Source organism: Fontimonas sp. SYSU GA230001 (genome assembly GCF_040066175.1).
Lineage (GTDB): Bacteria > Pseudomonadota > Gammaproteobacteria > Nevskiales > Nevskiaceae > Solimonas.
This window is the reverse complement of the sequence record NZ_JBEAAM010000012.1, coordinates 1-112213: the sequence shown is the minus strand read 5'-3', so window position 1 is coordinate 112213 and position 112213 is coordinate 1. Positions and strand designations below refer to the sequence as shown.

The following is a 112213-nucleotide window of genomic DNA, read 5'->3' as shown; positions in this document are numbered from 1 at the left end:
CCGCCTGCAGCCGGCACCGAAGCTGGCGGCGCCGGTTGCGCGGGTCGCGCTCGACGACACGGCACTGGCCGCGCGCCTCGCCGACGCACTGCGCCTGCCGACCGTCTCCTACGCCGAAGCGGAACGCATCGATCCGGAACCGTTCCGCCGGTTCCATGCGCTGCTGCGCGCGCAGTTTCCGCAGCTGCATCGCACGCTGGACGTCGAAGCGATCGGTGCATTCGGTCTGCTCTACCGGTGGGCCGGCAGCGACAGGACGTGCAGGCCGGCGCTGCTCGCCGCGCACATGGATGTCGTCCCGGTCGAACCCGGCACCGAGCGACGCTGGACGCATCCGCCGTTCGCCGGTGCGATCGCCGACGGCTACGTCTGGGGCCGCGGCGCGCTCGACGACAAGTCCAACCTGATCGCCCAGCTCGAAGCGGTCGAATGGCTGCTCACGCAAGGCTTCCGGCCCGCGTGCACGGTCTATTTCGCCTATGGCCACGACGAGGAGGTCGGCGGTGCCGACGGCGCGGCGCGCATCGCGGCAACGCTGCGCGCGCGCGGCGCGCGTCTGGCGTGGACGCTGGACGAGGGCAGCGCGATCACCCGGGGCATCATCGCCGGCGTCGATGCGCCGGTCGCCGCGATCATGGCCGGCGAGAAGGGTTACGCGACCTTTCGCCTGACCGCGCAGGGCAGCGGCGGCCATGCATCCACACCGGGACCCGACAACGCGATCCTGCGGCTGGCGCGGGCGCTGTCACGCCTCGCCGAGCGGCCGATGCCGGCGCGGCTGCTGCCGCCGGTGGCCGGCATGCTCGACCGCCTCGCGCCGCACATGCCGGTGGCGGAGCGCGTGCTGATCGCCAACCGCGACCTGTTCGAACCGCTGCTGCTGCGCGCCCTGTCCGCGACGCCGATCACCGACGCGCTGATCCGCTCGACGCAGGCGGTCACCGTGGTCCGGGCCGGCGTCAAGGACAACGTGCTGCCGAGCGAGGCGCAGGCGCTGGTCAATGTGCGCCTGCTGCCGGGTGACCGCATCGCCGACGCGCGCGAGCATCTGCGGCGTGCGATCGACGATCCGGCGATTGCGGTCGAGATCGCCGCCGGCACCGGTTTCGCCAACGAGGCGCCGCCGCTGTCCGACCCGCAGTCGCCGGAGTTCACGCTGATCGAGAGAACCGTCAACGAGATCTTCCCGCAGGCGCTGGTGACCAGCGGCATCATCCTGGCGACCACCGACAACCGCCACTACGCGGATCTGCGCGACCAGGCCTGGTATTTCTCGCCGTATCCGTACACTCCGGACGACCAGCCGCGCGTGCACGGCACCGATGAACGCATCGGCATCGAGGCCTACGCCGACATGGTGCGCTTCTACATCCGCCTGCTGCAGAACACGGGGGCTTGAGCGTGCGCCTGCAGCTCAAGGTCACGCCCAAGGGCGGGCGCAACGCGCTCAACGGCTGGATGGGCGACACGCTCAAGCTGTCGGTGACCGCCGCGCCGGAGAAGGGCAAGGCCAACCAGGCGGTGATCGAGCTGCTGGCGGAGGTGCTGCATTTGCCCAGGTCGGCGTTCACGATCGTGCGCGGCGACACCAGCGCGCAGAAGCTGATCGAGATCACCGGGCTGGACGAGGGGGAAATCCTCAGGCGCCTGCGGCATCCGGGTTCCTAGACTCCGCGCCTTGTGGCCGGCATGCGGCCCCGGGGACAGCACATGAACAGCACGACACAGCCGGCGCGCATGCCGGCCGGCATTCCGTACATCGTCATCAACGAGTTCGCCGAGCGCTTCTGCTACTACGGCATCAACGCGATCCTGACCGTGTACATGGTCAACTTCCTGCGCTTCGGCGAGGCGCAAGCGACGACCTGGCAGTCACTGTTCAAGTCCGGCGCGTACTTCTTCCCGTTGCTCGGCGCGATCGTGTCCGACGTGTTCCTCGGCAAGTTCCGCACCATCATGATCTTCTCGTCGGCCTACGTCGCCGGCTGTGCGCTGCTGGCGCTGTCCGACAGCCCGCAGTCGATGGCGGTCGGCCTGTTCCTGATCGCGCTCGGCACCGGCGGCATCAAGCCCTGCGTGTCCACCAATGTCGGCGACCAGTTCACCGCGTCGAATCAGCACCTGATCGAGCGCGCGTTCTCGTGGTTCTACCTGTCGATCAACGCCGGCTCGCTGATCTCGATCTCGCTGTGTCCCTGGCTGCTGCCGAACTATGGCCCGAAGGTCGCGTTCGGTCTGCCGGCGGTGATGATGGCGGTCGCTGTCACCGTGTTCTGGCTGGGGCGCAACAAGTTCGCCGTGGTGCCGCCCGCCGGCAAGGCCTGGCTGCGCGACGTGTTCTCCGCGGAGGGGCTGGGCATCATCGCGCGGCTGGCGCTGATCTACCTGTTCGTCGCCTTCTTCTGGTCGCTGTGGGAGCAGTCCAACGGCCAGACCTGGGTGCTGCAGGCGCAGTCCGACCTGATGGACAAGCGTCTGGCCTTCGGCTTCGAGATCCTGCCGGCGCAGATCCAGGTGGTGAACGCGCTGTTCATCCTGATCCAGGTGCCGATCTTCACCTACCTGATCTACCCGGCGATGGGCCGTTTCTTCACGGTCACGCCGCTGCGCAAGATGGCGATGGGCATGTTCCTGGTCGCCGGTTCGTTCGTCCTGGTGGCCTGGATCGAGAGCCGCATCCAGGCGGGCATCGTCACCTCGGTGTGGTGGCAGATCCTGGCCTATTTCATCCTCACCGCCGCGGAGGTGCTGGTGTCGATCACCGCGCTGGAATTCAGCTACAAGCAGGCGCCGCTGAAGATGAAGAGCTTCATCATGGCGCTGTTCCTGCTTTCGACCAGCGTCGGCAACCTGTTCACCGCCGCGGTCAACGGCTTCATGGTCGAGCCGCTGCAGGCGCGTGGCGGTGCAACCGGCGCGCAGACCTGGGTGCAGATCGAACAGGCCGCAGCCTTCCAGATCGGCCAGAAGATCGACTTCGCCGGCGACACCGGCGTGACCGTGCGCAAGGCCGACGGTACCACCGAGCCGCTGGCCGGCACCTACCTCGTCGCCGAAGTCGATTCCGGCGCCCGCAGCGTCCGGCTGATGGACGCGACCTCGCGCCAGCCGGTGGTCAGCGAAGGCCGGTTCAATGCCGACGCCGCGCGCGTCTCCACCTATGCCCTGGTCGGGCCGATGTACTTCCTCTTCTTCGCCGGCGTGATGGCGGTGGCGGCGACGCTGTTCATCCTCGTCGCCCTGTTCTACCGGGAGAAGACCTTCGTCCGCGAGGCGGAAGCGCCGCTCGAACTGGCCGCCGAGGAGCACTGACCACCGGGGCGCCGTGCGAGAATGGCGGCCCACCGAGTCCAGGCTGTACCGATGTCCGCTTCCGCTGCCGAAGTTCCCGTTGCCTTCCCGGTCCGCGACCCTGCACGCGCGCGGGTGGAGTCGAACAAGCTGGCCAAGCGCCTGCGCCGGCAGGTCGGCCAGGCGATCATGGACTACAACATGATCGTCGAAGGCGACCGCGTGATGGTCTGCCTGTCCGGCGGCAAGGACAGCTACACGATGCTCGACCTGCTGCTGCAGCTTCAGGCCAAGGCGCCGGTGAAATTCGAACTGGTCGCGGTCAATCTCGACCAGAAGCAGCCGGGCTTCCCCGAGCACGTGCTGCCGGGTTACCTCAAGGCGCTCGGCGTGCCCTTCCACATCCTCGAGCAGGACACCTACTCGGTGGTCAAGCGCGTCATTCCGGAAGGCAAGACCCTGTGCTCGCTGTGTTCGCGCCTGCGCCGCGGCGCGCTGTACAGCTACGCGCAGGAGCAGGGGTTCACCAAGATCGCGCTCGGCCATCACAAGGACGACATCGTCGCGACCTTCTTCCTCAACCTGTTCCACGGCGGCAAGCTCGCGGCGATGCCGCCGAAGCTGTTGTCGGACGACGGCCGCAACGTCGTCATCCGCCCGCTCGCCTACTGCCGCGAGCGCGATATCGCCGCCTACGCCGAGCAGAAAGCCTTTCCGATCATTCCCTGCAATCTGTGCGGCTCGCAGGAACAGCTGCAGCGCAAGCAGGTGCGCAGGATGATGGACGCCTGGGAGCGCGAGCATCCTGCACGCATCGAACAGGCCTTCGCCGCGCTGACCAATGTCGCGCCTTCGCAGCTCGCCGATCCGACGCTGTTCGACTTTGCCGGCCTGGGCGGCGACGCGCGCACGGCCTCCGACTGGCTGATTGCGGACAAGGCCGAGTGACGCGCGGCGCGGCCCTGCTCGCGGCGGCGCTGCAGGACGCGGCGGCGCGCGCCTGGGCGGCGCTGCTCACGGCACAGCTGCGCGGTGACGGCTTCGCGGTCGCCGCCGTGGAGAACGCGCCGTGATCGAGCTGTGGCAGTTCAACGTGTCGATGTATCCGGAGCTGGTGCGCTGGGCGCTCGATCACAAAGGACTGGACTACCGCGCGCGCGACCTGCTGCCGGGGCCACACGTCGTGCAGCTGCTGCCGCGCTTCGGGCAGAAGACCGTGCCGGTACTGCGCGACGGTGACCGCGTGCTGACGCAGTCGCTCGACATCCTCGCCGACCTCGAAGCGCGTCATCCGCAGCATCCCCTGCTGCCGGACGACGCGGCGCAGCGCGAGGAGGTGTGGCGCATCGTGCGCCACTTCGCCGACGAGTATGGTCCATCGGTGCGTCTCGCCGCCTTCCACGAACTGCTGCCGCACGGCACCTACATGGCGCGCGTCTGGGCACAGCCGTTCTCGCCGCTGCTGCGCGCGGCCTATGTCGCGAGCTTTCCGCTGCTGGTGCGCCCGGCGATGCGCGCCGACATGGGCATCACCGCCGAACGCGCCGCGCAGGGCCGCGCAGCGACGCAGGAAGCGCTGGACTGGGTCGCGGCGCGCGTGCGCGATCGTGACTACCTGGTCGGCGACCGCTTCACGCTCGCCGACCTGTCCGTTGCGACCGTGCTGTTCCTGACCGCGCTGGCGCCGGAATATCCGGTGCGCCTGCCCCAGCCGTATCCGCGCGGCCTGCAGCACTGGCTCGACCGCTGGCGCGGCCACCCCGGCACGGCCTGGGTGCGGCGCATGTACGGACTGCACCGCCGGCGGGCCGGCACCCCCTGAGTCAGTCCGGCGGCAGGATCACCGAGCGCACGCGCGCCGGCGCGCCCGGACCGGATTCCTGGCCCTTGCGGCCGTCCCCGATTGACCCCTTCGCCGCGCTGCGGCTCGGCACCGGCGGCAGCTCGTCGTCGCCGATCTCGTCTTCTTTCGCCGGGTTCGCATTGGCCGGCTTCGCGGCGGTCGGCTGCCGCTCGGCGGTCTTCAGCGCCGCCGCCGGTGCATCGGCTGCTTTGGCGACAAGCGGGCCGGCGGGCGGCGCGGGCGGCGGTGCTTCCATCGCCGCCGCCTCGATCCACTGCTGCACTGCCGGATGCGCGAGCACGTGCTCGACATAGGCCCGCTCGACCTTGCCCAGCTTCACGGCGTAACCGGCGAAACGCAGCGCGACCGGCGCGAACATCGCGTCGGCGATGCCGAAATGGCCGCACAGCCAGTCGCCCTGCCCGCCGAAACGGTCGCGCGCCTCGCGCCAGATCGTGCCGATGCGCTCGATGTCGGCCTGCGCCGCGGCGGACGCCGCCACCGGCGCGGGCTCGCGCGTGGCATCGAACGACAGTTCCCGGCGCAGGTCGGCGAAGCCGCTGTGCATCTCTGCGGCGATCGAGCGCGCATAGGCGCGCGCCGCCGGGTCCATCGGCCAGGCCGCGGGCAGCGCGAAGGTCTCCGCGGCGTACTCGCAGATCGCCAGCGAGTCCCAGACCCGCGTCGTCCCGTGCAGCAGCGCCGGCACGCGGCCGCTGGGCGAGTGTTCGAGGATGCGCGCGCGCGTGTCCGGCCGGTACAGGTCGATCAGGACTTCCTTGAAGCGCACGCCGTGATGGCGCAGCAGCAGCCACGGGCGCAGCGACCAGGACGAGAGGTTCTTGCTGCCGATGTAGAGCGTCAGGCTGCTCATGCTGCGCACCGGTGGGGACGATGACGTGGCTTGACCGATAATAGCCGAGAACCAACGCCCTGACGCCTGCCCCGCAGATGCCCCGATCTCCGCGCGCCGCCCCGGTCTGGTCCGTCCTGGCCGCGGGCCTCTGGCTGCAGACCGCCTGGGCGGACGTGGACGTCAGGATCGACGGTCTCGACGCCACGCTGCGCGACAACGTCGAACTGCGCCTGGGCATCGCCGCACCGCGCGGGCGCGGCGAGCTCGACCAGGCGCTGGTCGAGGCGCTGCACCGCGAGGCGCCGGACGACATCCGTGGCGCGCTGCAGCCTTTCGGCTACTACAACCCGGAGATCGACGGTGAGCTGAAGGGCAAGGCACCGGACTGGGTCGCGCGCTACCGCATCAAGGCCGGGCCGGTGACGCGTCTGGATCGGGTCGAGGTGCGGCTCGACGGCGAGGGCGCCGAACTGCTCGCGCCGGTGCGCGAATCGATGCTGCGCCGCCTGCGCCCGGGGGATGTCCTGCTGCATGCGAACTACGAGACGGCCAAGGCGCAGCTCGCCGCGGCCGCCTATGCGGCCGGCTTTCTCGACGCGCGCTACACCCGCAGCGAGCTGCGCGTGTACGCCGACGACAACCGCGCCGAGATCGAGCTGGACTTCGACACCGGCCCGCGCTACCGCTTCGGCACGCTGACCATCGAGCAGGACATCGTCGATCCGGACTTTCTCGAGCGCTACGTGCGCATCCGCCCGGGCGAGTACTTCGATCCGCAGAGCCTGCTCGACACGCAGTTCGCGCTCGGCGATCTGGGTTACTTCCAGACGCTGGAAGTCCTGCCGCAGCGCGATGCCGCGGAAGGCCAGGCGGTGCCGGTGCTGATCCGCACGACGCCGCGGCCGCGCACGCAGTACAGCTTCGGCGTCGGCTACGGCACCGACACCGGCGCGCGTGTCGGCGCCGGCGTGCAGATCCGGCGCCTCAACCGCAGCGGCCACACCGCCGAGGTCGAGACGCGCCTGTCGGAGGTCAAGAACACCGCCCGCGGCCTGTACCGGATTCCGCTGGGCGATCGCATCGGCGAAAGCGTCGGTCTCGCCGGCGAGCTGGCGACCGAGCGTTTCCCCGATGGCGGCATCAGCCGCAAGTGGAGCGGGGAACTGAGCCTGTCGCGCATTCCCGGCCAATGGAAGCGCAAGCTGTACATCGCCTATACCCACGAAGAATCGGAGCTGGGCGAATCCGTGCAGACCGCCGACCTGCTGACGCCCGGCCTGTCGCTGAACCGCGCCGAACTCGACGACCCGATCTACGCGCGCAAGGGCTGGTCGATCTTCGTGGACACGCACGGCGGCGTGCGCAATCTGCTGTCGAACACCAGCTTCCTGCGCACGCAGGCCGTGCTGCGCGGCGTGCTGCCGCTGGGCGAGCAGAGCCGCGTGCTCGGACGCTTCGAGTACGGCGCGAACTTTCTCGAAGACTTCGCCGAGCTGCCGGCCTCGCAGCGTTTCTTCGCCGGCGGCGACCAGTCGGTGCGCGGCTACAGATACCAGTCGCTCGGACCGACCGACGGCGACGGCAAGATCATCGGCGGCAAGTTCCTGGAAACCGCGAGCCTCGAAGTCGAGACGCGCCTGTGGAGCAACTGGGGCGCGGCGCTGTTCTACGACGTCGGCGGCGCCGGCGACGACCCGACGCCGCAGCTGTTCCAGGGCATCGGCGCCGGTGCGCGCTACCGGGCACCGGTCGGGTCGGTGCAACTCGACCTGGCCCATCCGCTCGACGGTGACCGCCGCGGCCTGCGCGTGCACATCGGCGTGAGGGTCGGGCTGTGAGGATCCCGGTGCTGCGCATCTTCGGCACGCTGCTCGCGGCACTGCGCGACGTCGTCGGCCTGGCGCTCACGCTGGTCGTCGCTGCGCTGGTGTTCCTGCTGTTCACCGAGGCCGGGGCGCGACTGGCACTGCAGGAATTCGGGCAGCGCTTCGGTTTCGTGCAGGCCGAGGGCGTGCACGGCCGGCTGTGGGGACCGATCGCGTTCGAGCGCTTCCGCTACGAGGACGCGTATGTGCGCGTCGAACTGGAACGGGTGCGGCTCGAGTGGTCGCCGCTGCAGGCGCTGCGCGCGAACATCGCCGTGTCGAGCCTCGACGCCGATGCGCTGGTGGTGACCGTCAAGCCGCAGCCGGAAACGACCGGTGGGCAGCCGGTGGACGATGAGGGCGCGCTGACGCAACTGCCGGTCGCGCTCGACGTGCGCGCGCTGGCGATCGGCCGTTTCGATCTGCGCGTGTACGACGACGCGCCCCTGCACTTCGAGGCCGTCACGCTGAGCGGCTCGTGGATCGGCGACGCGGTGCGTCTGCGACATCTGGCCGCGGTCACGCCCTGGGTCGGTGCGGCGCAGGTCGAAGGGGACGCGACGCTGCTGCCCGATGGCGTCCGCGTCGCCCAGCTGCGTGCCCGCGCACCGGCCGATGCCGAGCTCGAAGGCTATTTCGGCTACGCCGGCGGTTCCGATCTGCGCCTGCGCTGGCGCACGCTGCGCTGGCCGCTCGACGGCGAACCGGTCGCGCACAGCGATGGCGGCACGCTGCACTGGACCGGCCGTTACGACGACTGGCGCTATGAGCTCGCGCTCGCCGTGGCGGCCTTCGGCGAGCGCTTCGACGTCACCGCGCAGGGGCGCGGATCGCTCGACGAGCTGCATGCCGAAGCGGCGCACATCGACAGCGGCCACGGCGCGCTCGACGCACGGCTCACGTTCAACTGGGTCGAGGTGCCGCGCCTCGACGTCCACGGAACGATCGCCGACCTGCGCCCGCAGCACTGGCTGGCCGCGCTCGAGGGCCGTGTCAACGGTCGCGTCGAGGTGCAGGCCCAGTTCGCCGGCACGGCGCCGGACCTGCGTTTCGGCCTGACGCTCGACGATTCGCAGCTCAATGGCTATCCGCTGCGTCTGGATGCGCGCGGCCGCTATCTCGCCGGGCGCCTGAGCCTGCAATCCATCGACCTGCGCTCCGGACCGAGCCGTCTGACCGGGTCCGGCGAGATCTGGCCGCGACTGGCGTTCGACGCGCGGCTCGACAGCAGCGAGCTGCGCTCGATCTGGGCGCCGCTGTCAGGCCGCGCGCAGGCGCAGCTGCGCCTGGACGGCGATCCGTCGGCGCCGCGCAGCGCCGGCAAGCTGCAGGCCGAAGCGCTGCGCTACGAGGCCTCCGGCATCGAGGCGCTGTCGGCGGCCTTCGACGTGGACCCGGCCGGCGAGACGCGGCTCGACGCGCACTTGCGCGGCATCGATGCCGGCGTGGTGGTGTCGCAGGCGCGGCTGAGCCTGCGCGGACGTGCGGCGGCGCACCGCCTGAGCGTGGACGCGACGCTGCCGCAGGGCCAGGCCTCGACGGTGTTCGATGGCGCACTCGACCTGCCGAAGCGCAGCTGGGCCGGCACCCTGACCAGCGCGCGCCTGATCGCCGCGGACTGGCCGCCGTGGCTGCTCGAAGAAGCCGCGGCGCTGCGTGTCGTCGGCAGCGACGTCACGCTGGAACCGGCCTGCTTCGCCTCGGATCTCGCACGCGCGTGCGCCGCGCTGCGGCCGGTCGATGGCCGTCGCCGCCTGGCCTTCCGCGTCGAACGTTTCCTGCTCGCCGCGCTCGATCCCTGGCTGCCCGGCGGGGTGCGCGCGCAGGGCCGGATCGACGGAAGCGGCTACGCCGACATCGGTGCGGCCGGACTCGCCGATCTGCGCATCGATCTGCACAGCAGCGCGGTCCAGCTCGTGCGCAACGGCCTGCCGCCGCTGCAGCTGCACCCGGGACAGCTGGTCGTGCAGGAGGAGGCCCAGGGCCTGGTGGCGCGGGCGGAGTTGCCGTTCGAGCAGGGCGGCGTGTTCGTGGACGCGCGGCTCGGTCCGGGCGCCGACCTCATGCAGCGCGCGCTGGCCGGCGAGCTGCGCGCCACGGTCCCGGATCTGTCCTGGCTGCGCCTGCTCAATCCGGAACTGGAGCGCGTGCAGGGCCGCCTCGACGGCCGCGTCGAACTGTCCGGCACGCCGGCGGCGCCGGCGCTCGCCGGGACGCTCGCGCTGGCGGATGCGACCCTGCGGCTGCGCACGCCGGGCATCACGCTGGAACGCGTCGAGGCGACGCTGTCCGGGACCACGGACGCGCCGTGGTCGCTGAGCGCGCGCGCCTGGTCCGACGGCGGCGTCCTCAGCGTCGAGGGCCGCGCCGATCCGTGGACCGACGACGGCGGCATCGACCTGCGTATCGCCGGTGAGCGCTTCCAGGCCCTGCGCCGGCCGGACGCCAAGGTGTGGGTCTCGCCGCAGCTCACGCTCAGGCTGCGCGGCGGCGAGCTGCACGCGGATGGCGTCGTCGAGATACCGCGTGCGCAGATCACGCCCAAGACCATCGAGCAGGGCGTGGGTCCGAGCGCCGACCAGGTGATCATCCGCGAGGGTGGCGAACCCGGTGACGCGAAGCGCCTCGGCCTGTTCGCCGAGATCCAGCTCCGGCTCGGCGACGACGTCCGCTTCGACGGGCTGGGCCTGAAGTCGCAGCTGACCGGCGCGGTGACCGTGCGCGAGGCGCCCGGCGTGCCGACGCGGGCGCGCGGCGAGCTGCAGCTGCTCGGCGGCCGCTACAAGGCCTACGGCCAGGATCTGAGCATCGAGACCGGGCGCCTGCTGTTCACCGGCGGCGCGCTGACCGACCCGGCGGTCGAGTTGCGCGCGACACGCAAGCCGCGCGAGGACATCACCGTCGGCGTGCTGGTCCGCGGCACGCTGGCGCAGCCGGAGTTCAGCCTGTTCTCGACACCGGCGATGCCGCAGGAGCGGCAGCTGTCCTGGCTGGTGCTGGGCCGCGCGCTGGACGAAGGCAGCAGCACCGAGTCCGATCGTGCACTGGTCGCCGACGCGGCGCTGTCGCTGGGTTTCGCCGGCAGCGAGTGGCTGGCGCAGCGCCTCGGCAAGGGCCTGGGCGTGGACGAAGTCACGGTCGGTGCGAAACCCGGCGAGAGCAATGCCCAGGCACGGCTGACGATCGGCAAGTACCTGTCACCGAAGCTGTACCTGAGCTACGGCGTGTCGCTGTTCCTGCCCGGCCACAGCCTCAGGCTGCAATACGACATCGGCCGCGGCTTCAAGCTCTCCACCGAGACCGGTACCGTTTCCAGCGGCGACCTGATCTACACGATCGAGCGCTGAGCGCGCGCAAGACCGGCACGTGAAGGGGCGCTGCGCTCGGCGGCTATACTTCACGCCCCTGTTTCCGGGCCGCCCCGATGCTGCGAACGCTGCTGCTGTGCACCCTGCTGCTGGCCGCCTGTGGCCAGGCCGGGCCGCTGTACCTGCCGGAACAGTCCGCGGCCCCGGCCGCCACGAGCGCGCCGACCCCCTCTCCCTCCACCGCACCCTGAGGACGCTGGTCCCGTGGATCATTTCGAGTACCGCGACGGCCGCCTGTACGCCGAGGACGTGCCGGTCGCCGAGATCGCCGCGCACCAGGGCACGCCCTGCTACGTCTATTCGCGGGCGACGCTGACACGCCATTTCCGCGCCTTCGACGACGCGCTGGCCGGGACCGATCACCGCGTCTGCTATGCGGTCAAGGCCAATTCCAACCTCGCCGTGCTGCAGGTGCTGGCCCAGCTCGGCGCCGGCTTCGACATCGTCTCCGGCGGCGAGCTGCAGCGCGTGCTGCGCGCCGGCGGCGATCCGGCCCGGGTGGTGTTCTCCGGCGTCGGCAAGACCGCGGACGAGATGCGTGCGGCGCTGGCGGCCGGCATCCATTGCTTCAACGTCGAATCCGAGTTCGAGCTGCGCGCGCTCGACGCCGTCGCGCGCGGCATGGGCACGCGCGCGCCGATCGCGCTGCGCGTCAACCCGGACGTCGATGCCAAGACCCACCCATACATCTCGACCGGCCTGAAGAAGAACAAGTTCGGCGTCGATATCGCCAGCGCCGAGCGCCTGTACGCCGAGGCCGCGCAGCTGCCCGGCATCGAGATCCTCGGTGTCGCCAGCCACATCGGCTCGCAGCTGCTGGAGCTGTCTCCGTTCCTCGATGCGCTCGAGCGCGTGCTCGCGCTGATCGACCGGCTGCAGGCGCGCGGCATCAGGCTGCGCCACATCGACGTCGGCGGCGGCCTGGGCGTGCGCTACCGCGACGAGAATCCGCCCGCGCCGCGCGACTGGGCGCTGGCGATCAGGCCGCGGCTGGCCGAGTGCGGACTGCGCATCCTCACCGAGCCGGGCCGCGCGATCGCCGGCAACGCCGGCATCCTCGTCACGCGCGTGCTCGGCATCAAGCGCGGAGAAGAAAAGTCCTTCGCGATCGTCGATGCGGCGATGAACGACCTGCTGCGGCCGACGCTGTACCAGGCGTGGATGGACATCGTGCCGGTGCAGCCGCGCGGCGACGTGGCGGCGCGGACCTACGACATCGTCGGTCCGGTCTGCGAGACCGGCGACTGGATCGGCAAGGACCGCGAGCTTTCGATCGCTCCCGGCGACCTGCTGGCGGTGCGCACCGCCGGCGCCTATGGCTTCGTGATGGCGTCGAACTACAACACGCGTCCGCGCGCTGCGGAAGTGATGGTCGATGGTCGGCAGGTGCACGTGGTGCGCGCGCGCGAGACGCTCGACGACCTGCTGCGCGGCGAGCGGCTGCTGCCGTGACGGGCTCCACCCACCCGCTGATCCTGATCGACGGCTCCAGCTGGCTGTTCCGCGCCTACCATGCACTGCCGCCGCTGACCGGTCCGCACGGCGAGCCGACCGGCGCGGTGTTCGGCATGAACAACATGCTGCGCAAACTGCTCAGGGATTTCGCGCCGGAACGCATCTGCGTGGTCTGGGACCCGAGCGGCAAGACCTTCCGCGACGAACTGTTCGAGCAGTACAAGGCCAACCGCAGCGAGACACCCGAGGATCTCAAGATCCAGTTCCCCGCGATCCGCGAATTGATCGACGCGCTGGGACTGCCGCAGGTGACGGTCGAGGGCGTCGAGGCCGACGACGTGATCGGTACGCTGGCGCGGCACGCGGCGCAACGCGGCGAGCGCGTGCTGATCGTCACCAGCGACAAGGACATGGCGCAGCTGGTGGACGAGCGCGTGCAGCTGCTCGACACGATGAAGAACCGGCGACTCGACCCGGCCGGCGTCGTCGAGAAGTTCGGCGTGCCGCCGGAGCGCATCATCGACTATCTCGCGCTGATGGGCGACAGCGTCGATAACATCCCCGGTGTGCCCAGCGTCGGCCCCAAGACCGCGGCGAAGTGGCTCGCCGAGTACGGTTCGCTGGATGCGATCATCGCGCGCGCCGGCGAGATCGGCGGCAAGGTCGGCGAGAAGCTGCGCGCGCACCTGCACCAGCTGCCGCTGGCGCGCCGCCTGGCGACGATCCACTGCGACGTCGAGCTGCCGCTGGCACTCGACGATCTGCAGCCGCGTGCGCCGGACATCGGGCGCTTGGCGGCGCTGTACCGGCATCACGGCTTCAACCGGCTGCTCGAAGAACTCGGCGGAGCGGCGCCCGGGCGCGACGACACCGCGGCCGACGAAGCGCGGCCGCAGGCCGCTGCTGCAGAACGCCCGGCGCCCACCGTCGCGATCACCGTGCTCGACGAGGCGGCGTTCACCGACATGCTCGGCGCGTTGGCGCGTGCCGAACTGGTCTGCTTCGACACCGAGACCGACAGCCTCGACGCCAACCGCGCGCGCCTCGTCGGCCTCGCATTTGCCGTCGAGCCCGGTCGCGCGTGGTACGTGCCGGTCGGTCACGACTACCTCGGCGCGCCGCCACAGCTGGATCGGCACAGTGTGCTCGACCGGCTGCGGCCGATTCTGGAAGACGCCGGCAAGCCCAAGCTCGGCCAGCACCTCAAGTTCGACGTCAACGTGCTCGCGCAGCACGGCGTGAACGTCGCCGGTATCGCGCACGACACCATGTTGCAGAGCTACGTGCTCGACGCCACCGGCAACCGCCACGACATGGACACGCTGGCGCAGAAGTACCTGAACCACACGACGATCAAGTTCGAGGACGTCGCCGGCAAGGGCAAGAACCAGATCACGTTCAACCAGGTGGCGATCGACAAGGCGGCCGAGTATTCGGCCGAGGACGCCGACATCACACTGCGCCTGCATCACGCGTTGTATCCGCGCCTGTGCGCCGAACCTGCACTGAAGAAGGTCTACGAGACGATCGAGATGCCGCTGGTGCCGGTGCTGGCGCGCATGGAACAGACCGGCGTCAAGGTCGATGTCGCACTGCTGCGCCAGATCAGCACCGAACTCGCACAGCGCATGGACGAGCTGCAGGCCGAGGCGTTCCGCGCGGCCGGCGGCGAGTTCAACCTGGGCTCGCCCCGGCAGCTCGCGGCGATCCTCTACGAGAAGCTGCAGCTGCCGGTGCTCGGCAAGACACCCAAGGGCGAGCCCTCGACCGCCGAGGACGTGCTCGAGGAGCTGGCCGCGCAGCATCCGCTGCCGCGCCTGATTCTCGACTGGCGCGCGCTGTCCAAGCTGCGCTCGACCTATACCGAGCAGCTGCCGCAGGCGGTGAACCCGCGCAGCGGGCGCATCCACACGTCCTATGGCCAGGCCATCGCCGCGACCGGGCGGCTGTCCTCGTCCGACCCGAACCTGCAGAACATCCCGGTGCGCAATGCCGAAGGGCGGCGCATCCGCCAGGCCTTCGTCGCGGAAGCCGGCCACCTGCTGCTGTCGATCGACTACTCGCAGATCGAACTGCGCCTGATGGCACATTTCTCCGGCGACGCGCGCCTGCAACAGGCCTTCCGCGACGGCCTCGACATCCACCAGGCCACCGCCGCCGAGGTCTTCGGCCTGCCGCTCGCCGAAGTCCCGGCCGACCGCCGCCGCGCCGCCAAGGCGATCAACTTCGGCCTGATCTACGGCATGTCGAGCTTCGGCTTGGCGCGTCAGCTCGGCATCCCGCGCGGCGAGGCGCAGGACTACATCGACCGTTTCTTCGGCCGCTACCCGGGCGTGAAACAGTTCATGGAGACGACCAAGGCGCTGGCGCGCGAGCGCGGCTATGTCGAGACCCTGTTCGGGCGGCGCCTGTACCTCAAGGACATCCAGTCGAAGAACCAGGCCCTGCGCCAATACGCCGAGCGCACCGCGATCAACGCGCCGCTGCAGGGCACCGCCGCGGATCTGATCAAGCTGGCGATGATCGACGTTGACGGTTTTTTGCGGCAGAACGCGCCGGATGTCCGCATGATCATGCAGGTTCACGACGAATTGGTGTTCGAGGGGCCGGCGACCGGCCTGCCCGAGCTGGCGCCACGGATCGCCACCCGCATGTGCCGCGTGGCTGCGCTGGCGGTGCCGCTGGTCGCCGACTGGGGGGTTGCCGGCGAATGGGATGGCGCGCATACTCCCTTGGGGCATGCAAGTAGCTCAGACTGAAGCGAATTTTGTCGGATCTCCGGCCCCGGGCCGGTAACGGCGCTGACCCCAAGTCCCTGATTTGAAATGTTAATGCGCCGTTAAGGCGAGGCGCTCCGAGCCGCAGCGGGCGGGCACCCTTTGAACTTTGCCGAACCGGCCCCATCTAACTCTGCGAGCGGCGATACTCCCTGTCCCGCTCTCCGCCTCACTCCCTGGGCGGATCCGGCATCCCCCAACGCCGGAAGCGTCGCCCGGTGGCCGCCCCCCAAGGCCACCGGGCCTTTTTGTGCGTTCTGCACAAGAACGGGGCCATCCGTGGCCCCGGTATTCAAGACAAGCCTGTATCCGGCGCACGCCGAGGCCATCCATGGCCTCGACTGTCCAAACAAGCCTGCCGTGCTTATTGTGAAAGTCGGCGCCACCGATGGCGCTGGCTTGCACAGGACGTGCATCAGGTCATCACCGGGCCCATCTTGTTCACCGCGCTGCCCTGCACGTAATCGACGCCGGCGCCGCGCAGTAGGGCCAACGCCGCGGGCGACTCGATGTTGATCGCCACGGTCTTGCGGCCGAGCAGATGCGCGGCCTGGCAGATCCATTCCAGATGCGTGCGGTCGAGCGCGTCGTCCTCGATGTTGCGCGTGATCTGCGGATGGATCTTCATGTAATCGATCGGCAGCCGGCGCAGCTGCGTGATGCCGGTCGTCGTGTGGCAGCGGTCCAGCGCGAAGCGCAGGCCCAGCGGCCGCAGCCGTTCCATGAAGCGCTGCACGACCGAGCTCTGGCTGAGCGCGAAGGCCTCGTCGATCTCGAAGCACAGGCGCTCGGCGGGCACCATCGAACCGGCGAGGGTCTCGAAGGCCTGTTCGGCGAAGCCGTCGTCGAGGAGGGTCTGCGGGGCGAGGTTGAGGCTGGCCAGACCGTGGGTCTCGAACAGCTTCATGTCCCGGGACAGGGCCTCCAGCAGATGCTGCAGGCTCCACAGGTCGAGGCGGTGCGACTGGCGCAGACGTTCGATCGCCGGCAGGTAGTGCCCCGGTTCGAGCCACACCCCGTCGTCGTCCTCGACGCGGATGAAGAACTCCAGCAGCGGCTTGAGCGGCGGTTGCGCCAGCGAGTGCGTCTCCTGCGAGATCAGGTGCGCGCGGCCGTTGTCGAGGCGCGGCAACAGCCAGTCGAGCCAGGTCTGGTCGTCGCGCTGCCGCGTTTTCACCGCCTCGTCCGGAATCTTGTGCAGCACGCAGTTGCCGCCACGCCGCCGCGCTTCCGACAGCAGCGTCTCGGCTGCACCGAGCAGTTCCGACAGCTTCGGCGTGTCGCGGTCCACCGGCAGCACCGCGATGCTGAACGTGCACGGGAAACGCTTGCCCTCCCAGACCAGCTCGTTGTTCTCGGCGTGACTGCGGATGCGCTCGGCGACCGCCAGCGCGCGCGTCTCGTCGCAGCCGATCAGCAGCGTGGCGAAACGGTTGTTGGTGCAGCGGTAGCCGGTGCCGGCATCGACCAGCGCCAGCGAAAAGTTCTTGGCGGCATGCCACAGCGCCTGCTCGCCGGCCCAGTAGCCGGCCTGGTCGTTGATGCGCTCCAGATCATCGACGCGCAGATACAGCAGCATGTGCTGGGCGCCGGTGTTGTGGCTGTCGGCGATCAGGTCCTCGACGCGGCGCTCGAAGGGTTCGCGCGACAGCAGCTTCGCAGCCCAGCTGCCGATTTCGGCGTCGGCCAGCGACAGCGTCGGAACGGCCGTCGGTTCGGCCGCCGCTGACTCGACGCGCGCGAAGCGCACGGTGCTGCCGATCACCTGACCGGCGCCGTCGAGGATCGCACCGGCGGTGACGAACACGGTGACCGGCTCGCGGTCCGCGGTCAGCAGCACCGCCTGCTGGATCTGCGGGATGCCGGAGCGCGACTCCAGCACGCCCGCCAGGAAGCGCGGCAGCGGATGGTTCTCGTAGGCATCGACGCCGGACTGGAACAGCGGCACGACATCCTCGAAGCGCTTGCCGACCAGGTCCTCGCGCGCACGCCGCAGGGCGGTGGCCGCTGCGGGGCTGACGCCGAGCACGACGCCGCCGCCGTCGGTGAGGATCAGCGGATCCTGGGTCGCGCCGAGCAGGGCGTCGCGCGCGCGCAGCGCGAGCTGCTGCTCGGCGCCCAGGCGCGCGAGCTTGTCGCGCATCGTGCGATTCATCTGCAGCATCGCGTTGAGCTGTTCGGCGCGCTTGTCGCGCTCGTGCTGGAGCGCCTGGAGCTGCGCCGCGCCGGCGCCGGACTCCGCCGCCGGCGCGTCGATCGGCAGGCGCGCGAACGGCCGGGCCACCGCCAGCCACCACGCGACCCCGGCGAAGACCAGGAACAGCGCCGTCTGCAGCGCCGCCAGCAGCGGCCGCGAGCCACCGACCAGCGCGACGCCCCAATGCCAGAGCAGCAGGGCGCACAGGCTGCCGAGCACGGCCAGCAGCAACAGCGTGTACAGCAGCCGCGTGCGCCACCGGCCGAGCGCATCGGCGAGCGGCGGCGGGTTCGGTGTCATACGGCCTCCGTGGCGCCGTGCGCGGCGAGCAGCCCGGCGACGCGCGCGCGGAACTCGTCCAGCCCGAGATCGGTCTGCGCCGAGAACAGCTGCGCACTGACCGTGCTGATCTGCGGCAGCGCCTTGCGCACCCCCAGCAACGCGCTCTTCGCCGCACCGTAGCCGAGCTTGTCGGCCTTGGTCAGCAGCAGGTGGCAGGCCAGGCCGCGCGTCACCGCCCAGTCGAGCATCTGCCGGTCCAGCGGGGTCAGCGGGTGGCGCACGTCCATGATCAGCACGACGCCGCAGAGATTGGCGCGGGTCTCCAGATAGCGTCCGATCAGCGCGCCCCAGGTGTCGCGCAGATCCTTGGACACCTTCGCAAAGCCGTAGCCCGGCAGGTCGGCGAAACGGCCGCCCGGCACGTCGAACAGGTTGATCAACTGCGTGCGGCCCGGGGTCTTGCTGACCCGCGCCAGCGCGTTGTGCCCGCACAGCCGGTTCAGCGCACTGGACTTGCCGGCGTTCGAGCGGCCGGCGAAGGCCAGCTCCGCGCGCTCGTCGTCGGGCAGCTGGTCGAGCCGCGCGCAGGAACGCAGGAACTGGGCGCTGGCGAATGGATTGGTCGGGTTCGGCCGCATCGGCGTGGATCCTGGTGCGGCCGCAAGCATAGCCGGCTGCCTCGTCGGCGTGCCAATCACGGTGCCGGACTGTAGAATCGCGCGCTGGATCGCATCCATGCCGTTGCCGCGGTTCCGCGTTGGGGCACTGCCACGGCCGTCTTTTTCCGGAGTCCTAGCACAATGAAGCATGTTCTGCTCGCCGCCGTCCTGTGTGCGCCTTTCGCGGCCATGGCCGCCGAGGCGAACGGGAATCCCTTCACCCAGGGCAGCGCGGAAGCCGGCGCCGCCAAGGCGACCGCCTGCGTCGCCTGCCACGGCCCCGGTGGCAACAGCGCCAATCCGGAGTGGCCGAAGCTCGCCGGCCAGGGCGCGCGTTACCTCTACGACCAGCTGAACTGGTTCAAGAACGGCCAGCGCGTCAATCCGCTGATGAACGCCCAGGCCGCGGCGCTGTCGGACCAGGACATGCGCGACCTCGCCGCCTATTTCGCGGCGCAGCCATTCGTGCCGGGCGTGGCCAGCGAGGCCGCGATCCCGGTCGCGCAGAAGCTGTACCGCAGCGGCGATGCCGCGCGCGGCCTGCCGGCCTGCGCCGCCTGCCACGGCCCGAGCGGCGCCGGCGTCGTGCCTTCGGGCTATCCGCGCATCGGCGGCCAGCATGCCAAGTACGTCGGCAACGTGCTGCGCGTGTTCCGCACCGAATCGGCCAAACCGCTGCCGGACGGGAACCTGAAGACCATGGCCGCGGTCGCAGCCAAGCTCTCCGATGCGGAGATCGACGCCCTGGCGTCCTACGTCAACGGTCTTCAGTAAGGATTCGACATGCGCTCCATGATCCGCGGCGGTGCGGCTGCCTTCTTCGCGTTGTTCGCGTTCGCCTGCTCCGCGCAGGACACCGCCACGTTCACCGAAGGCAAGGAGTACAAGAAGGTCCGCGAGGTGCAGCAGCCCGCGGATCCCAAGCGCATCGAGGTCGCGGAATTCTTCTGGTACGGCTGCCCGCACTGCTATGCCTTCGATCCGACGATCGAGGCCTGGGCGAAGCGGCGCGCCGGCGACGTGGACTTCGTGCGCGTGCCCAGCACGCTGGGCCGCAAGGAAGGCGTGCTGCACGCCAAGGCGTTCTACACGGCCGAGGCGCTCAACGTCGGCGAGAAGATGCACAAGCCGCTGTTCGAGGCGATCCAGCAGGATCACATGCCGCTGAACTCCGAAGACCAGATCCAGTACGTGTTCAACAAGAACACCGGCATCCTGCCGGACGTGTTCAACGCGACGTTCCGGGGTTTCGCCGTGGATGCGCGCGTGCGCAAGGCCGAGCAGCTGGCGATGAGCTACGGCATCAGCAGCGTGCCGACCGTGGTCGTCGGCGGCAAGTACGTCACCAGCGCGGCGATGGCGGGCGGCTTCGACCAGGCCACCAAGGCCATCGACTTCCTCATCGACAAAGTGCGCAAGGAACGTGCGGGCCGCTGACAGGCGACAACGTACCGGCGGCCTGATCGCCCGGCTCCTCGCCGGGCTTTTTGTTGGAGGCGCCGTCCCGGCCGCCGCGCCGGCATCGGTGATGCCGCCGCTGGCGACCACCGAGATCGCCTGCCAGTTGATCGGCGGGCGCCTGCAGAGCGTCGGCGTCGAGCGCTGCCTCAGGGCCGGCGTGCAGATGGCCGACGGCGCCAGCGCGCACGGCGTGCCGCTGCTGTACCGCGATTACCCGCCGACCTCGCGGCGCACGACGCCCAAGCGCGTGCTGATGCTCGGCGGCATCCACGGCGACGAGCTGTCGTCGGTCAGCATCGTGTTCCAGTGGATGGAACATCTGGCGATGAGCCGCTTCCAGCCGTTCCACTGGCGGGTCTATCCCTGCGTCAATCCCGACGGCCTGCTGATCCGGCCGCCGACGCGAGTCAATGCCAACGGCGTCGATCTCAACCGCAACTTCCCGACCCGGGACTGGCAGACCGACGCGCTCGCCTACTGGGAGACGCGCACCGGGCGCGACCCGCGCCGTTTTCCCGGCCCGCACGCGCTGTCGGAACCGGAGACACGCTGGCTGGTGCGGGAGATCCAGACCTTCAAGCCCGACGTCATCGTCTCGGTGCACGCGCCGTTCGGCGTGCTCGACTTCGACGGCCCGCGCGAGCCGCCGGAACGCTTCGGCTTCCTGCACCTGCACCAGCTCGGCACCTACCCCGGCTCGCTGGGCAATTTCGCCGGCATGAACATCGGCGTGCCGGTGATCACGCTGGAGCTGCCGCACGCCGGCATCATGCCCAGCGCGCAGCAGCAGCAGCGCATCTGGGCCGACATGCTGGCCTGGCTGGAGAAGAACCTGCAGGAGGAGGCGCCGTTGTACTTCCGCCTCGAAGATCATCCCTGGAACGGGGCGCGCTGAAAAGCCGTTTCCAGCCGCGCGCGGGACGGCCGCCGGAAAGCGGCGGGCGCGACTACTGATTGACCTCGCGGACGATCTGCCAGCTGCCAGAGCCGTTGCGGCGCCAGAACTGGTTCTTGCGCGTGGTCACCGCGTAGTTGTCGGAGCTGTATTCCATCTGGAACTCGGCCATGTAGATCTCGTCGCCGGTGCCGGGATACTGGAACACGCTGATGTCGCTCAGACGCACGTCGATGAACTTCTTGGACGCATTGACCCGTCGCTTGTGCGCGGCAAACGCCTTGCGGTCCATGCCATCCACCGTGAAGTCGTCCGCGTAGTACGCGAGGTAGCCCTCGGTGTCCTTGCTCGACCACTTGCGCCGCCAGTCCTCGATCCGCTTGAGGAAGCTGTCGCGCAGGGTTTCGACCTTGCCGGCGGGCACCCAGTCCAGCTGGTCGCTCAACAGTACCGGCGTGCGCCCGAACTTGACGTAAGCGCGCAGTGCGTCGAGATCCGCGTTGGCCATCGTCACGCAGCCCTCGCTCGACCGCGGTGGCCGTGTATAGGTGTCGCGCGGCACGCCGTGCAGCCAGATGCCCGAACCGGTGCGCTTGTTGAGCGTGTCCCAGGCGTTCGGATAGTCGAGTGGCAGCGCGCCGGCACCGTACAGCTCCGGCAGCGCCTCGTCGCCGATCCACTGGGTGACGTGATACAGGCCGACCGGGGTGCGCAGGTCGCCGGCGGTCTGCTTGCCATAGCCGTTGCGCCCCATCGCGGCGTAGTGGTGACGCACCACGTGCATGCCGCTGCCGTCGTTCTGGACCACGTACAGCCGCGCCTTCGGCAGATCGACGACGACGGCGTGCTCGAAGCCGCGCGACAGCTGCAGGAATGCACTGGGCACCAGCCCTGGCGCCGGTGCCGAACGTTCGCCGGCCAGGCGCATGCGCGCTTCCTCGGCCAGATCGCGCAGGCGCGGGTCGGTGTCCGGTCCCTGCGGAATCAGGGCGTCGCGGCGCACGCCGGCGAGCGCGGCGAGCAGCTCACCGTAGAACAGCTGGCCGAGACGGAAGGTCGGCTCGCGACGGGTCAGGGATTCCAGCGCCGACAGCGCGTCGCTGGCGCGGCCGGCACGCAGCAGATCGACCGCGGCGCTGAACTGCTGTTCCGGCCCCTGCTGGGCGCCCGCGGTGCCCGCGAGCGCGACGGCGAACAGGGCAGCGGTGGCGGCTGCGCGTATCGAAGCGGTCATCGTCGTGGCGGCGCAGTGTCCCGATCAGCGCGTGTACTCGCGGGCGATCTTCCAGCCGCCCGCGGTCAGCACCATGTCCAGCGCCTTGGCCGTGACGTCGGCGAAGGTATCCGACTCGTATTCCTGACGGAAACTGACCTGCACCTGCTTGTCGTTGACGGCGTTGAACTGCAGATCGCGGGCGGCGACGCGGATGCGCCTGGGTTTGCCGATGCGGTCGCGGCGCTGCGCCTCCCAGGCACTGCGCGACAGGCCCGCTTCCGGCGTGAACGTGTCCGCATAGGCGGCGAAGTAGGCGTTCAGGTCCTGCTTCGACCAGGCGCCGGTCCAGGCGTCGATCGCGCGCTGGACCGCCGCGCGCGTTTCGGCGTCCGCGGCGGGCGGCGTGCTGGTCTGCACGGCGGTCGTCGGAGCGGCCACGGCCGGTGCGGTGGCCGGGGCCGGCTGCGCCTTGGGCGCGACGGCCGGGGCGGCGCTGCTGTCGAGCTGGTTGATCAGCGACAGCTTGCGGCGCAGCATCTGGTTCGACTCGTCCAGCGCCAGCGCGCGGTTGTAGGCCGCGCCGGCCAGCGCGGCGTAGATGTCGCCCAGATTCTCGTGGGCGGTCGCGTAGCTCGGATGGGTCGCCAGCGCCGCTTCCAGCGCCTCGCGTGCCTTGTCGTAGTCGCCCTGTGCGGCGTACAGGACGGCCAGGTTGTTGTACGGTTCCGGCAGCTGCGGATAGTCGCGCGTCAGGTCGGCGAACACGCGGATCGCGTCCTTGTTGCGGTCCAGACGCACCAGCGCCAGGCCGCGCATGAAGCGCGCCTCCGCGTCCTGCGGGTTCTTGCCCAGGTGCTTGTCCAGCAGCTGCAGCGCGTCGCCCGCCTTGCCCTGCTCGATGAGGACCTGGGCTTGCGTGGAGACGCTGTCCGCGAACGCGGCGGGCGACAGGAGCAGGACCGCGGCGAGTACGGCGGTGCGGCGGAGCGCGGACATGCGGGAAAACCCCCTCTTGCGAAGCGTGTTTCGACTGGGCGCAACTATACCAGTTCGAGCCGCCGATTCCCCCGGTGGAAACGGGAACGCGCGGCCGTTCAGTAAATCCGCGGCGTGCCCGGCGGCAGCCCCTTGAAACGCTTGTGCACCCAGAAGTACTGCAGCGGCGCCAGCGCGATGCCGTCCTCGATCACGTGGTTGATCCGGGTCGCGTCGGCGAGGTCGTCATCGGTCGGAAAGCCGGTCAGCGCCGGCAGGATGTGCACGCGGTAGCGGCCGCCGACACGCTGCGGGAAATAGGGCACCACCTTGGCCCGGCCCATCTGCGCGAGGCGCGCGGTCGCGGTGATCGTGCGTACCGGCACGCCGAAGAAGGGCGCGTGCACGCTCAGCTTCTTGTCGAGGGTCTGGTCGGGCGCGTACCAGATCGCATGACCGCTGCGCAGCGCGCGCACCAGCGGGCGCAGATCGTTGCGCGCCAGCGCCGGCAGGCCGGAGCGGCCTTCGCGCCAGTGGTGCATCAGGTAGTCCATCACCGCGTTGTTGTACGGCCGGTACATCGCGTGGAAGCGCACGCCGGCCAGGCACAGGAAGCGCGCGCCCAGTTCGAGCGTCGTGAAATGGCCGGTCAGCAGCAGCGCGCCGGATCCGTCCGCCATCGCCGCCTTCAGGTTGTCCAGGCCGACGACCTCGCCGAGCCGGCGCAGGCGCCAGTCCGGCGCGAACCAGGCCAGCGCGGTCTCGAACACGCCCCTGCCCATCTCGGCGAAGTGCTGGCCGACGCGGCGTTCGCGCTCGGCCTCGGACAGCTGCGGAAAGGCGACACGCAGATTGACGCGCACCACGGCACGGCGGCGCTTGAGCAGCACGCCGGCGAGCCGGCCCAGCCCGGCGCCCAGCGTTCTCTGCACCGCAATCGGCAGCCAGCTCAGCATCCAGACGCAGGCGACCGCCAGCCAGGTCGGCCAGTGTCGGGGGTGCAGCAGGGCGGCTTCGAACGCGGGCGCGGCCATCGGTGCATTGTAACGGTCGCGTTGTGGCGGCCGCGGCGACACCGCTACGCTGTGCGGATGCGTGTCGTCTATACGGTCCTGCTGTACCTGCTCACGCCCTTCGTGCTGCTGCGCCTGCTGTGGCGCTCGCGCGAGCTGGCCGGCTACCGGCAGCGCATCGGCGAACGCTTCGGCTTGGTGCCGCGTCCGCCGCAACCGATCGCGGTGTGGGTGCATGCGGTCTCGGTCGGCGAGTCGCTGGCGGCGCTGCCGCTGATTCGCGCGCTGATCGAGCGTCACGGGCCGGGCCGCGTGCTGGTGACGACGACCACACCGACCGGTTCCGCGCGGGTGTGCGCGGCGCTCGGCGACCGGATCGTGCACGTGTATGCGCCTTATGACCTGCCCGACGTCGTCGCACGCTTTCTCGGACGCATGCGCCCGCAGCGCGTCGTCGTCATGGAAACCGAGCTGTGGCCGAACCTGTTCCGCGCACTGGCCCGGCGACGGATTCCACTGATCATCGCCAACGCGCGCCTGTCGCCGCGCTCGTTCCGGGGTTACGGCCGCGTGCGCGGCTTCACTGCATCGACGCTGGCCGACTGCACGCGCATCGCCGCGCAGAGCGAGGCGGATGCGCAGCGCTTCCGCGCGCTCGGCGCGCCGGCGGAGCGTATCAGCGCACTGGGCAACATCAAGTTCGACCAGGCCGTGCCGGAGGCGCAGATCGCTGCAGGGCAGGCGCTGCGCGGACGTCTGGGTGCGCAGCGGCCGGTGTGGATCGCGGCGAGCACCCATGAGGGCGAAGAGGACGCGGCGCTCGCGGCGCACCGCCTGTTGCTGCAGTCCCGGCCTGACGCACTGCTGATCCTGGTGCCGCGCCATCCGCAGCGCTTCGACGCGGTGGCGCGGCTGGTCGAGAAATCAGGCCTGAGCTGTACACGCCGCAGCGCTATGGATACGGCTCACCCCTCACGTCTCGCGCCGCATGTGCTGCTCGGCGACAGCATGGGCGAGATGTTCATGTACTTCGCCGCCGCGGACCTGGCCTTCGTCGGCGGTTCTCTGGTGCCGGTCGGCGGTCATAACGTGCTGGAGCCGGCGCAGCTCGGCAAGCCGGTGCTGTTCGGCCAGCACATGCACAACTTCGTCGCCGCGCGCGATCTGCTGCTCGAAGCCGGCGGCGGCCTGCAGATCGACGCAGCCGGTCTTGCCGCAGTGCTGCGTTCGTTGCTGGCCGACACCGCGCGGCGCGAGGCGATGGGCAGCGCAGCGCGCGCCGCCGTCGCGGCCAACCGCGGCGCCTGCGACCGGCTGCTCGCGCTGATCGAAGCGGCGTGAACGCGGTGCGGGTACCGGGCTTGCGCCACCGCGTGCAGGCGGCTTGAATCCATCGCCATGAGAACGCTCGTCTCGAATGCGCTGCTGCGGCTGGCCGCGCTCGCCGTGCCGGTCGCACTGTACGCACAGCCCCCTGCGACCGTGCAGGTCGTGCACCCCGAGAAGCTCGACTACCGCGCCGACCCGAACGTCCCCGGTGTCGGCATCGCCGTCGTCGCCGGCGACCCCAAGACCGGGCCTTACACGATTCGCGCCCGCTTCGCGCCGCACACGCAGGCCGCCCCGCATCGCCATCCCGACACGCGCACGGTGACGGTGCTCGGCGGTTTCTACTACTTCGCGGAAGGCGCGCAGTTCGACGCCGCGAAGCTTCGGCCGTTCACACCCGGCACCGTGCTCGTCGTCCCCGCCGGCACGCCGCACTTCAGCGCGGCGGGCGAGGTGGAAACGGTCGTGCAGGAATCAGGCGTTGGGCCGACACGGTTGGAGCTGATGCAGCCGTCACCCTGAGAGGTGCATCGCATCGCCCAGGTTGACCGTGGCTTGAACCGAACGCACGCGCGTCACCGCATTGCGCCATCCCGCATACAGCCGTTCCGCACGATCGCGCGCCATCGCCGGCGTGAAGCGCCGATCGGCCTGCCAGAGCTTGGCGATGTCGTCGAGCGAGTCATAGACGCCGCTCTGCAGCCCGGCGAGGAAGGCCGCGCCCAGCGCGGTGGTCTCGACGGTCTGCGGACGCACGACGGGGATCTGCAGGACGTCGGCGAGGCATTGGGTGAGCCAGTCGTTGACGACCATGCCGCCGTCAACACGCAGCTCGGTCGGGGCGACGGCGTCCTGCGCCATCGCCTGCAGCAGGTCGTTGGTCTGGTAGCAGACGGATTCGAGCGCGGCGCGGACGATGTGGGCGATGCCGGTGTCGCGGGTCAGGCCGAAGATCGCACCGCGCGCTTCGGGATCCCAGTACGGCGCGCCCAGGCCGGTGAAGGCGGGCACGAGGTAGACGCCCTGCGTGTCCTCGATCGACTTGGCGAGGCTCTCTGTGTCGCCGGCGGCCTTGATCAGGTGCATCGCGTCGCGCAGCCATTGCACGGCGGCGCCGGCGACGAAGATGCTGCCTTCGAGCGCGTAGGTCGGGCGGCCGTTCAGACGGTAGGCGACGGTCGAGAGCAGGCGGTTCTTCGACAGGCGCAGCTCATCGCCGGTGTTCAGCACCATGAAGCAGCCGGTACCGTAGGTGGACTTGATCATCCCGGGGGCGAAGCAGGCCTGGCCGACGGTCGCGGCCTGCTGGTCGCCGGCGATGCCGCCGATGCGGATCGGTGCGCCGAACAGCGCGGCATCGGTTGAACCGAAGTCCGCCGCCGAGTCGAGCACCGTCGGCAGCAGCGCGCGCGGCACCTGGAAGAAGTCCAGCAGTTCGTCGTCCCAATCCTGCGTGCGCAGGTTGAACAGCGCGGTGCGGCTGGCGTTGGTGGCGTCCGTGGCGTGCACGGCGCCGCCGGTGAGCTTCCACAGCAGCCAGCTGTCGATGGTGCCGAAGGCCAGTTCGCCCTTCTCGGCGCGGGCGCGCGCGCCGGGCACCTGGTCGAGCAGCCAGGCGATCTTGGTCGCGGAGAAATAGGGATCGAGCAGCAGGCCGGTACGCGCGTTGAGCCAGGCGGAGCGGTCCTGGTGCTGCTGGCAGAAGGCGCTGGTGCGGCGGTCCTGCCAGACGATCGCGCGGTGGATCGGCCGGCCGGTGGCGCGCTCCCAGATCACCGTGGTTTCGCGCTGGTTGGTGATGCCGATGCCGGCAACTGCCTTCGCGTCCAGTCCGGATTTCTGCAAGGCCTCGCGCACGCAGGCCAGGGTGTCGTCCCAGATGCGGTCGGCGTCGTGCTCGACGTGACCCGGCTGCGGGAAGTGCTGCGGCAGCTCGCGCTGCGCCATCGCCTGCTTGCGGCCGAGCCGGTCGAAAACGATCGCACGGCTGCTCGTGGTGCCCTGGTCGATCGCCAGCAAGGCTGTCATCGGACGCTCCTCCGTGTATGCCAAACTTGCGTTCGAGAGCCGCAAGTGACGGCCGTTCTTGAGTCCGGGGGAAGTTACACCGTGCGCAGTACGCAATTCCAGCTGAATCTGGACCGGCACCGCTTCGCGCATGTCCATGCGTGGCTGCCCGACGCGGAACCCGGCGCGGTGGTACAGCTCATCCACGGCATGGCCGAGCACGCCGGCCGCTACGCGCGGCTGGCGCAAGCGCTGACCGCATCCGGCCATGCCGTCTATGCGCAGGATCTGCCGGGCCACGGCCGCAGCGTCCGCTCCACCGACGAGCTGGGCCACACCGCCGACCACGACGGCTGGCGCATCACGCTGTCGGCGATCAATGCCGTGCGCGGCGAGATCGAGCGCCGCCATCCGCGGTTGCCGCTGTTCATGTTCGGCCACAGCCGCGGTTCGTTCCTGTTGCAGCATTATCTGGTCGAGCACGGCGCGGACCTGGCTGGGGCGGTGCTGTCGGCGAGCTGCGCGGACATGGGGCCGCTGCGGCCGGTCGGCCTGGCGCTGGTCCGCGCCGAGGCTCTGTGGTTCGGCCGTCGCCATCCGAGCGCGGTCGGCGAGGCGCTGGCCTTCCGGGATTTCAACCGCCGCTTCAAGCCGACGCGCACGGCCTTCGACTGGCTGTCGCGCGACGCCGCGGAGGTGGACAAGTATGTCGCCGACCCGCTGTGCGGTTTCCGCTGCTCGACCGCGACCTGGATCGAGCTGCTCGAAGCCGGCGCGCAGCTTTCCGACCCGCAGCGGCTGGCGCGCGTCCCGAAGACGCTGCCGGTGCTGCTGATCAACGGTGCCGCCGACCCGGCCTGCCGCGGCGCAGCCGGTGCACGCGGGCTGGAACGGCTCTACCGCGACACCGGTCTGACCGACGTCACTCTGAAGATCTATCCCGATGCCCGCCACGAACTGCTCAACGATCTCTGTCGCGACGCGGTCACGGCCGATGTGCGCACGTGGCTGGACGCGCATCGTCCGCATTGAGTGGGGGGCCCTGTTCGCGGCACTGCTGGCGTCGCTGGGCAGCGCGGCGCAGGCCGCGCCCAGGGCCGACCTCTGGCCGCGATGGACGGTCCATGACGAGTCGTCCGTCCGCAGCGTCGATCACGTCGTCTGGGACACGTTCCTGAGCCGGTACGTGCAGAGTTCCGCGGACGGCATCCACCGGCTGCCGTATGCGCGCATCGATCCGGCGAACCGGGCGGTCCTCAAGCACTACGTGCAGCGACTGGAGTCGGTGCCGGTGTCGCGGCTCGCCCGCGCCGAGCAGCGCGCGTACTGGATCAACCTGTACAACGCGCTCACGGTCGATACGGTGCTCGACCATTACCCGGTGGACAGCATCCTCAGGATCAACATCTCGCCGGGCTGGTTCGCGCGCGGGCCATGGCGCCGCAAGCTGCTGCGCATCGAGGACGAGGACGTGTCGCTCGACGACATCGAGCACCGCATCCTGCGGCCGATCTGGCAGGATCCGCGCACGCACTACGCGCTGAACTGCGCGTCACTGGGCTGTCCGAACCTGCAGGACCGCGCCTACACCGCGGCGAACCTGGACGCTCTGCTGGATGCCGCCGCGCGTGCCTACGTCAATCATCCGCGCGGCGCGCGCGTCGAGCGCGGCAAGCTGTACGTGTCCAGCATCTACGCCTGGTTCAAGGCAGACTTCGGCGGCAGCGACGCCGGCGTCATCGCCCATCTGCGCCGGTACGCGGCGCCGCCGCTGGCGCAACAGCTCGCCGGCATCTCGTCGATCGCCGGCGACGCCTACGACTGGGCGCTCAACGACGCGCGCTGAGCGAGGACCCGGGCAAGCCCAATGGGCATGCCCGGCTGCGCGCGCATGACCCGGATCAGAACGTCAGGCTCAGCGCCGCGAACAGCTGGCGGCCGCTGATCTGCTGCGTGAAGTAGGTGCCGGGGAAGAACGGCGCGTCCACCGAGCGGCTGAGCACGCGCTCGTCGGTCAGGTTGGCGCCGCCGACCGACACCGACCAGGTCTGCTCGGCGTTCGACAGGATGAAGCGCGCGGAATACAGGGTGTAGGGATCGACGTGCGCATTCACGTCGAGGTCGGTGTCGGTGTACTGGTCGCCCTGGTAGATGAGGTCGCCGGACAGCTTGCCGACGAAGCGGCCGAGCGGGATCGTCAGCACCGGCGTCAGCGTGCCGGTGGCGCGCGGCGCGTAGGCGATGCGCTGGCCGCCCAGATCCTGTTTCGCGCCGACCTGCAGCGCGCCGGTCTCGGGGTTGCGGATCGGCGCCGGCGCGCCGGCGTACTCGTCGTAGCGCGCGTCGAGCAGGCCGATCGAGGCCATCAGCGTCAGCGGCTCCCAGGGCGTCAGCCACATCAGGTCCGCCTCCAGGCCCTTGGAGCGCGCCGCGGCGGCGTTGCTGACGTCGAAGAACACGCCGTTGAAGGCCAGCACCTGCAGGTTGTCGAACTTGGTCTGGTACAGCGTCGCGTTGATGCGCAGCGTGCGGTCGAACCACTGCGACTTGATGCCCAGCTCGACGGTCTGCGCGTTCTCCGGCTCGTACTCGAGGTCCTGGTCGGTGAACGAGATCGCATTGAAGCCGCCGCTCTTGAAACCCTTGGCCCACGAAGCATAGAAGCCGACGTCGGCGTTGGCGAAATACTGCAGCGTGATCTTCGGCGAGTAGTCGCTCTCGCTGCGGCGCAGGTCGGGCTTGGTGTAGTTGTCGGCCTGCAGCAACGTCGCCATCGCGCAGGGCGGAGCGAGACTCGGATCGGGTGCCGCGTCCTTCTGCCGACAGTGCGCGTTGCCCGCGGACAGCACCTGCTTGCGCTCGGTGCTGTAGCGCAGGCCCGGCGTCAGCGCCCAGTGCTCGCCCAGTTCCCAGGTGAGCTGGCCGAACAGCGCGACCGCATCGACACGCTGGTCGTAGTCGAACTGGTACCAGTCGTCGCCGATGCCGGCGGCGAGCAGCTCGCCGATCAGCGGGATGCCGGGGATGCTCTGCCCGTCCGAGCACAGCGCCGGATTGAGCAGGGGCTGCAGCACCGGGTCGAGCGAGTCGTCCACGCTCGCGTTGCAGCCGGCGAGCTGGCGGAAATCCGAAGTCAGCAGGTACGAGCCCAGATCCTGCCCGGCCAGCACGCGCGCGAACAGCGTGTAGTCGGAGCGGTAGAAGAAGGCGCCGGCGACGAACTCGGCGCCGGTGCCCAGGCCGAACAGGCTGCCGGCGTTGCCGTGGAAGCGCAGCTCGGCGCTGAGCTGCTTGTGATCCTCGTGGCTGTCGAGCCGCGAGATGTCGGCGGGCGAGACGTCCAGCTCGTTGAGCTGGTCGATGTAGAAGGTCGAATAGCCGAGCACCAGCACCGAGGTCAGCTCGTCGAGACCGGCGACCTCGCCGAGCTGCCACTGCGTGTTGAGCGCGACGGTGTCGTGGCCCTTGTCGAGAGTGCCGGGCGTATCGAACGAGGTGCGGAAGTTGTACGGATCGTCCTCGATGTCCGGATCGAAGGGCTCCAGATAGGCGCGCGTGTCGTCGTCGAGCTTGTAGAGCTGGAACGGCCAGAACGCCGTGTGCGTCTCCGAGGTCTGCAGCAGCAGTTCGGTGCGCAGTTCCGGCGCGACATACCAGCGCGCGCGGATGCGGCCGGCCTGCTGGTCCATCTTCTCCTCGTCGCGGTCCAGGTACTGGTTGTAAACCTCGCCGTCCTGGCGTCGCCACAACACCGCCGCGCGCGCGCCACCCCAGTCGCCGAGATCGCCGCCGATCGCCGCTTCGAGGCGCTGCGCGCCGTTCGAACCGTGGGTGTAACGGCCGGTGGTGGTCAGTTCGCCCTCGGGCGCGACGCTGCTGACGTTGAACACGCCGGCGACGGTGTTCTTGCCGAATAGCGTGCCCTGCGGGCCGCGCAGCACTTCGACACGATCGACGTCGAACATCGACTCGGTGAAATAGCCGGCGCGCCCGTAGTAGATCTCGTCCTGCACCAGGCCGACCGAAGCCTCGAAGCTCGGATTGAAGGAGTTGGTGCCGAAGCCGCGGATGAACATCTGCGGCGAGCCCAGATCGTCGGAATCGACGCGCACGTTGGGCACGTACAGCGAGACTTCGGCCAGGTCCTGCGCACCGACCTCGGCGATGAATTCGCCGCCGACGGCGGTGACCGAGATCGGCACCTTCTGCAGCGACTGCCGGGTCTTCTGCGCGGTGACGACGATCTCCTCGATCTGGCGCGGCTCTTCGCTGTCGGACGCGGCCGGTGGCGGTGCCGGCGCGCGCAGCGGCTCGACCGCGATCGTGGTCAGCGACTCGGCCGTGGGCAGCGCCGGTGACTCGGCCTCGTCGGCCGGCGGGCGGTCGTCGATCGGTGCGTCGTCAGCGTCCTCCTGTGCGACGGCCGCAGCGCCGATCAGCAATGCCAGCACCGCCACGATGCCGCGATTGAAGCCCTTCATCCCCGATTCCCTCGATTCATGCCCTGTCCGCACCCGGCGGCGAGATGCACGCGGCGTGCCGCGTCGCGCGTCGCGTATAGGCCGGATTTGCCAGCGCCCGCGCGTTGACACGCAACATAGCCGCGCGGTGCAATCCCCGGTAGAGGTAAGAATGGCCCAGTGCGCACGCACGGGTCCGCGCCCCCTTCCGACTGCGACCGAATGAACGCGATGAACCGCCTGCATGTGGGCCTGTGCGCGCTGACGCTGCTGGCGAGCGCCTGCGGCAAGTCCGAATCCCCGCCGCCGGCAGCACTGCCGGCGACCGCCGTCGCGGCACCGGTCGCCGCCGACCCGGCGGTGCAGCGCCTCTACGAGCAGACCTGCAAGGCCTGCCACGGCGTACCGGGCACCGGCGCGCCGCTGGCCGGCGACGCCGCGGCCTGGGCACCGCGTGTCGCGCAGGGCCTGGACACGCTGCTCGATCACACGATCAACGGCTACAAGGGCATGCCGCCGCTGGGCTCCTGCGGCGATTGCAGCGAGGACGAGTTCCGCGCGCTGATCCGCCACATGGCGCAGCTGCCATGAAGCGCCGGGAGTTCCTGGCCGGCGCTGCCGGCCTGCTGACCGCCGGCACGCTGGCCGGCTGCGACGATCACGGCGCGTCGAGGATGCCGCAGGCGCCGGCGGCGGCCATCGGCCCCGACGGCAGGAAGCGCCTGCCGTGGCAGAACTGGTCCGGCTATCGATTCGGCATGCCCGCCGAGCGCGCCGCGCCGGTCAGCGAGGACGAGCTCGCCGAGCTGCTGAAGAAGACGCCCGCGCCGATCCGCCCGGCCGGCGCCGGACACTCCTTCACGGAACTGGTGCCCACCGACGGCACGCTGCTGTCGCTGCGCAACTTCAGCGGCCTGATCGCGCACGACGCATCAGCACTGACGGCGACCCTCGGGGCCGGCACCAAGCTCGGCCAGATCGGCGAACTGCTCGACCCGATCGGTCAGGCGCTGCCCAACATGCCGGACATCGACCAGCAGACGATCGCCGGTGCGACGGCGACCGGCACGCACGGCACCGGCCAGACCCTCGGCGCACTGCATGCCTACGCGACTGCGCTGCGCCTGGTGACGCCGCGCGGCGAGATCATCGACTGCTCGCGCACGCAGCATCCGGAGATCTTCGACGCCGCGCGCGTGTCGCTCGGCAGCCTGGGCGTGATCACGCAGTTCACGCTGCAGAACGTGCCGACGCACCGGCTGAAGCGCCGTGTCTGGCTGGAGCCGATCGACGCACTGGTCGAGCGCTTCGACGAACGGGCCGCGGCCCATCACAGCTTCGAGATCTACTACATCCCGTTCTGCAGCCATGGCGTCGCCATCGCCATCGATCCGACCGACGAGCCGCTGCGGCCACGCGGGGCGGAGCAGGACAACAACGCGGTGATGGAGATGAAGAAGCTGCGCGACCTGGTCGGCTGGTGGCCCGCGCTGCGCCGCCGCCTGCTTGATCTGGCGACGCAGGACTTCCAGCCGGAGGAGGCGGTCGATCTCTGGTACCGCATCTTCCCGTCGAGCCGCGAGGTGCGCTTCAACGAGATGGAGTACCACCTGCCGCGCGAGGCACTGCTGCCGGCGTTCAAGCAGGTGCGCGCGCGCGTCGAGGCGCATCACCCCGAGGAGTTCTTCCCGATCGAGCTGCGCGTGGTACGCGGCGACGACGCCTGGCTGTCGCCGTTCCACGGCCATGACCGCTCCGGCTCGATCGCGGTGCATCGGTATTACAAGGAAGACCCGCTGCCGTATTTCGCCGACATCGAGCCGATCTATCAGGCCTACGAGGGCCGTCCGCACTGGGGCAAGATGAACACGCTCGATGCGAAGACCTTCGCGCAGCGCTATCCGAAGTGGCGCGAGTTCCTCGACGTGCGCGCGGCGCTCGATCCGGACGGACGCATGCTCAATCCCTATCTGCGCAGGGTGTTCGGCCTTGCCTGATCTCAAGCGCCGCCTGCTGCTCGGCGCAGCGATCGCCGCACCCTTCGCCGCGCTCGTGGCCGCCAAGCCGCGCGCCCGGTCCGGCGCGCACAGCGCGTATTTCCGCGCGCTGCAGGACGCGCTGCAGGACGCGGGACTGTTCCGGCCGACGCTGGTGATCGACCGCCAGCGCCTGGCGGACAACATCGAGCGTCTCAAGGCCCATCTGCCGGCGAACAAGCATTACCGCATCGTCGCCAAGTCGCTGCCGAGCCTGAAGCTGATCGAAACCGTGCGCGCGGCGACCGGCACCGACCGCCTGATGGTGTTCGACCAGCCGTTCCTCAACTTCGTCGGCGCGCAGATGGCCGATGCGCGCGTGCTGCTCGGCAAGCCGATGCCGGCCGGGGCGGCGCGGCGCTTCTTCGCACAGCACCACAATGCCGCCTTCGATGCGGCGGCGCAGATCGAGTGGCTCATCGACACGCCGCAACGGCTCGCGGAGTACCGCGATCTGTCCCAGGCGCGCCGCGGCGACGGCCTCGGACCGATGCGCATCAATCTGGAGATCGACGTCGGCCTGCACCGCGGCGGCTTTCGCAGCGCGCAGGCGGTCGCCGAGGCGGTGCGCGAGATCGACACCGTGCAGAGCCTCGAATTCTCCGGCTTCATGGGCTACGAGGCGCACGCCTCGAAGATCCCGGACGTGCTCGGCGGCCCGCGCGGCGCGCTGGCCCGGGCGATGGCGTTCTACGCCGAGTGCATCGACGCCGCGCGCGCGGCGCAGGGCGCGCGCTTCGATGCCGACGCGCTGACACTCAACGCCGGCGGCAGCTCGACCTACCAGCTCTACGACGAAGCCGCGCCCTGCAATGAACTGGCGATGGGCTCGGGCCTGGTGATGCCGACCGACTTCGACAAGCCGACGCTCGCCGATCACCTGCCCGCCTGCTTCATCTCCACGCCGGTGCTCAAGGCGCTGGACCGCACCGAGTTGCCGGGCCTGGAAGCGATGACCGGTTTGTTCCGCGCCTGGGATCCGAACACCGCGCGCGCGTTCTATCTCTACGGCGGCTACTGGCTCGCCGACGCGGTGTCACCGCCGGGACTGCAGCGCAACGCGATCTGGGGCCACTCGACCAACCAGGACCTGCTCAACGGCTCGACCGGCGTGCAGCTCAACGTCGGCGACCACGTCTTCCTGCGGCCGCATCAGTCGGAGTTCGTGTTCCTGCAGTTCGGCGACCTCGCCGTGTACGACGACGGCCGGATCGTCGATGCCTGGCCGGTGTTCCAGCCGGGGGCTTAGGGTCAGGCGCGCAGCACACCAAACGGCGCGGCCAGCAGCTGGTCACCAAAGCCGATGACGGCATCGCCGTCGTACAGAACGATCCCCAACCGGAACGCCGAGCCCGTGGCCTGGGCGAGCCTCTTCAAGCCGGTGAAGTCGGCCGGGTACACGCTGGCCGCGGCCTTGACCTCGATACCGATCAGCTCGCCGGCCCCGTTCTCGATCACGAGATCGACTTCGTGCTGATCCTTGTCGCGGTAGTGATGCAGCACGTGGCTGTCATCCCCCGCGCCGGCCTGCTTCAGGAGTTCACCGAAGACGAAGCTTTCGATCAGTGCGCCCCACTGCCCGCGGTCGGCCGCGAGTTTCTGCGCCGTGAGCCCGCGCACGGCCGCGAGCAGGCCGGAGTCCAGGAAATGCAGCTTGGGCGTCTTGATCAAGCGGCTGAGCTTATTGCTGAACCAGGGCTCCAGTCTGCGGACCAGGAACAGCTGTTCCAGGATTCCGAGGTACTTCTGCGCGGTCTTGGCATCCAGGCCGATCTGTCCGCCGAGTTGTGCGAAGTTGGTGAGCTGGCCGGACTGGACTGCCAGCGCGCGCAGGAGTCGTGGCAACTGCTCGAGCTTCTCGATCTCCGCGATATCGCGGGCATCCCGGCGCACCACTGCAGCGACGTAGTCGCGCGTCCACGCGCGTCGCCGCGCCGGATCGGTACGAGTGCGCATTTCCGGGTAGCCCCCGGCAAGTACTTCTTCGACCAGCGCCTTCCCCGTCAGGGTATCCGTGAGCTTCGGGACGCTCCCGCCAAAGGCACGGCTCAGAAAGCGTCCCGCAGTGCGGCCCAGGATCTCCGTCTGCGCCAATGGCAGGAGGGTGATCACTTCCATGCGACCGGCCAGGCTCTCCGAAACGGCCGGAAGCGTCATGACATCCGCGGAGCCGGTCAGCAAAAAACGTCCGGGACGCCGGTCCTCGTCAACCGACTTCTTGATCGCGCGCAGCAGGCGCGGCGCACGTTGGATTTCATCGAGAATGACCGTGGAGTGCGGCCGCAGGAAACCGACCGGATCCGCCGATGCGGCGGCCAGCTGGGATTCATCGTCCAGAGTGATGTAGTCACGCTGCCGATCGCGGAACCCCTGCACGAGGGTGGTCTTTCCGCACTGTCGCGGGCCGCTGACCATCACCACAGGCGTGTCTCTCAGCGCCGCCGCGATACGGGCAGCCGCGGCGCGGGGATAGAGATGTTTCGCAGTCATCACGTCGTCCGTTCGCGCTCGAGGATCCGTCCAATACGGATTATAGGGCCGTCCAATCGGGATTGGAGATCCGTCCATTCCGGATCGTAAGGCCGTCCAATCCGGAGCGTGTGTCCGTCCGATCGGGATCGACGGCCTCGAAGGGCCCGCCAGAGGACGGCGTGAGGCGCCGATCAGCTCGCGCGCTGCGCCGGGCCGACGACGATCACCGGACCGGTCGGCTGGCCGGTCGGCGAGCCGCCGGGGGGTTCGCGCGACACCGCGAGCGCCGGCTGGGCGGGCATCGACATGCCGCGCGGCATCGGCATGTCGGCTTCGCCCTTCGCCGGCAGCAGGCCGAGCGAGACCGGCTTGCCGTCGGCGCCGATCACCCAGAGCTCCAGGCTCTCGCGCGCCGCGTCCATCGGGTAGTCGCCCATGCCGCTGACGCGGATGCGGCGGCGCTCCGGCGACAGCGTCACCAGCCACTGCGCCTTGCTGCCCCCGGGCTGCAGCAGCGCGACGTATGGCATCGGCTGCGGCACCGGCACTTCGACGCGCACGATCTGCACCGGCGGCGCCGGCGCGTGCACCTCGCGGTACAGGCCGAAAGCCAGCACCACCGACGCCGCCGTCGCGAGGGCCGACCACGCCTGCCAGAAGCGCAGCCGGCCGTCCGGCGCACCCCCCGTTGGTCGCAGCGGCACGACGCGCGCGCCGGACTCGATCTCGCGCTGGATCGCCGCCCAGACGATCTCGCGCGGCGCGACCGGCTTGAAGCCGGCGTGCAGCGCGGCCAGACGCCGTTCCCAGTCACTCACCTCGGCGCGCAGATCGGCGCGGGACTGCAGCAGCCGGACGAAACGCCGCCGCGCGCGGCCGGTCAGCGTGCCGAGCACGTACTCGGCGGCGAGCATCTGTCCGAGCCTGGCATTCACGTACTTCATTCGCCCAGGCACTCCCGCAGACGCTGCAGGCCGCGCCGCACCCAGCTCTTGATCGTGCCCAGCGGCGCCTCCATGCGGCGCGCCAGTTCCTGGTGGGTGTAGCCCTCGTAGTAGGCCAGCAGCACGCTGCGCCGCTGCTCGTCCGGCAAGCCTTCGAGACAGTGCTGCAGCCTGCCGATGCCTTCGCCTTCCACCGCCCGCGCCTCCGGGTCCGCGCCGCTGCTGTCGTCGGCGAACGCCGACGCATGATCCTCGCCCTCTTCGGGCAGCTCGACTTCCGGCCGTCTCATGCGCAGCAGGTCCAGCGCCCGGTAACGGGCGACCGTCATCAGCCAGGTCAGCGGCGCGCCCTTGTCGGGGCTGTAGGTGTCCGCCTTCTGCCAGATCTTCAGATAACAGTCCTGCAACGCTTCCTCGGCCCAGTCACGTCGCTGCAGGATACGCAGCAGCAGGCCGAACAGATGCGCGCTGCTGGCTTCGTACAGGCGACGGAACGCGGCCTGGTCGCCGGCGGCGGTGGCGGACAGCAGTTGTGCGAGTGCCGCGGCGTCGGCCATGCGGTGCGAACGGGGATGCGGAATGCGGACAGTCTACTGCAGCGGCTGGGCCAGCAGCCGGCGCAGCGTCTGTTCCCCGGGTTCGCGGAAGCGCTCGAGACCGATCTGCATCGCCTCGTGGCCGTTGACCGGCTGGGCGCGATAGCTGCCGAACAGGCGGTCCCACCAGGGCAGGTTGAAGCCGAAGTTGGAGTCCGTTTCCTGCCGGTGCACGGAATGGTGCACGCGGTGCATGTCGGGGGTGACGACGATCCAGCGCAGCACGCGATCCAGCGCCGGCGGCAGCCGCAGGTTGGCGTGGTTGAACATCGCCGTGCCGTTGAGCAGGGCCTCGAAGGCGACGACCGCCCACGGCGGCGCGCCCAGGGCGGCGACCGCGGCCATCTTGATCAGCATCGACAGCAGGATCTCGACCGGATGGAAACGCAGCGCCGTGGAGACGTCGAACGCGGTGTCGCTGTGATGCACGCGATGCAGGCGCCACAGCGCCGGCACGGCGTGGAAGATGCGGTGCTGCCAGTAGATCAGGAAATCGAGCGCGAGCAGCGCGACGACGCCCCGCACCGCATCCGGCAACGGCAGCAGGCGCAACAGGCCCCAGCCCTGCGCCTGCGCCCACTGCGCGGCGCCGACCGCACCGGCGCCGAGCAGCAGGCGCACGAGCAGACTGTCGATGGCGACCAGGCCGAAGTTCACCGGCCAGCGTGCGCGCACGCGGCGATCGTCTCGGCGACGCGGCCAGTGACGCTCGGCGAGGATCAGCGCGGCGAGCAGGACGACGAAGATCGTCAGGCGGAGTGCGGCATCGGCAGTCGGCATCGGTCGGCGCGGGTGCTGGAGGGGGCGTCGGTATAATCGGAGTCTATCCCCGGATCGGACAGTCCCCGTGAGCATCGGTTCATATCCCGCCACCCGCCTGCGCCGCACGCGCCAGGCCGGCTTCATCCGCGACATGGTGCGCGAGACGCGCCTCGCCCCGGCGCAGCTGATCCAGCCGCTGTTCGTCGCCGAAGGGCCGCTGTGCGGGCCGGTCGGCGCGATGCCGGGCGTGGTGCGCCACGACCTCGACGCGCTGGTGCGCGAGTGCGCCGCGCTGTACGCGCTGGGCATCCGTTCGGTCGCGCTGTTTCCGGTGACGCCGGCCGAGCGCAAGACGCCGGGCGGTGACGAGGCGCTCAATCCCGACAGCCTGATGTGCCGCTCGATCCGCGCGATCAAGCAGGTCGTGCCGCAGATCGGCATCGTCGCCGACGTCGCGCTCGATCCGTACACCAGCCACGGCCAGGACGGCGTGCTCGACGCGCGCGGCGACGTCGACAACGACGCCACCTGCGAGATCCTGCGCCGCCAGGCGCTGCTGTACGCGCGCTGCGGCGTCGATATCGTCGCGCCGTCGGACATGATGGACGGCCGCGTCGGCCACATCCGCCAGGTGCTGGAGCGCGACGGCCACAAGAACACGCTGATCCTGTCGTACGCGGCCAAGTACGCCTCCGCCTACTACGGTCCGTTCCGCGACGCCGTCGGTTCGGCGGGCAACCTGGGCAAGGGCGGCAAGGAGACCTACCAGATGGATCCGGCCAACGCCGACGAGGCACTGCGCGAAGTCGCGCTCGATCTCGCCGAGGGCGCCGACATCGTCATGGTCAAGCCGGGCATGCCGTACCTGGACATCATCCGCCGCGTGAAGGACCGCTTCGGCGTGCCGGTCGCCGCCTACCAGGTCAGCGGCGAGTACAGCATGCTCAAGGCCGCGGCGGCCAACGGCTGGCTCGACGAGAAGAAGGCCGTGCTCGAAGCCCTGACCTGCTTCCGTCGCGCCGGCGCCGACATGATCCTGACGTACCACGCCAGGGACGCGGCGCAGTGGCTGTGAGCCGGGCATGGGGAATCGCGGATGCGCCCCTCCGGTCACCGCGCCCGCCCATCTCCTGACGATTGCCGATTCACCATTCCCGATTCCCGTCTTCTCCATGGACCGCTACGCCGTCATCGGCCATCCCGTCGCGCACAGCAAGTCGCCGCGCATGCACGCGCAGTTCGCGCGGCAGACCGGGCAGGCGCTCAGTTACGACGCGGTCGAGGTCGAGCCCGAGGTGCTGCCGGCCGCACTGCAGGCGCTGCACGAACAGGGCTACCGCGGCCTCAACGTCACGCTGCCGCACAAGGTCGCGGTGATGGCGCTGTGCGAGTCGATCAGCGCGCGCGCGCAGATCGCCGGCGCGGTGAACACGCTGATCCGCACCGAGCATGGCTGGCGCGGCGACAACACCGACGGCGAAGGTTTCATCCGTGACCTGCACCGGCTCGGTTTCGGCGTCACCGGCCGGCGTGTGCTGGTCCTCGGCGCCGGCGGCGCAGTGCGCGGCATCCTCGAACCGCTGCTGCGCGCACGACCCGCCACACTCGTCGTCTCCAACCGCAATCCCTGGAAGCCGGAAGCGCTGGCCGAGCAGTTCCGGGACATCGGGCCGATCACACCGCGCACGCATCTGTCGCTCAAGGGCGACCGCTACGACCTGATCGTCAACGGCACCTCGGCCGGCCACGGCGGCGAGATGATCGCGCTGCCGGGGCAGCTGCTCGCCGAGGGCGGCGACTGCTACGACCTGTCCTACGGCAAGGCGTTCTTGCCGTTTCGCGCCTGGGCGGAATCGCAGAGCGCCGCACGCATCGCCGACGGACTCGGCATGCTGGTCGAGCAGGGCGCGGCGGCATTCGAGCTCTGGCGCGGCGTGCGCCCGGACACGGCGGCCGTCATCGAGATGCTGCGCGCCGGCTGATCAGCGCGGCCGCTGCCCGTGCCGCGCCAGCACGTCGGCGACGACCATGCTGACGCGCTTGCCCATCGGGATGTGCAGGAACTCGTTGGGACCGTGCGCGTTGGACTGCGGGCCGAGCACGCCGGTGATCAGGAACTGCGCCTGCGGGAATTTCTCGCCGAGCATGCCCATGAACGGGATCGTGCCGCCTTCGCCCATGTAGGCCGGCGGCCGGCCGAAATAGCTGCGCGACGCGGCATCGACGGCCTGCTCCAGCCAGGGCGCCAGCTGCGGCGCGTTCCAGCCGCTGCCGGACTTCTCCAGTTCCATCGTCACCCTGGCGCCATACGGCGGATCGGCTTCGAGCAGGCGCTTGAGCGCCTGCGCGGCCTGCACGCCGTCGAGTGTCGGCGGGATGCGCAAGGACAGTTTCACGCTCGTGTATGGGCGCAGCACGTTGCCGGCGCTGGACAGCGGCGGCAAGCCGTCGGCGCCGGTGACCGCGAGCTGCGGCCGCCAGGTGCGGTTGAGCACCAGCTCGGCGAGGTCGGATTCGACCGGGTGCATGCCCTCGACGAAGGGGAACTTGGCATAGACATCCGCGCCGAGCACCTGCGCGACGGCCCGGGCCTGCTCGACGCGCTGCGGCGGAATCTCGACGTGGAAATCCTTGGGCTTGATGCGGCCGCTGCCTTCGTCTTCGAGCCTCGACAGCAGCTGGCGCAGGATGCGGAAGCTCGACGCAACGATGCCGGAGGCGTCGCCCGAGTGCACGCCTTCCTTGAGCACCTCGACGCGCAGATTGCCGCCGGCGAGCCCGCGCAGGCTGGTCGTCAGCCACAGCTGCTCGTAGTTGCCGCAGCCGGAGTCGAGGCAGATCACCAGCGACGGCGCGCCGATGCGCGCCGCGAGATGATCGACGTAATAGGGCAGGTCGTAGCTGCCCGACTCCTCGCAGGCCTCGATCATCACCACGCAGCGTGCGTGCGGCAGTTTCTGTTCACGCAGCGCCAGCAGCGCCGCCAGCGAGCCGAAGAGCGCGTAGCCGTCGTCGGCGCCGCCGCGGCCGTAGAGCCTGTCGTCCCTGAGCACCGGCGTCCACGGCCCCAGGCCGTCGGACCAGCCGCTCATCTCCGGCTGCTTGTCGAGATGACCGTAGAGGATCACGCAGTCGTCCGCGCGCCCGCCGTTGGCGGCCGGGATGTCGATGAAGATCAGCGGCGTGCGCTGGTCGAGACGCACGACTTCGAGGCTCGCGCCGGGCACGCCCGCGAGCCGGGTGCGCGCCCATTTCTCCATCAGGCGCACGGCGTCCTCCATGTAGCCGTGCTCGCGCCACTGCGGATCGAACAGCGGCGACTTGTTCGGAATGCGGATGTACTCGGTCAGCTGCGGCACGATCTCGTCGTCCCACAGAGTGCCGATGAATCCTTCGGTGCGGCGGACGTCCATCGTGCGTCTCCTCAGCGCGAAAGCCGCAGCAGCGCGCGCAGCGCGGCGGGATAGCGCACCGGCGCCCAGCGCTGGATGCGGTCCATCAGGCGTGCGTCGGCGCCGATCAGCACGCGCGGCCGGCGCCGCTGGATGCCGTCGATGATCACCCGTGCCGCTTCGTCCGCCGAGGTCCTGGCCATCTGGTCGAATGCGGCGGCGGAGCGCGCGTGATCGGTGTTGCCCATGGTATCGACGTAGTGACGGGCGTTGCGCGCGATGTTGGTCTTGATGCCGCCGGGATGGACGCAGACGGCGAACACGCCGCTGCCATCGAGTTCCTGGCGCAGGGTCTCGGTGAAACCGCGCACCGCGAACTTCGCCGCGTGGTAGGCGCCCTGCGTCGGCACGGTGATGATGCCGAAGATACTCGACAGGTTGACGATGGCGCCGTCGCGCTGCGCGAGCAGCGTCGGCAGGAAGGCCTTGGTGCCGTGCACCACGCCCCAGAAATTGATGTTCATGAGCCACTCGAAATCCTCGTAGCTCATGTTCTCGATGGTCTGCGAGAGCGCGACGCCGGCGTTGTTGATGACGACGTGCGCGCCGCCGCATTCGTGTTTGACCGCATCGGCGAAGGCATGGACGGCATCGCGGTCGGCGACATCGAGCCTGTGCGTGTAGGGCGGGGACGGCAGCAGCGCCGCGGTCGCGGCGAGGCCGGCCGCGTCGATGTCGGCGAGCGCCAGCCGGCAGCCGTGCTGCGCGAGACGGAGCGCCAGCGCACGGCCGATGCCGGAGCCGGCGCCGGTGACGACGGCGACCTTGTTCTGCAACGCGTACACGTGGATCTCCGCTGGACGTTCAGGCGTGCATCTTAGCCTCGCCGGGTGCCGTCAGGCGCAGCCGCGCGACCGCGCCCCCCTGCGGGTGGTTCGACAGGCTCAGCTGCCAGCCGAAGCGGTCCGCGAGCACGCGCGAGATGTACAGGCCCATGCCGGTCCCGCCGTCGCGGCCGCGGAATCCGGGCTCGAACACCTGCGGCAGTTCGTCCGGCGGGATACCGGGTCCGCTGTCGTGCAGTTCGACGAGGTCCGGTGCGCGCACGCGCACCGTGACGGTTCCGGCTGCGGCCGCGCGCAAGGCATTGCGCAGCAGATTGCCGAAGATCACCGCCAGCGCGCCGGGCGGTGCATGCACCTCGAAATCCTTCGGCGCATCCCAGATCAGCTTCGTTCGTGTCGCAGGATCGGCGAGATGGATGTCGGCGACGCTGCGCAGGAATTCCGGCAGGCGCAACGGCTCGTGGGCCGGCGCCTCGCGCAGGCGCGACAGGGCCAGCAGCGCGTCGAGGTCGAGGCGCGCCTCGCGCACGGCGCGGCGGATGCGGATCAGCGGTGCCGTCTCGCCGGCCAGCGCCAGCGTCTCGGCCGCGCCCTGGATCACGGCCAGCGGCGTGCGCAGTTCGTGGCTGGCGGCGGCGGCGAAGGCCCGCTCGCGCTCGACCAGCGCATCGAGGCGCGCCATGTACTGGTTCATCGAATCGACGAACACGTTGAGTTCGCTATCGACATAAGGCGACGACAGACGCTGTCCGCCGCGCTCGGGGTCGAGCGCACGCAGCTGGGCGACGACCGAGTACAGCGGCCGCAGCAGGCGCTGCGCGATGGCGCCGGCGATCGCACCGCTGCTGATCATGATGGCCAGCAGGACGATGCCGGTCACCACCGCCAGCGCACGCTCGCGGTGCTCGGCCAGCGTCGCGTCGTAGGCGAGGTAGGCGCGGTGACCGGGTGCGAGGTCGCGCACCAGCAGCTCGACGTCGCGATCCTCGAACACGATGTCCGAATGGTGGCCGGGCGGGTAGGCGCGCAGGACCGGCGGAACGGTCCGTTCGTCGAAATAGCGCAGGTTGCCGGCGGTGAGTTCGCCGCTGCGGCCCGCGTCGGCGGCATCGGCCATCACCGTCAGCTCGTTGTCCATCAGATCGCGCAGCACCGCGTCTTCGATGTAGGTGTCGCTGATCCACAGCGCCAGCGCGACGAGCGCCGCAGTCCCCGCGGTCATCGCCACCAGGGTCCATTGCAGTCTCGTCTTGAGGACGCCGGGGCGGCGGAACATGCGGTCTCACTCCGTGCTGGCCAGCCGGTAGCCGGCTCCACGCACGGTCTGTAACAGCTTGGACGTGAATGCGCGGTCAACGGCGGCGCGCAGCACGTGGATGTGTGCGCGCAGCACGTCGCCTTCGGGCACCTCGTCGCCCCACAGCAGGTGTTCGAGCTCCTCGCGGCTGACGACGCGGTGCGTCTGGCGCATCAGGTACTCGAGGATCTTGCGCGTCGTCGGATTGAGCGGGACCGGCTGACCGGCACGACGCGCCTCGCGCGTCTGCGGGTCATAGACGAGATCGGCGACACGCAGCGGCTGCGTTGCGACGGCACCCGCGGCGCGCCGGTGCAGGGCGAGCAGCCGCGCTTCGAGTTCGGCCATCGCGAACGGCTTGATCAGGTAATCGTCGGCGCCCGCGCTCAGGCCGGCGACCCGGTCATCGACCGTGTCGAGCGCGGTGAGCATCAGCACCGGCGTCGCGACCCCGGCCTCGCCGCGCAGCCGGCGGCACAGCGTCGCGCCGTCCTGGCCCGGCAGGTTGCGGTCGAGAACGATCACGTCGAAATCGGGTTCGCAGGCCGCGGCGTATCCGGTGCGACCGTCGTAGGCGAAATCGACGGCGTGGCCGCGTGCCTGCAGGTAGTCGCCGATCGTCGCGGCCAGGTCCGGATGATCCTCGACGACGAGGATGCGCATCAGGGCGCCGTGCCGCTCTGCTGCCGCTCGACCTCGCGGCTCTCGGGGACCAGCACGCGCGCCGCGATCAGGCCGAGCTCATAGAGCAGATAGACCGGCACCGCGAGCATGATCTGCGAGACGACGTCCGGCGGTGTGAAGATCGCGCCGACGACGAAGGCGCCGACCAGCACGTATTCGCGGTTCGCCGCCAGCTTGGCCGGCGTGACGAAGCCGGTCTTCACCAGCAGCACGATCGCCACCGGCGTCTCGAAGGCGAAGCCGAAGGCGAGGAAGATCGCCAGCACGAAGTCGAGATAGCGGGCGATGTCGGTCATCACCGAGACGCCCTCGGGCGCGACGCCGACGATGAACCTGAACACCGTCGGCAGCACCAGGAAGTAGGCGAAGGCGATGCCGGCGTAGAACAGCAGCGTGCTCGACACCATCAGCGGCACGACCAGGCGCTTCTCGCTCTTGTACAGCCCCGGCGCGACGAAGGCCCAGACCTGGTAGAGCACCCAGGGCATCGCCGCGACGAAGGCGACCAGCGCCGCGAGCTTGATCGGCGTGAAGAACGGCGACGCCACTTCCGTGGCGATCATCGACGTGCCTTCCGGCAGCATGCGCAGCAAGGGCTGCGCCAGCCATGCGTACAGCTCCTTGGCGAACACCACCAGCGGCAGGAAGGCGAGCAGCACGCCCCAGACGATCTTGAGCAGGCGGTCGCGCAGTTCCAGCAGGTGCGCGATCAGCGGCTGCTCGTTCTGCTCGGGATCGGTGTCGTGCTCGGCCACGCGCGTCGGCTCAGGGCTTGGGCGGCAGATCCTTGCCGGCATCGGCGAGGGTCTGGTCCACGCTCGACTTGAGTGCCTGGCCTTGATCGCGCATCAGCCTGTTGGCCTCGTCAAGCTGGCGCTTGAGCTCGGCCAGACGCGCCTCGCGGTCGAGTTCGGCGGTGAGATTGCGCAGGTAGCCGCGCGCCTGGCCGGTCCAGCGCCCGAGCGTGCGCGCGAGTTGCGGCAGTTTCTCCGGGCCGAGCACGACCAGGGCGACGACGAAGCACAGCATCAGCTCGGTGAAACCGACGTCGAACATGATCGAACGGACCTCGCCGCAGCGCGCGCCGCGTCAGAGCTTGTGGCTGTCCTGCTTGGCGCCGGTCTCGGTCTTGTTGTCGGCCGCCGACGTCAGTCGCGCCTGGGTGTCGGCCGCTTCGCTCTCGCCTTCCTTCATCGCCTGCTTGAAATTCTTGATCGCGCCGCCGAGATCGCCGCCCATGTTGCGCAGCTTCTTGGTGCCGAAGATCAGCACGACCACCAGCAGCACGATCAGCCAGTGCCAGATGCTCAGGGAACCCATAGTCCTTACCTCGTCATGTCTTGCGCGCGGGCCGCCTTCTCCGCGTGCCCCGAGGTGCCGAAGCGGCGCGCCAGCTCCCCGGTCAGCCGCGCCAGGGGCAGATCGCGCTGCGCCATCAACACCAGCGTGTGGAACCACAGATCCGCGATCTCGTGGATCAGCGGCGCGTCGTCGGCATTCTTCGCGGCGATCAGGGTTTCGGCCGCTTCCTCGCCGATCTTCTTCAGAATCGCGTCCGTGCCCTTGGCGTACAGGCTCGCCACATAGGAACTGCCCGCGTCCGCAGACTTGCGCGCCTGCAGAACCCGGAACAGCTCGTCCAGAATGTCGCCGGAAGAGTTCAAGGATGCCATCGGAAGATTGCGGTCTGGCGACAGTTTACGCCCTGCTGCCGGACGGTGGGCGCGGCTCAGACGCGCACGCAGACGCCCTTGCCGGCCAGGTAGCGCTTGGCTTCGCCGACGGTGTAGGTGCCCTGATGGAAGATGCTGGCCGCGAGTACCGCGTCGGCATTGCCCTTGGCCAGGCCCTCGTACAGGTGATCGAGCGTGCCGACGCCGCCCGAGGCGATGACCGGCACGGTGACGGCGTCGGCGATCGCGCGCAGCAGCTCGATGTCGTAGCCGGCCTTGGTGCCGTCCCGGTCCATGCTGGTTACCAGCAGCTCGCCGGCGCCGTAGCGCACCATGTTGGCGGCCCACTCGACGGCGTCGAGACCGGTGGCCTTGCGCCCGCCGTGCGTGAACACTTCCCAGCGCGGCGGTTCCTTCTTCTTGCTGACCCGCTTGGCGTCGATCGCGACGACGATGCACTGCACGCCGTAGCGGCTGCCGGCCTCGGTGACGAACGCCGGATTCTCGACCGCGGCGGTGTTGATGCTGACCTTGTCGGCGCCGGCCGACAGCAGGGCGCGCACGTCGGCGCAGGTGCGCACGCCGCCGCCGACGGTCAGCGGGATGTAGATCTCGCGCGCGACCTGCTCGACGGTCTGGAACAGGATCGGCCGGTCCTCGGCGCTGGCGGTGATGTCGAGGAACACCAGTTCGTCGGCGCCCTGGTAGTCGTACTTGCGCGCGACTTCGACCGGATCGCCGGCATCCTGGACGTCCTCGAAGCGGACGCCCTTGACCACGCGGCCGCGGTCGATGTCGAGACAGGGGATGATGCGTTTGGCGAGCATGCGAGGCGTGAGGCTGGGAGGTGAGCGGTCGGAGCAGACGTGAGCCGTTGCGTCTCGCGTCTCACCCCTCACGTCTCACGATCTGGCGATCTTGACCGCTTCCTTGAAGTCCAGATCGCCCTGGTAGAGCGCGCGGCCGATGACGGCGCCAGCGACGCCGTCGGCCTCGAGCTCCTTGAGGCGGCGGATGTCGTCGAGCGAGCTGACGCCGCCGGACGCCAGCACCGGCGTCTTCAGCGCGCGCGCCAGCGCGCGGGTGGACTCGACATTGAAGCCCTGCATCATGCCGTCCTTGGCGATGTCGGTGTAGATGATCGCTTCGACGCCGTCCCGCTCGCAGTGCACCGCGGTTTCGATGACGTCGTGGCCGGTGAGCTTGGCCCAGCCGTTGAGCGCGACGCGGCCATCCTTGGCGTCGAGACTGACGATGATGTGGCGCGGAAACTCCAGGCACAGGTCGTGCAGGAAGTGCGGCGCGTTCACCGCCTTGGTGCCGATGATCACGTACTGCACGCCCGCATTGAGGTAGCGCTGCACGGTCTCCTCGTCGCGGATGCCGCCGCCGACCTGCACCGGAATCTTCAGCGCGCCGGCGATGGCCTCGACCACCTCGATGTTGACCGGCGTGCCCTTGACTGCGCCGTCGAGATCGACGATGTGGACACGTTCGGCGCCTTCGTCGGCCCAGCGCCTGGCGACCGTCACCGGATCGTCGGAGAACACCGTCACGTCGTCCATGCGGCCCTGGCGCAGGCGCACGCACTGGCCGCCCTTCAGATCGATTGCGGGGATCAACAGCATGAGCTGGGTTTGGTCAGGTGGAAACGCTTGGTACGAGGGAGACCCGTTTGGGAGTGGTGCTTGTGCGGTTGGCAGTCCTGACGTCGCTCCAGACTCTGCCGAAAGACCCGGTCCGTTTCAAGCGCCGGACGGTTCAGGGGCTCCACTGCGCGAAGTTGGCGAGCAGCATCATGCCCAGGTTCTGCGATTTCTCGGGGTGAAACTGGAAGGCGACGATGTTGTCGCGCGCGATCGCCGCCGCGAAGCGGTGGCCGTATTCGGCCGTGCCGAGCACGTGGTCGGGGTTCGCCGGCGCGGCGTGATAGCTGTGTACGAAATAGAACCAGGCGTCGTCGGGCACGCCGGCCCAGATCGGGTGCGGGCGCGCCTGGCGCACGCGATTCCAGCCCATGTGCGGGACCTTGAGCCGCTCGCCGGCGCCGTCCGCCGGCGGGTCGGGAAAACGGACCACCTTGCCCGGAAACAGGCCGAGCGCCGGCACGCCGTCGTTCTCGTCGCTCCATTCGAGCATCACCTGCATGCCCAGGCAGATGCCGAGCATCGGCTTGCTGCGCGCCGCCTCGACGACCATGTCGCTCAGCTCCAGGCGCCTGAGCTCCTTCATGCACTCGCGCACGCCGCCCACACCGGGCAGCACGAGGCGGTCGCAGTCCATCAGGACCTCGGGGTCGTAGCTGATGACGACCCGAGCCGCCGACACGCGCTCCAGCGCCTTGCCGAGCGAATGCAGGTTGCCCATGCCGTAGTCGATGACGCCGATTGCTTCTGCCATGGAGGTGCTTACCGGGAAGCCGCGCGCGCACGCGGAACGCAGATCGTCAGAGGCTGCCCTTGGTGGAAGGCGTGACGTCGCCCATGCGCGGATCGGCGGCCACCGCCATGCGCAGCGCGCGGCCGAAAGCCTTGAAGACGGTCTCGACGATGTGGTGGGCGTTGCGCCCGCGCAGGCTGTCGATGTGCAGCGTCAGCCGGGCGTGATTGACGAGGCCCTGAAAGAACTCGCGGAACAGGTCCACGTCGAAGTCGCCGATGCGCGCGCGCGGGAACTCGACGAAGTATTCCAGGCCCGGACGACCCGACAGATCGACGACCACGCGCGACAGCGCCTCGTCGAGCGGCACATAGCTGTGGCCGTAGCGCACGATGCCCTTCTTGTCGCCGAGCGCCCGGTCGAGCGCCTGGCCGAGCGTGATGCCGATGTCCTCGACGGTATGGTGATCGTCGATGTGCCGGTCGCCCGTCGCCTGGATGTCGAGGTCGATCAGCCCGTGGCGCGCGACCTGGTCGAGCATGTGGTCGAGGAACGGGATGCCGGTGTCGAAACGCGACTGCCCCGAACCGTCGAGGTTCAGGCTCACGCGGATCTGGGTTTCGCGCGTCTTGCGTTCGACGCTGGCGGTGCGCATCGGGCGGGTCGGGCCAAAAGGGCGCTCATGGTACTCCCCGGTCGGCCGAATTTGAACAGCGCCCGAACGAACGTTCAGGACTCGATCCAGAACGTCACCGGACCGTCGTTGACCAGGCTGACCTGCATGTCCGCCCCGAACACGCCGCTGCCGACCGGGCTCCAGCGGGCCCGGGCCCGTGCCACGAGATGCTCGTACAGGCGGCGCGCCTGATCCGGCGGCGCGGCCGTCGAAAATCCGGCGCGCGTGCCCTTGGCGGTGTCGGCGGCCAGCGTGAACTGCGGCACCAGCAGCAGGCCGCCGCCGGTGTCGCGCAGGCTCAGGTTCATGCGGCCTTCGCGGTCGGCAAAGACGCGGTAGCCGAGCAGGCGCTCGAGCAGACGCTCGGCCTGCGCCGTCCCGTCGTCCGGCCGCACACCGACCAGGACCAGCAGTCCGGATTCGATGGCGGCCACGGTTTCGCCGCCCACCGTCACCGCGGCCCGGGATACGCGTTGCAGCAGTCCGATCATGGGTCGTGCGCCGGGTGGCCGGGGTTGGTCGATGTCAGAAATGTCCTACATGTTATCGGGTGCTCTGCCGGACATCGCCGGCCGCGCCACCCGCCGAAACTGTGCCTGTTCCGCCGGGTCGCCCCTAATTTCGGTCCGGTGGAGCAACATGGTTTTTCCTCCTCCCTTCGGCCCGGCCCCCAAAGCCGGGCTTTTTTTCGTCCCGTACGAGGCGCGGCCATCCCTGGGGCCCGGACATCAAGAGCCGGCATGACCGCGGCTTGCCGATACAATCCCGCGCCATGCGCCTATTGTTCCACGTTCTCGCCCGCCTGCCGCTGGTGGTTCTGCACGGCCTGGGCAATCTGATCGGCTGGGTCCTCTGGATCTTCCCCAACGGCCGGCGCCATGCCGCCTATCGCAATCTCGCGGTGTGCATGCCGGAACTGACGCCGGCGCAGCGGCATCGGATGGTGCGGCGCTCGCTGTGCCACGAGGTCAAGACCATCCTGGAGATGCCGGTGATCTGGCTGGCGCCGGAGCAGCGCGTGCTCGCGATGGTCAAGGCATGGCGCGGCGGCGAGGTCATCGACGAAGCGCTGGCGCAGGGCAAGGGCATGATCCTGCTGACTCTGCACCAGGGCAACTGGGAAGCCTGCGCGATCCCGTTCTCGAAGAAGTACGTCGCCACCGGCCTGTACAAGCCGCAGCCGGGCACGGTCAACGATCTGTCGCTGCAGGGGCGCTGCCGCTTCGGCGGCAAGATGCTCGCCGCCGAAGGCGGCGTCGGGCGCAAGTGCGTCGAGGTGCTGGCGCGCAACGAGACCATCTATTTCATGCCGGACCAGGACCCGCCCAAGGGCCGCGGCGTGTTCGCACCGTTCTTCGGCGTACAGGCACACACGCCGACGCTGGTCGCCAAACTGGTGAAGATGTCCGGCGCCCCGGTGGTGTTCTTCTACGGCGAACGCCTGCCCTGGGGTCGCGGCTTCATCGCGCACTGGTTCGCGGCGCCGCCGGAGATCTACAGCGAGGATCTGCAGACCTCGGTCGCCGGCATGAACGCCGGCCTCGAACGCTGCGCACGCGACTGTCCGGAACAGTACTGGTGGGGCTACAAGCGCTTCCGCCGCCGTCCCGAAGGCGAGCCGCGCCTGTACTGAACGGCTTGAAGCCGGGCGGGCGGTCCTTACAATCGCGCCTTCCGCGCCGGAACTCCGCGGCGGCAATGCAGTCACAGCAGCGCCCGGTTCCGCCGGGCTCCATCAACACGCATCGAACGAGGGGTATGGAGAACGAAGTCCTGATCGAGGCGCGCGCACTGACGCGCCGCTATGGACCGACCGTGGCCGTCGAGAGTCTGGATCTGACGCTGCGCAAGGGTGAAATCCTCGGACTGCTGGGCCCCAACGGCGCCGGCAAGTCCACGACGATGAAGATGCTGACCGGCAATCTCGCGCCCACCGGCGGCGAGATCCGGATCCGCGGCGAGTCGCTGCACGACGAACCCAAGGCCGCGAAGCGCTTCCTCGGCTATCTGCCGGAGCAGCCACCGGTGTACCCGGAGCTGACCGTCGATGAGTACCTGCGCTACTGCGCCGGTCTGCACGGCATCGCCGCGTCGGCGCGCGAGACGGCCGTGGACTCGGCCAAGCGCGACTGCGGCCTGACCGAAGTCGGCGCGCGCCTGGTCGGCAACCTGTCGAAGGGCTTCCAGCAGCGCGTCGGCATCGCCCAGGCGATCATCCACCGCCCGCCGGTGGTGATTCTGGACGAGCCGACGGTCGGCCTCGACCCGATCCAGATCCGCGAGATCCGCAAGCTGATCAAGGATCTGGGTGCCAACCACAGCGTGATCCTGTCGAGCCACATCCTGCCGGAGATCCAGGCCGTGTGTTCGCGGGTGATGATCATCGCGCGCGGCCGCGTGGTCTATAACGAGTCGCTCGATGCCACGCGCGCCGGGCGGCTGGGCGCGATCAGCCTCGGCCTGCGCCGCGCGCCGGACGTGGCGGCGCTGGCGGGCATCGCCGGTGTGCACGACGTCGCGGTCCTCGGCGACGGCCGCTTCCGCATCGTCCCGGCTGCCGGCGTCGATCCGCGCGAGGCGCTCGCCGAGGCCGCGGCGCGCGGCAACTGGGGCCTGTACGAGCTGAGCGCGCACGCGCACACGCTGGAGGAAATATTCGTCGAGTTGACCTCCGGCGAAGAGACGAGGAGCGCCGCATGAACAATGTATTGAACATCGCGCGCTGCGAACTGCGCCGCATCTTCCTGTCGCCGCTGGCCTGGGCGGTGCTGGCGATCATCCAGTTCATCATGGGCTTCGTGTTCATCAACCTGCTCGGCGAGTACGGCAGCAGCGCCGGCATGGGCGGCGAACGCTTCGGCGTGTCGGACTACATCGGCGGGTCGTTGTACGGCTTCGCGACGATCCTGCTGCTGCTGATCATGCCGTTGATGACCATGCGCATGTTTGCCGAGGAGCGCAAGGCGCAGAGCATCACGCTGCTGTTCTCGGCGCCGGTGTCGCTGACCGAGATCGTGCTCGGCAAGTTCGTCGGCCTGCTCGGCTTCGTCGCCGCGGTCATCCTGCTGATGGTGGCGATGCCGCTGTCGCTGCACTGGTCCACCGATCTGGACTGGGGACGCCTGGCCGCCGGGCTGCTCGGGCTGTTCCTGCTGATGATGGCCTTCGGCGCCGCAGGCCTGTTCGTGTCGTCGCTGACGCGCGAACCGACCATCGCGGCGGTCGGCAGCTTCGGCCTGCTGCTGCTGGTCTGGCTGATCAACATCCTCGCGTACAACGACAGCGTGCCGTTCAAGGACGTGTTCGCCTACCTGTCGCTGATCAGCCACTTCGAAAGCCTGCGCCGCGGCGTGTTCAACAGCGCCGACGCGATCTACTACGTCCTGTTCTCCGCGCTGTTCCTGTGGCTGACGGTGCTGCGCCTGGACATGGAACGCAACTGACACGGGCCTCGAATCATGACCAAGAAGCAGACTCTCATTCAGCAGCTGGTCAACGGCGTGCTGGTGCTCGCCGTGATCGGCCTGCTTGGCTTTCTCTCCGTGCGCTACAAGAGCGAGCTCGACTGGACCGCGAACAAGCGCAACACGCTGACCGCTGCCAGCGTGCAGCAGCTCGGCGCGATGCCGGATCCGATCACCTTCTACGTGTTCGCACCCAGCGGCGCGGAGTCGCGGCGCGCGGTCGAGGAGGACCTGGGCAAGTACAAGCGCGCGAAGGCCGACATCGACATCCAGTTCGTCGATCCGAGCGCGTCGCCGCAGAAGGTGCGCGAGTTCAACATCAACTTCATCGGCGAAGTCGTCGTCGAATACCAGGGCCGCCGCGAGAACCTGCAGGCGACCACCGAGCAGGCCATCACCACCGCGCTGCAGCGCCTGGCGTACTCGGGCGAACAGTACGTGGTCTTCCTCGAAGGCCACGGCGAACGTGCGACCCGCGGCGAGATGCCGGACGGCTACGCGCGCTTCGCACAGGCGCTCAAGGACAAGGGTCTCAAGGTCCAGGGCCTGAACCTGGTCAAGACACCGAGCATCCCGGACAACACCAGCGTGCTGGTGATCGCCTCGCCCAGCTCGAAGCTGTTCGACGGTGAAGTCGAGCTGATCCGCAATTACGTCAAGAACGGCGGCAACCTGCTGTGGCTGGCCGATCCGGATTTCCCGGCCGGCATCGACGCGCTGGCCAGGGACCTGGGTGTCGAGTGGCAGAACGGCTACGCGATCCTCCCCGAGTACCAGATCCTCGGCACCGGCCATCCGGGCTTCTTCGCCGCCGTCGGCTATCCGCCCAACCCGGTGACGCAGGGTCTGAGCATGGTCACGCTGTTCCCGCTGGCGCGTTCGATCCGTAGCGTCGGCGCCGAAGGCTGGACCGCGCAGCCGCTGCTGCAGACCTCCGACGCCGCGTGGCTGGAAACCGGCAACATCGAGTCCGGCCGTGTCGCGCTGGACCCGACCGACATTCCGGGTCCGCTGACCATCGGCTTGACGCTGACGCGCCAGCACGCGCCGCCCAAGCCGGACACGCCGGCGGACGCGGAGGCGGCCGCCGCGGACCGGGATTCGGGCAAGCCGCGCACGCAGCGCGTGGTGCTGGTCGGCGATGCCGACTTCCTGTCCGACGCCTATGTCGGTGAACTGGGCAACCAGCAGCTCGGCCTGAACATCATCCAGTGGCTCGCCAGCCGCGACGCGCAGCTCAACATCGACATCAAGAAGGCGCCGGACACGACCCTGTACGTTCCCGGCTGGGCGTTCATGACGATCGCCGGCGTGTTCGTGCTGCTGCTGCCGCTGGGGCTGCTCGGCTACGGCGTCGTCCGCTGGGTCGTGCGCCGCCGTCGTTGAGGAACGGTCGATGAAGCGCACGCAGCTGAACATGGGCCTCGCGGCCGCGGCACTGGGGCTGGCCGTCGCCGTCTGGGTGAGCCGCGAAAAGCCCGAGCAGCACCCGCCGCTGAGCCCGATCGCCGAGAGTGACCTGCACTCCATCGTCATCGCGCATCCGGACGCCAAGACCATTCGCCTCGAAAAGCAGAACGATCAGTGGCGCCTGGTCGAACCGGTCAACGCTCCCACCGACGCGCTGGAAGTCAGCAGCCTGACCGGGCTGGCCCGGCGCGAGGTCCTGCGCAGCCTGCCGCTGGGCGAGGTCCAGCCCGCCGAGCTCGGCCTCGATCCGCCCCGGTTCACCGTCCGGCTCAACGACTTCGAACTGGCCTTCGGTGACACCGAGCCGATCGAGTATCGGCGCTACGTCAAGGCCGACGCTCGGGTCGCGCTGATTTCCGACCCGCCGGGCGCGGCGCTGGACGCCGATTACAGCGATCTGGTGTCCAAGGATCTGCTGCCGGCCGGCGTGGTGATCCAGCGCATCGAGGTGCCCGGCCTGAGCGTGCGCCGCACCGACGACGGCGCGGGCTGGACCGCCGACGCGGCGGATGCCGGCCCCGAGGCGCTGACGGCGTTCGCCGACGCCTGGAAGCACGCGCGGGCGATGTGGAACGCCCGCATCCCGGACGGCGCGCCGGCCGGCGAGGCGGTGCGCATCGTCACCGACACCGGGGAGATCCAGCTGCGCGTCGCCGCACGCGAGCCGCAGCTGCTGATCGACCGGCCGGATTACGGCCTGCGCTACACGCTGTCGAAAGCCGACGCGGACAAGCTGCTCAAGCTCGCGCCGGCGCCGACCCCGAGCCCGTCGCCCGACGTGAAGCCGGAATCCTGAGGAGCGGATTCCGCCTGTTTTGAGAGTCGGCGCCACGGACGGCCCCGGCTCGTGCACGGCGCACCCCATGCCGGAACTGCCCGAAGTCGAAACCGTCCGCCGCGGCCTCGATCCGTATCTGGCGGGCCAGGTGGTACGCGCGGTGCGCGTGCGCGAGAGCCGGCTGCGCTGGCCGGTGCCCGCCGATCTGCCGGCGCGCGTCGCCGGCCGCCGCGTCGAGCGTCTGGAGCGTCGCGGCAAGTACCTGATCGCGCATCTCGACTCCGGCGACCGCGTGCTGCTGCACCTGGGCATGTCCGGCCGCATCCTCGTGCTCGACGCCGAGACACCGCCGCGCAAGCACGATCACATCGACTGGGAACTGGGCAGCGGCCGCGTGCTGCGCTTCCACGACCCGCGCCGCTTCGGCGCGATGCTGCTGTGGCCGCGCGGCGAGGAGACGCACGCGCTGCTGTCCGGAATGGGGCCGGAACCGTTCGCGCCGGACTTCGACGGCGCCTATCTGTACGCCGCCGCACGCGGACGCAGCGCGGCGGTGAAGACCTTCATCATGGACGGCCGTATCGTCGTCGGCGCCGGCAACATCTACGCGACCGAAGCGCTGTTCCGCGCCGGCATCCGCCCGACGCGCGCCGCCGGGCGCCTGACCCGCGCCGACTGCGATCGCCTCGCGCAGGCGATCCGCGCGGTGCTCGCCGAAGCGGTCGCGCTGGGCGGCACGACGCTGCGCGACTTCGCCGGCGCGCGCGGCGAGTCCGGGTACTTCCAGCAGGAACTGTTCGTCTACGGCCGCGACGGCGAGCCGTGCCGGCGCTGCGGCACGGTGATCCGCCGCGTCGTCCTCGGCCAGCGTTCGTCGTTCTACTGTCCGCGCTGCCAGCGCTGAGGTCAGTTCAGGACACGCGGCACGGCGAGCCGGAACGGGCTGATGCGCGCATCGAAGGCCTCGCCGCTGGCCTGCACGACCATGTGGAACTCGCCGTGCATGGTGCCGATCGGCGTCGTCAGCGGGCAACCGCTGGTGTACTGGAAGTCCTCGCCCGGCTGGAGGATCGGCTGGTAGCCGACCACGCCGGGGCCGCGCACTTCCTCGACCTTGCCCTCACCATCGGTGATGACCCAGTGGCGCGACAGCAGCTGCACGGTCTCGCTGCCCTCGTTGCGGATGGTGATGTGGTAGGCGAACAGATACTGGCCGCGCTCGGGATCGGACTGTTCCGGCACGAAACGCGGCCGGACGACGATGCGGATGCCGCGGGTGACCGTCTCCGACATGCGCCGGCCCGTCTCAGAACATGCCGGTCGCGAGGCGCGCGGCCTCCGACATCATCGACTGGTTCCACGGCGGATCGAACACGAGCTCGACCTCCGCTTCGGCGATCGTCGGCAGCGATTCGACCTTGGACTTGACGTCCTGCACCAGGATCTCGCCCATGCCGCAGCCGGGCGCGGTCAGGGTCATGCGCACGCGAGCGCGGCGCCGCCCGTCGCCGGCGGGTTCGATCTTGCAGTCATAGACCAGCCCCAGCTCGACGATGTCCACGGGGATCTCCGGGTCGTAGCAGGTGTGCAGCTGCGCCCACACGGCCTTTTCCAGTTCCTCGTCGCTGGCGTCGGCGGGAATGTCCGGGCCTCTCTGCACTTCCTTGCCGATGGCGTCGGCGTCCTTGCCATCGATGCGGAACAGATGACCTTCGACCTGCACGGTGAAACTGCCGCCGAGCGCCTGCGTGATCGCGCCGTGGGCGCCCTCGGGCAGCTCGACCTTGGTGCCCTGCGGGATCAGGATGCCGATGACATCCCGGCTCAGGGTGACGGGTTCGTAGAGGGCGCTCATGTGGAATCTGGGCTGCTGCGGCGACCGGCCACAGGGAGAGGAGCCGAAGTTTAAACGCCCGTCGTCCGAGCCGCATCCGTGCCAGTCGTGCGCGGCGCCGAAACCCTGCATCATGGTGACGCCGTCACGGTCATTGGAGAACGCAGCGTATGAACTTGATCAGCCGCTGGATCGCGGTCCTGCTCGTGGGCACCTGCATGGCTGCGGCTGGAGCCGAAGCACCGCCGCCGCCGACCATCGCGGTCAGCGGCCACGGCGAGGTGACCTCGCTGCCGGACCGGGCACGCGTCGCGCTCGCGGTCGATGCTCTCAACAGCGAAGTGAAAGCCGCCGAGAGCGAGGTCAACGCCGTCGTGCGCCGCGCGCTCGATGCTTTCAGGGCGCTGGGCATCAAGGCCGAGGACCTGGCCACCAGCAGCACCTCGCTGCAGCCGGAGTACATCTGGGACGAAAGAAAGCGCCGCCAGGTGCTGACCGGCTATCGCGCACGTCGCGATCTACAGGTCGTCGTGCGCAATCTCGAGCAGCTCGGCGACGTCCTGCTGCGCGCGACCGATGCCGGCGTCAACCACATCAGCGCGCCGGTGCTGGAGTCCAGTCGCGCCGACGAACTGAGCCGCGAGGCGCTGGCCAAGGCGGCGAAGGACGCGCGCGCCAAGGCCGAGACGCTGGCGCAGGCGCTGGACGTGAAGCTGGGCAACGCGCGCATCGTGCGTGAGTCCAGCGCCGCGCTGCCGCCGCCGGTGCCCTACCGGGTTATGGCCGCGCGCGGCGGCGCCGAAGCGGCGTTTGATTCCGGCAACCAGGAGATGGGGCTGAGCACGGGCGAGATCCGCATCGGCGCCGATGTGCAGGTCGAGTTCGACCTGCAGGCGCGTTGACGGCCCGATCCGGGCGGTCGTCGCGGCGATGCGCGCCGACATGCAGCCCGACGCCGACGGTGGGATAATCGCCGGCTTTCCGGCTGCAAGGGCAGCGCGAAGTGCCGAAGAAATCCAATCCTCTGGTGGGCGTGATCATGGGGTCCCGATCGGACTGGGACACCATGATGCACGCCGTTCAGACCCTCGAAGATCTCGGCGTGCCGCACGAGGCACGCGTCGTGTCCGCGCATCGCACGCCGGATCTTCTGTTCGAGTATGCGGAAAGCGCGCAGAAGCGCGGCCTCAAGGCGATCATCGCCGGCGCCGGCGGCGCCGCGCATCTGCCGGGCATGTGCGCGGCCAAGACGCAGCTGCCGGTGCTGGGCGTGCCGGTGCAGTCGAAAGCGCTCAACGGCCTCGATTCGCTGCTGTCGATCGTGCAGATGCCGGCCGGCATCCCGGTGGCGACGCTCGCCATCGGCAAGGCCGGGGCGGTCAACGCCGCGCTGCTGGCCGCCGCGATCGTCGCCACCGGCGACGCCGCGCTGGCGCGCCGCCTCGCCGCGTTCCGGCGCCGGCAGACGCAGGCGGTGCTCGACGAGCCCGCACCGAGCCTCAAGTGAGCGTGCGGCCACGGGGGACGCAATGAAGATCGGCATCCTCGGCGCCGGCCAGCTCGGCCGCATGCTCGGCCTGGCGGGCTATCCGCTGGACCTCGACTTCGTCTTCCTCGATCCGGCGACGGAGGCCTGCGCGGCACCGCTGGGCGAGCACATCTACGCGCCCTACGATGACGAACATGCGCTGGCCGAGTTCTGCCGGCAGATCGACGTCGCCACCTACGAGTTCGAGAACGTGCCGGCGCGCACCGCGGAGTTCGTCGCCGCGCGCGTGCCGCTGCTGCCGGCGCCGGTCGCGCTGACCGTCGGCCAGGATCGGCTGTCCGAGAAGACGCTGTTCGACAGCCTGAAGATCCCGGTGCCGCGCTACATGCCGGTGGCCACGCGCGAGGCGCTCGACGTCGCCGTGCGCGTGATCGGACTGCCGGCGGTACTCAAGACCCGGCGGCTGGGTTACGACGGCAAGGGCCAGGCGGTGCTGCGCACGGCGCAGGACCTGGACGCGGCCTGGGCACGGCTCGGGCAGCAGCCCCTGATCCTCGAAGCCTTCGTGCCGTTCGAGCGCGAACTGTCGTGCCTGGCCGTTCGCGGCAAGCGGGGCGGACTGGCGTTCTATCCGGTGGTCGAGAACGTGCACCGCGACGGCATCCTGCGCGTGGCGACGCCGCGCGCCGACGATCCGCTGCAGGCCGAGGCCGAGGACTACGCGCGCCGCGTCGTCGAGCATCTCGGCTATGTCGGCGTGCTCGCCTTCGAGTTCTTCGTCGCCGGCGGGCACCTGCTCGCCAACGAGATCGCGCCGCGCGTGCACAACTCCGGGCACTGGACGATCGAGGGCGCCGAGTGTTCGCAGTTCGAGAACCACCTGCGCGCGATCACCGGCCTGCCGCTGGGCTCGACGGCGATGCGCGGCCCTTCGGCGATGGTCAATTACATCGGACGTGCCCCGGCAGACGCCGCGGTCGCCGCGATCGCCGGCGTACACATCCACCACTACGGCAAGACCCCCAAGCCGCAGCGCAAGGTCGGGCATGCCACGGTGACGGCGAACACCGAGTCCGAACTGTCCGGGCGACTGTCGCGACTGCAGGCGCTGGTGCTTGCTGCGGAGCAGTAGCGCGCAGGCCGGCCGGCGTGCACCGCTGCCGGCCGGCCTGCGCGGTCAAACGTCCGTCAGCCGCCGCAGGCGCCCACCGGGTCCGGTGTCAGCACCGGGTTGGAGATCGTGCCCTGCGAATTGGCGGCACTGCCGCCGTAGTTGAGCCGGTACACCCGTACGCAGCCGTTCTGCGCCTGGAAGTTCGCACCGGAGATGGTGTCGAGGACCTGCCCGTCGGCGGACACGGTGACCACGAAATTCGCCGCCAGCTGACCACTGAAGTAGTTGATGCGCACCGTGTAGATGCCGGTCGGCGCCGCGCTGTCATAGAAGACATTCTCGACGCCTTCCGGTTCGCCCGCCGGACGACCGCTGGATGCCGGCCCGTTGAGATCGTCGATATCGAGCTCGCCACCCGAGGCCGAGGGCCCGGGATTGCCGTAATAGATCTCGTTGCCATCGGGCTCGAAGACGTGCAGGTCGAGGTCCACCTCGGCATCCCAGCTCAGCGAGAACTGCAGCTTGCCGGTGCCGACGCGCGCGATGGTGATGCGGCCGCGGCCCGTGTTGGACACGTTGCCGGCGCTGTCCTGGACCGCGACATCGACGTCGAAAAAGCCCTCGCCGATGTTCGGCGGTAGCGTCACATCGACGTTGAAGGTGTCGAGCGCCTTGGGATTGCCATTGGCCATGAACGCCGCCTTCTGATCGGACAGCGCCTTGCCGCCGCCGCCGGACAGGTTGACGGTGATCAGGCTGTTGGCGCCGGGAACCTTCAGGAACAGCGCGGACAGCGCGGCGCTGGCATTGATGGTCACCGGCACCTGCGCGGTCGAACCGTTGCTGGCCGGCGTATTGGCCTGCACCGACTCGACCTTCGGGTCATTGGCGGACTGCGCCGGAATGTTGCCGCTGGTCAGGCTGCCGGAGAAGTCGCCCACCTTCACGGCGATGGACTGCATCACGGCGTTGGCGTCGCCCGGATTGATCGTCCCGGACGGGGGCAGCGTGGGTTGTGGTCCATCGTCACCACCACCACCACCGCCACCGCCGCCGCAGGCCGCGAGCGCGAGCGCGCCGGCACACAACAGCAGGACGAGACGTGCGGGGTGCCGGCGCCGCTGCGGGCCGGATCCTTCGGATGATGTCGGGTTCATGGGATGCTCCTCGGATGGCTGGTGGAAGCCCGTGCGGAAACCGCTCTGGCCGTCGTTGCCGCGTCCGGCAGTATGGACCAAGGTCCGCGCGCATGTCTCGGCTGCGCGGAAATATCTACAGCTTGAGCATCGCCTTGAGCTCCAGCCACAGCTCGGCGTAGGCGAGCAGGGCGGGGTCGTCTGACGGTGCGAACGCAGCCATCGGCGCGCGCCGCTCGCCCATGCGTTCGACCATCGACGCATAGGGGATGACGGCATGCAGGCCGCGCGCCATCGCCTGCGGCCGCCGTTCGATCAGCTCGCGATGCAGCTGCCGGCGGCGATCGGCCATCGAGTAGAACGGCCGCAGCCGCGATGGGTCGAAGCCCGCGTCGCGCAGGTAGTCCTCGACCTGTTCGAGCGCGCGCAGCGACAGCCAGGTCGGCACCACCGGTGCGAGCACGAGGTCGGCGGCGGCGAACACGTTGTCGGCCAGGTGCGACAGGCTCGGCGGGCAGTCGAGGATCGCCAGCGCGTAGTCGCCAGCGAACGGCTTGAGCAGGCGGCGCAGCGCCTGCCGCGGCGGCTCGACCTTTCTCAGCATGACGTCGAGATAGCGGTACGAGAAGTCCGCCGGGATCAGGCTCAGGTTCGCATAGGGCGAGGGCGTGACCAGGCGCGACACCGGCGTGGCGCCGTGCAGCACGTTTTTGGTCTTCTCGTGTTGCGGCTGACCGTGGAAATACCAGCTCGAAGCGCCCTGCGGGTCGAGGTCCCAGAGTAGGGTCGGGACATCGTTTGCGGCGGCGAGATAGGCGAGGTTGACCGCGGCGGCGGTCTTGCCGACACCGCCCTTGAGATTGTGCAGCGCGACCGTTTTCATGATCTGCCCCTCCGCTCTCCAGAATCGCTAGTCCCCGAAGCTGCGCAACTCCCCGCCATAGGCCACGGCGACACAGCGCGCGCCGGCGTTGACCGCCGCGGTCGCCGACATGATGCTCGACAGCAGCTCGACACCCTGGCTGCGTGCCGCGGCCGCCAGCCGCTCGTAGCCGGGCAGGGTGGGAATCTCGGTGGGATCGCCGCCGTAGCTGACGCAGACGTGCCGGGTGTCGATGCCGAGCTCGATCTGGTGGGCGACGTGGATCAGCATCCGCTCGACGGCGCGCTCGTGGCTGCGGATGTTGGCGATCGGCTGGGTCTCGCCGCGATAGCAGAGGATCACCGGCTTGATGTCGAGTGCCGAGCCGATCGCGTAGCTGATCAGGCCGACGCTCTTCTCGCCCTTCTTGATCGCGCGGTTGCGGATGTAATAGAGATCGCCCGGCACCATGTAGCCGCAGATGTGCTCGCGCAATTCATCGAGGCGGCGGCGGATGTCGTTGGGCGGCGCGCCGGCGCGGGCGAGCTTGGCCGCTTCGGCGACCAGCACACCGGTGCCCGAGAACATGTTGCGTGAATCGACCACGCGCAGTGCGAACGGTCCGCCGACGCCGGCGCCGCTGCGCGTGGCCTTGTAGTCGCTGAGGATCGCGAACGAAGCCTTGGTGGCGTTCTCGAAGATCGGGCTGCGCGTCGCCGTGATCGTGATGCAGAAGACGTAGTCGTAGTCGAGGACGAGACGGTCGAGGAACAGCTCGCGGATCTGGTCGGCGCTCAAGGGCTGTGTTTCCGCGTCGTAGCCCTTCGCGGCGAGCTGCTCGGCGTAGAAGCGCAGCGTCTGCTCGGGATCGCGCGTATCGACGAGCTGCTCGTCACCGAGACGGATGGTGATCGGCAGGATGTGGATGCCGTGCTCGCGGAAGAATTCCGGGGGCAGATCGCAGCTCGCATCGGCGACAACGCCAATCCGCATGGACGCTCCTGAAGTCGGGTGCCTCGTCGCGGCAGAGTGTACCCGCCCGCTGCCGGCCGGGCGGCGCTCAGGGACGCAGGCGATCGAGCCGGAAGCGCCGGCTGAGCAGGCGGTCGCGCAGGCGCGTCGGCAGCCAGCGCGCCAGCCAAGGCAGCAGCGTGCTGCCGTTGCCCAGCCGGATCACCGGCGCGACCCGGTCGGCGAGGACCGCATCGACCATCCGACGGGCGAACTCGGCGGTGGGTGTCGCGTGCTGCTGCGAGGCGTTGGCGCGCGCGGCGATGCCGTCCCCGGCCGCGGCGTACAGCGAATCCGGTGCGCGGGCGACGCGCTGCGAGGCCGCCGCACCGAAGTCCGACTGGATCGCGCCCGGCTGCACGACGAGCACCTCGATACCGAACGGCGCGAGTTCCATGCGCAAGGCATCGGACAGCGCGTGTACCGCCGCCTTGCTGGCGCAGTAGGCGCCGGCGAAGGGCGTGACGAGGATGCCGGAGACGCTGCCGACGTTGACGATGCGTCCAGCGCGCTGCGGCAGCATCAGCGGCAGCAGCGCGCGCGTGAGCGCGATCGGGCCGATGACATTGGTCTCGAACTGCGCACGCAGTGCGGCGCTGTCGAGGTCGAACAGCGGCCCCATCTGCCCGTAGCCGGCGTTGTTGACCAGCACGTCGATGCCGGCGCCGTCCGCACGCAGCTGCTGCGCGAACGCGCGGATGCTCGTGTCGTCGCAGACGTCCAGCGCCGCGGTGCGCAGGCCCTGCGCGGCGAGATCGGACAGCGTCTCGGGCCGGCGCGCGGTCGCGTACACGGTGCAGCCGCGCGCGTGGAACTCGCGCGCGAGCGCGCGGCCGATGCCGCCGGAGCAGCCGGTGATGACGACCGTCGCCGGGCGGCGCAGCGCGCTCACCGGTCTTACAGGTCCAGGTTGCCGACCAGCAGCGCGTTCTTCTCGATGAACTCGCGGCGCGGTTCGACGTGCTCGCCCATCAGCGTCGTGAAGATCTGATCGGCGGCGACCGCGTCGTCGACGTCCACTTTCACCAGGCGGCGATTCTTCGGATCGAGCGTCGTCTCGCGCAGCTGCTCGGGGTTCATCTCGCCCAAGCCCTTGTAGCGCTGGATGTGCAGGCCGCGGCGCGCCTCGCCGATCAGCCAGGCGTAGGTCTCGTCGAAGTCCGTCACGGTCTGGCTGCGCTCGCCGCGGCGGACTTCGGCATCGGCTCCGGTCAATTCACGCAGTTGCTCGCGCAGGCGGGCGATGCGGCCGTATTCGGGGCCGGAGAAGAAATCGCTGTTGAAGTTGAAGGTCTGGACATTGCCGTGGATGCTGCGGCTGACCTGCAGCACCGGCCCTTCGCTGCCCAGGCGCGCGCTGACGTGGAACTGGCCGCGCAAACCGGCACCGTCGAGCGCCGCCTGGTAGCGCGGCACCCAGGCCGCCAGCGCCTCGGCGCTGTCCGGCACCGGCGCGAGCCGCGCCAGGGTCGTCAGCACATGGTGGTCGTAACGGCGCGCCAGGCGCTCGATCAGTTCGGCGACCGCCGCGTATTCGCGCACCGCCGCCGCCAGCGCGTCCGCGGCCACCGTGTGGCCGGCGACACTCAGGCTGGCGCCGTCGAGCGCGTTGCCGATCAGCCAGGCGTCCAGCTCGTGGTCGTCCTTGACGTAGGTCTCCTGCTTGCCGGCCTTGAGCTTGTACAGCGGCGGCTGGGCGATGTAGATGTGGCCCTGCTCGATCAGCGTGTACATGTGGCGGTAGAAGAAGGTCAGCAGCAGCGTGCGGATGTGCGCGCCGTCCACGTCGGCGTCGGTCATGATGATGATGCGGTGGTAGCGCAGCTTCTCCGGCCTGAAGTCGTCCTTGCCGATGCCGCAGCCCAGCGCCGTGATCAGCGTCGCAACCTCTTGAGATGAAAGCATTTTTTCGAGACGGGCGCGCTCGACGTTGAGGATCTTGCCCTTCAGCGGCAGGATCGCCTGGAACTGGCGGTCACGGCCCTGCTTGGCGCTGCCGCCGGCGGAGTCACCCTCGACCAGGAACAGTTCCGACTTGGCCGGGTCCTTCTCCTGGCAGTCGGCGAGCTTGCCGGGCAGGCCGATGCCATCCATCACGCCCTTGCGCCGTGTCATCTCGCGCGCCTTGCGCGCCGCCTCGCGCGCGGTCGCCGCCTCGACGATCTTGCCGCAGATGGTCCTGGCCTCGACCGGCCGTTCGAGCAGGAATTCCGCGAGCTTGGCGGCGACCACCTCCTCGACCGCCGGCCGCGCCTCGCTCGACACCAGCTTCATCTTGGTCTGCGACGCGAACTTCGGGTCCGGCATCTTCACCGACAGCACGCAGGCCAGACCCTCGCGCATGTCGTCACCGGTGATGTCCACCTTCGCCTTCTTGGCGATCTCGTTTTCCTCGATGTACTTGTTGATCACGCGCGTCATCGCCGCGCGCAGCCCGGTCAGGTGCGTGCCGCCGTCCGACTGCGGGATGTTGTTGGTGAAGCACAGCACCTGCTCGGCGTAGCTGTCGTTCCACTGCATCGCGACCTCGACGGTCACCGACACCGGCACGCCGCCGGTGGACACCTCGGCCGTGCCACTGGCATGGAACACGGTCGGATGCAGGACCGTCTTGGCGCGGTTGATGTACTCGACGAAGCCCTTCACGCCACCGGCGAAAGCGAAGTCCTCCTCCTTGCCGCTGCGCTCGTCGATCAGGCGGATGCGCACGCCGTTGTTGAGGAAGGACAGCTCGCGCAGGCGCTTGGCGAGGATCTCGTAGTGGTACTCGATCTTGCCGAAGATCTCGTCGTCGGCGAGGAAGTGCACCTCGGTCCCGCGCGCGTCGGTGTCGCCGATGACCTTGAGGGGCGACACCTCGACGCCGTTCTGGATCTCGATGACGCGGTCCACCGGCGTGCCGCGATGAAACTCCATGAAGTGCTTCTTGCCGTCGCGGCGGATGGTCAGCTTGAGCCACTTGGACAGCGCGTTGACGCAGGACACGCCGACGCCGTGCAGTCCGCCGGACACCTTGTAGCTGTTCTGGTTGAACTTGCCGCCGGCGTGCAGCACGCACATGACGATCTCGGCGGCCGAGCGTCTCGGCTCATGCTTGTCGTCGAACTTGATGCCGACCGGGATGCCGCGGCCGTTGTCGGACACCGAGATCGAGTTGTCGGTGTGGATGGTGACGACGATGTCGTCACAGTGACCGGCGAGCGCCTCGTCCACGGCGTTGTCGACCACCTCGAACACCATGTGGTGCAGGCCGGTGCCATCGGAGGTATCGCCGATGTACATGCCCGGGCGTTTGCGCACCGCCTCCAGGCCTTCGAGCTGCTGGATACTGGACTCGTCGTAGGTGGCGACGTTCTGGGCGGTCGATAGCGAGGTCATGTTCGGAAACGGCGGTGAATGCGGGATTTTAGCACCGGACACCCGGCCAGCCGGGTGCGGTGTATGCGGGCGGATTACGAATCGGGGCGCAGGACCCCACGTTCCACGTGGAACAACGCGGCGTCGGCGACCGTCGCCAGCACGCCGCTGCGCTCGAAGGCGGTGACGAAGACCTGGCCGGGATAGCGCACCAGCGCCGCCAGCAGTGTCGCCTGGTAGCGTTCCGCCAGTTCGGCGCCGAAGTCATCGACCAGCAGGACCGGGTACCGCCCGGCACTGCGCCCGATCACCGTGCACTGCGCCAGCAGCAGCGCCGCGATCAGCAGCTTCTGCTGGCCACGGCTGATGCGATGCCGGATGCCGTGACCGCCGGCGCGCACGCGCAGCTCCGCGCGATGCGGCCCGGCCTGCGTCGTGCCGAGCCGCCGGTCGGCCGTGCGCTGGCGCAGCAGCGCCTCGCGCAGCGCGAGTCCCTGACCCCAGCCGCTGAGTAGCTCGAAATTCCATTCACCCTCGTCGAGCAGTACACGGACGTGGTCCTGCACGGTCGGACCGATGTCGGCGAGGTGGGTGCGGCGCAGCGCATCGAGCCGCTCCCCGGCTTCCGCCAGTTCCGGTTCCCAGACGGCCAGCTCGCGGTCGCTGGCGTTCTGCCGCAGCGCCTGATTGCGCTGGCGCAGGGCGCGCCGGTACCGGCTCCACGTCGGCAGAAACGATGGTTCCACGTGGAACACACCCCAGTCGAGGAAGCTGCGACGGTAGCTGGGGCCCTCCTGCAGCATACGATGCATGCCCGGCTCCAGCACCTGGACCGGCAGCAGTCGAAGCAGATCCAGGTTTCTCGCGGCCTGTCCATCGACGCGAACCTGGCCGACGCCGTCCTGCCAGCGGACGCCGACGCGGTGCCGGGGCTCGGTGTCCGCCGCCTCGACCCGCCCGAAAACCAGCCAGTGGCGACCCGCCACGCCCGCCAGTTCGCCCGGCGTACTGCCGCGAAACGACTTGCCACGACCCAGCGTGTAGAGGGCCTCCAGCAGGCTGGTCTTGCCGGCGGCGTTGGCGCCGAAAATGAAATTGAGCCTGCAGTGGGTCTGCAGGCTCAATGTTTCGAACAAGCGGAAATTCTGTGCCCTGAGCTGGACGATGCGCATGCGCGCCCCACCCGGCAGGCTACAGGCGCATCGGCATCACGACGTAGCGGCTCGCCGCGTTGCTGGCCCCGCGGATCAGACCGCTGGAGTCGGCGTTCTTCAACTCCATTACGAACCGCTCCTCGTCGAGGGCGGACAGGGCATCGAGCAGATAGTTCACGTTGAAGCCGATCTCTAGCGGGGCACCGCTGTAGCTGACTTCCAGATCCTCCTCCGCTTCCTCGTGCTCCGGATTGTGTGTCTGCAGCGTCAGTTTGCCGCCCTCCAGCGACAGGCGCACGCCACGGAACTTCTCATTCGACAGAATCGCGGTGCGCGCCAGCGCGCGCTTGACCGTCTCGCGGTCCGCTTCGAGGTGCTTGTCGCCCGATTCGGGGACGACCCGCTCGTAGTCCGGGAAGCGGCCATCGATCAGCTTGGAGGTCATGCGCACGACATCCAGATCCGCCTCGATCTGTCCGGCGCCGAGCCGGATCTGCACCGGCTCCTCGGTATTGTCGAGCAGGCGTTGCAGTTCCAGCACCGCCTTGCGCGGCACGATCACCTGGGTCTGCTCGCCGACGCCGGTGTCCAGTCCGATCTCGCTGAGGGCCAGGCGGTGACCGTCGGTGGCCACCGTGCGCACGCGGCGGCTGTTGACCTCGAGCAGCATGCCGTTCAGGTAATACCGCACGTCCTGCTGCGCCATCGCGAACTGCGTCTTCTCGATCAGGGTCTTCAGCTGGCGGCGCTGCAGCGCCACGACGCGGCCGTCGGCCACGCGGCCCATCGCCGGGAACTCCTCCGCGCGCAGGCAGGCCAGCGAGTACTTGCTACGCCCGGACTTGAGCAGGGCCTTCTCGGCGCCGACCTCGAGCGCGATATCCGCGCCTTCCGGAAGCCCGCGGCAGATGTCGAACAGCTTGCGCGCCGGCACTGTCGCCCGTCCCGGCGCGAGGTTCTGCACGCGCGCACGCGCCTCCAGTTCGATCTCCAGGTCGGTGGCGGTCACCACCAGTTCGTCGTCCTTCAAGTCGAGCAGGAAATTCGACAGCACCGGCAAGGTCTGGCGCCGCTCGACCACGCCGATCACCGCCGACAGGGCCGACAGCAGTTCGTTTCTCCCCACTTGCAGTTTCATCGCCTCACCCGCTGTTCTGTTCAATGGATCAATAAGAAAGACAGCTAACAGTAACAAGCCCTGCCCCGGCCTGGGGATAATCCCGTACTATCACTTCAAAATCATAAACTTACGTCATGATAAACATGCCGGGCCGCGGGCGGCTCGCCGTCGCGGATTGTGTGGGTAACTTGGGCATCAACATTATCCACAACTTGTCCCCGTGCGGACTCGACACGCTGTTCCACCGTCATCCCACGTCAAATCCCCAACTGCCGCTGCAGGTTCTCATAATCCTCGCGGATCTTCAGATCCTCGCCGCGCAGCTCCGCGATCTTGCGGCACGCGTGCAGCACCGTCGTATGGTCCTTGCCGAAGGCCTCGCCGATTTCCGGCAGGCTGTGTTGCGTCAGTTCCTTGGCCAGGCACATCGCGATCTGCCGCGGCCGCGCCAGCGAGCGCGTGCGACGCGGCGAATTCAGGTCACCGACGCGGATGTTGTAGTAGCCGGCCACGGTGCGCTTGATGTTGTCGATCGTCACCATGCGCTCGTAGGCCGCGAGCAGGTCCTTGAGCGTGTTGCGCGCGAACTCCACGGTCAGCGGCTCGCCGCGCAGCCGCGAGCTGGCGGTCAGGCGCAGCAGCGCGCCTTCGAGTTCGCGCACGTTGGAGCGCACACGTTGCGCGACGAACAGCGCCACGTCCCTGGGCAGCGTCACGTGATTGGCCTCGGCCTTGGCCATCAGGATCGCCATGCGCGTCTCCAGGTCCGGCGGCTCCACCGCCACCGACAGACCCCAGGTGAAGCGCGACTTCAAGCGCTCGTCGATGCCATCCACGTCCTTCGGGTAGCGGTCGGAGGTCAGCACGATCTGCTTGCGGGCGTCGATCAGCGCGTTGAAGGTGTGGAAGAACTCCTCCTGCGTGCGTTCCTTATGCGCGAAGAAGTGGATGTCGTCGATCAGCAGCGCATCGACGGAGCGGTACAGGTTCTTGAATTCCTCGGTGCGGCCGTGACGGATCGCCGCAGTGAAATGGTTCATCCACTGCTCGGCGCCGAGATAGGCGATGCGCGCGCGCGGGTTGCGCGCGACGATGGCATTGCCGACCGCGTGCATCAGATGGGTCTTGCCCAGGCCGGAAGCACCATAGATCAGCAGCGGGTTGTAGGCCGAGCCCGGCGTCTCGACCACGTGCTGGGCCGCGGCGCGCGCATGTGCGTTGGACTTGCCCTCGATGAAATTGGCGAAGCTGTAGTCCGGGTTGAGCTTGCCGGACACGCTGGGCATCGGCGTCTCGTCGCCGGCCACCGTCTCCGCGCCGGCACCCGGGCGGGAATCGGCGGCACCGACTGCGAGCTCGACCAGCGGCGCCGATTCGCCGCCGATGACGCGCACCGCGCGCTCGATCAGCGTCAGGAACCTCTCCCGCACCCGTTCGAGCACCAGCCGGTTGGGCGCCAGCAGCAGCAGGCGGCCGTCGTCGCCGACCGGTTGCAGTGGACGCAGCCAGGTGTTGATGTCCTTGTCCGACAGCTCGCCTTCGAGCCAGCGCACGGACTGAGTCCAGAGATCCTCTTGAGGCATGTAGTCGTTGTAATGGCGGAGACGGAGGCCCGCGGCGGTCGCACGACGGAGCGGCAGTCTAAGACTTCGTCCGGCACTTATCCACAGGACGGGGCACACCGCCGCCGTTTCGGACGGCTTGAACGATAAACGCTCAGCCGCTACACTCCGCGCCCTTTTTTCCTCATTCCGACCACAGGGTGATGTCATGTCCAAGCGCACCTTTCAACCCAAGAAGCTGCGTCGCAAGCGCACGCACGGCTTCCGCGCGCGCATGGCGACCAAGGGCGGCCGCCTCGTGCTGTCGCGCCGCCGCGCCAAGGGCCGTAAGCGGCTGGTGCCCTGACGCGCCCGCGACACCCGGACTGGACCGGTCCTGAGTCATGGCGCGCTTTCCACGGCGCGCCCGCCTGTTGACCGCGCCGGAGTTCGACGCCACATTCCGGCTCGGCTCGCGCCACAGCGAGCGCTGGTTGACCGCGATCAGCGCCCGCAACGACCGGACCCACGCACGACTGGGTCTGGCAATCGCCCGCAAGTCGGTGCCTCTGGCGGTTCACCGCAATCGCATCAAGCGCAGGATCCGCGAGAGTTTTCGTCTCCACCAGCACCGGCTGCCGGCGGTGGATATCGTCCTGCTCGCACGGCCCGGGTGCGAACAGGCCAGTGCAGCCGAACTGGACCGCAGTCTGGAGCGCCTGTGGAACCGCATCGCAGCATCCTCGCTGAAGTCCTCCGCGCGCTGATCCGCGGCTATCAGCTGCTGCTGAGCCCGCTGCTCGGGCCGCGCTGCCGCTTCTATCCCTCCTGCTCCCAGTACGCGATCGAGGCCGTCGAACGTCACGGCGCGCTGCGTGGCGCCGCGCTCGCTGCCCGCCGCCTGCTGCGCTGTCATCCCCTCAACCCGGGCGGTTACGATCCCGTGCCGCCGCCGGCCGATCCGCAGCGCTGCGGGCACTGCCGGGAACCTCACGCTTAAGGCCATGGAAAACCGCCGCTTCATCCTCATCGCGCTGCTCGGTGTGGTCCTGTTCTTCCTCTATCAGGCCTGGGAGAAGGACTACGCCACGCCCGCCGCACCGGCCGCGACCGCCGCACCGGCGATCACCGACGAACCGGTGCCCAACGCGCCCGCGGGCGAGGTTCCCGCGGCACGAGCGCAGCTCGAAGCGCCGGTCAGCACCGATTCCGCGCGCGTGACCGTCGAAACCGACGTCCTGCGCGCGGAGATCGCACTGACCGGCGGCGAGCTGCGCCGCCTCGAACTCAAGAATTACGCGGTGTCGAAGGACCGCCCCGACGAAGCGCTGGCCCTGCTCGACGACCGCCAGGGGCGTTACTTCGTCCTGCAGAGCGGGCTCGCCGGTGCGCAGCAGCCGCTGGTGACGCACCGCACGCCGTTCGCCGCGCCGCAGGCTGCGTACCGGCTCGACGATGGTGCCGATCAGGTCGAAGCGGTGCTCGAATACCGCGACGCGTCCGGCTACGTGGCGCGCAAGATCTACCGCTTCCGCCGCGGCGAATACCGTGTCGAGCTGATCCACGAGCTGGTCAACGGCGGCGACACCGAACTCGTCGCCAGCCCCTACGCGCGTCTGGCGCGCACCGTGTTCAAGACCGGTGGCGAGCCGCCGTTCGTCAGCACCTTCACCGGCGTCGGCTTCTACGAACAGAAGGAAGCCAGCAGCAGCTACCGCTTCAAGAAGACCAAGCTCGAAAAGCTCGCCGACGAAGCCTACGAGACGCGCCAGACCGGCGGCTGGATCGCGATGCTGCAGCATTACTTCGTGTGCGCGATCCTGCCGGCACAGGATCAGCCGGCCACGTTCGCGGCCAAGCCGGCCGCCGGCCAGGGTTACATGGCGCAGTATCTCGGTGCACCGCAGACCGTCGCGCCGGGCCAGGAGGCCCGCTTCACGACACCGCTCTATCTGGGACCGAAACTCCAGGACCGCGTCGCCGCCGTCGCGCCCGGCTTCGACCTGACGCTGGACTACGGCGTGCTCACGCCGATCTCCGAGCCGCTGTTCTGGCTGCTGAGCAGCTTCCACAAGTTCACCGGCAACTGGGGCGTCGCCATCATCCTGCTGACGCTGCTGGTCAAGGCGCTGATGTACAAGCTGTCCGAAGCGCAATACCGCTCGATGGCGAAGATGAAGAAGTTCGGGCCCAAGATCCAGGACATCCGCGAACGCTACGGCGACGACCGCGAGCGCATGCAGAAGGCGATGATGGAGCTGTACAAGAAGGAGGGCTTCAATCCGCTGGCCGGCTGCTGGCCGCTGCTGGTGCAGTTCCCGGTGTTCATCGCGCTGTACTGGGTGCTGCTCGAATCGGTCGAGCTGCGCCAGGCCTCGTTCGCGTTCTGGCTCAACGACCTGACCTCGCCGGACCCGTACTACGTGCTGCCGGTGCTGTTCGGCGCGTCGATGTTCGTGCAGCAGAAGCTGTCCGGCCAACAGGCGATGGATCCGATGCAGCAGAAGATCATGAACGTCATGCCGATCATGCTCACGGCGTTCTTCGCATTCTTCCAGTCGGGCCTGGTGCTGTACTGGTTCGTCAGCAACCTGATCGGCATCGCGCAGCAATGGTTCATCACGCGCAAGCTGGAGAAAGAAGAAGCCGCGCGCGCCGCGAAGCGCTAGATTTGAGCGCGTGACACGCGCGCCGGCCACCGACACCATCGTCGCCATCGCCACGCCGCCGGGACGCGGCGCGGTCGGCATCCTGCGCCTGTCCGGACCGCGCGCCGTGGCCATCGCCGAACGCCTCGCCGGCGCACTGCCGCCGCCGCGCCAGTTCGCGTGGCGGCACTTCCGCACGGCCGACGGCGAGGCGATCGACAGTGGTCTGGTCCTGCGCTTCGCCGCGCCGGCCTCGTTCACCGGCGAGGACGTGGTCGAGCTGCAGGGCCATGGCGGACCGGTGCTGCTGCAGGCCCTCGTCGAAGCGGCCTGCGCCGCCGGTGCGCGGCCGGCGCGTCCCGGCGAGTTCTCCGAGCGCGCGTTTCTCAACGGCCGGCTGGACCTCGCCCAGGCCGAGGCGATCGCCGACCTGATCGACGCCGGCACGCGCGATGCCGCGCGCGCCGCACAGCGCTCCCTCGACGGCGCGCTGTCGCAGCGCGTCACCGCCGTCGCCGACGAGCTGACCGCGCTGCGCGTCTGGGTCGAGGGCGCGCTCGACTTCTCCGACGAGGACATCGACTGGCTCGGCGACGCGCGCCTGCGCGAGCGCATCGCCGCGCTGCGCGAACATCTGCAGGTGCTGCTCGCCGACGCCGGACGCGGACGGCGCCTGCGCGACGGCCTGACCGTCGCCCTCACCGGCCGGCCCAACGTCGGCAAATCCACTCTGCTCAACCGGCTGGCGGGTGCCGAGGTCGCCATCGTCACCGAGATCCCCGGCACCACGCGCGACGTGCTGCGTGAGAACCTCGACCTGCACGGGCTGCCGGTCACGCTGGTCGATACCGCCGGCCTGCGCGACACCGACGATCCGGTCGAGCGCGAAGGCGTGCGCCGCGCGCGCGCCGCGCTCGAGCGCGCCGAGCTGGCGCTGTTCCTCGTCGATGCGCGCAGCGGCATCACCGCGGAGGACGCGCGCCTGCTCGCCGGACTGCCGTCCGCGCTGCCGACGCTGGTGATCCACAACAAGTGCGATCTGCTCCCCGCGCCGCCGCCAGTTACGGACGACGGCCGCACGCACCTGTTCCTGTCCGCGGCCACCGGCGCCGGCGTCGATGCGCTGATCGACGCGCTGCGCCGCTTCGCCGGCTTGGGCGAAGACAGCCAGAGCGCGTTCTCCGCACGCACGCGCCACCTCGACGCGCTGCGCCGCACGCTCGCCTGCGTCGCCGATGCACAGACCCGCCTCGCCGAAGGCGCCGGCGCCGAACTCGCCGCCGAGGAACTGCGCCTGGCGCAGGACGCGCTCGGCGAAATCACCGGCCGCGTCTCCAGCGACGCCCTGCTCGGCGAGATCTTCTCGCGCTTCTGCATCGGCAAGTAGGGCCGCCATGACGCCCGCCGAACTGACCGAGTTCATTCACCGCAGCATTCCGCTGACGCGGGCGCTGGCGGCGCGGGTGACCGAGGCGGGCGCCCGCCGCTTGTGCATCGAGGCGCCGCTGGAGCCGAATCTCAATCCGCATGGCACGGCCTTCGGCGGCAGCCTGGCGACGCTGGGCATCCTCGCCGGCTGGCTCGTGCTGCACCACGAACTCGTCGAAGCCGACCTCGATGTCGGCCTGGTCGTCCGCCACAGCGAACTCGATTACCTGCGGCCGGTCACCGGCACGCTGATCGCCGACAGCGCGCTCGCCGACGCCGACTGGCAGGATTTTGCAGCGACGCTGCGCGCGGGGCGACGCGCGCGCATCACCGTGGTCAGCCGCCTGCGCAGCGGCGCCGACGATGCGGTGCGCGTGCGTGCCGACTATGTGGCGACGCCGCAGCGCTGAGCGCCTCGCGGCGCTGCTGCTGCTGGCCGTCGCGCCGGCCGGGGCGCAGATGCACAGCGAGCGCGTCGCGCTGCGTCTGGACGGCGGCCGCGTCGTCGAAGCCGAGCTGCGGCGACCGGCGGACGTAGATAACCCCCTGCCGGTGGTGATGCTGTTCGGCGGTTTCCGCGGCGCGGCGACGGTGCTCGACGCCGTTCCGGCCGGGCTGCCGCTGGTCGCGGCGAGCTTCGACTACCCCTTCGACCCGCCGCGCCGTTTCCGTTTCCCGCACAGCTTCGCCGACCTGCCGGCGCTGGGCCGCGGCATCGATCAGACCTTCGAAGGCATCCGTCTGCTCAGCGCCCATCTGCGCGCGCGTCCCGACATCGATGCACGGCGCATCACCATCGTCGGCGCCAGCCTCGGCGCGCCGTTCGCGGTGGTTTCGGCCGCGGAGCTGGCGTTGCCGGGCGTGGTCGTGGTCCACGGCTTCGGCCGCACCGCCGAGGTGATCGCGCAGCAGTTCGTCCGCAAGCTGGAGCCGCGCTACGGCGGCTGGGTGCGCGGCCCGGCGCGGCTGCTGGCAGGGCTGCTGGCGTGGGCCTACGACCTGCCGGATGCGGAGATCCATGCGGCGCGGCTCGGGAGCGCGCAGCGCGCGCTGATGATCGTCGCGGCCGACGACGAGCTGATTCCCGCAGCGGCGACGCAGGCGCTGTGGCAGGCGCTGCATGACGCACCGGCGGTGGCCGAACGCATCGACGAGGCCGGCGCGCATCTGCGCGGGCAGGACGATCCGCGCATCGCGGATCTGGTCGCCACCGCGCTGGACTGGATGCGGCGCGTCGGGCTGCTGTGATGCCCTCGCAGTGCGTTTCTCCTCATTCCCCTGCGGCGGGCCGCTGCTAGAGTTGCACATCCCCGGCGCAGACCGGGACTCGATGGGGAAAATCCGATGCGTGCGTTCCCGCTGTTCGTTGCGGCCCTGCTGGCCGCCGTCGTGTGCGGTCCGGTGACGGCCGCCGATCCGGCCACCGGCACGGTCTCGCCGGCCGCGCCGCAGACCGAGTTCACGATGGGGCCGTACCTGACCTCGACCGGCCTGTTCTGCTCGGCGCTCGAAGGCTGCGACAGCTACGAGCTGACCGCCGAACTGCCGGCGGACTACGCGACGACGCATCCCGATGCGCTGATCCGCTTCGGCCTGGGCTGGGCCGGCAAGCTCGACCTGTTCGTGTTCGAGGTCGTCGATGCCGATTCCGGCGAGACGCTGCAGACCTCCGAGAGCACCGATCTCGGTTCGCAGACGATCTACCTGCCGGCCGGCGCCGGCACGCGCCGGCTGCGCCTGCAGGTGACGCCGGCCGCGCCGAACAACAGCGTGATCCACGGCACCGCCTCGCTCAGCGGCGGCGAGGACGACGGCCTGCGTCCGAACCCGGTCGGACCCGGCGTGCCGCGCTACCAGGTCTATGCGCCGCCGGCCGGACTGTCCGGCAACACCGGCGAGCCGTCCACCGGCTACAACCCGGCGAGCAAGCAGTCCTTCATTCTTTCCGGCCTCAAGACGCTGTGGCTGCGCTACCCGCAGGATCTCGACCCGCCGCTGCCGCAGGCCTGCGAGGGCGAATGGGCCGAGCGCTCCAGCGTCGTGACCAGCGTGACCACGCTCGATCCGATCGGCATCACCGATTCGCTGGTGCGCGGCCACGAAACCACCCGCACGATCATCGGCCAGCTCGCCGGCGCCAACAGCGCTGCCGCCTACACCGACGACGACGGGGAAACCTGGATTCCGGTCGAGGGCGGCCCGCCGGTGTCGGCGATCGACCACCAGACCTATGGCGCCGGACCCTATCCGGCCAGCCATCCCTTCGGCATCACCGGCAATCCGGTCTATCCCAACGCGGTCTATTACTGCGGGCAGGACATCGGCTTTGCGTCCTGCGCGCGCTCCGACAACGGCGGCATCAGCTTCGGCCCGGCGACGCTGGCCTACACCGTGCAGCAGTGCGCCGGCATCCATGGCCACGTGCGCGTCGCACCGGACGGCACGGTCTATCTGCCGGGCAAGTCCTGCGGCACCGGCGTCGCGGTGACGGTCTCCGAAGATGCGGGCACGACTTGGACCGTGCGACCGGTGCCGGGCTCGCGGCCGGCGATCCGCGATCCGTCGGTGGCGCTGGCGACCGACAGCACCGCCTATTTCTGCTACTCCAACGGCGACGGCCGCGCGACAGTGTCGGTCACGCGCGACCGCGGCCGCAGCTGGGACGCACCGGTGGAACTGGGCGCCGACATGGGCGTCCGTCACACCATGTTCACGCACGCGCTGGCCGGCGATCCCGACCGCGCGGTCTGCGCCTATCTGGGAACGACCACCGAGGGCAATCCGGTCGCGCTCGACTTCCCCGGCGTCTGGCACCTGTACTTCTCGACGACCTACGACGGCGGCAGGACCTGGACCACGGTCAACGCCACGCCCGACGATCCGGTGCAGGGCGTCGGCGGTATCTGGAACAGCGGCGGCAGCAGCCTCAACCGCAACCTGCTCGACTTCAACGAGATGAGCATCGACGAGCGCGGCTATCCGATGTACGGCTACGCCGACGGCTGCATCGGCGACTGCGACATCGACCCGGCACTCAACAGCTTCGCCGCATTTCCCAAGATCGCGCGCCAGGTTGCCGGCAAGTCGCTGTACGCGGCGTTCGACGCGGCCGAGCCGCGCGCGCCGTCGCCGGCCTGCCTGTCCGGCCTGCGCACGCCGGAGCGCACGCAGTTGAACTGGCGCGTGCCGGAGAACGGCGGCGCGGCGATCGCCGGATACAAGATCTATCGTGGACTGGCACCTGGCGCCGAGGAACTCGTCGGCGCCACCGACGGTACGCCCGGCTACATCGATCTCGGCGTCGATCCGGGAGTCGAGAAGTACTACTACAAGGTCACCGCGATCAACGCCGCCGGCGAAGGCGTGGCCAGCAACACCATCGAGCTGCCGGTGACCATTCCGCAGATCGAGAGCGTCTGCGCCGTGCCCGGCCGGCGCATCGTCGATGACGCCGCCGGCGACGCCGACTTGCCGGACTTCGACCTGATCTCCCTGCACATCGCCGAGCCGGAGCAGACGCCGGACGCGCTGATCTTCCAGATCAAGGTCGCGTCGCTGCAGACCGCCCCGATCGGCACGATGTGGGAAGTGCTGTTCAACACGCCGGCGCTGCCCGGCAGCGGCACGGTCAAGAAACTGGTCGGCATGATCGCCACCGAGACCGGCATGCGCTACGTGCACGGCAGCAACGATTCGCAGGCGGTCGTGCTGGTCGGCTACCAGGAAGTGACGATCGAAGGCGACCTCGATCCCGCCAGCGGCTACAGCCCCGACGGCACGATCCAGCTCGTCGTCCCCCGCAGCGTGCTCGGCGTCGGGCCCGGCGACACCCTGTCCGGCCTGATGCTGCGCACCCACACCGGCGCGACCGACAGCAGCGACACCCACCTCGTGCGCAGCACCAACACCCTCGACACCGCCACCGCGACCGACGGCTACACGCTGCGCGCGACCGACGGCTGCCTACCCAACACCGCGCCGTTCGCGGTGCTCGCGGCGACGCCGGCGCGCGGTGCCGCGCCGCTGACCGTGCGCTTCGACGCGGCCGCCAGCCACGACAACGAGGACGCGATCGTCGAATACGTCTTCGACTTCGGCGACCAGACCGCGCAGGTCGTCCAGGCCACGCCCACGGTCACCCACCACTACGCCCAGGCCGGCTTCTACCGCGCGACGCTGCAGGTGCAGGACGCGCGCGGCAAGCTCAGCGAGAACGTCGCACAGGCAGTGATCGACACGACCGGATCGTCGGGCGGCGGCGGCAGCGATGCCGGCCGCTTCGGCGGCGCGTTCGGCGGCGGCGCGGTGTGGCTGCTGCTGCTCGCGGCGCTGCGGCGTCGGCGCGGCATCGTTGGCTGAGCCATATGCGCGATGGCCGACAATCGGGTGTCGAGTTGATTTTCTAGCCGGAGAGTGCGCAGCGAATGGCCGTCAATCGAGACAAGCCGGGCAGGTGGAAGGCCGATATCGCCGCATCAGTCGACATGTACAACGACTGGTTCATGAACTTTGCACCAAAAGCCTTTCGCGAGACGCGCGTGCCGACCACCCAGGATGTCGAGTCAACCCTGCGTTCGACCGACAACCTCACGAACATACAGCCCGCGATGCTGAGACGGCACCCGGAGATTCTTCCAACGCTCCACATGTCGACCTGTCCGCCGCTCGCGGTCGATCGCCTGATTGGTCTCGCGGGTATTTCGAGCACGCTCGTGAAAGGTATGGAGACGCGAAGGAAGCTCCCTGTGCGCATGACGCAAGCGGCGGCCGACAACGAGCTCGCGCGCATCACGGCAATCATCGAGAAGATGGCCGATCCGGACATCTTTGTCTGGCTATCGCGCAAAGACTCCCCGGCGACCGAGACCGAAATCCACTGAGCCGCCACGATCGTCGCGGACCGGCTCTGCGGGGCGGTCGCCAGCCCGATCATCCGCAACGCGCAAGAGCAGCGGCAACTGGCGGCCATCAAGAAATGGCTTGAGGCGCGTGGCTACAAGCAACTCGTCGCCAGCGACGGGGCAAGGTTCGACACGATGCCACCCGGCACGTTCAGCTTCCGCATGAACGTTCCCGTCCGGCTCAAGGGCGGCGCGCAGTCGGTCAACATTCCGATCGACGCCGCCGTTAATCCGAAGACGGCCAAGAAGGACGGTTTTCCGGTGTTCTTCGAGGCGAAGTCTGCGGGTGACTTCACAAACACCAACAAGCGCCGCAAAGAAGAGGCGGTCAAGATGACTCAGCTCCGCGGCGCCTACGGGAAGAAGGTACAGTTCAATCTATTCCTCTGCGGATACTTCGACAGCGGTTATCTGGGATACGAGGCTGCCGAAGGCATCGACTGGGTTTGGGAGCACCGCATCGACGATCTCGCGAAATTCGGACTTTGAACGTGTCTGACCCCAACGCCACGAGAGAGCAGGAACGCCTCGCGCTGCAAGCTTGTCTAGATGCGGCGAAGTCGCCGACCGAGCGCAACCGCTTCGGCCAGTTCGCGACGCCAACGGACCTTGCCGAGGACATTGTCGGCTACGCCGCGGCCCTTGCGCCTTCGGGCGCCAAGCTACGTTTCCTCGATCCGGCATTCGGTACGGGCGCGTTCTATTCGGCACTTCTCCGCATCGTGCCCAACGAGCGCATTGCCGAAGCCGCCGGCTTCGAGATCGATCCCCATTACGGTGCAGCCGCGACGAACTTTTGGAAAGACGCGCGTTTCGCGCTGACGATCGCCGACTTCACGCATGCAAAACCGTTGCCGCGTTTCAACGTCGTGATCTGTAATCCCCCTTACGTGCGGCACCATCACCTGCAGAATGGCGACAAGGCTTACCTGCAAGCGCGTACGTTGCAGCTTAGCGGGATGAAACTCAGTGGCCTTGCGGGTCTTTACTGTCACTTCCTCGGATTAGCCCACGCCTGGATGACCGAGGGCGGTATTGCCGGCTGGCTCATCCCAAGCGAGTTCATGGATGTGAACTACGGGGAGGCGGTCAAGCGATATCTGCTGGATCGGGTGACGCTCCTGCACATCCATCGTTTTGATCCCAACGATGTGCAGTTTGCCGACGCCCTTGTCTCCTCCGCCATCGTCTGGTTTCGCAATGAGCCGCCCCCTGCCGACCACGAAGTGAAATTCAGCTTCGGCGGTACGCTCGGAAAGCCCCGGATGACGCGTCTCATCTCGACGCGCGCTCTCGCGCGCGAACCGAAGTGGACCCGCTTTCCCGTGGCTGACGTGCGTCATCGCACTGAGGTCCCGACACTCGCCGAGTTTTTCAACATCAAGCGCGGCATCGCCACGGGCGACAACAGCTTCTTCATCCTTGCTGAGGAAGAGATTGTCCGTCGTGGTTTGCCTATGGAGGTCTTCACCCCGATTCTGCCAAGCCCACGATACCTCCCTGTCGATGAAATCAGGGGTTTGGAGGATGGCTCGCCCGACATCGACAGCCGCCTCTTTCTGCTCGATACGAAGCTTCCCGAGCACGAGGTTCGAAGACGCTATCCGGCACTTGCAGACTATCTGGAAGAGGGAAAAGCGAAGGGCTTGCCGCAGCGTTATCTGTGCGCACATCGCAGCCTCTGGTATGGCCAGGAAGACCGGCGAGCCGCACCCATCGTCTGCACTTACCTCGGACGCGGCGACTCGCGGAGAGGCAGGCCTTTTCGGTTCATTCTCAATGGCTCACGCGCCACGGTGACGAACGTGTACCTGGCTCTCTACCCGACACCGCTCATGGCGCGTGAAATGGATCGCAACCCGGGTCTTCTGCGCAGGGTCTGGAGCGCACTGAATGAGTTGCCGCACGACGTCTTACTCGGTGAGGGTCGCGTCTATGGCGGCGGCCTGCACAAACTCGAACCCCGCGAGCTTGGCAACGTGCCGGCCGCGTTCATTGCGGAGCTCTTGCAACGCTCAAGCTCTGTGATCCGGACTGAACAACTTTCGCTCCTCGCGGAGTCGCCTACGGAGCGGCTTGCTACGATGAAGACCCGAACGTCATCGCCGATTCCCGCATGACCGCCTTCAAGTTCTGCCCGCGCTGCGCGCGCCCGCTGATCGAGCGCGAGCAGGGTGGCCTGGTGCGCCGGGTGTGCCCGGACCAGGCCTGCGGTTTCGTGCACTGGGACAACCCGACGCCGGTGGTTGCAGCGGTGGTCGAGCACGAGGGCCAGATCGTGCTGGCGCGTAACGCGCTGTGGCCGCAGCGCTTCTTCGGCCTGATCACCGGCTTTCTCGAACGCAACGAGGATCCGGCCGAAGCGGTGCTGCGCGAGGTCGAGGAGGAACTGGGCCTCAAGGCGCAGTCGCCGGCCTTCATCGGCCACTACACCTTCGAGCGCATGAACCAGCTGATCGTCGCCTATCACGTCGTCGCCGAAGGCGAGATCGTGCTCAACGAGGAATTATCCGAGTACATCCGCGTCGCGCCCGAGAAGGCGCGCTACTGGCCGGCGGCGACCGGGCTGGCACTGCGCGACTGGCTGCACTCGCGCGGCTATCAGCCGGAGCTGATCGACTTGTCGCCGCGCGGCAAGGGCGGATAGTTCGGCTCAGGTGCCGCCGGCGCGCAGTGCTTCGACGAGCAGCATGCGTGCGACCTTGTCCTGCAGCGTGGCGGGCGCATCGAGCCTGACGCGCGCCAGGTGCGGCCGCGTGCTGGCCGGGATGTCGGCGGCGCGGAAGCGCGCGAGATCCAGCAGCAGTTTCCACTTGGGCGTCGCGTGCGCCTTGGCCTGCACGGTCTTCAGCGCCCGGGCCAGCACCAGCTCGTCGTCGGTGAAGTCGCAGCCCAGCGGAAACGCCGGGAACAGGCCGGCCGCACGGTATCCGGCGATGCGCCGTTCCAGTGCCTCCGGCGTGTTGTGGCGGTAAGCCTCGGGGATGACGTAGCCGGACTCGATCTTGCCGGCGCGCTGCGCCTGCGCGAGCAGTTCCTCCTGGAAGCGCGAATCGGCGATGTGGATCATCGCCTTGGCGACCTCGCTGTCGGTTTTCGAGCGCAGGTCGGCGATGCCGTACTCGGTGACGACGATGTCGCGCAGGTGGCGGGGAATGGTGATGTGGCCGTAGTGGAGCACGATGTTGCTCTGCGCCGGCTTGCCATCGGCTTCGCGCACCGCGCGGATCAGCAGGATCGAGCGGCCGGTGCTCAGGTGATGCGCCATCGCCACGAAGTTGTACTGGCCGCCGACGCCGGAAACGACGCGCAGGTCGGCCAAGCCATCGGAGCAGACCGCGCCGGAGAGCGTCGCGATCATGCCGGTGTTGATGAAGCGCGCGTCGCGGCGCTGCTGCTGGTAGAGGCGCGGGTTGTGGTCGAGCTGGTTGGTCTTGTACACGCTGGTCATACAGATCGACGCGCGCGTGGCTTCGTCGAGCGTGCGCAGGCCTTCGTAGAAATCCGCGGGTCCGAGGAAGAAGCCGCCGTGCAGGACGATGCCGTTGCGCAGACGCTCGCCGAGGCAGCGCGCCATCACGCGGCGCGACGCCGGATTGGCGACGTTGGCGATGGCGCGCGCGCCATCCGGCGCGGTGATGTGACCCTCGTCGTAGCGCACGTCGTCGCGGAAGAAGCCGTGATGCTGGAGGATCTCGAAGTCCTTCGTGCGAATGACGCGTACGCCGAGTTCGTCGAGCCCTTCCAGAACATCGGCGGTCAGCGCCTGCGGGTCGCAGCGCCCTTCGTTGATCAGCTGCTGCAGCGCCCAGAAGTCGTACACGCGGCGCTTGAGGATGCCGGCGCGCAGCAGATGCCAGAAGCCATCGACGAACATCTCGGTCGAGCCGTACAGGCCCTGCTCGAACGCTCCGGTGCCGCCGACCGACTCGATCAGCGCGCTGCTGCGCGCCAGCAGGCCGAGGTCGCCGAGCACGGCGCGGTAGTTCTCCGGCGCGCTGTGGCGCAGCTTCAGCGCGTGCACGATCGCGTCGCCGAGGCTGCCGATGCCGATCTGCAGCGTGCCGCCGTCGCGCACCAGGGCGCTGGCGTTGAACCCGATGTGATAGTCGGCCGTCGTCACCGGAATCTTCGGCGTCGGGAACAGCGGCGTCGTGTAGCGCGGATCATCGACGACGAGGTCGAACAGGTCCGGCATCACCTCGGCGTCGTTGCCCATGTACGGCAGGTTCTGGTTGACGACGGCGATCTTGACGTGCGGCCGGCCGCTCGCACGCAGCAGCTCGATCAGCTCGGGGCCGGTGTCCGGGTTGCTCGACAGACTGTAACGGGTGCCTGCGCCGCTGCCCCGCTTGGCGACGATCTGCGCGACGACGTTGCAGCCGCGGTTGAAGACGTCGCGCGCGGCGTGCGTGTAGTTGCTGCTGACGTAGTGCTGCTGCGCGTGGCGGTTGTGCAGCATTGCGCCCGGTTTGAAGTAGAACTCGCAGACCTCGACGTTGGCCGGCAGGCTGCCGTCGCGCAGCGCCTGCATGTACGCCAGCTCGGGCACACCGGCGAAGACGCGCGCGACGAAGGGTTCGAGGAAGGCCCGTTCGATCGGGCTGTCGCCCGACGGCTTCTCCAGCGACAGCGCGGTCAGGATCGTCAGATGGATCGAGTGGTCGTTGAGCGCGCGGCGGTAGATCGCGTTGACCAGCTCGACCGGCTTGCCCAGGCCGAGCGGCAGGCCGAGCACGATGTGCCGGCCGATGCGCCCGAGGATGCGATCGACGGCGGCTTCGACATCGTCCAGCACCAGCGGCAAGGTCTGCATGGAATCTCCTGCGTGCGCACGGATTATGCCCGCCGCACCCGCTCGCGCGGCGCGGTCAGCTGGCGGGTCAGCGCCAGCAGGTTGAGGATATGCGGGGCGCCGCTGTCCGCGCTGCGGTAGATCAGCGACAGCCGCGCCTTGGGCACCGGCCGCTGGATCGGCCGGTAGCTGACGCCCTCGGTGTGCACGCGCTGCATCGACGCCGGCACGATCGACACGCCCAGCCCGGCGGCGACCAGGTTGACGATGGACGTGACCTGCGAGGCCTCCTGCACCACGCGCGGCGCGAAGCCCGCAGCGCGGCAGGCGCCGATGATCTCCTCGTGCAGGCCGGCGCCGACCGCGCGCGAGAACAGCACGAAGGGCTCGATCGACAGCGCCAGCAGCGGGATGCGCACGCGCGCCGCCAGCGCATGACCGGACGGCAGCGCGACGACCATGTCCTCGGCGACCAGCGGCTCACTGCACAGGTCGGGCTCCTCTTCGAGCAGCGGCCGCACGAAGGCGGCATCGACGGTGTCGTTGCGCACCGCGGCGGCCAGCCCCGGCGTCGTGCGCTCCTCCAGCGACAACGCCACCGCCGGGTAGCGTCGCCGGAACTCGCGGATCACCTTGGGGATCAGCGGGTGGAACGGCGCCGAGTTGATCATGCCGATGCGGATGCGGCCCAGTTCGCCGCGCGCGACGCGTCGCGCACGGGCCGTCGCCTGATCGACGTCGCGCAGGATGCGGCGCGCGTCCTCGACGAAGGCGGTGCCGGCGCTGGTCAGCTCGACGCCGCGCGGCAGGCGCCGGAACAGCGGCGTGCCGAGTTCGCGCTCCAGCGCCATGATCTGCTGCGACAGCGGCGGCTGGCCGATGCCCAGGGTCTCGGCGGCGCGCGTGAAGTGGCGCGCGTCGGCGACGGCGACGCAGTAGCGCAGGTGACGCAGCTCCATCAGCGATATCTCGAACAGATGAGTCAACGGCTTTTCATATATTGGACGTATCGAAGCGCGGCGGTCTACAGTGACCGCCGCACCCCGAGGGACCTGCCGTGAGCGAACCGACACCGCCGATCACCGACATCGACCCGCAGGAAACGCGCGAATGGCTCGATGCGCTGCAGGCCGTGCTGCAGCACGCCGGGCCCGAACGTGCGCACCACCTGCTCGAAACCCTGACCGAGAAGGCGCGCCGCAGCGGCGCATTCATCCCGTTCTCGGCGAACACCGCCTACCTCAACACGATCCCGCCACAGCTCGAAGAACGCTCGCCCGGGGATCATGCGCTGGAGTGGAAGATCCGTTCGATCATTCGCTGGAACGCGCTGGCGATGGTGGTCAACGCCAACCGCGAGCACGCCGGTATCGGCGGACACATCGCCAGCTTCGCGTCGGCGGCGACGCTCTACGACGTCGGCTTCAATCACTTCTGGAAAGGACCCGACCATCCGCAGGGCGCGGACCTGGTGTACATCCAAGGTCACTGCACGCCCGGCATCTATGCGCGCGCCTTCCTCGAAGGGCGCCTGACCGAAGCCCAGCTCAACCGCTTCCGCATGGAGGCGTTGCAACCGGGCCTGTCGAGCTATCCGCACAGCTGGCTGATGCCGGACTTCTGGCAGTTCGCGACGGTGAGCATGGGCTTGGGGCCAATCACCGCGATCTACCAGGCGCGGCTGATGAAGTACCTGGAAAACCGCGGCCTGGCGCCGATGGACGGCCGCAAGGTCTGGTGCTTCTGCGGCGACGGCGAGATGGACGAACCCGAATCGCTCGGCGCGATCGACATCGCCGCACGCGAGAAGCTCGACAACCTGATCTTCGTCGTCAATTGCAACCTGCAGCGTCTCGACGGCCCGGTGCGCGGCAACGGCAAGATCATCCAGGAACTCGAAGGCGTGTTCCGCGGCGCCGGCTGGAACGTGCTGAAGGTGATCTGGGGCTCGCTGTGGGACCCGCTGATCGCGCAGGACACGTCGGGCAGGCTGCTGCAGGCCTTCAACGAAACCGTCGATGGCGAGTACCAGAGCTACAAGGCCAAGGGCGGCGCGTACACGCGCCAGCACTTCTTCGGCAAGTATCCGGAGCTGGAGCGCCTGGTCGCCGGCTGGAGCGACGAACAGATCGCGCAGCTCAACCGCGGCGGTCACGATCCGCACAAGATCTACGCCGCCTACGCGGCTGCGGTGAAGCACAGCGGCTCGCCGACGGTGATTCTCGCCAAGACCGTGAAGGGCTACGGCATGGGCGAGGCCGGCGAGGGCCAGAACATCACGCACCAGCAGAAGAAGGTCGGCGAGGACGCGCTCCGCGCCTTTCGCGACCGCTTCAAGATCCCGATCTCCGACGACCAGATCGCGCAGACGCCGTTCTACCGCCCCGCGGACGATTCACCGGAGATCCGTTACCTGAAGGAACGCCGCCAGCAGCTCGGCGGTTTCCTGCCGGCACGTCGCGTCCACAACGAGACACTGGAGATCCCGCCGCTCGCGGCCTTCGACAAGCTCATCGCCGGCACCGCCGAGCGCGAGATCAGCACGACGATGGCCTTCGTGCAGATGCTGCAGACGCTGTGCCGCGACAAGAGCATCGGCAAGCGCGTCGTGCCGATCGTGCCCGACGAGGCGCGCACCTTCGGCATGGAGGGCATGTTCCGCTCGCTGGGCATCTATTCAATCGTCGGCCAGAAGTACAACCCGGAGGACGCCGACCAGCTGGCGTTCTACAAGGAGGACATCAAGGGCCAGATCCTCGAGGAAGGCATCACCGAGGCCGGCGCGATGTCGTCTTGGATCGCCGCGGCGACCGCCTACGCCAACCACGGCGTCTCGCTGCTGCCGTTCTACATCTTCTACTCGATGTTCGGCTTCCAGCGCATCGCCGACCTGGCCTGGGCCGCCGGCGACATGCGCGCACGCGGCTTCCTGCTCGGCGCGACCGCCGGCCGCACGACACTCAACGGCGAGGGCCTGCAGCACGAGGATGGCCATTCGCACGTGATGAGCGCGGTAGTGCCCAACTGTCGCAGCTACGATCCGGCCTACGCCTATGAGCTGGCGGTGATCCTGCAGCACGGCATGCGCGAGATGTACGTCGAGCACCGCGACGTCTATTACTACGTCACGCTCTACAACGAGAACTACGCGCACCCGCCGATGCCGCCGGGCGCGGAATCCGGCATCGTCAAGGGCATGTACCTGCTGCGTGCCGAGGACAACGCGGCCAAGGCCCACGTGCAGCTGCTCGGCTCCGGCAGCATCCTGCGCGAGGTCGTCGCCGCATCCGACCTGCTCAAGGAGGAATGGGGCGTGACCAGCGACGTCTGGAGCGTGCCGAGCTTCACCGAGTTGGCGCGCGACGGCCGCGAGACCGAGCGCTGGAACCTGCTGCATCCGCAGGACAAGCCGCGCAAGTCCTATGTCGAGGAATGCCTGGGCGGCATGACCGGCCCGGCGATCGCCTCGACCGACTGGGTGCGCGCCTACCCGGAGCAGATCCGGCCCTACGTGCCGCTTCCCTACCACGTGCTCGGCACCGACGGCTTCGGCCGCTCCGACAACCGCCCGGCGCTGCGCGACTTCTTCGAGATCGACCGCCGCTGGATCGTGGTCAAGGCGCTCAAGGCGCTGGCCGAACAGAAGCTCGTGCCGGCCGAGCGTGTCGGCCAGGCGATCAAGATCTACGGCATCAAGCCGGATCGTGCTTCTCCATGGACGGTCTGAACATGAGCCAGACCCTCGAGGTGCAGGTTCCCGACATCGGCAACTACCACGACGTGCCAGTGATCGAGGTGCTGGTCAAGGACGGCGACCGCGTCGCCAGGGACCAGCCGCTGGTCGTGCTCGAATCCGACAAGGCGACGATGGAAGTGCCGGCGCCGGCCGACGGCATCGTGCGCGGCTTGCAGGTGAAGCTCGGGGACAAGTTGTCGCAAGGCAGCCCGATCTGCACGCTCGAACAGACGGGCATCGGGCATCGCGAATCGGGAATCGTAGAAGACAAGGCGGCGCCGCCTGCGGCCCCTGCTGTCACTGCTGCGCCACAGCCTGTTGCGCATGCAGCCGCGCCGGCGACCCCATCCAACGATTCCCGATCTGAAGTCCGCATCCCGGACATCGGCAACTACCACGACGTGCCGGTGATCGAGGTGCTGGTGAAGGACGGGGACCGCGTCGCCAGGGACCAGCCGCTGGTCGTGCTCGAATCGGACAAGGCGACGATGGAGGTGCCGGCGCCGGCCGACGGCGTCGTCAGCGGCCTCGCACTCAAGGTCGGCGACAAGGTCTCGCAGGGCGATCGGGTGTGTACGCTGACCGGCGCTGTGGAAACCGCACCGATGTCCGCTGCGGCTAAGCGCAGTGCCGCCGTCCCTGGCGCGACCTCGTCTCCCGTTCCGGCCCCGGCCCCGCCATCCCTGGCGGGGCGCACGGCGGGACAAACTGCCATTCAAGGCAGTTCGTCCGCTTCCGCCGTGCCCTATGCGGGCCCGGCGACACGCAAGTTCGCACGCGAACTGGGTGTCGATCTCGCCCAGGTCAAGGGCAGCGGCCCGCGCGGGCGTATCGTCGTCGAGGATGTGCAGGCTTTCGTCAAGCAGCGCATGTCGCAGTCCGCCACCGCAGCGGCCGCGGTCCAGGGCTCCGGCATTCCGCCGATTCCACCGGTGGACTTCGCACAGTTCGGCGAGATCGAGACCAGGCCGCTCGCGCGCATCCGCCGGATCTCCGCGCAGTTCCTGCACCGCAGCTGGGTCAACGTGCCACACGTCACCCAGTTCGACGAAGCCGACATCACCGAGCTGGAAGCCTTCCGCAAGCAGCAGAGCGAGGAGTCCGCCGCGGCCGGCGGCCCGAAGCTGACGCTGCTGCCGTTCCTGATGAAGGCGGTCGGCGTGGCGCTGAAGCAATACCCGGAGTTCAACGCCTCCCTCGCGCCGGACGGCGAAAACCTGATCCTGAAAAAGTACTGCCACATCGGCTTTGCCGCCGACACGCCCAACGGCCTGGTCGTGCCGGTCGTGCGCGATGTCTGGACCAAGGGCATCGCCGAACTGGCGGCCGATTGCGCGGCGCTGGCCAAGAAGGCGCGCGACGGCAAGCTCAAGCCCGACGAGATGAAGGGCGGCTGCTTCTCGATCTCCTCGCTCGGCGGCATCGGCGGCAGTCACTTCACGCCGATCGTCAACGCGCCCGAGGTCGCGATCCTGGGCGTGTCGAGGAGCCAGATGAAGCCGGTCTGGGACGGCCAGCAGTTCGTGCCGCGGCTGCTGTGCCCGCTGTCGCTGTCCTACGACCACCGCGTCATCGACGGCGCCTACGCGGCGCGCTTCATCGTGCATCTGGTCAAGCTGCTGTCGGACCTGCGTCGCGTGCTGCTCTAGAATCGCCGCATCCGGAGATCCGCATGACGACGACGAAGAAGACGGGCAAGCCCGCCGCGAAGGCCGAAAGCGCCGCAGCGCCGCAGAAGAAGGGACCGACGAAGGGCATCTTCAAGCAGCCCTTGCAGAAGCCGCAGCCCTGGTCCTTCGGCGGGCGCGGCGTGCGTCCGCAGGACGAGGGTGCCAAGGCGCAGCCGGACGCCGAGCGTCTCGCCGGCAAGTCGCGCAAGGTGCATTGAACGCCCGGATGGCCGCCCGGCCCGCGCGACGGCGCGGTGCCCGCATCTGACCGGTCACGCCGCGGATCCGACCGCTGATCGGCACGCGCGCCGTTCCCCCCGGCCCGGACGCCGCCGGTCTCCTCATCCCGCCCGCGGCCGCTGCGCGCGCCGACACTGTGTCCACTCCCCTGCCGGCACGGAGGTGTGTCATGACCCGGTTGGCTGAAACCCCGGCCTTGCGTCCGTCCGGACCTTCGCTCGACGAATTCGCCCGTCGACTGTGCGCCGAGCTGGGTGCCGGCTACCAGGTCCAGGCTCCCGCGGGCGCTTCGCATGAAACCGAGGCGCTGCACGTGTGGACGCCGGAGCGCGGCTGCCTGAGCCTGCGTCGCAGCGGCGGCGAGTTCGTCGTGCAGGCGATCGGCTGGCCGGTGGTCGCGCAGCTCGGTCTGCGCCGCCGCTTCGGCCGCGAGATCGGCGCGCGGGTCGCCATCGACCGCGACATCCGCAGCGCCGCGCGCGACCTGCGCCGCCGCGTGATCGAGCCTTACCGGCTGGCGCTCGCCGAGGCCCGCAGTGCCGAATCGAGCTGGCGCAGCCTGCTGCAGGACGTGACGGATTGCGCGCGGTTGGCCGGCCTCAGCACCGAGGAGCTGCACGCGGTGGGCAGGACGCTGCAAGCGCGGCGCCCGCTCGGCGCGCTGGACGAGTCGGGCCACTACGTCGCCAGCCAGTGCACGAACACGATCCATCTGCAGGACGAGGGCGCGCTGGGCAGCTTCGAGGCCCACTACCTGTCCCTGGCCGAACTCGCCGAGCTCAACCGCTTCATCGACACGCTGGTCGCGCGCCGCCGGCCGAGCCTGCGCCTGCGCGCCTGAGCCGCACACGGCGGACCGTCGCGGGCTGCTAGACTCGCGGCGCCATGAAAGCGTGCCACCTCTGCCTCATGCTGTTGCTGCTGCCCGCGGCGAGCTGGGCCCAGAAGCAGCAGTACGTCAACGACGAAATCACGGTCTCGCTGCGCGACGGCCCGCGCAACGATGCGACCTTCCTCGGACTGCTCAAGAGCGGCGATGCGGTCACGGTGCTGGAGAACCTGGGCGAACAGAGCTTCGCCAAGGTGCGCACCGCCGACGGCCGCGTCGGCTGGGTGACGGCGCGCTTCCTCACCGACCATCCGGCGGCGACGAGTCTGCTTGCCGATGCGCGCAGCGCCCTCGATCAGGCGCGCGCCCGTATCGAAGAGCTGGAACGCGAGCTGCAGGCCGCACGCAGCAGTGCGCCGCCCGCGCCGGCAGCAGCCGCGCCTGCGGTTGCCGTGCCGGCGCTGCCGGATGACGAGCTCAAGCGCCAGAACGCGGTGCTGCGCACGCAGATCGCCGATCTGCAGCGGCGTCTGCAGCTGGCGGAATCCACCGCAGCGGGTGACGACGACCGCCGCAATCTGATGCTCACCGGAGGCCTGCTGGCGCTCGCCGGTCTGCTGCTCGGCATGCTGCTGCAGGGGCTGGCGGGACGGCGCCGTCGTCACTGGAGCGACTTCTGAGCCGCGCACGCCGCGTCGCCGGCATTGCCGGGCTGGCGCTGCTGCTGGCAGCCGTCGGCGCGACGGTCTGGCTGTTCGCGCTGCGGCCGCAACGCGACGCCCGCCTGCTGCAGGTGCATGCGCTGAGCGCGTCGGCGTCCGCGCCGGCGGCGCTGACCTTGAGCTGGTTCGGTACCACGGCGGTGCTGCTGCGCGCCGGCGACGACGCACTGATGGTCGATCCGTTCTTCACGCGGCCGCCCGGCCTGTGGCCACTGCTGCGCAATGACCACATCGCGCCGGACGAGGCGCTGATCCGCAAGTGGCTGCGCAAGGAGAACGTGACCCGGCTGCACGCCGTGCTGGTATCGCATTCGCACTACGACCACGCGCTCGATGCCGGCGTCGTCGCGCGTCTCACCGGTGCGGTGCTGGCGGGCTCGGCGAGCACCGCGAACATCGGCCGCGGCGCCGGACTCGATGACCGCCGTATCGTGGTCGCCGCCGCCGATCAGGCCCTGCGCTTCGGCCCGTTCACGGTGCGCTTCATCGAGAGCCGTCACGCCGGCGCGACCGGCGGCGCGCCGACCGGCGAGATCGCGGCGCCGCTGACGCCGCCGGCGCACTATCTGGACTATCGGCAGGGCGGCACCTGGTCGATCCTGGTCGAGCATGCCGACGGCAGCGTGCTGCACCACGGCAGCGCGGGGTTCATGCCGGGAGCATTGCAGGGGCGCCACGCCGACGTGGTCGTGCTCGGCGCGGCGCTGGTCGATGACGCGGAGTCCTATCTGCAGCAGACGGTGGATGCGGTCGGCGCGCGGACCGTCGTGCTGACCCACTGGGACGATTTCACGCGCCCGCTCGACGCGCCGCTCAAACCGATGCCGGTCGTCGTCGATCTGGCGCCGCTGCTGGCGGCGCTGGACCGTCGTGCGGGACTCCGCGTGATCACGCCGGCGCTGGCCCGGCCGATCGCGGTGAGCGGCGCCCGCTGAATCCTCAGGCGGCGCTGGCGGCGTCGCCGCAGCTCAGGTGATTCTCCAGGTGCGAGAGCAGGCGCTGGCGCTGCCACGGCAGCCGGTGGCCGGCCATCAGCTCGGCGCGGGCGATCGCGCGCACCTCCTGGGCCAGGCTCTGCGCGAAGGGCGCGGGCTGTGCAACGCCGCAATGGTGCAGCTCGCTGGCGAGCATGTTGGTGAAGATCTGGGTCTGCCGTGTCAGGGCGGCTTCGCTGTGCGTGCGCCGGGCCGCGGCCATCATCGACGTGCGCTCGTCACGCCGGCCGTAGCAGGCCTCCCAGTAGGCCTCGATCGCCATCAGCAGGCGCCGCGGCCCCGGCTCCAGGCCGGTGATCGCCTGCACGATGCTGCGCAGCACGAGATGTACGTGCGCGCGGAATTCGCTGTGCAGGCGCAAGGTTTCTTCCATCGACATCCACCCCGGATTCGGTACCGCGATAGAAATAACGGGTACGGACGCGCGTGGATATCCCCTTCAGCGACCGCGGTGTGAGCGGAGTCTCATTCGGTTCACGATTTCGCCGGCGCCGCGGGCTGGTCCAGGATCTGCTCGACGGCATCGCGCGCGATCGGGTGATAGCCGGCGCGCGCCTCGCGGTAGATGCGCCGCGCCGTTTCGAGGCCCGCCGGCGTCTTCGCCAGCTCGCGGTAGATCGGCGTGATCAGCGACATGCGCCCGACCGACGTCAGGTGCCGCTGCATCGCCGGGTAGGCCGGGGCGTAGGCGTTCTGCGCGGTGACGCGCAGCCAGCGCGCGGCGAGCACCGCGTTGCGGCTCTCCGATAGCTTGAACGTCGTGTCGAGCTCGGCCAGCTGGCGCGGGCTCAGCGACGACGGCAGGTTGTCGAGGAAGTACTGCCACTGGCGCAGGCGCCAGTCCTGCGTCGCCAGCCGCCGCGCCGGCATGCCCGCGAGCCAGGCCGCGCGCGCCTCGTCCACGCGGGCGAAGGCATCCGACCGCGGCCACACGGTGTCGCCCGGCATCTCCGGCGAGCGCAGCCAGGCATCGACCTGTGCGCGGCTGACGACGCCGGGAAACCTGTGCAGCAGCTGCCGGTCCAGCTCGTCGAGGAACTGCGCCGTGGTGACACTCTGGAAGGCGTGCCGGTCGAACCAGCCGCGCAGGAAGGCGTCGAAGCGCGCGCGCCCGAAGCGGTCTTCCAGATACGCGAGGAACAGCGCGCCGCGCTCGTAGGGCACGTCGGTGACACCGTCGTCCGGATCACGGCCGGCGAGGTCCGGCATCAGGGTCTTGTCGCCGTCGCGTTCCAGGCGTGCGAGAGTCTCGCGCAGGTCGCTCGCGCCCAGCGCGCGTTCCTGCGCGCCACGGTCGGCGCCATAGACTTCCTCCATGATCCGGTAGGTCAGGTGGTTGGTGAAGCCTTCGTTGAGCCAGAAGTCGTTCCAGCTGGCGTTGGTGACGAGGTTGCCGGACCAGGAGTGCGCCAGCTCGTGCGCGACCAGCGACACCAGCGCCTTGTCGCCGGTGATGATCGTCGGCGTCGCGAAGGTCAGGCGCGGGTTCTCCATGCCGCCGTAGGGAAAGCTCGGCGGCAGCACCAGCAGGTCGTAGCGGCCCCAGCGGTACGGCCCGAAGATCGCCTCGCAGCGCTCGATCATCGCCTCGGTGTCCGCGAACTCGCGCGCGGCGCGTTCGACCATCGAGGGTTCGGCGAACACGCCGGTGCGCGGGCCGGTGGCGCGGAAGCGCAGGTCGCCGACCGCGAGCGCGATCAGATACGAAGGGATCGGCTGCGGCATCGTGAAGCGGTAGTCGCCGTTGCGCGGCGCCTCGAGATCGAACTCGGCGCTCATCACCGCGACCAGATCCTGCGGCGTGCGGATGCGCGCCGCATAGGTCGCGCGCACCTGCGGCGTGTCCTGCAGCGGGATCCAGCTGCGCGCGTGGATCGCCTGTGACTGCGTGAACAGGAACGGCCGCTTCTTGTCGGTGGTCTGCGCCGGCGCGAGCCATTGCAGCGCGCTGGCCTGCGGCCGCGTCGCGTAGTCGATGCGCACGCGCTCCGCGCCCGGCGGCAGCGCGATGCGCAGCGCCGAGCCGAGCACGGCGTCGGGCGCATCCAGCGTGAAGCTCGCCGGCGCGTAGCGGCCGTCGGCGCCGGCGGCCTGCACGGCGCGGATGTCGAGATCGCGCGTGTCGAGGATCAGGGTCGCGGCGCGCCGGTCGAGGCGCTGCAGCTGCAGTTCGGCACTGCCGGACAGCGTCTTGGACGCGAAATCGACACTCAGGTCCAGCGCGATGTGCCGCGTGCGGAACGCGTCGGTGTTGGCGTAGGAGTGCGGATCGGGTGCGCGCGCCGCGGCAGGCGCGGTGAGGATCGCCGTCGGGCGCCGCAGCGCGTCGGCCGGCGTGCAGGCGGCGGTGAACAGTGCAAGCAGGACCGGCAGCAGGGAACGGACCATGGCGGCTCGCGGGATCGGTGGGCCGCGCATGTTACGCGCTCCGCCCGCGGCAGGATAAGCTGCACCCCGTCCACCGGAGAGTCCCATGTTCCCCGTCCTGAGCCGCCCCGGTCTCGCGCTGATCTCGGCGCTCGCGCTCACCGCCTGCCATGGAGCCACGCCCGTGCCGACCCCGGAACCCACGCTCGCGCCCGTGGCGGGCTACGTCACCGACCTGCCGCGCTTCGAGGCCTACATCGCCACGCATCCGACGCCGGCAGAGTTCGCCCGCGTCTATCCCGACGTGCAGCTGGTGCTGCCCGGCCAGATGGCGACCAAGGAGCTGCGCTTCAACAACAGCCGTTACTTCGCCGAACTCGACGCGCAGGGCCGCATCGTCGGCGGCAAGTTCAAGTGAGGCCGGGCAGCGTGCGCCGCAGGACCGGCGGCGCCGCAGCTACTGCCGGCTCGCCTCGACCTGGATCTTGAGCGTGACGTCCTCGCCGATCGCCGGCGAGTAGGTGGTGATGCCCCAGTCGCTGCGCTTGATCGTCGCCACCGCGTCAGCGCCGCAGTGCGGCACCTTCTTGATCGGGTGCTCGCCGCAGCGGAAGTGCGTGACCTCCAGCGTCACCGGCTTGCTGACGCCGTGCATGTCGAGGTCGCCGGTCACGGCGACGAGGCGGTCGCCGTCGAACTTCAGTGACTTCGACTTGAAGGTGATCGCCGGATACATCTCGACGTCGAAGAAATCGGGGTTCTTCAGGTGCGCGTCGAGCTTGGGCACCGCGGTCTGCAGCGAGGCGGCGTCGATGCGCACGTCGATCGCGCCGGTCTTCTTCTTGAGGTCGAGCGTGATCGTGCCCTCGGTGCGGGTGAAGCCGCCGCGCGTCGTCGAGAAGCCGAAGTGGCTGACCTCGAAGCTCGGCAGCGTGTGCGCCGGATCGATCACGTAGGTGTCGGCCGCCGCGAGCGGGCCGCTCATGCTCAGCGCCAGGACTGCAAGAACACGTTTCATGCGACGACTCCCCGGATGGTGGATGGATTAAAGGATCAAGGCGGCGCCAGCAGCAGGCGCACGCGCACCGGCACGCGATCGGCGACGAGGTCGCCCTCGTTCCATTCGCCGCCGCCGATGCCGAAATCGGAACGCAGCACCGCGAACTCGCCCTCCAGCAGCGCGCCGCCGCCGTCGCGCGGCCGCAGGCTGAAGCCGAAGCTCAGCGGCCGCGTACGGCCGCGGATCGTCAGCGTGCCGCTGGCCTCGTAGCGTGTCGCGTCGAGCCGGCGCACGGACGTGCTGCGGAACTGCGCCTGCGGAAAGGCCGCGCGGTTCAGCCACGGCTTGTCGAGCGCCACCGCATCGGCCTCGTCGTCGCCGGTGCTCAGGCTGCCGATGTCCACCGTGACCTCGGCCGACGAGCGCGAGGGATCGTCGTCCACCCAGTCGATGCGCGCATCGAAGCGCGTGAAGCGGCCGCTGACATCGACGCCCATCTGCGTGACCCGGAAGGCGATCTCGCTGCCTTGCGGCAGCACGGCGCGCGGCGCCGCCGGCGCGGTCAGGGGCAGCGCGGACAGCAGGCACAGGCAGAGCAGCGGAACGGTCTTCACGCGGACCCGGTGCGTTGGCGCCGCGGCAGCATCCGCAGCAGGACGCCGTCGCGGTCGATGAATTGATGCTTCAGCGCGGCGGCGATATGCACACAGACCATCGCCAGCAGCATCTTGTTCAATCCCCAGTGCACCGCTTCCAGCGCCGCGCCCAGCGGCGGGTTTTTGGCGAGCGCGTCCGGGATCGGCAGCACGCCCAGGTACACCGTCTGGAAACCCTTGGCCGAGCTCATCAGCCAGCCGGACAGCGGCACCGCCAGCACCAGCAGGTACAGCAGCCGGTGGCCGATCGCGGCGGCCTGGCGTTCCCAGGCCGGCATCGTCGCCGGCAGTGCCGGCGGCGGCGCGACCAGGCGCCAGGCCAGGCGCAGCAGCGCGAGCGCGAACACGGTCACGCCGATCCACTTGTGATACGAGAACAGGCGCAGGCGCAGCGGCGAGACATTCAGGCCCACCATGTAGAAGCCGACCGCGAACACGCCCAGCACAAGCAGTGCGGTCAGCCAGTGCAGCAGCTGCGCGGGAGCGCCATAGCGCTCGACCTCGGGCTGGACGCGGTTGCGCATGTCGAACGGCATCGAGGGGCGAGTTGCGGAGCAAGACCGGGACCTTGGCAAGGTAAGCGCTCGGCGCGCCAAGCTCAACCCGCATGGCAACCCGCCGACTGGGCAGCGCAGGGCTGCCATCGGACAATGGCGCTCCGATCCGCGCGGAAACTCCTCATGAACCTGCCCTACCACATCCTCGACGTGTTCACCGATACGCCGTATGCGGGCAACCCGCTGGCCGTCGTGCTGCAGGCCGATGCCTTGTCGCCGGCACAGATGCTGGCCGTCGCGCGGGAGTTCAATCTGTCCGAAACCGTGTTCGTGCGCGCACCCCGTGCCGCCACTGCGGCGGCGCAGCTGCGCATCTACACCCCGGCGCGCGAGCTGCCGTTCGCGGGGCATCCGACCGTTGGCGCCGCCTGCCTGCTGTCCGAGCTGGGTCTCGCGCCGCAGGCCGGTGACGAAGAGGCGCGCTTCGTGCTGGAAGAAGGCATCGGGCCGGTGGCGGTCGGCGTGCGCCGGCGCGCGGGGCAGGCGCCCTATGCCGAGCTGACGACCGCGCAGCTGCCGGAATACGGCCCGACGCCGGACGAGGCTGCCGTGGCGGCGATCCTCGGCCTGCAGCGCGCCGATCTCGGCAGCGACGGCGAGCGCGTGCGCGCGGTCTCCTGCGGCGTGCCGTTCGTGCTCGTGCCGCTGCGCGCGCCCGAACTGCTGGCGTCGATCGCGCTCGATGGCGCCGCCTGGCACCGGCACCTGGCCGGTCAGTGGGCGCAGCAGCTCTACGTCTATGCGCGCGGCTACGAAGGCGAACTGCGTGCGCGCATGTTCGCGCCGGGACTGGGCGTGGCCGAGGATCCGGCCACCGGTTCCGCGGCCGCGGCGCTGGCGGGCGCGCTGGCCAGCGAGTCGCCGCAGGCCGAAGGTCGCCTGCAATGGCTGATCCGGCAGGGCCTGGAGATGGGTCGGCCGAGCGAGTTGCACGTTTGCGCGGAGCGTGCCGGCGGCGCGGTCGCCGCGATCCGTGTCGGCGGCCACGCCGTGCGCGTCGCGTCCGGTACCCTCTTCATCTGAATCCGTGATCGGCTTACACTCCGGCCAGCTCGCAAGCCGCGCCGCTGGCCTGCGCAGATCGTTGGGGGTTGGGCGGAAGTAGAAGGTCGCGCCGGGCCTCGCGCCCGGCAGCACCTCAACCGTCGGCGGTCCCGTCTTGAGCAGGGAGCTCGGTCGCGCTTCGCTCGCGCGGACTGGCCTCGACCTGGATCGGCGCCGTCAGCGCACCGGGCGGCAGGTTGCGGATGCGTTCGACCAGGCCCGGCGTCACCTCGTAGCCGCGCGCGACCAGCAGCACGCCATTGTTCTGCACCACATCCCGAGCGATGACCATGCCGGGACGCAGCGCGTGCGGCAGCACTTCCTGGATCAGGCCGACGCTGTCGTCACGGCCGTGCGTCTTGTCGAGGGCTTCCAGCACCGGCAGGCCGTAAACGGCTTTCTGCGCGAGCATCTTGTGCAGCGCCGCCGTTGCCGAGAAACCTTCGGTCAGCAGGCGGTCGAAGTCCACCGCGGCGCGCAGGATCTGCGCGGCGCGCAGGTGGTCCGCGCGCGCCGCATCGGTGGGCTCGCAGCCGGCCGGCACCGGCAGGTCCTGGGCCAGTGCGAGCAGCGCGCGCACGGTCTGCAGGCGCGGGATGTGCGCGATCAGCTGATCCGTCAGCGGCACGGTGCGCGCGACCATCGCCTGCTCGACCGCATCCAGCGTCGAGCCGTCGTACAGCTTGTCGGCGACCGCGTCGGGCAGCGCGATCGTGCCCAGGGGCCGCAGCAGCGCCGCGATCTCCAGTGCCCACGCGAGTTCCGGCACCATCGTCTTCGCCAGCCGGGCGACGCGGCGCTTGACGCGCTCGGCGGCGCCGAACGCCGACGGGTAGCGCATGGCCAGCACGTTGACCAGCGCCTGCACCGCGCCGGTCAGGGTCTGCTGCAGTAGCACGCGCTCGGCCTGCACCAGCTGCCGGTAGCGCAGCGCCGCCTCCACCGCGCCGAGCAGGGTCGCCGGCGGGCAGGGTTTCATCAGGAAACGGAAGATCTGGCCGTCGTTGACCGCGGCGATCGCCGCATCGAGGTCCGCCTGGCCGGTCAGCAGGATGCGCGGTGCGTCCGCGGAGATCGAGCGCGCGGCGTGCAGGAATTTCGCGCCGTCCATGCCTGGCATGCGCATGTCGGAGATGACCACGTCGATCTCGGGGCGCTGGCGCATCAGCGTGATGCCGGCGGCGCCGGAGGTCGCGGTCAGCACCGTGTAGCTGCGCTTGAGCAGCAGCGACAGGCTGCCGAGGATGTTCGGTTCGTCGTCCACGCACAGGACGGTCGGTCGGACGTCTTCGTTGTCGTTCATGGCGCAGCGGTCTCCAGGCTTTCCGGCCGCTCCAGCGGCAGGCGGATCGTGAAGGTCGTGCCCTGGCCGGGCGTCGAATCGACGATGAGCTGGCCACCGTGCTGGTCCACGATCACCGCGCGTGCGATCGCCAGCCCCTGGCCGCTGCCCTTGCCGATTTCCTTGGTCGTGAAGAAGGGTTCGAAGATGCGCTCGCGGATCTCGTCCGGGATGCCGGTGCCGTCGTCGGCGACGTCGATCTCGACGTGGCCGGCGGCGCGCCGCGTGCGCACGGTGATGCAGCCGCGGCGCTCGCTGCCGCGCACCGCGTCGGCGATCGCGTGCGCGGCGTTGACGATCAGGTTCAGCAGCGCCTGGTTCAGCTCGCCGGGGAAGCAGGGCACCGGCGGCAAGTCGCCGAACTCGGTGCGCACGTCGGCGACATAGCGGTACTCGTGGCGTGCGATGGTCAGCGTGTTCTCGATCGCGCGGTTGAGATCGACCGGCGTGCGCTGCCCGCTGCCGCGGTGCGAGAACTCCTTCATCGAGCGCACGATCTGCGCGATGCGCTCGAGGCCCTCGAGCGCGCGTGCGCCGGCCTGCGGCAGATCGACCGCCAGCTCGTCGGCGGCGATGCGGCGCCGCTCGGCATCCAGCGCCGCGCGCGCCGCGCTGGCGCCGACCGCGCCCGTCTCGACCTGTTCGAGCGCGAGCCGGTAACGGTCGAGCAGCGCCAGTGCCTGCGCCGTGCCGTCGGCGAGATAGTGGCAGCTGTCGGCGACGAACTGCACCGGCGTGTTGATCTCGTGCGCCAGCCCGGCGGCGAGCCGCCCCATCGCTTCGAGTTTCTGCGCCTGGCGCAGCTCCAGTTCCATCTTCGTGCGCTGCTCCATCTCCGCGCGCAGCTGCCGGTTGAGGGCCGACAGTTCGGCGGTGCGCTCCTGCACGCGCTTCTCCAGATCGCGATGGCTTTCCGCCAGCGCCAGTTCGCCGCGCTGCACCGCGGCCAGATACTGCTGAACGAGGCCGGAGATCCAGCTCCAGGCCGCGGCCAGCGCCGCCAGCAGCGCGAGCCCGACGACCGCGACGATCAGCACCAGCTGGCGCTGCTGGCGCAGCCGCGCCTGCGCCTGTTCGACGGCTTCCGTGCCCAAGCGCTGCAGCGCATCGACGTAATCCCGTTGGCGCGCGGCGTAGTCGGCGCCCTCGAGCAGCGCCAGCGCCTGCGCCGGCCGACCATCGCGGCGGGCCGCGAACGCCTGTTCCTCGACGGCCGCCAGCGCCGCGCCGGACAGCCAGACCGGCGACTGCGCGATCGGCTGCGGCGGTGCGATCGCCACGGTGCGCCGCAGCGCGGCTTCGAACTGCGCAGACACGGCGCGGTAGCGCTGTTCCCACTGGCCATCGCCGGTCACCGCGGCCAGCCGCGCCGACGCGCTCAGCTGCTCGCGCAGGTACAGCAGCTGCCCCGAGAGGAAACGCAGCTCCAGTTCGCGCTCGACCAGGCGGTGCAGATCGACATAGCTGCGCCCGGCCAGCACCGCGCCGGCCAGGAACAGGGCCAGCACCAGCAGCGCGCCGCTCGCGACCGCGCGGGTGGGCGGCCGGTTCAGCGTGGGCGGACGATCCTGCGGCGGGTGCATGCGCGCAGGATAGCGCGCCGTCTCCCGCCCAGGCCCGGCTGGCCGCGGCGCCGCGGCCGGCGCATGCTCCGGGCATGCCGCACCGTTCCGTTTCTGCAACCCCGATGCCCGAAGCCTACGCGCGCATCTGGGCGGTCGTGCGCCGGATTCCGCCCGGCCGGGTGGCGACCTATGGCCAGATCGCCAGCGCGGCTGGCTTTCCCAAGCGGCCGCGGCTCACCGGCCAGGCGCTGGCGCACGCGCCGGACCATCTCGACCTGCCCTGGCACCGCGTCGTCAACGCCCAGGGCCGCATCGCGCTGCCGGACGGCAGCGATGCGGGGCGGCAGCAGCGCCGGCGGCTGCAAGCCGAAGGGGTGCAATTCGAGGGGCCACGCATCGACCTCGCGCGATACCGCTGGCAGATGCGTTCGCCGGCGCCGGTCATCGACTGAATTGCGGCAACTGCGGATGGCGCCGGCCCGGCCTTGCGCTATGCTGTGTTCCCTCACGCTCGGAGATACGGCCATGCGTCGATCCGGGATCTTGGTTCTCGCCGCCGGCCTGCTGCTGAGCGGCTGCGGCGGTCATCACGGTTCCTCCGGTCCCCAGCCGACGCCGGGGCCCGGCCCCGGGACGACCAGGACGCCGACGGAAAAGCTGGCGCTGAAGACCTTCGCCGCCGATTGCAGCGACTTCCTCGCCTACGCCGGCGACGCGCTCACCGAGCAGTACCTGACGAGCTACTACTGCTTCGCCGACGGGCCGTGCCCCGTCTATGCCGCGGACAACGTGCCGCCGCCGTCGGCAACGCCCGCGCCCGGCGCCTCGCCCGGTGCCGGCGGCGAGGCGGCCGGTCCGGACCGCGTGTCCGGCACCAACACGCAGGAAGCCGGCGTCGATGAAGCGGACATCGTCAAGGCCGATGCCGCCGGCCGTTTGTACATCCTGTCCGGCCGCCAGCTGCACATCCTCGCGGCGTTTCCGCCGGCCGGCCTCGAACAGCGGCCGCTGGTGACGCTGGACCTCGCCGCGGGCGACGCCACCTTCTACGCCAGCGACATGCTCCTCGACGAGACCGCGCAGACCCTGGTGGCGCTGGGCTCGACCTATGCGGACGGCCGCGGTCAGGCGGTCGCGCTGATCATCGACCTCACCGATCCGGCCGCGCCGCAGCAGGTCGGTCGCGTGTCCGTCGATGGCTGGCCGCTGCAGACGCGGCGCATCGAGCGGCGCGTGCATCGCGTCTCGCGGTTCGACGTGCCGACGCCGGCTTGGTTCTACGACGGCAGCGACAGCCAGCTGACGACGCTGCGCAGCCAGTACCAGGACGCACGTGGACGCGGCGACGACGCGCAGGCCGCGCAGATCAAGTCGCAGATCAATGCCCGCATCCGCCAGCGCGTGAGCGCGGCCGGCGCCGCCGAGTTCCTGCCGCACCGGCGCGTGCAGCTTGCCGGCGCGGCGCCGCTCGACCAGGCGCTGGCCTGCGACGCGATCGCGCACCCCGACGTGACCGCGGCGCTGGGCCTAGCGGTGATCGACAGCTTCGACACCGACGGTGGCAACTCCGCCGCCAGCGCGATCGTCAACAACGCCTACCTGGTCTATGCCTCGACCGCCAACCTGTACCTGGTGCAGTCGAGCTTCGGCTGGTGGTTCGATCCGGCGCAGGCCGAGGAGACCGCGATCTACCGGCTGGCGCTGTCCGCCACCGGCGCGGCTGCCTATCGCGCCGTCGGCACGGTGGACGGCACGGTCAGCAACAGCTACCAGCTGTCGGAGTACGACGGACACCTGCGTGTCGCCAGCACGCAGACGCGCCTGGAGGCCGATCGCTTCGAGCCGGTCAACCACGTCACCGTGCTCGACGCGCAGAGCAACGACACCATGGCCCAGACCGGCGCGCTGCGCGATCTGGCGCCCGGCGAGCGCATCCAGAGTTCGCGCTTCATCGGCCCGCGCGGCTTCGTCGTGACGTTCCGGCAGATCGACCCGCTGTTCGCGCTGGATCTGTCCGATCCGGCCAATCCGGCGGTGGCCGACGAGCTCAAGCTGCCCGGCTTCTCCAGCTACATCCTGCCGCTGGGCGACGACTACCTCCTGACCATCGGCCGCGAAGGCACCGACGACGGCACGCTCACCGGCAATCTCGCGGTGCAGCTGTTCGACGTGGCCGATCTGACCGACATCAGCCAGATCGGCGCCACGCTGACACCCTCGGGATCGGCCGACGGCTACAGTTACAGCGCCGCCGAATACGACCCGCACGCGTTCAGCTATTTCCCCGACAGCGAGGACGCGCCGGTGCCGGGTACGCTGTCGGTGCCGCTGCAGCGCTGGAGCGAGTCCGGCAGCTTCACCGGCTTCCAGGTCGTGCGCGTCGATCCGGCCGCGGCCACGCCGCTGACCGAGCTGGCGCTGATCGATCACCAGTCGCTGATCGACGACAGCGACCCGGCCTACGACTGCCCGCCGCCGGGCAGCGGCATCCTCGCGCCCTGCTACATCTACGCCGCCGACCCGCGCCGCAGCGTGTTCATGGCCGATGCGAACGGCCGCTACCTGTTCACCGTGTCGTCGGTCGGCGTGATCGCCAGCGACGCGGCGCAGCCGGCGACGGAGCTGGGGCGGCGCCAGCTGCCTTACGATCCGCCGTGCTGCGTGTATGCTGCTGCGGAGCCGGGCGGCCCGTAGCGCGGTCGTGGCAGCGGGTTGCCGGAGGCACGGCATCCATCCGTCGGCCGGCCGCGCGCGCTGGCGCGGATGACGGCGCCGCGGTCGCGCCGGCATGGCACAAACACAAGTTCACAGGCACCCCCCGACATGGCGATGCATCCCTACCACCTCGCACTGCGCATCAAGGCACGGCTGCCGCAGACCCGGGCCTACTACGAGACCGACCCGCTGCATTTCCGCGAATCCGACACGCTGATCACGCTGGTCGGCGTCGGCGCGGGCCTGGTTCCCTACGTCATCGATCCGGACAACCTCGTTGCCGGCATCGGCAGCGTCATCGCCGGCGCTGCGGCCGGTTACCTGGGCACGCTGTACCGGCGCCTGCGCGTGCGCGACCGGCGCAAGTCCCTGCTCGCGCCTGCGCTCGCCGAGATCGCCGAACTGGAAAAGGAGCACCCGCAGGTGCTGCGCACGCTGTCGTCGCGCCTGGGCAGCCGCGTCAGCCATGACAAGCGTCTGGCTGGCGAACTGGCGCGCTACCACGAGCTGCTGCAGGCGCCGGAGCGCTACTGCGCCCTGCTCGACGCGCTGATCAGCCGCCTGGAACTGGTCGAGGACGAACCGGCGCTGGCGGCTTCGTAGCGCTTCGGACCGGCGCAACGCAAAAGGGGTCGGCACTGCCGACCCCTTTTGCGTCGCAGCGAGCAGCGCTCACCAGATCTTCACGCGCTGTTCCGGTGCGAGGTAGAGCTTGTCGGTTTCCTGCACGCCGAAGGCCGCGTACCACTCCGGGATGTTGCGCACGATGCCGTTGCAGCGGAACTCCGACGGCGAGTGCGGATCGGACTTCAGGCGCTGCAGCAGGTTCTCGTCCTTGTAGTTGCGGCGCCAGACCTGCGCCCAGCCCATGAACACGCGCTGGTCGCCGGTCAGGCCGTCGATCGTCGCCGGTTCCGGGTGCGACATCCGGTAGGCCTTGTAGGCGATCGACAGGCCGCCGAGATCGCCGATGTTCTCGCCGATCGTGAACGCGCCGTTGACGTGCTGGCCCGGCAGCGCCTCGTAGGCGTCGTACTGCGCGATCAGCGCCTTGGTGCGTTCCTCGAAGCGCTTGCGGTCGTCCTCGGTCCACCACGACTTGAGATTGCCGTCGCCGTCGTACTTGGAGCCCTGGTCGTCGAAGCCGTGACCGATCTCGTGGCCGATCACCGCGCCGATGCCGCCGTAGTTCACCGCGTCGTCGGCGTTCATGTCGAAGAACGGTGGCTGCAGGATCGCGGCCGGGAACACGATCTCGTTCATGCCCGGGTTGTAGTAGGCGTTGACCGTCTGCGGCGTCATGTGCCACTCGTCGCGGTCGATCGGCCCGCCGAGCTTGGCGGTTTCACGGTCGTGCTCGACCTGGTTGGAGCGCATCACGTTGCCGACCAGGTCGTCGGCGCGGACCTCCAGCTTCGAGTAGTCCTTCCACTTATTCGGATAGCCGATCTTGGGCGTGAACTTGGACAGCTTGACCAGCGCCTTGTCCTTGGTTTCGTCGCTCATCCAGTCCAGCTCCTTGATGCTGGCCTCGTAGGCCTTGACCAGGTTCTGCACCAGCACCTCCATGCGCGCCTTGGCTTCGGGCGGGAAATGCCGCGCGACGTAGATGCGGCCGAGCACCTCGCCGAGCGCGTTCTCGGTGGCATCGACGCCGCGTTTCCAGCGCGGCTTGAGTTCGGCGATGCCGTTGAGCGTGTTGCCGTAGAACGCGAAGTTCTCATCGACGAAGGGTTTCGACAGATACGGCGCGTAAGTGCTGATCAGGTTCCACTTGAGCCAGGCCCTGATCGTGTCCAGGTCGGTCTTCTGCAGGATCTGGTCGAAGGCGGTGAAGAAGCTTGGCTGGCTGATGACCAGACCGGCCGACTTGCCGATGCCGCTGCCGTCGATGAACGCCGGCCAGTCGAAGGTCGGCATCAGCTTGGGCAGATCCGCGAAGGCGAACTTGTTGTAGGTCTTGTCGGCGTCGCGCGAATCGACCTTGTCCCACTGCTTCTCGGCGAGCTTCATCTCCAGCGCCATGATCGCCTTGGCCCTGGCCTGCGGCTGCTCGATGCCGGCGAGCTGGAGCATGTTGCCGATGTGCGCTTCATACTTGCTGCGGATCTGCGCGAACTTCTCGTTCTTGTCCAGATAGAAATCGCGGTCCGGCAGGCCGGTGCCGCCCTGGAACAGGTACACCATGTACTGCGTCGAATCCTTGGCGTCGGTGTCGATGTAGCCGGGCACGACGTTGACGCCGATGCGCGACAGATGCGCCAGCAGCGCGGCGAGTTCCTTGCGGTCCTTGAGCGCGTCGATGCGTGCCAGCTCGGCTTCGAGCGGCTTGAGACCCAGTTCGTCGGCGCGCGCCTCGTCCATGAACGCGGCGTAGTAGTCGCCGACCTTCTGCTCGTCGGAGCCGGGCTTCTTGTCGGCCTTGGCCGCCGCTTCCTCGATGATCGCGCGCAGCTGCTTCTCGGCGTCGTCGGCGAGCTTGGTGAACGAGCCGTAGTTGGACTTGTCCGCCGGCACCGGATTGTTCTTCAGCCAGGTGCCGTTGACGTGGCGGTAGAAGTCGTCCTGGATGCGGACGGACGGGTCGAACTGGGCCGAGTCGATGCCGGAGGCCAGCGCCTTGGGCGCGGGAACGGCGGTCGGCGCAGGCGCGCTGGCCTGCTGTGTCTTGCCGCAGGCAATCAGCAGCACGGCGCTGATCGCGCCGAGAGCGAGATGTCGCATGGAACGGATTCCTCGTGGAGTGAAGGGTGACTGCACCGAAACCGCGTGCAGCTTAGCGATGCACAGACCGGCCCCGCGCCCGGAAATTCCACCAAGCGCCGGCACACGATGTGTCAATTCTACCGATACCGACGTCTCTATGTATTCTTTCGATCACACCGCGGCCTATACTGCGCCCCCACGTGGAGGACCGAGATGAGCTTCGAGCTGAAAGCTCCGTCCGCGCCGGACAAGCCGACGCTCTATGTCGAACTGGCCGAACAGGCCCAGGCGCTGCTGCAGGGCGAATGCGACCGCGTCGCCAACGCCGCCAATCTCGCGGCGCTGATCTGGCACGGCCTGCCCGACCTGAACTGGGCCGGTTTCTACTTCGTCCACGAGGGCGCTCAGGGCCGCGAGCTGGTGCTCGGCCCGTTCCAGGGCAAGCCGGCCTGCGTGCGTATCGGCTGGGGCCGCGGCGTCTGCGGCACCGCGGCGCTGGAACTGCGCACGCAGGTCGTCGAGGACGTGCATGCGTTTCCCGGACACATCGCCTGCGACGCGGCATCCAATGCCGAGATCGTCGTACCGCTGCTGCGCGGTGCCGAGCTGCTGGGCGTGCTCGACCTCGACAGTCCGCTGCGCGGCCGCTTCGACGAAGACGACCGCGCCGGCCTCGAACGCCTCGCCGCGATCTGGGTGGCGTCTTTGGATGCGCAGGCCTGAGCCTGCGCCGCGACATCGTTTCGCGCGCCGACAGAGACATAGCGGCGCGGGCATGGACCCAGCGCCGGCGCCGGTGTACATAAGCGCGCATGAAGAAGGACAAGAAGATCGGGTCGCGTGTCGCCGCGCTGGCACTGTTCGCCGCCAGCGCCGCCGCCCAGGCCGAATGGAAGTCGCTCGAAGCGCTGCAGGGTCGTTTCGACGCGCGCGTGACCGCAGTCGCGGTGGATCTGGACAGCGGCGCGACGCTGCAGGCGCTCGACGCCGATCGCAGGCTCACGCCGGCGTCGCTGAGCAAGGTCGTGCTCGCTGCCGCCGCGTTGGAGACCTGGGACGCGGACAAGACCTTCGCGACGCGCATCGTCGGTGCCGCGCCGGCGGCCGACGGCAAGCTCGCCGGCGACCTGGTGGTATACAGCGAGGGCGACGCGACCTTCGACCACCAGGATCTGTGGCTGCTCGCCGCGCAGCTCAAACAGGCCGGCGTGCACGTGGTCGAGGGCGGCGTCGTCGTCAACGCGGAACCTTTCGGCCGACTCGGCTGCGAGACCAAGGACCGCTGCAAGGCGCTGGCGCGCAGCCACACCGCCTACGACGCGCCGCTGGCGGCGATCGGGGTCGATTACGGCACGTGGTGCGTCGATGTGTCGCCGGCTGCGCCCGGCGCCACGGCGCGCGTGCGCAGTTGCGCCGGCGTCGAGGTGCCGATTCCGCTGGAGGGCGCGATCCGCACCAGCGCTGCGCGGCGCAGCACCTGGCTGTGGCTGGACCGCATCACGCGCCCCGCCGGCGAGGCGCTGCTGATGGGCGGCGACATCCATCCGGGCGCCGGCGAGACACGCCTGTACCGCTCGATGGCCGATCCGGCACTCGGCACCGGCCTGCTGCTGCGCCAGGTGCTCAACGAAATCGGCATCGCCGTCGGCGGTGCCGTCTCGGTGATCGACGGCCCGCTGCCACGCGATCGCCAACTGCTCGCGCAGACCCAGAGCCGGCCATTGCGCGAGCAGGTCGCCAGCCTGCTGCGCTACTCCAACAACTACATCTCCGACGTGCTGACGCTGGCGATGGCGGCCGAGCGCACGCCCGAACCGGTGACCAGCCTCGCCGCCGCCGCGCGGCCGCTGTCGGATCTGGTCCTGCGCGCGCGCCAGGAAGTGGGTTATCCGCCGCCGCGCGACGACGACCGGCCGTTGCTGCTCAGCGGCAGCGGCCTGACGCCGGAGAACCGGCTGTCGGCGCAGGATCTGGTCGCGGTACTGCGCCGCCAGTACGGCAATACGCAGACCTTTCCGGTGTTCTACGGCGGCCTGGTCGTGCCCGGCCAGGCGCCGCACGCGCGCCTGCGCATCGGCAACGCCGCGTGGCGCGAACGTGTCGCGCTCAAGACCGGCACGCTCACCGAGCCCTATTCGGTGTTCGGCACCGCCGGCTACCTGCGCAAGCGCAACGGCGGCTGGATCGCCTTCGCCGCGCTGGTCAACGGCGCTTCGCCGCGCAAGCCGGTGCCTTCCGCCGAATCGCTCGCCGCGATCCGTAAGGATGTCGAAACCCTGCTGGCGAAGTTCTGAAGCCGGCGCTCAGGCCGGCGCGTCGAGCGCGGATGCGGCGATCAGCGCGATCGACGCCCAGTAGGTGGACAGGATCAGCCCCTGCGCGCCGCGATACGGCCCGAGGAACTTGCGCGCGCCCAGCGACGAGTCGGAGATCACGAATAGGCAGGCGCCAATGAAGGCCAGCAAGCCGCCGGTGCCGCCGACGTTGACCCAGCGGACCGACGCGGTGATCGCCATGCCCATCAGCACCGTGCCATAGACCAGCACCGGCAGCTTCAGCGCGCCGGCCTTCGGCAACAGCACGAAGGAGAACACCAGGCCGTAGAGCACGAACACACCGGCCCACCACGGCACATGGACGATGTCGATGCCGTGCACGAAGGCCCACATGAACACGACGTGCGCGAGCAGGAAACTCGACAGCCCGCCCATGAACGCGAGGTTGCCGTCGAACATCAGGCAGATGTCCCCGGCCAGCGACAGCGCCAGACCGATCAGCAGCCAGCTGCGGTAGTCGGACTCCGGCGCGATCCATGCGATCCCGGCGATCAGGATCGTCGTCAGCGGCTTGAGCAGGTAGAAGACCTTCGGCTTGGCCTCGTCCCAGTCGGCGACGATCGCCAGCAGCGCAGTCGCGGCAGCCGCTGCCACCAAACCCGTGAGCATGTCGTTCCCCCTGAATCCGCCGAGTCGCGGCGCGCGTAGAGTAGAGGCCCGAGCGACGAAGCGAAAGCCGACGAGGACCGAGATGGAAAAGATCCGCAAGACCGACGCCGAATGGCGCGCCCTGCTCGGTGAGGAACAGTACCGTGTTACGCGCCAGGGCGGCACCGAATGCGCGTTCACCGGCGCGCTGTGGGACGACCACCGCGACGGCGTGTTCCACTGCGTGTGCTGCGACCTGCCGCTGTTCGACTCCAACACCAAGTTCGAATCCGGCACCGGCTGGCCGAGCTTCTTCGACCCCATCGCCAACGACCATGTCGCCGCGCGCGAAGACCTGAGCCACGGCATGCGCCGCGTCGAAGTCCTGTGCGCGCGCTGCGACGCGCACCTGGGCCACGTCTTCCCCGACGGCCCGCGGCCGACGGGCCAGCGCTACTGCATCAATTCCGCCGCGCTGGCGTTCAGGCCGCGCGCCTGAACATCGGCTCACCCTCTCCAGACGGGAGAGCGGGCGAGACTGGGAGTACCGCAACCGCCTACATCCGATCCACCGGACTGACCACCCCGCGTCCGCCCCGATTGAGCACGTGGGTGTAGATCATCGTCGTGCTCACGTCCTCATGGCCCAAAAGCTCCTGCACGGTGCGGATGTCGTAGCCGCTCTCCAGCAAATGTGTGGCAAAGGAATGTCGCAGCACCTGCGGTGAAACCGGCTTGACGATGCCCGCCTGCTGTGCCGCCTGACGCACCGCGCGTTGAATCCGCCCTTCATCCACATGGTGCCGCCGCCGCTCGCCCGTGCGCGGGTCCACCGAGAAACCCTGGGCAACGAATACATACTGCCATCCCCACTCGGTGGCAGCATTCGGATATTTCACCGACAGCGCATCGGGCAGCCACACCGCAGCCCGTCCCGCCAGTCTGTCCTGATCGAATACCGCGCGCCGCAAATCCAGGTGTGAGCGTAGCGGTTCGATGACCGACTGCGGCAGGAGCGTCACCCGATCCTTGGCGCCCTTACCATCCCGTACCACGATCTCCCGACGCGAAAACTCCACGTCCTTTACCCGCAAGCGCACGACCTCCATCAGGCGCATTCCGGTCCCGTACAGCAGGCGAACGATCAGCGCCATGTGCGGATCGACATGCGCGATCAGCGATTGTGCCTCGACCGGCGTCAGCACCGTCGGCAGGCGTCTCGGCTTCTTTGCGCGGACGACATCCTTGATCCATGGAACCTCCACTGCGAGTACCTCCCGGTAGAGGAACAGCAGCGCCGCCAGCGCCTGATTCTGCGTACTGGCCGCCACCTGACGATCCACGGCAAGATGGGTCAGAAACGCGGAAATTTCGACGCCCCCCATCCCCCGTGGATGCCGCTTGCCGTGAAAAAAGATGAAGCGTTTAATCCACTCCACATAGGACGACTCGGTCCGCAGGCTGTAGTGCTTCGCGCGCAGCCGGTCCCGGACCTGATCCAGCAACCTGGGAGGGGGCTGAATTGAACTGTTCATTGCTTGATAAACCGGCAACCGTGTCGACAAACCATTGTCGATCCGAGGGTTGCAGAACAACCCCGTTTTTATCCGACACTGTGATCGGCTTATCAGTCACGTTTCCGAATCTAATTCGGCGTTGGGCGTCACTTTCGGGTAGATGTAAGCTAAGTTTGACCATCGGCCTCAATAAGATCACTAAATGAAGCACCCTGTCCTCGCCGGTTTTTTTCTTGCGCCCTTGGCTCCAGCCGCCATTCATGCCCTCATATTTTCCAGTCCGTTCGGCGTCGTCATAGCGGGACTGGGGTTCGCCTACCCGTCCGCGGCTCTATTTGGAGTGCCCGCTTACTACGTTTGTAGGCGATTGCGATGGCTTGCGGTGTGGCAAGTGGTTCCAGTTGGCTTCGGATTGGGTGCGCTGGCGCTTACGGCGTACTGCGCTGCTGTAGGGGCGCACATCGGCTTGGACGAATCGTTTATGTCCAGCGCAGCTCTGTACGGAAGCTATGGAGCGATCGCCGGGCTTGTGTTCTGGGCCATAGCACTACGTAGATCGCATGGGGAACGTCGGAACGAATAATTACGCAGCACTACGTTGATGCGATGGCGCACCAACAAACCAAGGGAGAAGGTTATGCACGCTATGAGAAAGACAGTCGGTGGTATTGCACCAATGATTGCTCTGGCCTTCGTCGCGGGTGCGGCGCACGCAGCAGATTCCATCCAGGTGCCGCTGCAGGTAAATCAGGTTGCGCAGTTTCTGAGCAGGCCTGGCGTCATAAAGCTGCCGCAACCGCAGCTCGGCATTGAGAATCCAAGCTCAGTGCTTGTCAAAGGGCAAAAAGACGCAGACGGCAACTGCAATTGGTCCTTTACGATGGACTTCCCAGTTTCGCAATTCAGTACGACCAAAATGTACTCGACGGTTGACACTGCGTGGGACCCCACCAAATGCGAGATTATTGAGGAAAGGGGGTGGCGTACGGTGCCGCCTGTGACGGCGCTTGCAAGCCCGATACCACCAGAGAATATTGTTCAGTCGCAAGTCCCAGTGAACGGATCGTCTGGAGAAGCGGCCGCGCCTGCGGCAAATGCCGCTGCCGATCCACTCAGGCTTCCGGAGTCGTTCCCATGCTCGGGGTCGTCTCGTCCGACGACGCCTCACCCAGATCGAGTAATCGGTGCGTACGTTGAGTGGACCGATGGGAATCATCCCGTGATGCGGGCCTTGAATGCAGAGATTGTTGCGAACTGGGTTCGGGCAGAACTGCTGTTCAAGAACAACTTTTGCAACTCTCCGGGGTACCAGCTCGTGGGCACAGGAACATTCAACTTCTGCTCGGCGAGTGGGTGGATTCGAGATCCCGATGCCAACAACCCTATTGGATACACCGGATACGCATGCCAGTATGTTTGCAGCCCAACGTGTGTAGCGACTTCGGGCCAGGCATACCACGAAATCTACGGAACCTTCACGAACAGAACGTTTCCCGGTTGTTCGCCCGGCGTAAGCACTCACTACATTCCTGTGAAAGTCGTCGCCAATAATAACGGCACGATCAGCTTTCCGGTCAACAGTACGCGCACGGGAGTTTTGGCTGGATGCGGGGAGTATTTAGTACAGCATCGAGATTTCTACCAGCGGTAGCGCGCAGGTGCGCCCAACCAGCGGTTCAAGCCGACCGTGCTCGCCTCCGGCGAGCACGGCGGCTTAACCTGGGCGTTGGGGCTTACGACTGATCAGGGGGCTTTGAGATGAAGCTGCATCTTGAGTGGTCACGTCCGGTACCGTTGAAGGACGCAACAGCAGAAAACCTA

At 69.0% G+C, this 112213-nt stretch carries 104 protein-coding genes and 2 pseudogenes (1 of these 106 cut by a window edge); 58 read left to right on the top strand and 48 right to left on the bottom strand.

Annotation, left to right across the window (positions count from 1 at the left end):
• The 6 genes in view from AAG565_RS07945 to AAG565_RS07920 are tightly spaced (at most 51 nt apart) and all read left to right on the top strand, a layout consistent with a single transcriptional unit that may run on beyond the window.
• Positions 1–1399, top strand: the 3' portion of a protein-coding gene (locus tag AAG565_RS07945; RefSeq protein ID WP_348819040.1) for a M20/M25/M40 family metallo-hydrolase. The gene continues 71 nt to the left of window position 1, outside the view; the window shows 1399 of its 1470 coding nt (coding positions 72–1470); its start codon lies off the left edge, out of view; it ends in the stop codon at positions 1397–1399.
• The gene (locus AAG565_RS07940) at positions 1396–1668 is read left to right on the top strand and encodes a DUF167 domain-containing protein (protein ID WP_348819039.1); all 273 of its coding nucleotides are present in this window, start codon (positions 1396–1398) and stop codon (positions 1666–1668) included. The genes AAG565_RS07945 and AAG565_RS07940 overlap by 4 nt, the downstream gene beginning before the upstream one ends.
• Before the next feature lie 42 nt (positions 1669–1710).
• Positions 1711–3312, top strand: coding sequence for a POT family MFS transporter (locus AAG565_RS07935; RefSeq protein ID WP_348819038.1), 1602 nt, complete (start codon positions 1711–1713; stop codon positions 3310–3312).
• Positions 3313–3363: 51 nt separating this feature from the next.
• Entirely contained in the window at positions 3364–4239 is an 876-nt protein-coding gene (gene ttcA, locus AAG565_RS07930) for a tRNA 2-thiocytidine(32) synthetase TtcA (RefSeq protein WP_348819037.1), read from the top strand.
• Entirely contained in the window at positions 4236–4364 is a 129-nt protein-coding gene (locus tag AAG565_RS07925; protein WP_348819036.1) for a hypothetical protein, read from the top strand. The genes ttcA and AAG565_RS07925 overlap by 4 nt, the downstream gene beginning before the upstream one ends.
• On the top strand, positions 4361–5113 hold the full coding sequence (locus tag AAG565_RS07920; RefSeq protein WP_348819035.1) for a glutathione S-transferase family protein: 753 nt from the start codon (positions 4361–4363) through the stop codon (positions 5111–5113). Before AAG565_RS07925 ends, AAG565_RS07920 begins: the two co-directional genes overlap by 4 nt.
• Before the next feature lies 1 nt (position 5114).
• Here AAG565_RS07920 and AAG565_RS07915 read toward each other — a convergent pair whose 3' ends face one another.
• Positions 5115–6008: a glutathione S-transferase family protein gene (locus AAG565_RS07915; protein WP_348819034.1), complete on the bottom strand. Its 894-nt coding sequence runs from the start codon at positions 6006–6008 to the stop codon at positions 5115–5117.
• A gap of 77 nt (positions 6009–6085) precedes the next feature.
• On the opposite strand from AAG565_RS07915, the gene AAG565_RS07910 reads away from it, so the two are divergent.
• From AAG565_RS07910 to polA, 5 genes are all read left to right on the top strand, one after another.
• Positions 6086–7828 (top strand): autotransporter assembly complex family protein, encoded by a 1743-nt coding sequence (locus tag AAG565_RS07910; protein WP_348819033.1) that lies wholly within the window; start codon positions 6086–6088, stop codon positions 7826–7828.
• A complete protein-coding gene (locus AAG565_RS07905; protein ID WP_348819032.1) occupies positions 7825–11202 on the top strand; it encodes a translocation/assembly module TamB domain-containing protein in 3378 nt (1125 codons plus the stop codon). The genes AAG565_RS07910 and AAG565_RS07905 overlap by 4 nt, the downstream gene beginning before the upstream one ends.
• Positions 11203–11279: 77 nt before the next feature.
• Positions 11280–11414 carry a lipoprotein gene (locus AAG565_RS07900; protein ID WP_348819031.1) on the top strand — a complete coding sequence of 45 codons (135 nt, stop codon included), beginning with the start codon at positions 11280–11282 and terminating at the stop codon, positions 11412–11414.
• 13 nt (positions 11415–11427) lie between these two features.
• Entirely contained in the window at positions 11428–12675 is a 1248-nt protein-coding gene (gene lysA, locus AAG565_RS07895) for a diaminopimelate decarboxylase (protein ID WP_348819030.1), read from the top strand.
• Positions 12672–15437 carry a DNA polymerase I gene (gene polA, locus AAG565_RS07890; protein WP_348819029.1) on the top strand — a complete coding sequence of 922 codons (2766 nt, stop codon included), beginning with the start codon at positions 12672–12674 and terminating at the stop codon, positions 15435–15437. The genes lysA and polA overlap by 4 nt, the downstream gene beginning before the upstream one ends.
• Positions 15438–15870: 433 nt before the next feature.
• Here the strand turns inward: polA and AAG565_RS07885 are convergent, their stop codons facing one another.
• Positions 15871–17952, bottom strand: coding sequence for an EAL domain-containing protein (locus AAG565_RS07885; RefSeq protein WP_348819028.1), 2082 nt, complete (start codon positions 17950–17952; stop codon positions 15871–15873).
• A complete protein-coding gene (gene yihA / locus AAG565_RS07880) occupies positions 17949–18572 on the bottom strand; it encodes a ribosome biogenesis GTP-binding protein YihA/YsxC (protein ID WP_348819027.1) in 624 nt (207 codons plus the stop codon). Before yihA ends, AAG565_RS07885 begins: the two co-directional genes overlap by 4 nt.
• 162 nt (positions 18573–18734) lie before the next feature.
• On the opposite strand from yihA, the gene AAG565_RS07875 reads away from it, so the two are divergent.
• From AAG565_RS07875 to AAG565_RS07865, 3 genes are all read left to right on the top strand, one after another.
• The gene (locus AAG565_RS07875) at positions 18735–19367 is read left to right on the top strand and encodes a c-type cytochrome (protein WP_348819026.1); all 633 of its coding nucleotides are present in this window, start codon (positions 18735–18737) and stop codon (positions 19365–19367) included.
• A gap of 9 nt (positions 19368–19376) precedes the next feature.
• Positions 19377–20030 (top strand): thiol:disulfide interchange protein DsbA/DsbL, encoded by a 654-nt coding sequence (locus AAG565_RS07870; RefSeq protein ID WP_348819025.1) that lies wholly within the window; start codon positions 19377–19379, stop codon positions 20028–20030.
• 91 nt (positions 20031–20121) lie between these two features.
• Positions 20122–20949 (top strand): M14 family murein peptide amidase A, encoded by an 828-nt coding sequence (locus AAG565_RS07865; protein ID WP_348819024.1) that lies wholly within the window; start codon positions 20122–20124, stop codon positions 20947–20949.
• A gap of 52 nt (positions 20950–21001) precedes the next feature.
• Here AAG565_RS07865 and AAG565_RS07860 read toward each other — a convergent pair whose 3' ends face one another.
• The 3 genes from AAG565_RS07860 to lpxL form a co-directional block, all read right to left on the bottom strand.
• A complete protein-coding gene (locus AAG565_RS07860) occupies positions 21002–22183 on the bottom strand; it encodes a L,D-transpeptidase family protein (protein WP_348819023.1) in 1182 nt (393 codons plus the stop codon).
• Positions 22184–22207: 24 nt separating this feature from the next.
• Positions 22208–23161 (bottom strand): tetratricopeptide repeat protein, encoded by a 954-nt coding sequence (locus tag AAG565_RS07855; protein ID WP_348819022.1) that lies wholly within the window; start codon positions 23159–23161, stop codon positions 22208–22210.
• Positions 23162–23259: 98 nt separating this feature from the next.
• A complete protein-coding gene (lpxL, locus tag AAG565_RS07850) occupies positions 23260–24174 on the bottom strand; it encodes an LpxL/LpxP family Kdo(2)-lipid IV(A) lauroyl/palmitoleoyl acyltransferase (protein WP_348819021.1) in 915 nt (304 codons plus the stop codon).
• Between the two features lie 57 nt (positions 24175–24231).
• On the opposite strand from lpxL, the gene waaA reads away from it, so the two are divergent.
• Together waaA and AAG565_RS07840 are read left to right on the top strand one after the other, a co-directional pair.
• A complete protein-coding gene (gene waaA, locus AAG565_RS07845; protein WP_348819020.1) occupies positions 24232–25494 on the top strand; it encodes a lipid IV(A) 3-deoxy-D-manno-octulosonic acid transferase in 1263 nt (420 codons plus the stop codon).
• Between the two features lie 57 nt (positions 25495–25551).
• Positions 25552–26004: a cupin domain-containing protein gene (locus AAG565_RS07840; protein ID WP_348819019.1), complete on the top strand. Its 453-nt coding sequence runs from the start codon at positions 25552–25554 to the stop codon at positions 26002–26004.
• Here AAG565_RS07840 and glpK read toward each other — a convergent pair.
• A complete protein-coding gene (glpK, locus tag AAG565_RS07835; protein WP_348819018.1) occupies positions 25996–27510 on the bottom strand; it encodes a glycerol kinase GlpK in 1515 nt (504 codons plus the stop codon). The genes AAG565_RS07840 and glpK overlap by 9 nt on opposite strands.
• Positions 27511–27591: 81 nt before the next feature.
• On the opposite strand from glpK, the gene AAG565_RS07830 reads away from it, so the two are divergent.
• Both AAG565_RS07830 and AAG565_RS07825 read left to right on the top strand, forming a co-directional pair.
• Positions 27592–28521, top strand: a complete 930-nt coding sequence (locus tag AAG565_RS07830; protein WP_348819017.1) for an alpha/beta hydrolase — start codon at positions 27592–27594, stop codon at positions 28519–28521.
• Positions 28484–29335 carry a DUF547 domain-containing protein gene (locus tag AAG565_RS07825; protein WP_348819016.1) on the top strand — a complete coding sequence of 284 codons (852 nt, stop codon included), beginning with the start codon at positions 28484–28486 and terminating at the stop codon, positions 29333–29335. Before AAG565_RS07830 ends, AAG565_RS07825 begins: the two co-directional genes overlap by 38 nt.
• Positions 29336–29390: 55 nt before the next feature.
• Here AAG565_RS07825 and AAG565_RS07820 read toward each other — a convergent pair whose 3' ends face one another.
• Positions 29391–31970, bottom strand: a complete 2580-nt coding sequence (locus AAG565_RS07820; protein WP_348819015.1) for a TonB-dependent receptor — start codon at positions 31968–31970, stop codon at positions 29391–29393.
• A 210-nt stretch (positions 31971–32180) separates the two neighbouring features.
• On the opposite strand from AAG565_RS07820, the gene AAG565_RS07815 reads away from it, so the two are divergent.
• The 3 genes from AAG565_RS07815 to AAG565_RS07805 are packed head-to-tail and all read left to right on the top strand — an operon-like array spanning position 32181 to position 35234.
• Entirely contained in the window at positions 32181–32540 is a 360-nt protein-coding gene (locus tag AAG565_RS07815) for a c-type cytochrome (RefSeq protein WP_348819014.1), read from the top strand.
• A complete protein-coding gene (locus AAG565_RS07810; protein ID WP_348819013.1) occupies positions 32537–33946 on the top strand; it encodes a D-arabinono-1,4-lactone oxidase in 1410 nt (469 codons plus the stop codon). Before AAG565_RS07815 ends, AAG565_RS07810 begins: the two co-directional genes overlap by 4 nt.
• Positions 33939–35234 (top strand): DSD1 family PLP-dependent enzyme, encoded by a 1296-nt coding sequence (locus AAG565_RS07805; RefSeq protein ID WP_348819012.1) that lies wholly within the window; start codon positions 33939–33941, stop codon positions 35232–35234. Before AAG565_RS07810 ends, AAG565_RS07805 begins: the two co-directional genes overlap by 8 nt.
• A gap of 2 nt (positions 35235–35236) precedes the next feature.
• On the opposite strand, the gene AAG565_RS07800 is transcribed toward AAG565_RS07805, so the two are convergent.
• The 4 genes from AAG565_RS07800 to AAG565_RS07785 all read right to left on the bottom strand — a co-directional run bounded on the left by AAG565_RS07800 (position 35237) and on the right by AAG565_RS07785 (position 38777).
• Entirely contained in the window at positions 35237–36475 is a 1239-nt protein-coding gene (locus AAG565_RS07800) for an ATP-binding protein (protein WP_348819011.1), read from the bottom strand.
• 173 nt (positions 36476–36648) lie between these two features.
• Positions 36649–37401: an anti-sigma factor gene (locus AAG565_RS07795; RefSeq protein ID WP_348819010.1), complete on the bottom strand. Its 753-nt coding sequence runs from the start codon at positions 37399–37401 to the stop codon at positions 36649–36651.
• Positions 37398–37958: a sigma-70 family RNA polymerase sigma factor gene (locus AAG565_RS07790; RefSeq protein ID WP_348819009.1), complete on the bottom strand. Its 561-nt coding sequence runs from the start codon at positions 37956–37958 to the stop codon at positions 37398–37400. The genes AAG565_RS07795 and AAG565_RS07790 overlap by 4 nt, the downstream gene beginning before the upstream one ends.
• Before the next feature lie 33 nt (positions 37959–37991).
• Positions 37992–38777, bottom strand: coding sequence for a sterol desaturase family protein (locus AAG565_RS07785; RefSeq protein WP_348819008.1), 786 nt, complete (start codon positions 38775–38777; stop codon positions 37992–37994).
• A 67-nt stretch (positions 38778–38844) separates the two neighbouring features.
• On the opposite strand from AAG565_RS07785, the gene hemB reads away from it, so the two are divergent.
• Positions 38845–39834, top strand: coding sequence for a porphobilinogen synthase (gene hemB, locus AAG565_RS07780; RefSeq protein WP_348819007.1), 990 nt, complete (start codon positions 38845–38847; stop codon positions 39832–39834).
• Between the two features lie 97 nt (positions 39835–39931).
• The gene (gene aroE / locus AAG565_RS07775; protein WP_348819006.1) at positions 39932–40741 is read left to right on the top strand and encodes a shikimate dehydrogenase; all 810 of its coding nucleotides are present in this window, start codon (positions 39932–39934) and stop codon (positions 40739–40741) included.
• Here the strand turns inward: aroE and AAG565_RS07770 are convergent, their stop codons facing one another.
• The 13 genes and pseudogenes from AAG565_RS07770 to dtd form a co-directional block, all read right to left on the bottom strand.
• Complete coding sequence (locus AAG565_RS07770; RefSeq protein ID WP_348819005.1) at positions 40742–42172, bottom strand: M20 family metallopeptidase; 1431 nt, start codon at positions 42170–42172, stop codon at positions 40742–40744.
• A gap of 11 nt (positions 42173–42183) precedes the next feature.
• A complete protein-coding gene (locus AAG565_RS07765; RefSeq protein WP_348819004.1) occupies positions 42184–42996 on the bottom strand; it encodes an SDR family NAD(P)-dependent oxidoreductase in 813 nt (270 codons plus the stop codon).
• Positions 42997–43015: 19 nt separating this feature from the next.
• Positions 43016–44272 (bottom strand): HAMP domain-containing sensor histidine kinase, encoded by a 1257-nt coding sequence (locus AAG565_RS07760; protein ID WP_348819003.1) that lies wholly within the window; start codon positions 44270–44272, stop codon positions 43016–43018.
• Positions 44273–44278: 6 nt separating this feature from the next.
• The gene (locus AAG565_RS07755; protein ID WP_348819002.1) at positions 44279–44956 is read right to left on the bottom strand and encodes a response regulator transcription factor; all 678 of its coding nucleotides are present in this window, start codon (positions 44954–44956) and stop codon (positions 44279–44281) included.
• A complete protein-coding gene (gene tatC, locus AAG565_RS07750) occupies positions 44956–45732 on the bottom strand; it encodes a twin-arginine translocase subunit TatC (RefSeq protein WP_348819001.1) in 777 nt (258 codons plus the stop codon). The genes AAG565_RS07755 and tatC overlap by 1 nt, the downstream gene beginning before the upstream one ends.
• A 10-nt stretch (positions 45733–45742) precedes the next feature.
• On the bottom strand, positions 45743–46033 hold the full coding sequence (gene tatB, locus AAG565_RS07745) for a Sec-independent protein translocase protein TatB (RefSeq protein ID WP_348819000.1): 291 nt from the start codon (positions 46031–46033) through the stop codon (positions 45743–45745).
• 60 nt (positions 46034–46093) lie between these two features.
• Positions 46094–46297 (bottom strand): annotated as a pseudogene (tatA, locus tag AAG565_RS07740) (Sec-independent protein translocase subunit TatA); the annotation flags it as partial.
• A gap of 5 nt (positions 46298–46302) precedes the next feature.
• Positions 46303–46650, bottom strand: coding sequence for a phosphoribosyl-ATP diphosphatase (locus AAG565_RS07735; RefSeq protein WP_348818999.1), 348 nt, complete (start codon positions 46648–46650; stop codon positions 46303–46305).
• Positions 46651–46706: 56 nt separating this feature from the next.
• A complete protein-coding gene (hisF, locus tag AAG565_RS07730; protein WP_348818998.1) occupies positions 46707–47477 on the bottom strand; it encodes an imidazole glycerol phosphate synthase subunit HisF in 771 nt (256 codons plus the stop codon).
• A gap of 75 nt (positions 47478–47552) precedes the next feature.
• A complete protein-coding gene (gene hisA, locus AAG565_RS07725) occupies positions 47553–48278 on the bottom strand; it encodes a 1-(5-phosphoribosyl)-5-[(5-phosphoribosylamino)methylideneamino]imidazole-4-carboxamide isomerase (protein ID WP_348818997.1) in 726 nt (241 codons plus the stop codon).
• Positions 48279–48411: 133 nt separating this feature from the next.
• Positions 48412–49050, bottom strand: coding sequence for an imidazole glycerol phosphate synthase subunit HisH (gene hisH, locus AAG565_RS07720; protein ID WP_348818996.1), 639 nt, complete (start codon positions 49048–49050; stop codon positions 48412–48414).
• Between the two features lie 46 nt (positions 49051–49096).
• Positions 49097–49684 carry an imidazoleglycerol-phosphate dehydratase HisB gene (gene hisB, locus AAG565_RS07715; protein WP_348818995.1) on the bottom strand — a complete coding sequence of 196 codons (588 nt, stop codon included), beginning with the start codon at positions 49682–49684 and terminating at the stop codon, positions 49097–49099.
• 74 nt (positions 49685–49758) lie between these two features.
• Positions 49759–50196, bottom strand: a complete 438-nt coding sequence (gene dtd / locus AAG565_RS07710; RefSeq protein ID WP_348818994.1) for a D-aminoacyl-tRNA deacylase — start codon at positions 50194–50196, stop codon at positions 49759–49761.
• Positions 50197–50477: 281 nt separating this feature from the next.
• Here dtd and AAG565_RS07705 point away from each other — a divergent pair, with 281 nt between their 5' ends.
• From AAG565_RS07705 to mutM, 6 genes are all read left to right on the top strand, one after another.
• Positions 50478–51338: a lysophospholipid acyltransferase family protein gene (locus tag AAG565_RS07705; protein ID WP_348818993.1), complete on the top strand. Its 861-nt coding sequence runs from the start codon at positions 50478–50480 to the stop codon at positions 51336–51338.
• Between the two features lie 125 nt (positions 51339–51463).
• Positions 51464–52405: an ABC transporter ATP-binding protein gene (locus AAG565_RS07700; protein WP_348818992.1), complete on the top strand. Its 942-nt coding sequence runs from the start codon at positions 51464–51466 to the stop codon at positions 52403–52405.
• Entirely contained in the window at positions 52402–53148 is a 747-nt protein-coding gene (locus AAG565_RS07695; protein WP_348818991.1) for an ABC transporter permease, read from the top strand. The genes AAG565_RS07700 and AAG565_RS07695 overlap by 4 nt, the downstream gene beginning before the upstream one ends.
• A gap of 15 nt (positions 53149–53163) precedes the next feature.
• Positions 53164–54555, top strand: a complete 1392-nt coding sequence (locus AAG565_RS07690) for a DUF4350 domain-containing protein (RefSeq protein WP_348818990.1) — start codon at positions 53164–53166, stop codon at positions 54553–54555.
• 10 nt (positions 54556–54565) lie between these two features.
• Entirely contained in the window at positions 54566–55435 is an 870-nt protein-coding gene (locus tag AAG565_RS07685) for a DUF4340 domain-containing protein (RefSeq protein WP_348818989.1), read from the top strand.
• Positions 55436–55502: 67 nt separating this feature from the next.
• Entirely contained in the window at positions 55503–56321 is an 819-nt protein-coding gene (gene mutM, locus AAG565_RS07680; protein ID WP_348818988.1) for a bifunctional DNA-formamidopyrimidine glycosylase/DNA-(apurinic or apyrimidinic site) lyase, read from the top strand.
• A 2-nt stretch (positions 56322–56323) separates the two neighbouring features.
• Here the strand turns inward: mutM and apaG are convergent, their stop codons facing one another.
• Together apaG and sufT are read right to left on the bottom strand one after the other, a co-directional pair.
• Complete coding sequence (gene apaG, locus AAG565_RS07675; RefSeq protein WP_348818987.1) at positions 56324–56710, bottom strand: Co2+/Mg2+ efflux protein ApaG; 387 nt, start codon at positions 56708–56710, stop codon at positions 56324–56326.
• Between the two features lie 13 nt (positions 56711–56723).
• Entirely contained in the window at positions 56724–57272 is a 549-nt protein-coding gene (sufT, locus tag AAG565_RS07670; RefSeq protein WP_348818986.1) for a putative Fe-S cluster assembly protein SufT, read from the bottom strand.
• 149 nt (positions 57273–57421) lie between these two features.
• Between sufT and AAG565_RS07665 the strand changes: the two genes are divergently transcribed.
• The 3 genes from AAG565_RS07665 to AAG565_RS07655 all read left to right on the top strand — a co-directional run bounded on the left by AAG565_RS07665 (position 57422) and on the right by AAG565_RS07655 (position 59872).
• Positions 57422–58153: an SIMPL domain-containing protein gene (locus AAG565_RS07665; protein ID WP_348818985.1), complete on the top strand. Its 732-nt coding sequence runs from the start codon at positions 57422–57424 to the stop codon at positions 58151–58153.
• A gap of 137 nt (positions 58154–58290) precedes the next feature.
• A complete protein-coding gene (gene purE, locus AAG565_RS07660) occupies positions 58291–58758 on the top strand; it encodes a 5-(carboxyamino)imidazole ribonucleotide mutase (RefSeq protein WP_348818984.1) in 468 nt (155 codons plus the stop codon).
• Between the two features lie 22 nt (positions 58759–58780).
• Positions 58781–59872: a 5-(carboxyamino)imidazole ribonucleotide synthase gene (locus AAG565_RS07655; protein WP_348818983.1), complete on the top strand. Its 1092-nt coding sequence runs from the start codon at positions 58781–58783 to the stop codon at positions 59870–59872.
• Between the two features lie 56 nt (positions 59873–59928).
• Here AAG565_RS07655 and AAG565_RS07650 read toward each other — a convergent pair whose 3' ends face one another.
• The 8 genes from AAG565_RS07650 to dnaA form a co-directional block, all read right to left on the bottom strand.
• The gene (locus AAG565_RS07650; RefSeq protein WP_348818982.1) at positions 59929–61011 is read right to left on the bottom strand and encodes a hypothetical protein; all 1083 of its coding nucleotides are present in this window, start codon (positions 61009–61011) and stop codon (positions 59929–59931) included.
• 115 nt (positions 61012–61126) lie between these two features.
• Positions 61127–61873 (bottom strand): AAA family ATPase, encoded by a 747-nt coding sequence (locus tag AAG565_RS07645; protein WP_348818981.1) that lies wholly within the window; start codon positions 61871–61873, stop codon positions 61127–61129.
• Positions 61874–61900: 27 nt separating this feature from the next.
• The gene (locus AAG565_RS07640) at positions 61901–62845 is read right to left on the bottom strand and encodes a DegV family protein (protein ID WP_348818980.1); all 945 of its coding nucleotides are present in this window, start codon (positions 62843–62845) and stop codon (positions 61901–61903) included.
• Positions 62846–62912: 67 nt separating this feature from the next.
• The gene (locus AAG565_RS07635; RefSeq protein WP_348818979.1) at positions 62913–63755 is read right to left on the bottom strand and encodes an SDR family oxidoreductase; all 843 of its coding nucleotides are present in this window, start codon (positions 63753–63755) and stop codon (positions 62913–62915) included.
• 5 nt (positions 63756–63760) lie between these two features.
• Complete coding sequence (gene gyrB, locus AAG565_RS07630; protein WP_348818978.1) at positions 63761–66241, bottom strand: DNA topoisomerase (ATP-hydrolyzing) subunit B; 2481 nt, start codon at positions 66239–66241, stop codon at positions 63761–63763.
• A 74-nt stretch (positions 66242–66315) separates the two neighbouring features.
• The gene (gene recF, locus AAG565_RS07625; protein WP_348818977.1) at positions 66316–67392 is read right to left on the bottom strand and encodes a DNA replication/repair protein RecF; all 1077 of its coding nucleotides are present in this window, start codon (positions 67390–67392) and stop codon (positions 66316–66318) included.
• A 19-nt stretch (positions 67393–67411) separates the two neighbouring features.
• Positions 67412–68512 carry a DNA polymerase III subunit beta gene (gene dnaN, locus AAG565_RS07620; protein ID WP_348818976.1) on the bottom strand — a complete coding sequence of 367 codons (1101 nt, stop codon included), beginning with the start codon at positions 68510–68512 and terminating at the stop codon, positions 67412–67414.
• A 239-nt stretch (positions 68513–68751) separates the two neighbouring features.
• Positions 68752–70077: a chromosomal replication initiator protein DnaA gene (gene dnaA / locus AAG565_RS07615; protein ID WP_348818975.1), complete on the bottom strand. Its 1326-nt coding sequence runs from the start codon at positions 70075–70077 to the stop codon at positions 68752–68754.
• 187 nt (positions 70078–70264) lie between these two features.
• On the opposite strand from dnaA, the gene rpmH reads away from it, so the two are divergent.
• The 11 genes and pseudogenes from rpmH to AAG565_RS07560 all read left to right on the top strand — a co-directional run bounded on the left by rpmH (position 70265) and on the right by AAG565_RS07560 (position 81659).
• A complete protein-coding gene (gene rpmH / locus AAG565_RS07610) occupies positions 70265–70402 on the top strand; it encodes a 50S ribosomal protein L34 (protein ID WP_348818974.1) in 138 nt (45 codons plus the stop codon).
• Between the two features lie 37 nt (positions 70403–70439).
• Positions 70440–70802, top strand: coding sequence for a ribonuclease P protein component (rnpA, locus tag AAG565_RS07605; RefSeq protein ID WP_348818973.1), 363 nt, complete (start codon positions 70440–70442; stop codon positions 70800–70802).
• Positions 70757–71035: a membrane protein insertion efficiency factor YidD gene (gene yidD / locus AAG565_RS07600; RefSeq protein ID WP_348818972.1), complete on the top strand. Its 279-nt coding sequence runs from the start codon at positions 70757–70759 to the stop codon at positions 71033–71035. The genes rnpA and yidD overlap by 46 nt, the downstream gene beginning before the upstream one ends.
• Positions 71036–71039: 4 nt before the next feature.
• Complete coding sequence (gene yidC, locus AAG565_RS07595; protein WP_348818971.1) at positions 71040–72704, top strand: membrane protein insertase YidC; 1665 nt, start codon at positions 71040–71042, stop codon at positions 72702–72704.
• Positions 72705–72714: 10 nt separating this feature from the next.
• Positions 72715–74070: a tRNA uridine-5-carboxymethylaminomethyl(34) synthesis GTPase MnmE gene (gene mnmE, locus AAG565_RS07590; RefSeq protein ID WP_348818970.1), complete on the top strand. Its 1356-nt coding sequence runs from the start codon at positions 72715–72717 to the stop codon at positions 74068–74070.
• 7 nt (positions 74071–74077) lie between these two features.
• Positions 74078–74521 carry a YiiD C-terminal domain-containing protein gene (locus AAG565_RS07585; RefSeq protein ID WP_348818969.1) on the top strand — a complete coding sequence of 148 codons (444 nt, stop codon included), beginning with the start codon at positions 74078–74080 and terminating at the stop codon, positions 74519–74521.
• A complete protein-coding gene (locus AAG565_RS07580; RefSeq protein ID WP_348818968.1) occupies positions 74490–75359 on the top strand; it encodes a hypothetical protein in 870 nt (289 codons plus the stop codon). The genes AAG565_RS07585 and AAG565_RS07580 overlap by 32 nt, the downstream gene beginning before the upstream one ends.
• Before the next feature lie 96 nt (positions 75360–75455).
• Entirely contained in the window at positions 75456–78470 is a 3015-nt protein-coding gene (locus tag AAG565_RS07575) for a PKD domain-containing protein (RefSeq protein WP_348818967.1), read from the top strand.
• A gap of 65 nt (positions 78471–78535) precedes the next feature.
• A pseudogene (locus AAG565_RS07570) lies at positions 78536–79501 on the top strand (XamI family restriction endonuclease).
• Positions 79502–79503: 2 nt separating this feature from the next.
• Complete coding sequence (locus tag AAG565_RS07565) at positions 79504–81132, top strand: SAM-dependent DNA methyltransferase (RefSeq protein WP_348818966.1); 1629 nt, start codon at positions 79504–79506, stop codon at positions 81130–81132.
• Positions 81129–81659, top strand: coding sequence for an NUDIX domain-containing protein (locus AAG565_RS07560; protein ID WP_348818965.1), 531 nt, complete (start codon positions 81129–81131; stop codon positions 81657–81659). Before AAG565_RS07565 ends, AAG565_RS07560 begins: the two co-directional genes overlap by 4 nt.
• A gap of 6 nt (positions 81660–81665) precedes the next feature.
• Here AAG565_RS07560 and AAG565_RS07555 read toward each other — a convergent pair whose 3' ends face one another.
• Both AAG565_RS07555 and AAG565_RS07550 read right to left on the bottom strand, forming a co-directional pair.
• On the bottom strand, positions 81666–83828 hold the full coding sequence (locus AAG565_RS07555) for an acetyl-CoA hydrolase/transferase C-terminal domain-containing protein (RefSeq protein ID WP_348818964.1): 2163 nt from the start codon (positions 83826–83828) through the stop codon (positions 81666–81668).
• Positions 83829–83851: 23 nt separating this feature from the next.
• A complete protein-coding gene (locus AAG565_RS07550; protein ID WP_348818963.1) occupies positions 83852–84793 on the bottom strand; it encodes a LysR family transcriptional regulator in 942 nt (313 codons plus the stop codon).
• 71 nt (positions 84794–84864) lie between these two features.
• On the opposite strand from AAG565_RS07550, the gene aceE reads away from it, so the two are divergent.
• The 5 genes from aceE to AAG565_RS07525 all read left to right on the top strand — a co-directional run bounded on the left by aceE (position 84865) and on the right by AAG565_RS07525 (position 90962).
• Complete coding sequence (gene aceE, locus AAG565_RS07545; protein WP_348818962.1) at positions 84865–87534, top strand: pyruvate dehydrogenase (acetyl-transferring), homodimeric type; 2670 nt, start codon at positions 84865–84867, stop codon at positions 87532–87534.
• Between the two features lie 2 nt (positions 87535–87536).
• The gene (gene aceF / locus AAG565_RS07540) at positions 87537–89192 is read left to right on the top strand and encodes a dihydrolipoyllysine-residue acetyltransferase (RefSeq protein ID WP_348818961.1); all 1656 of its coding nucleotides are present in this window, start codon (positions 87537–87539) and stop codon (positions 89190–89192) included.
• A gap of 23 nt (positions 89193–89215) precedes the next feature.
• On the top strand, positions 89216–89431 hold the full coding sequence (locus AAG565_RS07535) for a hypothetical protein (protein ID WP_348818960.1): 216 nt from the start codon (positions 89216–89218) through the stop codon (positions 89429–89431).
• 191 nt (positions 89432–89622) lie between these two features.
• Positions 89623–90294, top strand: a complete 672-nt coding sequence (locus tag AAG565_RS07530; RefSeq protein ID WP_348818959.1) for a hypothetical protein — start codon at positions 89623–89625, stop codon at positions 90292–90294.
• A gap of 44 nt (positions 90295–90338) precedes the next feature.
• Entirely contained in the window at positions 90339–90962 is a 624-nt protein-coding gene (locus tag AAG565_RS07525) for a TIGR04211 family SH3 domain-containing protein (protein WP_348818958.1), read from the top strand.
• On the opposite strand, the gene AAG565_RS07520 is transcribed toward AAG565_RS07525, so the two are convergent.
• Entirely contained in the window at positions 90944–91081 is a 138-nt protein-coding gene (locus AAG565_RS07520) for a hypothetical protein (protein ID WP_348818957.1), read from the bottom strand. The two genes, AAG565_RS07525 and AAG565_RS07520, sit on opposite strands and share 19 nt — an antisense overlap.
• Here AAG565_RS07520 and AAG565_RS07515 point away from each other — a divergent pair.
• Positions 91076–91939: an MBL fold metallo-hydrolase gene (locus tag AAG565_RS07515; RefSeq protein ID WP_348818956.1), complete on the top strand. Its 864-nt coding sequence runs from the start codon at positions 91076–91078 to the stop codon at positions 91937–91939. The two genes, AAG565_RS07520 and AAG565_RS07515, sit on opposite strands and share 6 nt — an antisense overlap.
• A 4-nt stretch (positions 91940–91943) precedes the next feature.
• Here AAG565_RS07515 and AAG565_RS07510 read toward each other — a convergent pair whose 3' ends face one another.
• On the bottom strand, positions 91944–92378 hold the full coding sequence (locus AAG565_RS07510) for a hypothetical protein (RefSeq protein ID WP_348818955.1): 435 nt from the start codon (positions 92376–92378) through the stop codon (positions 91944–91946).
• A gap of 95 nt (positions 92379–92473) precedes the next feature.
• Positions 92474–94387: a M1 family metallopeptidase gene (locus AAG565_RS07505; protein ID WP_348818954.1), complete on the bottom strand. Its 1914-nt coding sequence runs from the start codon at positions 94385–94387 to the stop codon at positions 92474–92476.
• A gap of 85 nt (positions 94388–94472) precedes the next feature.
• On the opposite strand from AAG565_RS07505, the gene AAG565_RS07500 reads away from it, so the two are divergent.
• Positions 94473–94784 carry a hypothetical protein gene (locus AAG565_RS07500; protein WP_348818953.1) on the top strand — a complete coding sequence of 104 codons (312 nt, stop codon included), beginning with the start codon at positions 94473–94475 and terminating at the stop codon, positions 94782–94784.
• A gap of 39 nt (positions 94785–94823) precedes the next feature.
• Here the strand turns inward: AAG565_RS07500 and AAG565_RS07495 are convergent, their stop codons facing one another.
• Genes AAG565_RS07495 through AAG565_RS07485 form a run of 3 tightly spaced genes read right to left on the bottom strand, consistent with a single transcriptional unit; the run spans position 94824 to position 96546 of the window.
• Positions 94824–95384 (bottom strand): YceI family protein, encoded by a 561-nt coding sequence (locus AAG565_RS07495; RefSeq protein ID WP_348818952.1) that lies wholly within the window; start codon positions 95382–95384, stop codon positions 94824–94826.
• A gap of 35 nt (positions 95385–95419) precedes the next feature.
• On the bottom strand, positions 95420–95980 hold the full coding sequence (locus AAG565_RS07490; RefSeq protein ID WP_348818951.1) for a YceI family protein: 561 nt from the start codon (positions 95978–95980) through the stop codon (positions 95420–95422).
• On the bottom strand, positions 95977–96546 hold the full coding sequence (locus AAG565_RS07485; protein ID WP_348818950.1) for a cytochrome b: 570 nt from the start codon (positions 96544–96546) through the stop codon (positions 95977–95979). The genes AAG565_RS07490 and AAG565_RS07485 overlap by 4 nt, the downstream gene beginning before the upstream one ends.
• Before the next feature lie 156 nt (positions 96547–96702).
• On the opposite strand from AAG565_RS07485, the gene AAG565_RS07480 reads away from it, so the two are divergent.
• Entirely contained in the window at positions 96703–97602 is a 900-nt protein-coding gene (locus tag AAG565_RS07480; RefSeq protein ID WP_348818949.1) for a PhzF family phenazine biosynthesis protein, read from the top strand.
• Between the two features lie 115 nt (positions 97603–97717).
• On the opposite strand, the gene AAG565_RS07475 is transcribed toward AAG565_RS07480, so the two are convergent.
• Positions 97718–98926 carry a response regulator gene (locus AAG565_RS07475; RefSeq protein ID WP_348818948.1) on the bottom strand — a complete coding sequence of 403 codons (1209 nt, stop codon included), beginning with the start codon at positions 98924–98926 and terminating at the stop codon, positions 97718–97720.
• The gene (locus tag AAG565_RS07470) at positions 98923–100548 is read right to left on the bottom strand and encodes an ATP-binding protein (RefSeq protein ID WP_348818947.1); all 1626 of its coding nucleotides are present in this window, start codon (positions 100546–100548) and stop codon (positions 98923–98925) included. Before AAG565_RS07470 ends, AAG565_RS07475 begins: the two co-directional genes overlap by 4 nt.
• Positions 100549–100652: 104 nt before the next feature.
• Between AAG565_RS07470 and AAG565_RS07465 the strand changes: the two genes are divergently transcribed.
• From AAG565_RS07465 to AAG565_RS07455, 3 genes are all read left to right on the top strand, one after another.
• On the top strand, positions 100653–100982 hold the full coding sequence (locus AAG565_RS07465) for an MGMT family protein (protein ID WP_348818946.1): 330 nt from the start codon (positions 100653–100655) through the stop codon (positions 100980–100982).
• Between the two features lie 73 nt (positions 100983–101055).
• Positions 101056–103224 carry a beta-propeller domain-containing protein gene (locus AAG565_RS07460; protein WP_348818945.1) on the top strand — a complete coding sequence of 723 codons (2169 nt, stop codon included), beginning with the start codon at positions 101056–101058 and terminating at the stop codon, positions 103222–103224.
• Between the two features lie 129 nt (positions 103225–103353).
• Positions 103354–103848: a hypothetical protein gene (locus AAG565_RS07455; protein ID WP_348818944.1), complete on the top strand. Its 495-nt coding sequence runs from the start codon at positions 103354–103356 to the stop codon at positions 103846–103848.
• A 69-nt stretch (positions 103849–103917) separates the two neighbouring features.
• On the opposite strand, the gene AAG565_RS07450 is transcribed toward AAG565_RS07455, so the two are convergent.
• The gene (locus tag AAG565_RS07450; protein WP_348818943.1) at positions 103918–105969 is read right to left on the bottom strand and encodes a M13-type metalloendopeptidase; all 2052 of its coding nucleotides are present in this window, start codon (positions 105967–105969) and stop codon (positions 103918–103920) included.
• A gap of 195 nt (positions 105970–106164) precedes the next feature.
• Here AAG565_RS07450 and AAG565_RS07445 point away from each other — a divergent pair, with 195 nt between their 5' ends.
• The gene (locus tag AAG565_RS07445; RefSeq protein WP_348818942.1) at positions 106165–106674 is read left to right on the top strand and encodes a GAF domain-containing protein; all 510 of its coding nucleotides are present in this window, start codon (positions 106165–106167) and stop codon (positions 106672–106674) included.
• 89 nt (positions 106675–106763) lie between these two features.
• Positions 106764–108245, top strand: a complete 1482-nt coding sequence (dacB, locus tag AAG565_RS07440; protein ID WP_348818941.1) for a D-alanyl-D-alanine carboxypeptidase/D-alanyl-D-alanine-endopeptidase — start codon at positions 106764–106766, stop codon at positions 108243–108245.
• A 9-nt stretch (positions 108246–108254) separates the two neighbouring features.
• On the opposite strand, the gene AAG565_RS07435 is transcribed toward dacB, so the two are convergent.
• Positions 108255–108896 (bottom strand): lysoplasmalogenase, encoded by a 642-nt coding sequence (locus tag AAG565_RS07435; RefSeq protein ID WP_348818940.1) that lies wholly within the window; start codon positions 108894–108896, stop codon positions 108255–108257.
• A gap of 82 nt (positions 108897–108978) precedes the next feature.
• On the opposite strand from AAG565_RS07435, the gene msrB reads away from it, so the two are divergent.
• Positions 108979–109374 (top strand): peptide-methionine (R)-S-oxide reductase MsrB, encoded by a 396-nt coding sequence (gene msrB, locus AAG565_RS07430; protein WP_348818939.1) that lies wholly within the window; start codon positions 108979–108981, stop codon positions 109372–109374.
• A 58-nt stretch (positions 109375–109432) separates the two neighbouring features.
• Here the strand turns inward: msrB and AAG565_RS07425 are convergent, their stop codons facing one another.
• Complete coding sequence (locus tag AAG565_RS07425; RefSeq protein WP_348818938.1) at positions 109433–110410, bottom strand: integron integrase; 978 nt, start codon at positions 110408–110410, stop codon at positions 109433–109435.
• Positions 110411–111038: 628 nt separating this feature from the next.
• On the opposite strand from AAG565_RS07425, the gene AAG565_RS07420 reads away from it, so the two are divergent.
• Positions 111039–112043 (top strand): hypothetical protein, encoded by a 1005-nt coding sequence (locus AAG565_RS07420; RefSeq protein ID WP_348818937.1) that lies wholly within the window; start codon positions 111039–111041, stop codon positions 112041–112043.
• Positions 112044–112213: the final 170 nt, after the last annotated feature.

Excerpts from the sequence above, each read along its gene's own strand:
- hisB (WP_348818995.1), bottom strand. The coding sequence starts at position 49,684 with ATGCGCACCGCCAGCGTCGAACGCAAGACGCGCGAAACCCAGATCCGC.
- hisA (WP_348818997.1), bottom strand. The coding sequence starts at position 48,278 with ATGCTGTTGATCCCCGCAATCGATCTGAAGGGCGGCCAGTGCGTGCGC.
- aroE (WP_348819006.1), top strand. The coding sequence starts at position 39,932 with ATGGACCGCTACGCCGTCATCGGCCATCCCGTCGCGCACAGCAAGTCG.
- AAG565_RS07525 (WP_348818958.1), top strand. The coding sequence starts at position 90,339 with ATGAAAGCGTGCCACCTCTGCCTCATGCTGTTGCTGCTGCCCGCGGCG.
- AAG565_RS07875 (WP_348819026.1), top strand. The coding sequence starts at position 18,735 with ATGAAGCATGTTCTGCTCGCCGCCGTCCTGTGTGCGCCTTTCGCGGCC.
- AAG565_RS07795 (WP_348819010.1), bottom strand. The coding sequence starts at position 37,401 with ATGAAGTACGTGAATGCCAGGCTCGGACAGATGCTCGCCGCCGAGTAC.
- dnaN (WP_348818976.1), bottom strand. The coding sequence starts at position 68,512 with ATGAAACTGCAAGTGGGGAGAAACGAACTGCTGTCGGCCCTGTCGGCG.
- hisH (WP_348818996.1), bottom strand. The coding sequence starts at position 49,050 with ATGGCAGAAGCAATCGGCGTCATCGACTACGGCATGGGCAACCTGCAT.
- purE (WP_348818984.1), top strand. The coding sequence starts at position 58,291 with ATGGGGTCCCGATCGGACTGGGACACCATGATGCACGCCGTTCAGACC.
- AAG565_RS07770 (WP_348819005.1), bottom strand. The coding sequence starts at position 42,172 with ATGGACGTCCGCCGCACCGAAGGATTCATCGGCACTCTGTGGGACGAC.
- AAG565_RS07755 (WP_348819002.1), bottom strand. The coding sequence starts at position 44,956 with ATGCGCATCCTCGTCGTCGAGGATCATCCGGACCTGGCCGCGACGATC.
- AAG565_RS07455 (WP_348818944.1), top strand. The coding sequence starts at position 103,354 with ATGGCGATGCATCCCTACCACCTCGCACTGCGCATCAAGGCACGGCTG.
- AAG565_RS07485 (WP_348818950.1), bottom strand. The coding sequence starts at position 96,546 with ATGCGCAACCGCGTCCAGCCCGAGGTCGAGCGCTATGGCGCTCCCGCG.
- AAG565_RS07470 (WP_348818947.1), bottom strand. The coding sequence starts at position 100,548 with ATGCACCCGCCGCAGGATCGTCCGCCCACGCTGAACCGGCCGCCCACC.
- AAG565_RS07555 (WP_348818964.1), bottom strand. The coding sequence starts at position 83,828 with ATGCAGACCTTGCCGCTGGTGCTGGACGATGTCGAAGCCGCCGTCGAT.
- dacB (WP_348818941.1), top strand. The coding sequence starts at position 106,764 with ATGAAGAAGGACAAGAAGATCGGGTCGCGTGTCGCCGCGCTGGCACTG.
- AAG565_RS07865 (WP_348819024.1), top strand. The coding sequence starts at position 20,122 with ATGCCGCCGCTGGCGACCACCGAGATCGCCTGCCAGTTGATCGGCGGG.
- dnaA (WP_348818975.1), bottom strand. The coding sequence starts at position 70,077 with ATGCCTCAAGAGGATCTCTGGACTCAGTCCGTGCGCTGGCTCGAAGGC.
- AAG565_RS07520 (WP_348818957.1), bottom strand. The coding sequence starts at position 91,081 with ATGCACCTGCAGCAGGCGGGCGTCGCGTTGCGGCCGCAGCGCGAACAG.
- AAG565_RS07510 (WP_348818955.1), bottom strand. The coding sequence starts at position 92,378 with ATGTCGATGGAAGAAACCTTGCGCCTGCACAGCGAATTCCGCGCGCAC.
- AAG565_RS07840 (WP_348819019.1), top strand. The coding sequence starts at position 25,552 with ATGAGAACGCTCGTCTCGAATGCGCTGCTGCGGCTGGCCGCGCTCGCC.
- apaG (WP_348818987.1), bottom strand. The coding sequence starts at position 56,710 with ATGTCGGAGACGGTCACCCGCGGCATCCGCATCGTCGTCCGGCCGCGT.
- AAG565_RS07915 (WP_348819034.1), bottom strand. The coding sequence starts at position 6,008 with ATGAGCAGCCTGACGCTCTACATCGGCAGCAAGAACCTCTCGTCCTGG.
- gyrB (WP_348818978.1), bottom strand. The coding sequence starts at position 66,241 with ATGACCTCGCTATCGACCGCCCAGAACGTCGCCACCTACGACGAGTCC.
- AAG565_RS07560 (WP_348818965.1), top strand. The coding sequence starts at position 81,129 with ATGACCGCCTTCAAGTTCTGCCCGCGCTGCGCGCGCCCGCTGATCGAG.
- AAG565_RS07450 (WP_348818943.1), bottom strand. The coding sequence starts at position 105,969 with ATGCGACATCTCGCTCTCGGCGCGATCAGCGCCGTGCTGCTGATTGCC.
- AAG565_RS07885 (WP_348819028.1), bottom strand. The coding sequence starts at position 17,952 with ATGACACCGAACCCGCCGCCGCTCGCCGATGCGCTCGGCCGGTGGCGC.
- AAG565_RS07495 (WP_348818952.1), bottom strand. The coding sequence starts at position 95,384 with ATGAAACGTGTTCTTGCAGTCCTGGCGCTGAGCATGAGCGGCCCGCTC.
- AAG565_RS07810 (WP_348819013.1), top strand. The coding sequence starts at position 32,537 with ATGAAGCGCCGGGAGTTCCTGGCCGGCGCTGCCGGCCTGCTGACCGCC.
- AAG565_RS07705 (WP_348818993.1), top strand. The coding sequence starts at position 50,478 with ATGCGCCTATTGTTCCACGTTCTCGCCCGCCTGCCGCTGGTGGTTCTG.
- mutM (WP_348818988.1), top strand. The coding sequence starts at position 55,503 with ATGCCGGAACTGCCCGAAGTCGAAACCGTCCGCCGCGGCCTCGATCCG.
- AAG565_RS07530 (WP_348818959.1), top strand. The coding sequence starts at position 89,623 with ATGACCCGGTTGGCTGAAACCCCGGCCTTGCGTCCGTCCGGACCTTCG.
- AAG565_RS07785 (WP_348819008.1), bottom strand. The coding sequence starts at position 38,777 with ATGCCGACTGCCGATGCCGCACTCCGCCTGACGATCTTCGTCGTCCTG.
- AAG565_RS07870 (WP_348819025.1), top strand. The coding sequence starts at position 19,377 with ATGCGCTCCATGATCCGCGGCGGTGCGGCTGCCTTCTTCGCGTTGTTC.
- AAG565_RS07655 (WP_348818983.1), top strand. The coding sequence starts at position 58,781 with ATGAAGATCGGCATCCTCGGCGCCGGCCAGCTCGGCCGCATGCTCGGC.
- AAG565_RS07475 (WP_348818948.1), bottom strand. The coding sequence starts at position 98,926 with ATGAACGACAACGAAGACGTCCGACCGACCGTCCTGTGCGTGGACGAC.
- AAG565_RS07575 (WP_348818967.1), top strand. The coding sequence starts at position 75,456 with ATGCGTGCGTTCCCGCTGTTCGTTGCGGCCCTGCTGGCCGCCGTCGTG.
- AAG565_RS07855 (WP_348819022.1), bottom strand. The coding sequence starts at position 23,161 with ATGTCCGCGCTCCGCCGCACCGCCGTACTCGCCGCGGTCCTGCTCCTG.
- rnpA (WP_348818973.1), top strand. The coding sequence starts at position 70,440 with ATGGCGCGCTTTCCACGGCGCGCCCGCCTGTTGACCGCGCCGGAGTTC.
- AAG565_RS07685 (WP_348818989.1), top strand. The coding sequence starts at position 54,566 with ATGAAGCGCACGCAGCTGAACATGGGCCTCGCGGCCGCGGCACTGGGG.
- dtd (WP_348818994.1), bottom strand. The coding sequence starts at position 50,196 with ATGATCGGACTGCTGCAACGCGTATCCCGGGCCGCGGTGACGGTGGGC.
- hisF (WP_348818998.1), bottom strand. The coding sequence starts at position 47,477 with ATGCTCGCCAAACGCATCATCCCCTGTCTCGACATCGACCGCGGCCGC.
- AAG565_RS07910 (WP_348819033.1), top strand. The coding sequence starts at position 6,086 with ATGCCCCGATCTCCGCGCGCCGCCCCGGTCTGGTCCGTCCTGGCCGCG.
- AAG565_RS07535 (WP_348818960.1), top strand. The coding sequence starts at position 89,216 with ATGACGACGACGAAGAAGACGGGCAAGCCCGCCGCGAAGGCCGAAAGC.
- AAG565_RS07435 (WP_348818940.1), bottom strand. The coding sequence starts at position 108,896 with ATGCTCACGGGTTTGGTGGCAGCGGCTGCCGCGACTGCGCTGCTGGCG.
- AAG565_RS07505 (WP_348818954.1), bottom strand. The coding sequence starts at position 94,387 with ATGGTCCGTTCCCTGCTGCCGGTCCTGCTTGCACTGTTCACCGCCGCC.
- AAG565_RS07645 (WP_348818981.1), bottom strand. The coding sequence starts at position 61,873 with ATGAAAACGGTCGCGCTGCACAATCTCAAGGGCGGTGTCGGCAAGACC.
- AAG565_RS07815 (WP_348819014.1), top strand. The coding sequence starts at position 32,181 with ATGAACCGCCTGCATGTGGGCCTGTGCGCGCTGACGCTGCTGGCGAGC.
- AAG565_RS07820 (WP_348819015.1), bottom strand. The coding sequence starts at position 31,970 with ATGAAGGGCTTCAATCGCGGCATCGTGGCGGTGCTGGCATTGCTGATC.
- sufT (WP_348818986.1), bottom strand. The coding sequence starts at position 57,272 with ATGAGCGCCCTCTACGAACCCGTCACCCTGAGCCGGGATGTCATCGGC.
- AAG565_RS07640 (WP_348818980.1), bottom strand. The coding sequence starts at position 62,845 with ATGCGGATTGGCGTTGTCGCCGATGCGAGCTGCGATCTGCCCCCGGAA.
- AAG565_RS07650 (WP_348818982.1), bottom strand. The coding sequence starts at position 61,011 with ATGAACCCGACATCATCCGAAGGATCCGGCCCGCAGCGGCGCCGGCAC.
- AAG565_RS07690 (WP_348818990.1), top strand. The coding sequence starts at position 53,164 with ATGACCAAGAAGCAGACTCTCATTCAGCAGCTGGTCAACGGCGTGCTG.
- rpmH (WP_348818974.1), top strand. The coding sequence starts at position 70,265 with ATGTCCAAGCGCACCTTTCAACCCAAGAAGCTGCGTCGCAAGCGCACG.
- waaA (WP_348819020.1), top strand. The coding sequence starts at position 24,232 with ATGCGTGTCGTCTATACGGTCCTGCTGTACCTGCTCACGCCCTTCGTG.
- AAG565_RS07665 (WP_348818985.1), top strand. The coding sequence starts at position 57,422 with ATGAACTTGATCAGCCGCTGGATCGCGGTCCTGCTCGTGGGCACCTGC.
- AAG565_RS07420 (WP_348818937.1), top strand. The coding sequence starts at position 111,039 with ATGAGAAAGACAGTCGGTGGTATTGCACCAATGATTGCTCTGGCCTTC.
- AAG565_RS07445 (WP_348818942.1), top strand. The coding sequence starts at position 106,165 with ATGAGCTTCGAGCTGAAAGCTCCGTCCGCGCCGGACAAGCCGACGCTC.
- AAG565_RS07425 (WP_348818938.1), bottom strand. The coding sequence starts at position 110,410 with ATGAACAGTTCAATTCAGCCCCCTCCCAGGTTGCTGGATCAGGTCCGG.
- AAG565_RS07790 (WP_348819009.1), bottom strand. The coding sequence starts at position 37,958 with ATGGCCGACGCCGCGGCACTCGCACAACTGCTGTCCGCCACCGCCGCC.
- yidC (WP_348818971.1), top strand. The coding sequence starts at position 71,040 with ATGGAAAACCGCCGCTTCATCCTCATCGCGCTGCTCGGTGTGGTCCTG.
- lpxL (WP_348819021.1), bottom strand. The coding sequence starts at position 24,174 with ATGGCCGCGCCCGCGTTCGAAGCCGCCCTGCTGCACCCCCGACACTGG.
- AAG565_RS07900 (WP_348819031.1), top strand. The coding sequence starts at position 11,280 with ATGCTGCGAACGCTGCTGCTGTGCACCCTGCTGCTGGCCGCCTGTGGC.
- ttcA (WP_348819037.1), top strand. The coding sequence starts at position 3,364 with ATGTCCGCTTCCGCTGCCGAAGTTCCCGTTGCCTTCCCGGTCCGCGAC.
- glpK (WP_348819018.1), bottom strand. The coding sequence starts at position 27,510 with ATGACAGCCTTGCTGGCGATCGACCAGGGCACCACGAGCAGCCGTGCG.
- AAG565_RS07480 (WP_348818949.1), top strand. The coding sequence starts at position 96,703 with ATGAACCTGCCCTACCACATCCTCGACGTGTTCACCGATACGCCGTAT.
- AAG565_RS07825 (WP_348819016.1), top strand. The coding sequence starts at position 28,484 with ATGTGCGCACGTGGCTGGACGCGCATCGTCCGCATTGAGTGGGGGGCC.
- yihA (WP_348819027.1), bottom strand. The coding sequence starts at position 18,572 with ATGCGGCCGAACCCGACCAATCCATTCGCCAGCGCCCAGTTCCTGCGT.
- AAG565_RS07760 (WP_348819003.1), bottom strand. The coding sequence starts at position 44,272 with ATGTTCCGCCGCCCCGGCGTCCTCAAGACGAGACTGCAATGGACCCTG.
- aceF (WP_348818961.1), top strand. The coding sequence starts at position 87,537 with ATGAGCCAGACCCTCGAGGTGCAGGTTCCCGACATCGGCAACTACCAC.
- AAG565_RS07800 (WP_348819011.1), bottom strand. The coding sequence starts at position 36,475 with ATGACTGCGAAACATCTCTATCCCCGCGCCGCGGCTGCCCGTATCGCG.
- AAG565_RS07695 (WP_348818991.1), top strand. The coding sequence starts at position 52,402 with ATGAACAATGTATTGAACATCGCGCGCTGCGAACTGCGCCGCATCTTC.
- AAG565_RS07465 (WP_348818946.1), top strand. The coding sequence starts at position 100,653 with ATGCCCGAAGCCTACGCGCGCATCTGGGCGGTCGTGCGCCGGATTCCG.
- AAG565_RS07585 (WP_348818969.1), top strand. The coding sequence starts at position 74,078 with ATGACGCCCGCCGAACTGACCGAGTTCATTCACCGCAGCATTCCGCTG.
- AAG565_RS07700 (WP_348818992.1), top strand. The coding sequence starts at position 51,464 with ATGGAGAACGAAGTCCTGATCGAGGCGCGCGCACTGACGCGCCGCTAT.
- msrB (WP_348818939.1), top strand. The coding sequence starts at position 108,979 with ATGGAAAAGATCCGCAAGACCGACGCCGAATGGCGCGCCCTGCTCGGT.
- AAG565_RS07460 (WP_348818945.1), top strand. The coding sequence starts at position 101,056 with ATGCGTCGATCCGGGATCTTGGTTCTCGCCGCCGGCCTGCTGCTGAGC.
- tatB (WP_348819000.1), bottom strand. The coding sequence starts at position 46,033 with ATGTTCGACGTCGGTTTCACCGAGCTGATGCTGTGCTTCGTCGTCGCC.
- AAG565_RS07860 (WP_348819023.1), bottom strand. The coding sequence starts at position 22,183 with ATGACCGCTTCGATACGCGCAGCCGCCACCGCTGCCCTGTTCGCCGTC.
- AAG565_RS07935 (WP_348819038.1), top strand. The coding sequence starts at position 1,711 with ATGAACAGCACGACACAGCCGGCGCGCATGCCGGCCGGCATTCCGTAC.
- recF (WP_348818977.1), bottom strand. The coding sequence starts at position 67,392 with ATGCGCATCGTCCAGCTCAGGGCACAGAATTTCCGCTTGTTCGAAACA.
- AAG565_RS07500 (WP_348818953.1), top strand. The coding sequence starts at position 94,473 with ATGTTCCCCGTCCTGAGCCGCCCCGGTCTCGCGCTGATCTCGGCGCTC.
- AAG565_RS07735 (WP_348818999.1), bottom strand. The coding sequence starts at position 46,650 with ATGGCATCCTTGAACTCTTCCGGCGACATTCTGGACGAGCTGTTCCGG.